Source organism: Paracoccus zhejiangensis, assembly GCF_002847445.1.
In the GTDB taxonomy this organism is placed as follows: domain Bacteria; phylum Pseudomonadota; class Alphaproteobacteria; order Rhodobacterales; family Rhodobacteraceae; genus Paracoccus; species Paracoccus zhejiangensis.
This window is the reverse complement of sequence record NZ_CP025430.1, coordinates 2,526,537-2,639,393: the sequence shown is the minus strand read 5'-3', so window position 1 is coordinate 2,639,393 and position 112,857 is coordinate 2,526,537. Positions and strand designations below refer to the sequence as shown.

At 66.5% G+C, this 112,857-nt stretch carries 109 protein-coding genes (1 of these 109 cut by a window edge); 75 read left to right on the top strand and 34 right to left on the bottom strand.

What is annotated here, in order from left to right; all coding sequences use genetic code 11:
* The 13 genes from CX676_RS12760 to phoB form a co-directional block, all read left to right on the top strand.
* Positions 1-1,149, top strand: the end of a protein-coding gene (locus tag CX676_RS12760) for a hypothetical protein (RefSeq protein ID WP_157935924.1). Its footprint begins 5,238 nt before the window's first position; 1,149 of the gene's 6,387 nt are visible here — the last part of the coding sequence; the start codon falls outside the window, past its left edge; its stop codon occupies positions 1,147-1,149.
* 91 nt (positions 1,150-1,240) lie between these two features.
* Entirely contained in the window at positions 1,241-2,575 is a 1,335-nt protein-coding gene (gene tssK / locus CX676_RS12755; protein WP_101752963.1) for a type VI secretion system baseplate subunit TssK, read from the top strand.
* Entirely contained in the window at positions 2,575-4,299 is a 1,725-nt protein-coding gene (gene tssL, locus CX676_RS12750) for a type VI secretion system protein TssL, long form (protein WP_101752962.1), read from the top strand. Before tssK ends, tssL begins: the two co-directional genes overlap by 1 nt.
* A gap of 35 nt (positions 4,300-4,334) precedes the next feature.
* A complete protein-coding gene (tssM, locus tag CX676_RS12745) occupies positions 4,335-7,925 on the top strand; it encodes a type VI secretion system membrane subunit TssM (RefSeq protein WP_232816446.1) in 3,591 nt (1,196 codons plus the stop codon).
* A 16-nt stretch (positions 7,926-7,941) separates the two neighbouring features.
* Positions 7,942-8,676, top strand: coding sequence for a type VI secretion system-associated protein TagF (tagF, locus tag CX676_RS12740; RefSeq protein ID WP_101752961.1), 735 nt, complete (start codon positions 7,942-7,944; stop codon positions 8,674-8,676).
* Complete coding sequence (locus CX676_RS12735) at positions 8,660-9,424, top strand: PP2C family protein-serine/threonine phosphatase (RefSeq protein ID WP_101752960.1); 765 nt, start codon at positions 8,660-8,662, stop codon at positions 9,422-9,424. Before tagF ends, CX676_RS12735 begins: the two co-directional genes overlap by 17 nt.
* Positions 9,421-11,400, top strand: coding sequence for a serine/threonine-protein kinase (locus CX676_RS12730; protein ID WP_157935923.1), 1,980 nt, complete (start codon positions 9,421-9,423; stop codon positions 11,398-11,400). Before CX676_RS12735 ends, CX676_RS12730 begins: the two co-directional genes overlap by 4 nt.
* A gap of 161 nt (positions 11,401-11,561) precedes the next feature.
* Complete coding sequence (locus tag CX676_RS12725) at positions 11,562-12,593, top strand: substrate-binding domain-containing protein (protein WP_101752958.1); 1,032 nt, start codon at positions 11,562-11,564, stop codon at positions 12,591-12,593.
* Between the two features lie 70 nt (positions 12,594-12,663).
* Complete coding sequence (gene pstC, locus CX676_RS12720) at positions 12,664-13,848, top strand: phosphate ABC transporter permease subunit PstC (RefSeq protein ID WP_101752957.1); 1,185 nt, start codon at positions 12,664-12,666, stop codon at positions 13,846-13,848.
* Positions 13,845-15,200: a phosphate ABC transporter permease PstA gene (gene pstA, locus CX676_RS12715; protein WP_101752956.1), complete on the top strand. Its 1,356-nt coding sequence runs from the start codon at positions 13,845-13,847 to the stop codon at positions 15,198-15,200. The genes pstC and pstA overlap by 4 nt, the downstream gene beginning before the upstream one ends.
* Positions 15,201-15,221: 21 nt before the next feature.
* Complete coding sequence (gene pstB / locus CX676_RS12710; RefSeq protein WP_232816656.1) at positions 15,222-16,019, top strand: phosphate ABC transporter ATP-binding protein PstB; 798 nt, start codon at positions 15,222-15,224, stop codon at positions 16,017-16,019.
* A gap of 19 nt (positions 16,020-16,038) precedes the next feature.
* Positions 16,039-16,767, top strand: a complete 729-nt coding sequence (gene phoU / locus CX676_RS12705; RefSeq protein WP_101752955.1) for a phosphate signaling complex protein PhoU — start codon at positions 16,039-16,041, stop codon at positions 16,765-16,767.
* A gap of 4 nt (positions 16,768-16,771) precedes the next feature.
* Entirely contained in the window at positions 16,772-17,464 is a 693-nt protein-coding gene (gene phoB / locus CX676_RS12700) for a phosphate regulon transcriptional regulator PhoB (RefSeq protein ID WP_101752954.1), read from the top strand.
* Positions 17,465-17,525: 61 nt separating this feature from the next.
* Here the strand turns inward: phoB and CX676_RS12695 are convergent, their stop codons facing one another.
* The 3 genes from CX676_RS12695 to CX676_RS12685 are packed head-to-tail and all read right to left on the bottom strand — an operon-like array spanning position 17,526 to position 20,274.
* Positions 17,526-18,830 carry a TRAP transporter large permease gene (locus tag CX676_RS12695; protein ID WP_101752953.1) on the bottom strand — a complete coding sequence of 435 codons (1,305 nt, stop codon included), beginning with the start codon at positions 18,828-18,830 and terminating at the stop codon, positions 17,526-17,528.
* A complete protein-coding gene (locus CX676_RS12690; protein ID WP_101752952.1) occupies positions 18,823-19,284 on the bottom strand; it encodes a TRAP transporter small permease in 462 nt (153 codons plus the stop codon). The genes CX676_RS12695 and CX676_RS12690 overlap by 8 nt, the downstream gene beginning before the upstream one ends.
* Positions 19,285-20,274, bottom strand: a complete 990-nt coding sequence (locus tag CX676_RS12685) for a DctP family TRAP transporter solute-binding subunit (protein ID WP_101752951.1) — start codon at positions 20,272-20,274, stop codon at positions 19,285-19,287.
* A 240-nt stretch (positions 20,275-20,514) separates the two neighbouring features.
* Here CX676_RS12685 and CX676_RS12680 point away from each other — a divergent pair, with 240 nt between their 5' ends.
* The 5 genes from CX676_RS12680 (at position 20,515) to CX676_RS12660 (ending at position 25,306) form a co-directional block, all read left to right on the top strand.
* Complete coding sequence (locus CX676_RS12680; RefSeq protein ID WP_101752950.1) at positions 20,515-21,657, top strand: TRAP transporter substrate-binding protein; 1,143 nt, start codon at positions 20,515-20,517, stop codon at positions 21,655-21,657.
* A 67-nt stretch (positions 21,658-21,724) separates the two neighbouring features.
* Complete coding sequence (locus CX676_RS12675) at positions 21,725-22,309, top strand: TRAP transporter small permease subunit (RefSeq protein WP_101752949.1); 585 nt, start codon at positions 21,725-21,727, stop codon at positions 22,307-22,309.
* Positions 22,310-22,354: 45 nt separating this feature from the next.
* Positions 22,355-23,773, top strand: a complete 1,419-nt coding sequence (locus CX676_RS12670; protein WP_101752948.1) for a TRAP transporter large permease — start codon at positions 22,355-22,357, stop codon at positions 23,771-23,773.
* Positions 23,763-25,124 (top strand): amidase, encoded by a 1,362-nt coding sequence (locus CX676_RS12665; RefSeq protein WP_101752947.1) that lies wholly within the window; start codon positions 23,763-23,765, stop codon positions 25,122-25,124. Before CX676_RS12670 ends, CX676_RS12665 begins: the two co-directional genes overlap by 11 nt.
* Positions 25,121-25,306, top strand: a complete 186-nt coding sequence (locus CX676_RS12660) for a hypothetical protein (RefSeq protein WP_101752946.1) — start codon at positions 25,121-25,123, stop codon at positions 25,304-25,306. Before CX676_RS12665 ends, CX676_RS12660 begins: the two co-directional genes overlap by 4 nt.
* Positions 25,307-25,322: 16 nt before the next feature.
* Here the strand turns inward: CX676_RS12660 and CX676_RS12655 are convergent, their stop codons facing one another.
* Positions 25,323-26,951, bottom strand: coding sequence for a BCCT family transporter (locus tag CX676_RS12655; protein ID WP_101752945.1), 1,629 nt, complete (start codon positions 26,949-26,951; stop codon positions 25,323-25,325).
* A 174-nt stretch (positions 26,952-27,125) separates the two neighbouring features.
* Between CX676_RS12655 and CX676_RS12650 the strand changes: the two genes are divergently transcribed.
* The 10 genes from CX676_RS12650 to tssH all read left to right on the top strand — a co-directional run bounded on the left by CX676_RS12650 (position 27,126) and on the right by tssH (position 39,143).
* Entirely contained in the window at positions 27,126-27,728 is a 603-nt protein-coding gene (locus CX676_RS12650; RefSeq protein ID WP_198590188.1) for a DUF6931 family protein, read from the top strand.
* 8 nt (positions 27,729-27,736) lie between these two features.
* The gene (gene tagH, locus CX676_RS12645) at positions 27,737-28,960 is read left to right on the top strand and encodes a type VI secretion system-associated FHA domain protein TagH (protein WP_101752944.1); all 1,224 of its coding nucleotides are present in this window, start codon (positions 27,737-27,739) and stop codon (positions 28,958-28,960) included.
* Entirely contained in the window at positions 28,953-30,323 is a 1,371-nt protein-coding gene (locus CX676_RS12640; RefSeq protein ID WP_101752943.1) for a type VI secretion system protein TssA, read from the top strand. The genes tagH and CX676_RS12640 overlap by 8 nt, the downstream gene beginning before the upstream one ends.
* Positions 30,324-30,415: 92 nt before the next feature.
* On the top strand, positions 30,416-30,943 hold the full coding sequence (tssB, locus tag CX676_RS12635; RefSeq protein WP_101754312.1) for a type VI secretion system contractile sheath small subunit: 528 nt from the start codon (positions 30,416-30,418) through the stop codon (positions 30,941-30,943).
* A gap of 3 nt (positions 30,944-30,946) precedes the next feature.
* Positions 30,947-32,437 (top strand): type VI secretion system contractile sheath large subunit, encoded by a 1,491-nt coding sequence (tssC, locus tag CX676_RS12630; protein WP_101752942.1) that lies wholly within the window; start codon positions 30,947-30,949, stop codon positions 32,435-32,437.
* 38 nt (positions 32,438-32,475) lie between these two features.
* The gene (locus tag CX676_RS12625) at positions 32,476-32,973 is read left to right on the top strand and encodes an Hcp family type VI secretion system effector (protein WP_101752941.1); all 498 of its coding nucleotides are present in this window, start codon (positions 32,476-32,478) and stop codon (positions 32,971-32,973) included.
* Between the two features lie 91 nt (positions 32,974-33,064).
* Entirely contained in the window at positions 33,065-33,631 is a 567-nt protein-coding gene (gene tssE, locus CX676_RS12620) for a type VI secretion system baseplate subunit TssE (protein WP_101752940.1), read from the top strand.
* On the top strand, positions 33,628-35,544 hold the full coding sequence (gene tssF / locus CX676_RS12615) for a type VI secretion system baseplate subunit TssF (RefSeq protein WP_101752939.1): 1,917 nt from the start codon (positions 33,628-33,630) through the stop codon (positions 35,542-35,544). The genes tssE and tssF overlap by 4 nt, the downstream gene beginning before the upstream one ends.
* Positions 35,541-36,497 (top strand): type VI secretion system baseplate subunit TssG, encoded by a 957-nt coding sequence (gene tssG, locus CX676_RS12610; RefSeq protein WP_157935922.1) that lies wholly within the window; start codon positions 35,541-35,543, stop codon positions 36,495-36,497. Before tssF ends, tssG begins: the two co-directional genes overlap by 4 nt.
* Positions 36,498-36,506: 9 nt before the next feature.
* The gene (gene tssH / locus CX676_RS12605; protein WP_101752937.1) at positions 36,507-39,143 is read left to right on the top strand and encodes a type VI secretion system ATPase TssH; all 2,637 of its coding nucleotides are present in this window, start codon (positions 36,507-36,509) and stop codon (positions 39,141-39,143) included.
* 6 nt (positions 39,144-39,149) lie between these two features.
* On the opposite strand, the gene CX676_RS12600 is transcribed toward tssH, so the two are convergent.
* Genes CX676_RS12600 through CX676_RS12580 form a run of 5 tightly spaced genes read right to left on the bottom strand, consistent with a single transcriptional unit; the run spans position 39,150 to position 42,253 of the window.
* Complete coding sequence (locus CX676_RS12600) at positions 39,150-40,229, bottom strand: hypothetical protein (RefSeq protein WP_101752936.1); 1,080 nt, start codon at positions 40,227-40,229, stop codon at positions 39,150-39,152.
* An 8-nt stretch (positions 40,230-40,237) separates the two neighbouring features.
* Positions 40,238-40,645, bottom strand: coding sequence for an ExbD/TolR family protein (locus CX676_RS12595; protein WP_101752935.1), 408 nt, complete (start codon positions 40,643-40,645; stop codon positions 40,238-40,240).
* The gene (locus CX676_RS12590) at positions 40,642-41,133 is read right to left on the bottom strand and encodes an ExbD/TolR family protein (protein ID WP_101752934.1); all 492 of its coding nucleotides are present in this window, start codon (positions 41,131-41,133) and stop codon (positions 40,642-40,644) included. Before CX676_RS12590 ends, CX676_RS12595 begins: the two co-directional genes overlap by 4 nt.
* Before the next feature lie 3 nt (positions 41,134-41,136).
* Positions 41,137-41,781, bottom strand: a complete 645-nt coding sequence (locus CX676_RS12585; protein WP_101752933.1) for a MotA/TolQ/ExbB proton channel family protein — start codon at positions 41,779-41,781, stop codon at positions 41,137-41,139.
* Between the two features lie 4 nt (positions 41,782-41,785).
* The gene (locus CX676_RS12580) at positions 41,786-42,253 is read right to left on the bottom strand and encodes a hypothetical protein (protein ID WP_157935921.1); all 468 of its coding nucleotides are present in this window, start codon (positions 42,251-42,253) and stop codon (positions 41,786-41,788) included.
* 176 nt (positions 42,254-42,429) lie between these two features.
* Here CX676_RS12580 and CX676_RS12575 point away from each other — a divergent pair, with 176 nt between their 5' ends.
* The 8 genes from CX676_RS12575 (at position 42,430) to CX676_RS12540 (ending at position 51,409) form a co-directional block, all read left to right on the top strand.
* The gene (locus CX676_RS12575; RefSeq protein ID WP_101752931.1) at positions 42,430-42,834 is read left to right on the top strand and encodes a DUF1036 domain-containing protein; all 405 of its coding nucleotides are present in this window, start codon (positions 42,430-42,432) and stop codon (positions 42,832-42,834) included.
* Between the two features lie 97 nt (positions 42,835-42,931).
* Positions 42,932-44,320 (top strand): hypothetical protein, encoded by a 1,389-nt coding sequence (locus CX676_RS12570; RefSeq protein WP_101752930.1) that lies wholly within the window; start codon positions 42,932-42,934, stop codon positions 44,318-44,320.
* Between the two features lie 12 nt (positions 44,321-44,332).
* Complete coding sequence (locus tag CX676_RS12565; protein WP_101752929.1) at positions 44,333-46,606, top strand: M23 family metallopeptidase; 2,274 nt, start codon at positions 44,333-44,335, stop codon at positions 46,604-46,606.
* A 74-nt stretch (positions 46,607-46,680) separates the two neighbouring features.
* Positions 46,681-47,637: a glutaminase gene (locus tag CX676_RS12560; RefSeq protein WP_101752928.1), complete on the top strand. Its 957-nt coding sequence runs from the start codon at positions 46,681-46,683 to the stop codon at positions 47,635-47,637.
* Positions 47,638-47,776: 139 nt separating this feature from the next.
* Positions 47,777-48,373: a LolA family protein gene (locus CX676_RS12555; RefSeq protein ID WP_101754311.1), complete on the top strand. Its 597-nt coding sequence runs from the start codon at positions 47,777-47,779 to the stop codon at positions 48,371-48,373.
* Positions 48,374-48,511: 138 nt separating this feature from the next.
* Positions 48,512-49,765, top strand: coding sequence for an MFS transporter (locus tag CX676_RS12550; protein WP_101752927.1), 1,254 nt, complete (start codon positions 48,512-48,514; stop codon positions 49,763-49,765).
* A 96-nt stretch (positions 49,766-49,861) separates the two neighbouring features.
* Complete coding sequence (locus CX676_RS12545) at positions 49,862-50,647, top strand: 5'-nucleotidase, lipoprotein e(P4) family (RefSeq protein WP_101752926.1); 786 nt, start codon at positions 49,862-49,864, stop codon at positions 50,645-50,647.
* Between the two features lie 69 nt (positions 50,648-50,716).
* Complete coding sequence (locus CX676_RS12540) at positions 50,717-51,409, top strand: 5'-nucleotidase, lipoprotein e(P4) family (protein WP_101752925.1); 693 nt, start codon at positions 50,717-50,719, stop codon at positions 51,407-51,409.
* Between the two features lie 4 nt (positions 51,410-51,413).
* On the opposite strand, the gene bluB is transcribed toward CX676_RS12540, so the two are convergent.
* The 5 genes from bluB to CX676_RS12515 all read right to left on the bottom strand — a co-directional run bounded on the left by bluB (position 51,414) and on the right by CX676_RS12515 (position 55,606).
* The gene (gene bluB / locus CX676_RS12535) at positions 51,414-52,097 is read right to left on the bottom strand and encodes a 5,6-dimethylbenzimidazole synthase (RefSeq protein ID WP_101752924.1); all 684 of its coding nucleotides are present in this window, start codon (positions 52,095-52,097) and stop codon (positions 51,414-51,416) included.
* Between the two features lie 7 nt (positions 52,098-52,104).
* The gene (locus CX676_RS12530) at positions 52,105-52,494 is read right to left on the bottom strand and encodes an acyl-CoA thioesterase (protein ID WP_101752923.1); all 390 of its coding nucleotides are present in this window, start codon (positions 52,492-52,494) and stop codon (positions 52,105-52,107) included.
* Positions 52,491-53,414, bottom strand: coding sequence for an ornithine cyclodeaminase family protein (locus CX676_RS12525; RefSeq protein ID WP_101752922.1), 924 nt, complete (start codon positions 53,412-53,414; stop codon positions 52,491-52,493). The genes CX676_RS12530 and CX676_RS12525 overlap by 4 nt, the downstream gene beginning before the upstream one ends.
* A gap of 68 nt (positions 53,415-53,482) precedes the next feature.
* Positions 53,483-54,706, bottom strand: a complete 1,224-nt coding sequence (locus tag CX676_RS12520; RefSeq protein ID WP_101752921.1) for a UbiH/UbiF/VisC/COQ6 family ubiquinone biosynthesis hydroxylase — start codon at positions 54,704-54,706, stop codon at positions 53,483-53,485.
* A 48-nt stretch (positions 54,707-54,754) separates the two neighbouring features.
* Positions 54,755-55,606: an SDR family oxidoreductase gene (locus CX676_RS12515; protein ID WP_101754310.1), complete on the bottom strand. Its 852-nt coding sequence runs from the start codon at positions 55,604-55,606 to the stop codon at positions 54,755-54,757.
* Between the two features lie 182 nt (positions 55,607-55,788).
* On the opposite strand from CX676_RS12515, the gene CX676_RS12510 reads away from it, so the two are divergent.
* From CX676_RS12510 to CX676_RS12500, 3 genes are all read left to right on the top strand, one after another.
* A complete protein-coding gene (locus CX676_RS12510) occupies positions 55,789-57,273 on the top strand; it encodes an AMP nucleosidase (protein WP_101754309.1) in 1,485 nt (494 codons plus the stop codon).
* Between the two features lie 149 nt (positions 57,274-57,422).
* Entirely contained in the window at positions 57,423-57,722 is a 300-nt protein-coding gene (locus CX676_RS12505; protein ID WP_101752920.1) for an HU family DNA-binding protein, read from the top strand.
* A gap of 165 nt (positions 57,723-57,887) precedes the next feature.
* Complete coding sequence (locus CX676_RS12500) at positions 57,888-58,769, top strand: DMT family transporter (RefSeq protein WP_101752919.1); 882 nt, start codon at positions 57,888-57,890, stop codon at positions 58,767-58,769.
* A 12-nt stretch (positions 58,770-58,781) separates the two neighbouring features.
* Here CX676_RS12500 and CX676_RS12495 read toward each other — a convergent pair whose 3' ends face one another.
* The gene (locus CX676_RS12495) at positions 58,782-58,973 is read right to left on the bottom strand and encodes a hypothetical protein (protein ID WP_101752918.1); all 192 of its coding nucleotides are present in this window, start codon (positions 58,971-58,973) and stop codon (positions 58,782-58,784) included.
* The gene (locus CX676_RS12490) at positions 58,966-59,550 is read right to left on the bottom strand and encodes an RBBP9/YdeN family alpha/beta hydrolase (protein ID WP_101752917.1); all 585 of its coding nucleotides are present in this window, start codon (positions 59,548-59,550) and stop codon (positions 58,966-58,968) included. The genes CX676_RS12495 and CX676_RS12490 overlap by 8 nt, the downstream gene beginning before the upstream one ends.
* 344 nt (positions 59,551-59,894) lie before the next feature.
* Here CX676_RS12490 and CX676_RS12485 point away from each other — a divergent pair, with 344 nt between their 5' ends.
* From CX676_RS12485 to CX676_RS12475, 3 genes are all read left to right on the top strand, one after another.
* Positions 59,895-61,016: an efflux RND transporter periplasmic adaptor subunit gene (locus CX676_RS12485; RefSeq protein ID WP_157935920.1), complete on the top strand. Its 1,122-nt coding sequence runs from the start codon at positions 59,895-59,897 to the stop codon at positions 61,014-61,016.
* Positions 61,017-61,019: 3 nt separating this feature from the next.
* Positions 61,020-64,166 carry an efflux RND transporter permease subunit gene (locus CX676_RS12480; protein WP_101752915.1) on the top strand — a complete coding sequence of 1,049 codons (3,147 nt, stop codon included), beginning with the start codon at positions 61,020-61,022 and terminating at the stop codon, positions 64,164-64,166.
* Positions 64,167-64,307: 141 nt separating this feature from the next.
* The gene (locus CX676_RS12475) at positions 64,308-65,474 is read left to right on the top strand and encodes an MFS transporter (protein ID WP_101754308.1); all 1,167 of its coding nucleotides are present in this window, start codon (positions 64,308-64,310) and stop codon (positions 65,472-65,474) included.
* A 1-nt stretch (position 65,475) separates the two neighbouring features.
* Here the strand turns inward: CX676_RS12475 and CX676_RS12470 are convergent, their stop codons facing one another.
* From CX676_RS12470 to CX676_RS12445, 6 genes are all read right to left on the bottom strand, one after another.
* Positions 65,476-66,390: a TonB C-terminal domain-containing protein gene (locus CX676_RS12470; protein ID WP_101752914.1), complete on the bottom strand. Its 915-nt coding sequence runs from the start codon at positions 66,388-66,390 to the stop codon at positions 65,476-65,478.
* Positions 66,387-66,827, bottom strand: a complete 441-nt coding sequence (gene exbD / locus CX676_RS12465) for a TonB system transport protein ExbD (protein ID WP_101752913.1) — start codon at positions 66,825-66,827, stop codon at positions 66,387-66,389. Before exbD ends, CX676_RS12470 begins: the two co-directional genes overlap by 4 nt.
* 2 nt (positions 66,828-66,829) lie before the next feature.
* A complete protein-coding gene (exbB, locus tag CX676_RS12460) occupies positions 66,830-67,684 on the bottom strand; it encodes a tonB-system energizer ExbB (protein ID WP_101752912.1) in 855 nt (284 codons plus the stop codon).
* A 179-nt stretch (positions 67,685-67,863) separates the two neighbouring features.
* On the bottom strand, positions 67,864-69,702 hold the full coding sequence (ilvD, locus tag CX676_RS12455; RefSeq protein ID WP_101752911.1) for a dihydroxy-acid dehydratase: 1,839 nt from the start codon (positions 69,700-69,702) through the stop codon (positions 67,864-67,866).
* A 246-nt stretch (positions 69,703-69,948) separates the two neighbouring features.
* A complete protein-coding gene (locus tag CX676_RS12450; protein WP_101752910.1) occupies positions 69,949-71,301 on the bottom strand; it encodes an MFS transporter in 1,353 nt (450 codons plus the stop codon).
* 173 nt (positions 71,302-71,474) lie between these two features.
* Positions 71,475-72,338, bottom strand: coding sequence for a dioxygenase family protein (locus CX676_RS12445; protein ID WP_101752909.1), 864 nt, complete (start codon positions 72,336-72,338; stop codon positions 71,475-71,477).
* Positions 72,339-72,597: 259 nt separating this feature from the next.
* Between CX676_RS12445 and CX676_RS12440 the strand changes: the two genes are divergently transcribed.
* From CX676_RS12440 to CX676_RS12415, 6 genes are all read left to right on the top strand, one after another.
* Positions 72,598-72,972 carry a hypothetical protein gene (locus CX676_RS12440; protein WP_101752908.1) on the top strand — a complete coding sequence of 125 codons (375 nt, stop codon included), beginning with the start codon at positions 72,598-72,600 and terminating at the stop codon, positions 72,970-72,972.
* Positions 72,969-73,859: an alpha/beta fold hydrolase gene (locus CX676_RS12435; RefSeq protein ID WP_101752907.1), complete on the top strand. Its 891-nt coding sequence runs from the start codon at positions 72,969-72,971 to the stop codon at positions 73,857-73,859. Before CX676_RS12440 ends, CX676_RS12435 begins: the two co-directional genes overlap by 4 nt.
* Positions 73,859-74,698 (top strand): BKACE family enzyme, encoded by an 840-nt coding sequence (locus CX676_RS12430; protein WP_101752906.1) that lies wholly within the window; start codon positions 73,859-73,861, stop codon positions 74,696-74,698. Before CX676_RS12435 ends, CX676_RS12430 begins: the two co-directional genes overlap by 1 nt.
* Before the next feature lie 67 nt (positions 74,699-74,765).
* A complete protein-coding gene (locus CX676_RS12425; RefSeq protein WP_101752905.1) occupies positions 74,766-75,257 on the top strand; it encodes a YciE/YciF ferroxidase family protein in 492 nt (163 codons plus the stop codon).
* Between the two features lie 26 nt (positions 75,258-75,283).
* Positions 75,284-76,462, top strand: a complete 1,179-nt coding sequence (gene boxA, locus CX676_RS12420) for a benzoyl-CoA 2,3-epoxidase subunit BoxA (protein ID WP_101752904.1) — start codon at positions 75,284-75,286, stop codon at positions 76,460-76,462.
* A gap of 74 nt (positions 76,463-76,536) precedes the next feature.
* Positions 76,537-77,091, top strand: coding sequence for a HutD/Ves family protein (locus CX676_RS12415; RefSeq protein ID WP_157935919.1), 555 nt, complete (start codon positions 76,537-76,539; stop codon positions 77,089-77,091).
* Here CX676_RS12415 and CX676_RS12410 read toward each other — a convergent pair.
* On the bottom strand, positions 77,067-77,981 hold the full coding sequence (locus tag CX676_RS12410; RefSeq protein WP_232816445.1) for a LysR family transcriptional regulator: 915 nt from the start codon (positions 77,979-77,981) through the stop codon (positions 77,067-77,069). The two genes, CX676_RS12415 and CX676_RS12410, sit on opposite strands and share 25 nt — an antisense overlap.
* Before the next feature lie 140 nt (positions 77,982-78,121).
* Here CX676_RS12410 and CX676_RS22565 point away from each other — a divergent pair, with 140 nt between their 5' ends.
* From CX676_RS22565 to CX676_RS12400, 3 genes are all read left to right on the top strand, one after another.
* Positions 78,122-78,280 (top strand): hypothetical protein, encoded by a 159-nt coding sequence (locus CX676_RS22565; RefSeq protein WP_157935918.1) that lies wholly within the window; start codon positions 78,122-78,124, stop codon positions 78,278-78,280.
* Positions 78,271-79,167, top strand: coding sequence for a LysR family transcriptional regulator (locus CX676_RS12405; protein ID WP_232816444.1), 897 nt, complete (start codon positions 78,271-78,273; stop codon positions 79,165-79,167). Before CX676_RS22565 ends, CX676_RS12405 begins: the two co-directional genes overlap by 10 nt.
* A 67-nt stretch (positions 79,168-79,234) precedes the next feature.
* Positions 79,235-80,431, top strand: a complete 1,197-nt coding sequence (locus CX676_RS12400) for a glycoside hydrolase family 5 protein (RefSeq protein ID WP_101752901.1) — start codon at positions 79,235-79,237, stop codon at positions 80,429-80,431.
* Positions 80,432-80,461: 30 nt separating this feature from the next.
* Here the strand turns inward: CX676_RS12400 and benD are convergent, their stop codons facing one another.
* From benD to CX676_RS12370, 6 genes are all read right to left on the bottom strand, one after another.
* On the bottom strand, positions 80,462-81,241 hold the full coding sequence (gene benD / locus CX676_RS12395; RefSeq protein WP_101752900.1) for a benzoate diol dehydrogenase BenD: 780 nt from the start codon (positions 81,239-81,241) through the stop codon (positions 80,462-80,464).
* A complete protein-coding gene (benC, locus tag CX676_RS12390; RefSeq protein WP_101752899.1) occupies positions 81,238-82,257 on the bottom strand; it encodes a benzoate 1,2-dioxygenase electron transfer component BenC in 1,020 nt (339 codons plus the stop codon). Before benC ends, benD begins: the two co-directional genes overlap by 4 nt.
* Positions 82,258-82,325: 68 nt before the next feature.
* Positions 82,326-82,850 (bottom strand): benzoate 1,2-dioxygenase small subunit, encoded by a 525-nt coding sequence (gene benB, locus CX676_RS12385; protein ID WP_101752898.1) that lies wholly within the window; start codon positions 82,848-82,850, stop codon positions 82,326-82,328.
* A 5-nt stretch (positions 82,851-82,855) separates the two neighbouring features.
* A complete protein-coding gene (gene benA / locus CX676_RS12380; protein ID WP_101752897.1) occupies positions 82,856-84,241 on the bottom strand; it encodes a benzoate 1,2-dioxygenase large subunit in 1,386 nt (461 codons plus the stop codon).
* Between the two features lie 94 nt (positions 84,242-84,335).
* Positions 84,336-85,478, bottom strand: coding sequence for a muconate cycloisomerase family protein (locus tag CX676_RS12375; protein WP_101752896.1), 1,143 nt, complete (start codon positions 85,476-85,478; stop codon positions 84,336-84,338).
* A 106-nt stretch (positions 85,479-85,584) separates the two neighbouring features.
* Positions 85,585-85,962: a winged helix-turn-helix transcriptional regulator gene (locus tag CX676_RS12370; RefSeq protein WP_232816443.1), complete on the bottom strand. Its 378-nt coding sequence runs from the start codon at positions 85,960-85,962 to the stop codon at positions 85,585-85,587.
* 109 nt (positions 85,963-86,071) lie between these two features.
* Between CX676_RS12370 and CX676_RS12365 the strand changes: the two genes are divergently transcribed.
* The 9 genes from CX676_RS12365 to yjfF all read left to right on the top strand — a co-directional run bounded on the left by CX676_RS12365 (position 86,072) and on the right by yjfF (position 95,181).
* Positions 86,072-87,133 (top strand): LLM class flavin-dependent oxidoreductase, encoded by a 1,062-nt coding sequence (locus CX676_RS12365; RefSeq protein ID WP_101752894.1) that lies wholly within the window; start codon positions 86,072-86,074, stop codon positions 87,131-87,133.
* An 11-nt stretch (positions 87,134-87,144) separates the two neighbouring features.
* Entirely contained in the window at positions 87,145-87,789 is a 645-nt protein-coding gene (locus CX676_RS12360; RefSeq protein WP_101752893.1) for an NADPH-dependent F420 reductase, read from the top strand.
* 21 nt (positions 87,790-87,810) lie between these two features.
* Positions 87,811-88,467 (top strand): DsbA family oxidoreductase, encoded by a 657-nt coding sequence (locus tag CX676_RS12355; RefSeq protein ID WP_101752892.1) that lies wholly within the window; start codon positions 87,811-87,813, stop codon positions 88,465-88,467.
* The gene (locus CX676_RS12350) at positions 88,464-89,210 is read left to right on the top strand and encodes a glutathione S-transferase family protein (RefSeq protein ID WP_101752891.1); all 747 of its coding nucleotides are present in this window, start codon (positions 88,464-88,466) and stop codon (positions 89,208-89,210) included. The genes CX676_RS12355 and CX676_RS12350 overlap by 4 nt, the downstream gene beginning before the upstream one ends.
* 61 nt (positions 89,211-89,271) lie before the next feature.
* Positions 89,272-90,465 (top strand): MFS transporter, encoded by a 1,194-nt coding sequence (locus CX676_RS12345; protein ID WP_232816442.1) that lies wholly within the window; start codon positions 89,272-89,274, stop codon positions 90,463-90,465.
* A gap of 199 nt (positions 90,466-90,664) precedes the next feature.
* Entirely contained in the window at positions 90,665-91,624 is a 960-nt protein-coding gene (ytfQ, locus tag CX676_RS12340; protein ID WP_101752890.1) for a galactofuranose ABC transporter, galactofuranose-binding protein YtfQ, read from the top strand.
* A gap of 61 nt (positions 91,625-91,685) precedes the next feature.
* A complete protein-coding gene (locus tag CX676_RS12335) occupies positions 91,686-93,197 on the top strand; it encodes a sugar ABC transporter ATP-binding protein (RefSeq protein WP_101752889.1) in 1,512 nt (503 codons plus the stop codon).
* The gene (locus CX676_RS12330) at positions 93,194-94,213 is read left to right on the top strand and encodes an ABC transporter permease (protein ID WP_101752888.1); all 1,020 of its coding nucleotides are present in this window, start codon (positions 93,194-93,196) and stop codon (positions 94,211-94,213) included. The genes CX676_RS12335 and CX676_RS12330 overlap by 4 nt, the downstream gene beginning before the upstream one ends.
* Entirely contained in the window at positions 94,210-95,181 is a 972-nt protein-coding gene (gene yjfF / locus CX676_RS12325; RefSeq protein ID WP_101752887.1) for a galactofuranose ABC transporter, permease protein YjfF, read from the top strand. The genes CX676_RS12330 and yjfF overlap by 4 nt, the downstream gene beginning before the upstream one ends.
* 6 nt (positions 95,182-95,187) lie before the next feature.
* On the opposite strand, the gene CX676_RS12320 is transcribed toward yjfF, so the two are convergent.
* Complete coding sequence (locus CX676_RS12320) at positions 95,188-96,072, bottom strand: MBL fold metallo-hydrolase (protein WP_101752886.1); 885 nt, start codon at positions 96,070-96,072, stop codon at positions 95,188-95,190.
* Positions 96,073-96,260: 188 nt separating this feature from the next.
* Here CX676_RS12320 and CX676_RS12315 point away from each other — a divergent pair, with 188 nt between their 5' ends.
* The 5 genes from CX676_RS12315 to lptB all read left to right on the top strand — a co-directional run bounded on the left by CX676_RS12315 (position 96,261) and on the right by lptB (position 99,739).
* Positions 96,261-96,875, top strand: coding sequence for a ribonuclease D (locus tag CX676_RS12315; RefSeq protein WP_101752885.1), 615 nt, complete (start codon positions 96,261-96,263; stop codon positions 96,873-96,875).
* A gap of 75 nt (positions 96,876-96,950) precedes the next feature.
* Positions 96,951-97,895 (top strand): KpsF/GutQ family sugar-phosphate isomerase, encoded by a 945-nt coding sequence (locus CX676_RS12310; RefSeq protein WP_232816441.1) that lies wholly within the window; start codon positions 96,951-96,953, stop codon positions 97,893-97,895.
* A 3-nt stretch (positions 97,896-97,898) separates the two neighbouring features.
* Complete coding sequence (locus tag CX676_RS12305; RefSeq protein WP_101752883.1) at positions 97,899-98,483, top strand: hypothetical protein; 585 nt, start codon at positions 97,899-97,901, stop codon at positions 98,481-98,483.
* A 21-nt stretch (positions 98,484-98,504) separates the two neighbouring features.
* Positions 98,505-98,987 (top strand): LptA/OstA family protein, encoded by a 483-nt coding sequence (locus CX676_RS12300; protein WP_101752882.1) that lies wholly within the window; start codon positions 98,505-98,507, stop codon positions 98,985-98,987.
* Positions 98,987-99,739 (top strand): LPS export ABC transporter ATP-binding protein, encoded by a 753-nt coding sequence (gene lptB, locus CX676_RS12295; protein WP_101752881.1) that lies wholly within the window; start codon positions 98,987-98,989, stop codon positions 99,737-99,739. Before CX676_RS12300 ends, lptB begins: the two co-directional genes overlap by 1 nt.
* 24 nt (positions 99,740-99,763) lie before the next feature.
* On the opposite strand, the gene CX676_RS12290 is transcribed toward lptB, so the two are convergent.
* Entirely contained in the window at positions 99,764-100,441 is a 678-nt protein-coding gene (locus CX676_RS12290; RefSeq protein ID WP_157935917.1) for a hypothetical protein, read from the bottom strand.
* A gap of 250 nt (positions 100,442-100,691) precedes the next feature.
* Between CX676_RS12290 and hpf the strand changes: the two genes are divergently transcribed.
* From hpf to CX676_RS12275, 3 genes are all read left to right on the top strand, one after another.
* Entirely contained in the window at positions 100,692-101,267 is a 576-nt protein-coding gene (gene hpf / locus CX676_RS12285) for a ribosome hibernation-promoting factor, HPF/YfiA family (protein ID WP_101754305.1), read from the top strand.
* An 84-nt stretch (positions 101,268-101,351) separates the two neighbouring features.
* Positions 101,352-101,816: a PTS sugar transporter subunit IIA gene (locus CX676_RS12280; RefSeq protein WP_101752879.1), complete on the top strand. Its 465-nt coding sequence runs from the start codon at positions 101,352-101,354 to the stop codon at positions 101,814-101,816.
* Positions 101,817-101,893: 77 nt separating this feature from the next.
* Complete coding sequence (locus CX676_RS12275; RefSeq protein WP_101752878.1) at positions 101,894-102,082, top strand: hypothetical protein; 189 nt, start codon at positions 101,894-101,896, stop codon at positions 102,080-102,082.
* Between the two features lie 55 nt (positions 102,083-102,137).
* Here the strand turns inward: CX676_RS12275 and CX676_RS12270 are convergent, their stop codons facing one another.
* Complete coding sequence (locus CX676_RS12270) at positions 102,138-102,986, bottom strand: NmrA family NAD(P)-binding protein (RefSeq protein ID WP_101752877.1); 849 nt, start codon at positions 102,984-102,986, stop codon at positions 102,138-102,140.
* 104 nt (positions 102,987-103,090) lie between these two features.
* On the opposite strand from CX676_RS12270, the gene CX676_RS12265 reads away from it, so the two are divergent.
* Entirely contained in the window at positions 103,091-103,417 is a 327-nt protein-coding gene (locus tag CX676_RS12265) for a winged helix-turn-helix transcriptional regulator (RefSeq protein WP_101752876.1), read from the top strand.
* Between the two features lie 77 nt (positions 103,418-103,494).
* On the opposite strand, the gene CX676_RS12260 is transcribed toward CX676_RS12265, so the two are convergent.
* Complete coding sequence (locus CX676_RS12260) at positions 103,495-104,364, bottom strand: branched-chain amino acid aminotransferase (protein ID WP_101752875.1); 870 nt, start codon at positions 104,362-104,364, stop codon at positions 103,495-103,497.
* A gap of 146 nt (positions 104,365-104,510) precedes the next feature.
* On the opposite strand from CX676_RS12260, the gene CX676_RS12255 reads away from it, so the two are divergent.
* The 5 genes from CX676_RS12255 to CX676_RS12235 are packed head-to-tail and all read left to right on the top strand — an operon-like array spanning position 104,511 to position 111,421.
* Positions 104,511-105,032 carry a MarR family winged helix-turn-helix transcriptional regulator gene (locus tag CX676_RS12255; RefSeq protein WP_101752874.1) on the top strand — a complete coding sequence of 174 codons (522 nt, stop codon included), beginning with the start codon at positions 104,511-104,513 and terminating at the stop codon, positions 105,030-105,032.
* Complete coding sequence (locus CX676_RS12250; RefSeq protein WP_101752873.1) at positions 105,029-105,751, top strand: response regulator; 723 nt, start codon at positions 105,029-105,031, stop codon at positions 105,749-105,751. Before CX676_RS12255 ends, CX676_RS12250 begins: the two co-directional genes overlap by 4 nt.
* A 21-nt stretch (positions 105,752-105,772) precedes the next feature.
* Complete coding sequence (locus tag CX676_RS12245; RefSeq protein WP_101752872.1) at positions 105,773-106,606, top strand: uracil-DNA glycosylase; 834 nt, start codon at positions 105,773-105,775, stop codon at positions 106,604-106,606.
* Between the two features lie 50 nt (positions 106,607-106,656).
* Complete coding sequence (locus tag CX676_RS12240) at positions 106,657-108,024, top strand: efflux RND transporter periplasmic adaptor subunit (protein ID WP_101752871.1); 1,368 nt, start codon at positions 106,657-106,659, stop codon at positions 108,022-108,024.
* The gene (locus CX676_RS12235; protein ID WP_101754304.1) at positions 108,017-111,421 is read left to right on the top strand and encodes an efflux RND transporter permease subunit; all 3,405 of its coding nucleotides are present in this window, start codon (positions 108,017-108,019) and stop codon (positions 111,419-111,421) included. The genes CX676_RS12240 and CX676_RS12235 overlap by 8 nt, the downstream gene beginning before the upstream one ends.
* On the opposite strand, the gene CX676_RS12230 is transcribed toward CX676_RS12235, so the two are convergent.
* Entirely contained in the window at positions 111,363-112,157 is a 795-nt protein-coding gene (locus tag CX676_RS12230; protein WP_101752870.1) for a protein-disulfide reductase DsbD domain-containing protein, read from the bottom strand. The two genes, CX676_RS12235 and CX676_RS12230, sit on opposite strands and share 59 nt — an antisense overlap.
* A 104-nt stretch (positions 112,158-112,261) precedes the next feature.
* Between CX676_RS12230 and CX676_RS12225 the strand changes: the two genes are divergently transcribed.
* Positions 112,262-112,834 carry a YqgE/AlgH family protein gene (locus CX676_RS12225; protein WP_101752869.1) on the top strand — a complete coding sequence of 191 codons (573 nt, stop codon included), beginning with the start codon at positions 112,262-112,264 and terminating at the stop codon, positions 112,832-112,834.
* Positions 112,835-112,857 lie beyond the last annotated feature (23 nt).

Genomic DNA, 112,857 nt, shown 5'->3' with positions numbered 1-112,857 from the left:
CAGGCCAGCGAGCGGATCATCTACGCGCTGGTGCGCGACGGCCAGAGCGGGGACATCTATGTCACCGACACGATCAACCCGGCGTTGGGCGCGCTGGCCGGCAACCTGGCGCTGACCCAGAGCCTGATCGGCTCGGTGGTGAACCGCCCGACCAGTCCCTTCGTGCCGGGTCTTGCCACCGATGCCGGCGACAAGAAATGCGGTCCCGGTGCCTGGGCCCGGGCCGTCGCCGGTCACGCCAGCGCCACCGGTCAGAGCCAGAGCGGCGAGGTCACGGCTGCCAGCGAGATTGAGGCGAATTACCGCGGTCTGCAGTTCGGTGGCGATCTCGCCTGTTTCGAGAACAGCGTGCAGGGCTGGAACGTGGCGGTCGGTGTACTGGGCGGGGTCAACGACGGGTCGACCACGCAGCCCGTCTTCATCAACAACTCGACCGATCCGAACAGCACCAGCGGGCTGCTGACCAGCATCAACCGCGGCGATTTCCGCCAAGTCTATGCCGGGATCTATGCCACGGCGACCCGTGACCGGCTGAGCCTCGACCTGCAGGTGCGCCGCGAGCGGACCGAGTTCACGATCGACAACCAGCCGGTTGGCGACAATGACGGCCTGCGGCTGGCGACGCCGGATTTCGACAGCAACGCCACCACCATCAGTGGATCGCTGAGCTATGCCTATGATCTGCCGCGGGATGGCTGGATGTTCGTGCCGACGGCGGGCTTTGCCTTCTCGAACCTCTCGGTCGAGAAGATCACCTTCACCACCGGTGACACGTTGCAGATCGAGGACAGCAAGAACCGTGTCGGCTTCATCGGCGGCACCCTGTCCAAGACCTTCGTCAACCCCGCCAAGAACTCGGCGATCTATGCCTTCGGAACGGCGACGATCTACAAGGACTTCGCGAGCGACACGAATTCGATCTACACCATGGTCGGCTCTGACGGCTCGGTGGTCCGCACCGACAACCTGTCGTCCAGCAACCTCGGCACCTATGGCGAGCTGAGCCTTGGGGCGAATTACCTGAAGGTGCTGGATACGGGTAGGGCGGGAGCACCGCGCCAGTTCAACGCCTCGATCCGGGTCGATGGCCGGACCGGTGACGTGCTGGACAGCTATGGCGTGACGGCGCAGCTGCGGTTCCAGTTCTAGGAACGATGATGTGGCAGGGGGGTTGACCCTGCGCGCCGGGTGGCGGAACCTGCGCCGCGCCCGGCGCTGATACAATCATACGGGGAAATTCATGTCCTGGTTCAGCAAGGTCGCCTGGAAGGAAGGGCTGTTTCTGCAGCCCCAGCATCTGCAACAGGCCGACCGCTATCTCGAGAACCTCGTCCGCGCGCGGACCGATGTGATTACGCCCTATCCATGGGGCGTGGCCGAGATGCAGATCGATCGCGACATGGCCCAGCAGGGCCGCATCGGGCTGCGCGCCGTCACCGGCATCATGCCCGACGGCACGCCCTTCGATGCGCCCGGCACCGGCCCGCTGCCCGTGGCGGTTGAAGTGCCCGATGACGCTGCCGGCAGCTTCGTCTGGCTGACACTGCCCGATGTCTCGCCCAATACCCGCGATGCCGCACCGCTGGACGATCAGGGCGCCACGACACGCTGGGGCGTGGTGGCCGAGACCGTGGGCGACAGCGCCAGCAGCGCCCGGATCGAGCAGGTGCTGGAACTCGCGGTGCCGCGGCTGGAACTGGCGGTGCGCAAGACGCCCCGCCCCGGCTACCAGAACCTGCGACTGGCGCGGATCACCGAGGTGCGCGACGGCGTGGTCAGCTTTGACGACACCATCCCGCCGCCGGTGCTGGTGCTGGCCGGGCACCCGCAGGTGCTGGGCTGGCTCACCCGCGTCATCGGCTGGATCGAAGCGCGGCTGGAAACCTTGGCCCGCTATGCCAGCGACCCCTCGGCGGGCGGGGGGATGCAAGCCTCTGATTACCTGATGCTGATGTGCCTCAACCGCGAGATCGGCGTGCTCAGGCATCTTAACAGCATCCATGCCATCCATCCCGAGCGGCTGTATGAGCGGCTGGTGGGTCTGGCCTGCGAGTTGGCCACCTTCGACAATGGCAGCCGCCTGGCGCCGGTCTATGCGGCCTATGATCATGGCGATCTGAAGGCCAGCTTCACCCCGGTGGTGCAGGACATCCAGCGGCTCCTCAGCCGCGACATCGGCCGGGCGATCCGTCTGAAGCTGCGGCAGGTGCGGCAGAACAGCTATATCGCGCAGGTGGACGACCGGAACCTGTTCCGCGAGGCGACCTTCGTGGTCGAGGTTGAAAGCGCCAAGCCGCAGGGGCAGGTGCAGGCGCAGTTCCCCGAACTGTGCAAGGTCGGCCCGAACACGCGGATGAACGAGATCGTCAACAACAACCTGCCGGGCATCCCCCTGCAGCACCTGCCGAACCCGCCCCGGCAGATCCGGGTCCTGTCCTCGAATGTCTATTTCCGGCTGGAAAAGAACGCCGCTCTCTGGCGCGAGTTTTCCACCGCACCCGCCATCGGCATGCATTTCGCCGGTGACTGGCCCGAGCTGAAGCTCGAGCTTTGGGCCATTCCGGAGAAGGGCTGATGGCCGGGCGCGACGACGAAAAGACGGTCTTCGGCGGCCCGCTGCCGGGCGCAGGGGCGCGCAAGGACCAGACCCGCGCCCCGCGTGATGACAGCCCCTTCGGCCGCGAGACGCCCCTGCGCGGGATGGATACGGGCGGCGATGACCGCACCGTCATCGGCGGCCCGCTGCCCTCGCTCGGGCGTCCCGGCGCGGGGGGCGGCCAGTCGGGATCGCCCTTCGATCAGCGTCCATCGCCCTCGGACTGGGACCGGCCGCGCCCCGCGCCGCCATCGCAGGGCTGGCCGGCGCAGCGGCCGGAATCCGGCAATACCTGGATCGGCGGGCCGCAGCAGCCGGCCTATCCGCCGCAGCAGCCCTATCAGCCCGCCCAGCAGGGCTGGTCCGGTCAGGCCCCCGGTTATGGCAATATCGGCAGCGCCGCCGGTGGTGATCGGGGCTTTTTCCCCGACATTCCGCGTGACCGTGCCGGGCAGGCCGCGCCGATGCAGGGTCCGAAGATCCCGCTGCAACAGGCGTTGCAGGTCAAGGGGCTGGGCAAGGGCGCCTCGACCAACCCGATCCTTGCCGCCGCCGCGCCGCTGCTGATCCTGCTCGGGCGGCTGCGCACCGGGCTCGTGGAGATGCAGGCCGCGCCGCTGATGGATCACGTTACACGCGAGATCGACCAGTTCGAGCGCAACCTGCTGTCCCACGGCGTGAACCCGCACGAGGCGGCGGTGTCGAAATACATCCTCTCGGGCACGGCGGATGATATCGTCCAGAACCTGCCCGGCGCGGATCGCGGCGACTGGCTGCAATATTCGATGGTCGCGCGCTTCTTCGGCAAGCGCGATTCCGGTGTCGGCTTCTTCCAGGAGACCGAGAAGGCGATGCAGGTGCCGGGGCAATCCTATAACCTCCTGGGCCTGATCCTGACCTGTCTGAACCTCGGTTTCGAGGGCCAGTACCGCACCCTGCCGAATGGCGCGGTGGACCTGTCGCGCATCCGCAATGCCATCTACGAAACCCTGCGCCGGGTGACGCCGCGCCCGGACGAGGATATCGCGGTCACCTGGGCACCGGTGGTGCAGGGAAAGGGCCGGCGCTTCGCCGCTGTCTCGGTGCCGGCGATCCTTGGCGGGGCGGCGATCCTGCTGCTGGGCAGCTATGCGCTGCTCTCGACCCTTATCAACCGCGATGGCGCGGCGGCGGCCGAGGCGCTGAGGGCGCTGCATCCCGGCAATGCCATCATTGCCATCGAGCGCACGCCGGGTCCGGTCTATGTCGCCAGCCAGGCGCAGCTTGACCGCATCCGTGAGGCCTTCGCCGCCGAGATTGCCGACGGGCTGATCAGCGTCGATGAAAAGGGCGACTACATCGCCATCCGTGTCGGCAACCAGCTTCTCTTCGACAGCGGCAAATCCGACGTGCGCGAGGAATTTGCCCCGCTGGCCGCCCGCATCACCGAGGTGCTGAATGCCGAGGGCGGGCCGGTGCTGATCCAGGGCTATACCGACAACGTGCCCCTGCGCGGCACCGGGCGGTTCAAGAACAACGAGGAGCTGTCGGCGGCCCGGGCGCAATCCGTGACCGATGCGCTGACCGGCACCATCGACGATGCCGCGCGCTTCCGCGTCGAGGGCAAGGGCGAGGCCGACGCGGTGGCCGACAACGCCACCGAGGAGGGCCGGGCCCAGAACCGCCGGGTCGAGATCATGCTGGCCAAGGAGGGCACCTATTGAGGCTGTTCGGCATCATCCCGCTGCCCCGGATGCGCATGAGAAACCAGCCCTGGCTGCGCGTGGTGCTGACGATCCTCGGCCTGATCCTCTTCGCCGTGGCGGTCTGGATCGGCCTGCCGATGACCGGATGGGCCACCGGCTCGACCATCTGGTTCCGCGCCACCGTCATCGGTGTCGTCTGGGGCATCTTCTTCCTCGTCTGGTTCATCCGCTGGCGCCGTCGCGTCCGCGCCGCCCGCGAGATCGAGGCCGCGCTGGTCCCCGAGATCCCCAAGGGCGACGGCAAGGAACTGGCAGAGCGGATGGAAACCGCGCTCGCCACGCTGAAGAAATCGGGCGGCGCCTCCTATCTCTATGACCTGCCCTGGTATGTCATCATCGGCCCGCCCGGCGCCGGCAAGACCACCGCGCTGGCGAATTCCGGCATCGAGTTCCCGCTGTCGCAGGCCGAGGCGATCTCGGGCTTCGGCGGCACCCGCTATGCCGATTTCTGGTTCTCCGAGGATGCGGTGCTGATCGACACCGCCGGGCGCTATACCACGCAGGACAGCGACGCCGAGGCCGACAAGGCCAGCTGGGACGCCTTCCTGGAGCTGCTGAAGAAATCCCGCCCGAACCGGCCGATCAACGGCATCATCCTGTCCTTCTCGGTCGAGGACATGATGACCGAGGAACCCGCCAGCCTTGCCCGCCATGCCGAGACCGTGCGCGCCCGGCTGGCCGAGGTGCATGAGGTGCTGAAGGTTGATTTCCCGGTCTATGTGATGTTCACCAAGGCCGACCTGATCGCCGGCTTCCGCGAATATTTCGCCTCGTTCAGCCTCAACCGCCGTAAGCTGGTCTGGGGCGCGACCTTCCAGACCGAGGACCGCAAGGCGATCACCGTCGAGGCGGTCCCGGCCGAGTTCGACAAGCTGGTCTCGCGCCTGTCGGACGAGGTGATCGACCGGCTGAACGAGGAACCCGACGGCATTTCCCGCATCGCCATCTTCGGCCTGCCCGGCCAGATGGCGCTCTTGCGCGACAACGTGACCGATTTCCTGCGCCGGGTGTTCGAACCGACGCGCTACAAGTCGAACGCCATCCTGCGCGGCTTCTATTTCACCTCGGGCACGCAAGAGGGCACGCCCATCGATCAGGTGCTCGGGGCGATGAACAAGGCGGGCGGCGGCGTCAGCTTCCAGCCGAGCTTCATGTCCGGCAAGGGCAAAAGCTATTTCATCCACGACCTTCTGCGCCGGGTGATCTTTGCCGAACAGGGCTGGGTCAGCCTTGACCAGAAGGCGGTGCGCCGCTCGATGATCCTGCGCGGGCTGGCCTTTGGCGCGATTGCTGCGGTGACGCTGGCGGCGCTGACCGGCTTTGGCGTCAGCTATTGGAAGAACTACCGGCTGGTGAACACCGCCGAGGCCGAGACTGCCGCCTATGCCACCGCCGTCTCGCAGGAATTGCAGCGTCAGGTCATCACCGACCCCGACCTGACGCCGGTCCTGCCGCTGCTGAATGATCTGGCCGGCATCCCCGCCGGCCTCGGCCAGCCGGGCTTCTGGGAACGCTTCGGCCTTGGCCAGCGCACCCGTGTGGTCTCCGCCGCCAGTGACGCCTATTCCGACGCGCTGGAGCGGATGATGCGGCCGCGCATGATCCTTGATCTGGAACAGCAGATTCCGCAGATCATCCGCGATGGCGAGACGACGGCGATCTATCGCGCGCTGAAGGTCTATCTGCTTCTGGGCGGGCAGGGCGAGCGCACCGATGACGATGCGATCAAGACCTGGTTCGACGCTCGCTGGCGCGATCTCTATACCGACCGCGCCGGGATCGACATGCGCGATCAGCTGGGCGGGCATCTGGCCGCCATGCTGGCGATGGACAGCGACCGCAACCTGCTGGTCGATATCGATCAGGCGACGGTCGATGCCGCGCGGCAGGCGATTGCCCAACTGCCGGTCGATGAACAGGCCTATGCCATCCTGCAGGACGGGGTTGCGGCCTCGGGCCTGCCCGACTGGTCGCTCATCGATGCGACCGACCCGAATGGCGACATGGTCTTTGCCACCCGCGACGGCACCGAGCTGGCGAACATGATCGTCCCGGCCATGTATACCTATGAGGGCTTCTGGTCCTATTTCTATCCGGGTCTGGAAGAGGTCGGGCAGAAGTTGCGCGACGATCAATGGGTGCTGGGCGATCTGGCACAGCGGGCCGAGATCGAGGAGCGGCTGAACCGTCTCGACCGAGACCTGATGGAACGCTATCGCCGCGATTTCAAATCGGCCTGGGACAAGGTGCTGAACAACCTCGCGCTGACCAATCTCTCGGGTGACAAGCCGCGCTACCAGGTGCTCGAAGCCGCGGTTTCGGCCAGCGCCTCGCCGATCCTGGCGCTGGTCAAGGCGGTCGATGACGAGACGCGGCTGACCCGCGAGTTCGAGGGGCTGGACGGGATGACCCCGGAACAGCTTGCTGCGGCGGGCGGCGAGGGCGGCACGGCGGGCGAGGTGGGCAGCGATGTCGGCAATGCCATCGGCGACCGCATCCGCAGCCGCTCGACCGGGGTGCAGCGCATCCTGCTGGACGCGGCGGCCAACAATGCCAAGTCGCAGACCAGCGCCCTCGGCGGCGCGGGTGGCGGCGGGCAGCGCGAAAGCGCCGTGCGCCCGATCGAACTGATCGCGGAAGACTTTGAGAACTGGCACGAGATCCTGCGCGGCGAGGTCGGCAAGCGCCCGATCGACACGCTTCTGGGCAATCTCGGCGCGGTCTGGCAGAACCTGCGTCTGGCCGAGCAGAGCCCCGACCAGTCGGCTGCCGTCCTGCCCTCGCTTCTGAACAGCCTCACCCAGTATAACAGCCAGCTGCCGCAGCAACTGGCCGGTCTGGTGAACGAGGCCGAGGGCGATTTCCAGGAGGATGCCAGCGACGCCAGCCTCGAGCAGATGAACCGGGCGCTGGCCGATGACATCACCTTCTTCTGCCGCGAGAACATCACCTCGGCCTATCCCTTCGGCTCCTCGGCGCGCAGCCTGTCGATCGACAATTTCGCCCGCTTCTTCGGACCGGGCGGCGACATGGACCGCTATTTCACCGAATATCTCGAGCCCTATGTCGAACGCAGCCCCGACGGCTTGCGCTATCGTCAGGACAAGCCGCTGGCCGGGCGCATGTCCACCGCCGCGCTGCTGCAGTTCCAGCGCGCCGAGATGATCCGTCAGGCCTTCTTTGCCAGCGGCGGCACCACGCCTTCGGTGCAGATCACCGTGACGCAGGTCGATGCCCATCCGACGGTCGAAAGCGCCATGCTGTCGATCAATGACGCGATCATCCCCACCGTCACCGGCTCGCTGCCGCAAACCGTCACCTGGCCTAACACCGGCAAGGCCACGGTGCTGCAGCTCAGCCCGGCGCTGAACACCGCCTCGCAGCTGCGCTTCGAGGGCAGCGCCTGGACCTTCATGCAGCTGCTGGACGCCGCCAGTTCTGCCAACCAGACGGGCGACACGCTGCGCGCGACCTTTGTGGTCGGCGGGCGTTCGATTACCTACGATTTCACCATCAACGCGGTGAAGAATCCCTTTACCATGGCCGAACTGCGACAGTTCGAGTGCCCGCAAAGCCTCGAATAGGGAAACAGGAGCGGCGATGGCGGCACCCGGCATCTATGGCAAGCATCCCGGCTTCGGCGATTTCATATCGGCCGACCTGCCGGAGCTGGCCGATCGCGAGTTGGTGCCGTGGATGACCGGTCTTTTGGCCGAGACCCGCAAGGGGCTGGGCGAGGATTGGGAGCCGGTCTGGGACGTGGCCCTGCCGCTGCGCTTCTGGATCGGCGGCGCGATCTGGGGCGGGCCGCATCTGAAGGGCGTGGCACGGCCAAGCCGCGACCGCGTGGGCCGCCGCTTTCCGCTGATCGCCGTGGCCGAGACCGCTGATGCGCCGCCGGTGCAGCACCCGGATCAGGACTTCTACCAGGTGACCGAGGCCGCGCTGGCGGGCGAAGTCACCTCGGCCAGCGCGCTGCGCGAGCAACTGGCGGCGCATTTGGGCGACGCGACGGGGGCGGTGGATGTGGCACCGGCGGCGACCTTCTGGGCCGCCAATCCGGCGCTGGACGTGGCCGACCTGCTGGGCCAGATCGAGGCCACCGACCGGCAGCGGGCGGCGGCGGCGCGCAGCTATTGGTGGACAGGGGCGACCGAGGGGCGCGCCAGCGCCGTGCTGGCCTGCGACGGGCTGCCGCGCGCTGGCGAGTTGGCATGGCTTCTGGCCGGTGTGCCGGCTGAAGCGCGGGTCGGGACAGAGACCCCGTTGCAAATCCCGCCGGCAGAGCCGAGGCTGATGGCGAACAGCGAGGACAGGAATGCCGGGCGACAGTGATCTTTTCCTCTTCGACACCGGCGCCGGCAGCGATACCGGCCGGCTGCGCGAGCATAACGAGGACAGCTATCTCAGCCTGCCCTCTGCCGGGGTCTGGGTGGTGGCCGACGGCATGGGCGGGCATCAGGCGGGCGATGTCGCCAGCGCCATCATCACCAGCGAGATCGAAAGCGTCGGCGTGCCGGTCTCGGCGCAGGACCAACGCGCCCGTGTGTCCGAACGGCTGGACCGCGCGCATCACCGCATTCTCGCCCGTTCGGCCGAGATGGGGAACGTCACCATCGGCGCCACCGTCGTCGCGCTGCTGATCCACGAGGCGGGTTTCGTCTGCCTCTGGGCCGGTGACAGCCGCATCTACCTGATGCGGCAAGGCCGGTTGTCCCGGCTGACCGTAGATCACAGCGAGGTGCAGGAACTGCTGTCCTCGGGCATGATCGACGAGGAAGAGGCCCGGCACTGGCCGCGCAAGAACGTCATCACCCGTGCCATCGGCATCCATGACGGGCCGAATTACGAGACCGTCACCGGCAGCGTGCAGCAGGGTGATGTCTTCCTGCTCTGCAGCGACGGGCTGACCGAACATCTGCGCGATGAGGAACTGGCCGAGGTGCTGGCCAGCGACCGCGCCACGGCGCAGCAGATGGTTGACCACCTGATCGACGAGACCCTGCGGCGCGGCGCGCGTGACAATGTCACCTGCCTTGCCGTCCGTTGCCTGCCCCGCGGGGGCGAGGGGCATGACCTTTGAGCGCGGCATCCGATCAGGAGCCTGAGAACGACGGGGACCGCACCCGGATCACCCCGGCGCCCGCACCGGGGGACGAGCGCACCCGGCTGTCAGAGCGGCCGTTGCCGACTCGCTCCGCCACCGCTCCCTTGCCCGAGGTTTCGCTGCAGGGTCCCCTTGCCGACCGCGTGGTCGAGGCGGGGGTTCTCATCAACAACAACTACCGCATCCAGCGGATGCTGTCCGCCGGCGGCATGGGCGAGGTCTACAAGGCCGAGAACGTCTTCACCGGCGACCCGGTGGCGGTCAAGATCGTGCTGCCGAGCCTCGCCAGCGACGACGGCATCATCCAGCTGTTCAAGCGCGAGGCCCGAATCCTCGGCCAGCTGAACGACAGCGCCATCGTCCGTTACCACAATTTCGTGCTGGATCAGGGGCTGAACCGCTATTGCCTGATCATGGAGTACATCGACGGCAATACGCTGTGGGACCAGGTCGACAGCTATGGGCCGATCCCCGGCGATGCGGCGCTGCACCTGATCGGCAGGCTCTCCGAGGGGCTGGCCAAGGCCCATGCGCGCGGCGTCACCCATCGCGATCTCTCGCCCGATAACGTGATGCTGCGCGGCAACCGCATCGAGGACGCGGTGCTGATCGATTTCGGCATCGCCCGAGCGGTGGATTTCGGCGAGGGCACGCTGGCGGGGCGTTTTGCCGGCAAGTTCAAATATGTCTCGCCCGAACAACTGGGCCATTACGGCGGCGAGATCGGCCCGGCGGCCGACATCTATGGCATGGCGCTGATGGTATCAGCCGTGCTGCGCGGCAAGGCGCTGGACATGGGCAGCTCGGCGGTCGAGGCGGTCGAGGCGCGGCGCGGCATTCCCGACCTCTCGGGCCTGCCACACGAGATCTATCCGCTGTTGCAATATATGCTGGAACCCGATCCGCGGGCGCGGCCGGCCTCGATGGAAGACGTGGCGCTAATGGCCGAGGACCCGACGCGCATTCCCCTGCGCTACCGGATGCCGCTCTGGGGCGGGCAGGGGGGCGGGGATCGCGCCACCACCGGCGCCTTGACCGGCCCGATCTCGGTCCATGGAGTCGAAACCACCTCTGACAGTCCCTTCGGCCCTGCGACCCAGCCGGTCGAGCCCCAGACCGCAGAGCCCCAGCCGCGCCGCAAGCTGCCGCTGGTCCCGCTGGCCGCCGCCGGAGTGCTGGTGGCTCTGGCGCTTGGCGGATGGATGGTGCTTGGCAGGGGGGATCAACCGCCGCCGGATGTGGCGGTCACGGGCGGCAGCGAGACCCCGCCCGACGCGGCGATGGTCCTTCCCGCACGCGACCTGACCACGCGCGAGGGGTTTCTGGCCGGCTATGACCTTGGTGCCTGCGCGCATGTGCAGCGGGTCGCCTCGGGTCTCGATGCCGGCAAGCTGGCAGCGGTCGCGGACCGGGTGCTCGATACCGAGCCGCTGGTTGACGCCTATGACACGGCGTTCGGGACAAGGCCCGAGGTGATCGCCAGCCGCATCGATCCCGCGCAATGCGCCGCTGCCGATTTCGTCCGCACCCTGCAAGGCCGAGCCGAGCCGCCGCCGGTCCTGTCGCTTGATGCGCCCAGCCTGCCGGTCGGCGGCACCGTCGCTGGCCGCGTGCGCGAGGCGCAGGGGCGCAGCATCTGGCTGTTCCTTGTCGCCGCCGATGGCGGCTTGCACGACCTCTCCTCGCGGCTGGTGCCGCAAGCGGATGGCAGTTTCACCTTCAGCTTCGGTCTGGCGCTGCAGGACCTGACCGCCGCCAGCCCGCAACTGATCGTGGCCCTGGCCAGTCGCAGCCCACTGGTCGCGCCCACCACCATCGCCGCCGCCGCCCCGGTGGCAACCGTGCTCCCACAGGTGCTGGACGAGATCACCAAGGCCGGCGGATTTGCCGCAGCCGATCTGGCTTTCTTCGCGCTGACTCCACCCGATACCGGGACTATTCCCGAGAACTGACCGGGGCGAATGCCTGCCGTCAGCCTTATGTCCCGGCGCTTTCGCTGCGCTGCGGCGATTGTCATGAAACTGTCACGAGATGGTCGCATAAGCGTCACCACGGGGGGCTAGGTCACGAGACAAGCCGATTCTGGCTCCGCATTGAAGATCAGGAGAGATCCATGAAATCCGTCAAACTCGCCGTTTCGTCGCTGGCGCTCATCGCCGCCTCGGCTGGCATCGCCGCCGCGCGCGATCAGGTTCAGGTGTCCGGCTCGTCGACCGTGCTGCCCTACGCCACCATCGTGGCCGAGGCCTTTGCCGAGAACATGGGCATGCCGGCGCCGGTGGTCGAGGGCGGTGGCTCCTCGGCGGGGCTGAAGCAGTTCTGCGAGGGCGTGGGCGAGAACACCATCGACATCGCCAATGCCAGCCGCCAGATCAAGCCGGCCGAGATCGAGACCTGCAAGGCCAATGGCGTCACGAACATCATTGAGGTTCGCATCGGCTATGACGGCATCGTCTTCGCCAGCGACGTGAACGGTAACGAGTTCGCTTTTACCCCGGCTGACTGGTTCAAGGCGATCGGCGCCAACCAGGTGGTCGACGGCAAATCCGCGCCGAACGCCAACGAGACCTGGGCGCAGGTGAACCCGGAGCTGCCGGACCAGCCGATCCTGGCCTTCATCCCCGGCACCAAGCACGGCACCCGCGAAGTATTCGAGGAAAAGGTGATCCTGAAGGGCTGCGAAGACAGCGGCGCGATGGAGGTCTTTGCGGCCGAGAATGGCGGCGACGAGGACAAGGCAGAGGAGCTGTGCCTCGCCATCCGCGCCGACGGCAAATCGGTCGATATCGATGGCGATTACACCGAGACGCTGGCCCGCATCGAAAGCGACAAGAACGGCATCGGCGTCTTCGGCCTGTCCTTCTACGAGAACAACACCGACAAGCTGAAAGTGGCGACCATGTCGGGCGTCGCGCCCTCGACCGAGACCATCGCCTCGGGCGATTACCCGGTGTCGCGCCCGCTCTACTTCTACGTAAAGAAGGACCATATCGGCACCATCCCGGGCCTGAAGGAATTCGCCGAATTCTTCGTCGCCGACGAGGTTGCCGGCCCCGATGGCCCGCTGGCCGAATATGGCCTCGTCTCGGACCCGGAACTGGCCGCGGTCCAGCAGACCGTCGCCGATGAAGTGACCCTGCCCTGATCCGAACCGGGGCGGGCGGGGCCAAGCGGTCCCGCCCGTTCCCTTCCTTCACGCTGCCCGGAAGGCCCGCATGTCGATCCTCTCCCTCACCCTGATCCTGCTGGCGCTCGCGGCCTTGGGCTATGTGCTCGGTTCGCGCCGGGCCCTGGCCGCGACCGGCGGCGATCCCCGCAAGTTGCATTCCCGCCCGGTCTATCACGGCTGGAACGTGGCGCTGCTGGCCGTCGTCCCGGCGCTTCTGGCGCTGGTCGCCGGGCTGCTGCTTGTCGGACCCTCGACCGCACTGGCCCCCGCCGTCCTGGTCCTCGCGCTGGCCGGTGCCGGGTGGGGCCTTAGCCGCATCAGCGCCGAGTTCCGCGCCCGCAACGCGGTCGAGATCATCCTGCGCGGTCTCCTGATCCTCTGCTCGACCATCGCCGTCCTGACCACCATCGGGATCGTGCTGTCGCTGGTCTTCGAATCCGCCGGCTTCTTCCGCCTCTACCCTTGGCAGGAGTTCTTCTTCGGCACCGAATGGACCCCAGCCTTTCAAGGGAATTCCAAGCTGGGCGTGCTGCCGCTTCTGTGGGGCACGCTCTATATCAGCCTGATCGCGCTTCTGGTCGCGGTGCCCATCGGCCTGTTCGCCGCCATCTACATGTCCGAATATGCCGGTCCGCGCGTCCGCTCGCTGGTGAAACCGGCGATCGAGATCCTCGCCGGCATCCCGACCATCGTCTATGGCCTCTTCGCGCTGGTCACCGTCGGCCCGATGCTCAGGGACTGGATCGCGCAGCCGGCGGGTCTGGGCGACAGCGCCTCGTCGGTGATGACCGCGGGGCTGGTCATGGGCATCATGCTGATCCCCTTCGTCAGCTCGCTCTCGGACGACATCATCAATGCCGTGCCGCAATCCCTGCGCGATGCCAGCCTCGGCCTCGGCTCGACCCAGTCCGAGACCATCACCAAGGTCGTGCTGCCCGCCGCCCTGCCGGGCATCGTGGGCGCCATCCTGCTGGCCGCCAGCCGCGCCATCGGCGAGACGATGATCGTGGTCCTGGGCGCCGGCGCCATGGCGCAGATCAGCGGCAACCCGTTCGAGGCGATGACCACCATCACCACCCGGATCGTGGCGCAGCTGACCGGCGACAATGACTTTGCCAGCCCGGAAACGCTGGTGGCCTTCGCCCTCGGGCTGACGCTGTTCGTCATCACCTTGGCCCTCAACGTTCTGGCGCTCTACATCGTGCGCAAATACCGCGAGCAATACGAATGACCGATCTGACGCATCTGCCCGCCCCCGCGACCGCGCCGAAGAAACCCTCGCTGATGGTCGCCGACCCGAACACCCGCCGCCGCCACCGGGCCGAGGCGCGGTTCAAGGCCTATGGCATCGGCGCCATCCTGATCGCGCTGGCGGCGCTGGTCTTCCTGCTGGTGACCGTGCTGCGCGACGGCTCCGGTGCCTTCCAGCAGACCTATGCCAGCCTGCCGGTGACGCTGTCCGCCGATGTCGTCGACCCCAAGGGCAACCGCGATCCGGCCGAGATGTCCAAGGTGCTGACCATGTCCTATGGCAAGCTTCTGGATCAGGCGCTGACCGACTGGATGGCCGCCAATGACGTGACCATCGACGGGCTGAAGAAATCCGACCTCAAGGGCTTCATCTCGGGTCAGGCCTCGGCGGACCTCAGGAACGCCGTGCTGGCCGATCCGGCGCTGGTCGGCCAGTCGCTTCAGATCACCACGCTGGCCTCGTCCCGCGTCGACGGCATGTTCAAGGGCCGCGTCACCGACGAATCCGCAGCCATCGATTCCAAGACCTCGCCCGAACAAGTGGCACTGGCGCGGATCATGGCCGAGAAGGGCGCGCTCGACACCCGCTTCAACCCCGATTTCATCACCAATCCCGACGCTTCCGAGACCCGTGCCGAGGCGGCGGGCCTTGGCGTCGCCATCATCGGCTCGCTTTACATGATGCTGATCGTGCTGGTCCTGTCGCTGCCCATCGGCGTCGCCGCCTCGATCTATCTCGAGGAATTCGCGCCGAAGAACCGCTGGACCGACATCATCGAGGTGAATATCTCGAACCTCGCTGCCGTCCCCTCCATCGTCTACGGCATCCTCGGCCTCGCCGCCTTCATCAACTTCATGGGCCTGCCGCGCTCGGCCCCCATTGTCGGCGGGCTGGTGCTGACGCTGATGACACTGCCCACCATCATCATCGCCACCCGCGCCGCGCTGAAGGCGGTGCCGCCCTCGATCCGCGATGCGGCGCTGGGGGTGGGCGCGTCGAAGATGCAGACGGTGTTCCACCACGTCCTGCCGCTGGCGATGCCCGGCATCCTGACCGGCACCATCATCGGCCTGGCCCATGCCCTTGGCGAGACCGCGCCGCTTCTGTTGATCGGCATGGTGGCCTTTGTGCAGGACATTCCTTCGGCCCCGCCGGGTGGTCTCTTCGAACCCTCCTCGGCCCTGCCGGTTCAGATCTACAACTTCACCCGCCGCGCCGATCCGGCCTTCTTCGAGCGGGCTTCGGGCGCGATCATCGTGCTCTTGATCTTCCTTCTCTGCATGAACCTGCTGGCGATCTACCTGCGCCGCAAATTCGAGCGCCGTTGGTAACGGAGCCGAGGAATGAATATGATGAACCAGATGCGACTGGCGGAGAGCGCCGTGACCCAGAACGACACCAAGATCTCGGCCCGCGACGTGCAGGTCTATTATGGTGACAAGCACGCCATCAAGGATGTCAGCGTCGAGATCCTCGACAAGACCGTAACCGCCTTCATCGGCCCCTCGGGCTGCGGCAAGTCGACCTTCCTGCGCTGCATCAACCGGATGAACGACACCATCCCCATCGCCCGGATCGAGGGCACGATCCGGCTGGATGGCGAGGATATCTATGACCGCCGCGTCGATCCGGTGCAGCTGCGCGCCAAGGTCGGCATGGTGTTCCAGAAGCCGAACCCCTTCCCGAAATCGATCTATGACAACGTGGCCTATGGCCCGCGCATCCACGGCCTGGCCCGCAACCGCGCCGAACTGGATGCCATTGTCGAGAAATCGCTGCGCGGCGCCGCGCTCTGGAACGAGGTCAAGGACCGGCTGAACGAACCGGGCACCGGCCTCTCCGGCGGCCAGCAGCAACGGCTCTGCATCGCCCGCGCCGTTGCCACCTCGCCCGAGGTGCTGTTGATGGACGAACCCTGTTCGGCGCTGGACCCGATCGCCACCGGGCAGGTCGAGGAGTTGATCGACCAGCTGCGGCAGGAATTTTCCGTGGTCATCGTCACCCATTCGATGCAACAGGCCGCCCGCGTCAGCCAGAAGACCGCCTTCTTCCACCTCGGAAACCTGGTCGAATATGGCGATACCGACGACATCTTCACCCGGCCGCAAGATCCGCGGACGGAATCCTATATCACGGGCCGGATCGGCTGAGGCGACAGGGGCAGACGACATGAACCGCGACAAGCATATTTCCTCGGCCTTCGACCGCGATCTGGAAACCATTCAGGCGCTGGTGGTGAAGATGGGCGGGATGGTCGAAAGCGCCATCTCGGACGGGGCCAGCGCGCTGATGAACCGCGACGAGGACCTGGCCGACGAGGTGCGCCGCCGCGACAAGGCCATCGACGCGCTGGAAGCCCAGATCAACGAGGACAGCGCCCGGTTGATCGCGCTGCGTGCGCCCACCGCCACCGACCTGCGGCTGGTGTTGTCGGTCATCAAGATCGCGGCGAGCCTCGAGCGGGTGGGCGATTACGCCAAGAACATGGCCAAGCGCACCCATGTTCTGGCGCAGATGCCGCAGATCGCCGGCTCGGGCATCGCGCTGAAGCGCATGGCTGCGACGGTGGAAAAGATGCTGTCGGATGCGCTGGACAGCTATATCCAGCGCGATGCCGATCTGGCCGGCGACGTGCGCGCCCGCGATCTGGAAGTGGACCAGATGTATAACGCGCTGTTCCGCGAGTTCCTGACCCATATGATGGAAGACCCGCGCAACATCACCGCCTGCATGCACCTGCATTTCATCGCCAAGAACATCGAGCGCATGGGCGATCACGCGACGGCCATCGCTGAACAGGTGATCTATCTGGTGACCGGCGAACTGCCCGATGACAGCCGCCCCAAGGATAACCGCGTACCGCCCGCCGATGCGGTGGCACTGCCGGGCGAGGGCTGAGCCGATGGCGTCGCAACAGACCCCGCTGGTTCTGGTGGTCGAGGACGAGGGCGCGCAGCGCGAGGTGCTGCGCTACAATCTCGAGGCCGAAGGCTTCGGCGTCGCCATGGCCGAGAATGGCGATGAGGCGCTTTTGCTGGTGGCCGAGGAACAGCCCGACCTGATCGTGCTCGACTGGATGCTGCCCAACGTCTCGGGCATCGAGATCTGCCGCCGGCTGAAGGCCGATCCGGCGACCCGCCCCATTCCCATCATCATGCTGTCGGCGCGCAGCGAAGAGGTTGACCGGGTGCGCGGGCTGGAAACCGGCGCCGATGATTACGTGGTGAAACCCTATTCGGTGGTCGAGCTGATGGCCCGGCTGCGCACACAACTGCGCCGCACCCGCCCCGCCACCATGGGCGAGCGGCTGAGTTACGAGGACATCATCCTCGACGCCGCCGAGCACCGGGTCTTCCGCGCCGGCCAGGCCCTGCATCTCGGCCCGACCGAGTTCCGCCTGCTCTCGACGCTGATGGAAAAGCCGGGCCGGGTCTGGACGCGCGAGCAGCTTCTGGACCGGGTCTGGGGCCGCGACATCTATGTCGACACCCGCACCATCGACGTGCATGTCGGCCGGTTGCGCAAGGCACTGATGCAGAACGGCGGGGATAACCCCGTGCGCACCGTGCGCGGCGCCGGGTATGCGCTGGGGTAGCAGACCCCGCCCGATACGCGGTCCGCAAGACCGCCGGGCGAGCGCCGGACCTGTGCCTCGCCTACCGCCCCAACAGCATCAAGCTCAACGCCGGCACTGCCGCAATCACCGCCAGCCCGATCAGGCTGGTCAGCAGGAAGGGCAGCGCCCCCCGCGCCACCTTTTCCAGCGGCAGCCGGGTGATGTTCGCCGCGACATAGAGGTTGATCCCGACCGGCGGGGTGATCAGCCCGATGGCCAGGTTGACCATCACCAGCACCCCGAACCAGATCGGGTCCCAGCCCAGTTCCCGCGCCACCGGCAGGAAGATCGGCAGGCAGATGAACATGATGGTGATCGCGTCCATGAACATGCCGCAGATCAAGAGGACCAGCATGATCACCGCGAGGATCACCCATTCGTTCGACGAGAGGCCGAGCAAGGCGCCGGAATAGGTGCCGACCAGATCATCCACCGTCACCACCCATCCGAACAGCCCGGCATAGGCCACGACCAGCATCACCACCGAAGACGAGGCAGCGGAATCGGTCAGCGCCTGCATCAGCCCGGACCAGTTCAGCGTGCGATAGGCAAGCGCCCCGACGGCCAGCGCGTAGACCGAGGCGACGATGGCGGCCTCGGTCGGGGTGAAGATGCCGGAATAGATCCCGCCAAGGATCACCACCGGCGTCATCAGCCCCCAGAAACTGTCCAGAAAACAGCGCCACAGCCGCGCGCCATAGCCGAGACCCGGATAGGGCGGCGGCACCAGCGCGCGGGTCGCCGCAGCATCGCCGACGCGCCCGAAGGGCAGGGCACACAGCATCAGCGCCCCGCAGACCAGCCCCGGGATGATCGCTGCGATGAACAGGTCGGCGATCGAGGTCTCGGCCAGCACGCCATAGATGACGAGCCCGATCGAGGGCGGAATGACGATCGACAAGGCCGCCCCGGTGCTGACCAGCCCGGCGGCGAAAGCCTTGGAAAACCCGTCCTCCTCCATCGAGCGAATGATCATCGGCCCGATGGCCGCGACCGAGGCCGGGCCCGAGCCGCTGACCGCGCCCCAGAAGAGGCAAACGACCGTGCCGACCAGCCCCATGCCGCCGGGCAGATCGCCCACCAGCACGCGGAAAAAGCGGATCATCCGGTCGGCAATGCCGAGCCGCCCCATCAGGTTGCCGGCGAGAATGAAGAAGGGGATCGCCAGCAGCGAGAATTTTGCAATGCCTGCCGTCAGCAGGTCGCCCACGAGGTCGAGGCCGAAGCCCAGCTGCCACATGGCGACCAGTGCCGAGAGGCCGAGCGAGAAGGCCACCGGCACCCGCAGGATCAGGAACAGGAAGAACAGCCCCACCATCAGGCTGCCGGAACCGATCTCACCCATCACGTTCAGGCCCCCGGACCAGCGCCTGCACATAGCGGACCAGCACCAGCGCAAAGCCAAGCGGCACCGCCGCCGAATACCACCAGAGCGGCAGGTTCAGCGCATAGCTGGTCATGCCCGTCCGGATCTGGTTCTGCACCAGCCCGATGGTGAACCAGACCGAGGCCACAAGCAGCGCGACCGACAGCGCCCCGGCCAGCCAGATCACCACACGGCGGGCGGGCGGGGGCAGCAGGTCCGAGATCAGTTCCACCGCCAGATGCTCGCCTCGCCGCGCCGCGATGGCGGCGCCGAAAACGGTCAGCAAAACGAAGCCGCCAGTCAGCAATTCCTCGGTCGCGGCAAAGCTATGGCTGGTGCCATAGCGCACGACGATATTGGCAAAGCCAAGCGCGGTCATGCCCAAGAGCAGGACCGCGCAGACGATCTTTTCGAAATCGTCGATCAGGCGCATTCAGTTCGCCGCGTTGGCTTCGTCGGTGAACAGCTTCACGATATCCGCGCCGACCTTTTCCGACCATTTGTCGAAGCTGGGCTTGGTCGCGTCCTTGAAGGCCTGCAACTCCTCGGGGGTCAACTCGGTGACCTCCATGCCCTGTTCCTTCAGATAGGCGATGCCCTCGTCGGTGGCCTTGCGGCTGATCTCGATCTGGTAGGCCATGGCCTCGTCGGCGGCCTTCTGGAACTGCGCCTGCGTGGCCTCGTCCATCTCGTCCCAACGGGTCTGGGCGATGCCGAGGAACAGCGGGTCATAGCTGTAATGCCAGGGCGTGATGTACTTCTGCACCTCGTAGACGCGCTGCGGGATGATTACCGCGCCGATCGGGTTCTCCTGCCCGTCGACCACGCCCTGCTGCAGCGCCGGGAAGGTCTCGGACCATTGCATCTGTTGCGGATTGGCGCCGAGATCGGTCATCACGTCGATATACATCGGCCCGGCCACGCGCATCTTCAGCCCGGCCATGTCGGCGGGCGTCTTGATCGGGCGCTTGGAATTGGTCACCTCGCGGAAGCCGTTCTCGCCCCAGGCCAGCACCTTGATGCCATGCCCGGCCATGATCTCTTCCATCTTGTCGCCGGCCGCGCCCTGCGTCGTGCGGTCGACGGCGGCGTAATCGGCATAGAGATAGGGCAGCGAGAAGGCGGCCATTTCCGGGGCCAGCGGGGTCACGTTGATGGCCGAGGTCAGCACCAGGTCGATGGCGCCGCGTCCGGTCATCTCGGCCTGCTTCATCTGGTCGCCACCGGCCAGCTGGGCATTGGGGAAGACCCGCACGTCATAGGCTCCGCCGGTTTCCGCCGCCAGCAACTCGCCGAATTTCTCGGCCCCCTGCTGCCAGGTGGTGGTGTCGCCGACATTGTGGGACAGGCGCAGCGTCTCGGCTGCGGCGGGCAGAGCAAGGGCCAGCGCGGTGGTCGCGGCCAGAACCAGTTTCGTATACATTGTTTTCCTCCTCCTCGTCTTCTTGCGCTGTTGATTGCAGATTGCGCAGGCTCGCGCAAGTTGCCCGCGCGTCCGTTCTGGCCTGCCTCTACAGGAAAATATGGGCTTTCATGCGAGATTTTCTGACCGATCGGTGCAGTCACAAAGAAACGAGCGATCAATAAACTCTTGATTTGAATCCAGCCAGACGGAACAGTGCAGTGGGGAGCAAAGTATACAAATAACCTGGGAGGAAGACACATGACGGAAGACACGATCAAACCTGCGGTGTCGCGCCGCTCGTTCCTGCGGCGTGGCGGGGCCATCGCCGGGGGGGCTGCGGCCAGCACGCTGTTGGCGGCGCCGGCGGTTCTGGCGCAATCGCCGCTGGTCCTGAAGATGCAGACCAGCTGGCCGGCCTCGGACATCTGGCAGACCATGGCGCAGCAATATGTGGACCGGGTGCAGGCCATGTCGGGTGGGCGCATCCAGATCGACCTGTTGCCGGCCGGCGCGGTGGTCGGGGCGTTCCAGGTGATGGACGGGGTCAGCGATGGCGTCATCGACATTGCCCATTCGGTCTCGGCCTATTGGTATGGCAAGCACAAGGCGGCCTCGCTGTTCGGCACCGGTCCGGTCTTCGGCGGCGACCCCACCAATATGCTCAGCTGGTTCTATCAGGGCGGCGGGCGCGAGCTTTACCGCGAGCTGACGCAGGACCAGATGGGGCTGAATGTCGTGGGCCTGATGGCCTTCCCGATGCCGGCGCAGCCTTTCGGCTGGTTCAAGAACCCGATCGCCGGGGTCGAGGACATCAAGGGGATGAAATACCGCACCGTCGGTCTGGCCGCAGACCTGCTGCAATCCATGGGCATGTCGGTCGCGCAGCTGCCGGGCGGCGAGATCGTCCCGGCGATGGAGCGCGGGGTGATCGACGCCTTCGAGTTCAACAACCCCTCATCCGACCTTCGCTTCGGTGCGCAGGACGTGGCCAAGAATTACTACATGGGCTCCTATCACCAGGCGTCCGAGGCCTTTGAATTCCTGTTCAACCGCGACGTGATCGAGGATCTGGAGCCTGACCTGCAGGCGATCCTGGAGCATGGGGTCGAGGCGGTTTCGACCTACAACACCGCCTATGCGCTGGATAACTATTCCGCGGACCTGCTGAAACTGCGCGACGAATCCGGCGTGACCATCCACAAGACCCCGGATGCGATCCTGCAGGCGCAGCTCGAGGCCTGGACGGCGATGATCTCGACGCTGGAGGCGGATGCCACGATCAAGAAGATCCTCGACAGCCAGCGCGACTGGGTCAAGCGGACGGTCTATTACGAGTTGATGGACAAGCCCGACTATGCGCTCGCCTACGAGCATTTCTTCCCCGGCGAACTGAAGATCTGATCGCCTGATCCGCAGGCCCCCGCGCGGTTCGTCCGCGCGGGGGTGTCTTCGAATGCGAGGAAACCCGATGCTTGGCTTTGTGCGCTTTGCCGACAGCTTGTCGGCCTGGTTCGGCAAGACCTTTGGCTGGCTGATCATGCTGATGACCGTGGGCGTCACCTATGAGGTGATCGTCCGCTATATCTTCAACGCGCCGACCTCGTGGTCGCTGGATGTGTCCTTCATCATGTACGGGACGCTGTTCATGATGGGCGGCGCCTATACGCTGTCGCGCGGCGGCCATGTGCGGGGCGATTTCCTTTACCGGCTCTGGCCGGTCAGGGCGCAGGCCTCGGTGGACCTGCTTCTGTACCTGATCTTCTTCTTTCCCGGCGTCTCGGCGCTGATCTTTGCCGGCTGGAAATACGCCGCGCGCAGTTTCCAATATGGCGAAGTCAGCGTGAACAGCCCCGCCGGCATCCCGATCTTCCAGTTCAAGGCGGTGATCGTCGCCGCCGGCATCCTGCTGTTCTTCCAGGGCATCGCGCAGGTCATGCGCTGCATCATGGCGATCCGCGACGGGTACTGGACCGAGGCCGAGGAGGATGTCGAGGAGACCGAGCAGCTGCTGATCCGCGAGCAAGCCGAAAAGGCCCATGCCCATGAGGCCTGACCCGCGCCTTCAGCCAGACCTGCCCCTTCAGACGGAGAACCGAAATTGACCGATCCGCAGGTCGCCCTGTCGATGCTGGGCGTGTTCATCATCCTGGTGTTCCTGGGCTTTCCCATCGCCTTCACGCTGATGGCCCTTGGCATCATGTTCGGCTATTACGCCTATTTCGACGCGGGCCGCATGTGGCGCAGCTTCAACCGGCTGGCCGAGGATGCCGATTGGTGGACCTCGACGACAAGCTGGGTCGAGGGGCTGTTCAACAACCGCATCTTCGACCTGTTCATCAACCAGACCTATACCGTGATGTCGAACGAGGTGCTGACGGCGGTGCCGCTGTTCCTGTTCATGGGCTATATCGTCGAGCGGGCGAATATCGTCGACCGGCTGTTTTCGACGCTGGCCGTCGCCTCGCGCAACATGCCGGGTTCGATGGGCGTGGCCGCGCTGATCACCTGCGCGCTCTTTGCGACCGCCACCGGCATCGTCGGCGCGGTGGTCACGTTGATGGGGCTGCTGGCGCTGCCCTCGATGCTGAAGGCGCGCTATGATCCCAGCTTCGCCAGCGGCATCATCTGCGCCGGCGGCACGCTTGGCATCCTGATCCCGCCCTCGATCATGCTGATCGTCTATGCCGCCGCCTCGGGCGTGTCGATCGTCCGGCTTTACGCGGGCGCAATGCTGCCGGGGCTGGTGCTGGTCGGCCTCTATCTCCTCTATGTCATCGGCCGCTCGATCCTGCAGCCCTCGGTCGCGCCACGCCCGACCGAGGACGAGGTGCCCTCGGTGCCCTTCCCGACGCTGGTGAGGATGCTCGTCACCTCGTTCTTCCCGCTGGCGGTGCTGATCGTCGCGGTGCTGGGCTCGATCCTCTTCGGTCTGGCCACGCCGACCGAGGCCGCCGCCATCGGGGCGATGGGCGGGCTGGTGCTGGCCGCCGGTTATCGCGCGCTGACCTTCCAGCGCCTCAGGGAATCGGTCTACCTGACGGTGCGCACCACGGCGATGGTCTGCTGGCTGTTCGTCGGCTCCTATACCTTCAGTTCGGTCTTTTCCTATCTGGGCGGCGAGCATCTGATCTCGGAATTCGTCAGCGGAATGGACCTGACGCCGCTGCAATTCCTGCTGCTGGCGCAGCTGATCATCTTCCTGCTGGGCTGGCCGCTGGAATGGTCCGAGATTATCATCATCTTCGTGCCGATCTTCCTGCCCCTCCTGCCGATGTTCGGGGTCGATCCGCTGTTCTTCGGGATCCTGGTGGCGCTGAACCTGCAGACCTCGTTCCTGACACCACCCATGGCCATGTCGGCCTATTACCTGAAAGGGATCGCGCCACCCGAGGTAAAGCTGACGCAGATCTTTGCCGGCGTCATGCCCTTCCTCTTCATGGTCTTCATCGCCATGGCCATCGTCTATATCTTCCCCGGCGTGGTCTATTACCTGCCCGAGGTGTTCTATGGCGGTTGATCTGACGGGGCTTTCGGCCATCGACCTGCGCGACGGCATGGCCGCAGGACGGTTCTCGGCGGTCGAGGTGGTGACGGCGCATCTGAAGCGCATTGCCGAGACCGAGCCGCGCCTGCAGGCCTGGGCCTGGCTCGATGGCGAATACGCGCTGGCGCAGGCGCGGGCGCTGGACGAGCGGCGGAAATCCGGGGCGGCGCTTGGCGCGCTGCATGGGTTGCCGGTGGGCATCAAGGACGTGATCGACGTGGCGCGGGTGCCGGGCGAGAACGGGACCGCGATCGACAAGGGCCGGGTGCCGCGCGAGGATGCGGCGCTGGTGGCGCGTCTGCGCGCGGCGGGCGCGGTGATAATGGGCAAGACCGTGACCACCGAAATGGCCTACCTGCAGCCGTCGAAGACCCGCAACCCGCATGATCTGGCGCATACGCCGGGCGGGTCCTCCTCGGGCTCGGCCGTAGCGGTGGTGGCGGGGATGGTGCCGCTGGCGGTGGGCACGCAGACTGGCGGATCGGTGATCCGGCCTGCCGCCTATTGCGGGGTGGTCGGATTCAAGCCGAGCTTCGGGCTGATCGGGCGCACGGGCATCCTGCCGCAATCGCCCTTCCTCGACACGGTCGGGGTGTTCGCGCGCAGTGTCTCTGACGCCGCGCTGCTGGCCGAGGCGCTCGCGGGCCATGATCCCGCCGATCCGGCCACCCAGCCCATGCCCGCGCCGCGCCTGTCCCAGACCGCCAGCGCCGCCCCGCCGGTGCTGCCCAACCTGGTGATGATCGACCTGCCCAGCCCGCCCGAGACCGATCCGCAGATGCGCACGGCGATGGAGGAGCTGTTCGGCTTTCTCGGCGAACGGGTCGAGCGGGTTGACCTGCCGCCGGTCTTTGCCGAAGCGCAGGCCATCCGCACCCGAATCAATCAGGCCGAGATGGCGAAATGCTATTACGCCCATGAACAGCGCGGCCGCGCGCTGATGTCGCCCGAGCTGACCGGGGCGATCGATGCCGGGAAAGAGGTGCTGGCGCGGGATTACCTGTCGGCGCTCGACTGGCGCGGGGTGCTGAACGCCGGGCTCGACCGGATCTTCAACCGTTGCGACGCGATCCTCTGTGCCGCCAGTCTCGGCCCGGCGCCGGATCGGTCCAGCACCGGCGATTCCGCCTTCAACGGCATCTGGACGCTCTGCGGCACCCCGGTGGTCGGATTGCCGCTGTTCGTCAGCGACGGCGGGTTGCCGATGGGGCTGCAACTGGTGGGCCGGGTCGGCGACGATGCGCGGCTGCTGAGGACCGCCGCATGGCTGATGGATCTCGTCCAGTCCGGGCAAGAGATCGACGAACAGAAGGAGATCGCATGATGGACAGGCTGATGGCGCTTTTCGCCTATGCGGTCATGGCCGCGTCGCTGCTGGTTCTGGTCTGGTATGTGCCGCGCTGGGATCTGGGTGGGGTGATCGCGGTGACGCTGGCGCTGGCCGGGGTCGATGTGGTGCAATCGCTGCGCAGCCATCGCAGGCCGCGCAGCCAGAAGGATCGCTGAGCCGCGCGCCCGCGCGCTATCGTGGCTCGGTCTGAAGCGCCTTGATGATGGAATAGCACATCAGCACCATCACCACCGAGAAGGGGATGCCGGTCGCCGTCACCCCTGCCTGCAGTGCCGACAGCCCGCCGCCGATCAGCAGCACGATGGCGATCAGCCCCTCGATCGTCGCCCAGAAGATCCGCTGCGGTTTCGGCGCGTCGATCTTGCCGCCGGCGGTGATCGTGTCGACCACCAGCGAGCCGGAATCGGACGAGGTGACAAAAAAGACCAGTGCCAGCACGATGGCGATGGTCGACATCAGCCCGGTCAGCGGTAGTTCGGCCAGCATCCCGAACAGCGACAGCTCCGGGCTGTAATTGTCGATGACATATTCCTTGACCAGGCTGTTTTCCGGATCGGCGAACAGCGTCTCGATCGCGATGCCGCCAAAGACACCCATCCAGATGAAGATCATCAGGCTGGGGATCAGCAGCACGCAGATGACGAACTCCCGCACCGTGCGGCCGCGCGAGACCCGGGCGATGAACATGCCGACGAAGGGCGCCCAGCTGACCCACCACGCCCAGTAGAAGGCCGACCAGCCCTCGCGATAGGCGTCATCCTCGCGTCCGAACGGCGCCGAGAGCGGGATGAAATCGCGGACATAGGTGACCAGCCCGGTCCAGAACCCGTCCAGCGCCGCCAGCGTCGGCCCGGCGAAGAGGACGAAGAGAAAGAACAACAGCGCCATCACCATGTTGATCTCGGACAGGATCTTGACCCCACCATCCAGTCCCCGCCAGACCGAGACCAGCGCCACCGCCGTCACCAGAATGATGATGATCACCTGCGTCGAGGTGTTCACCTCGAGCCCGAAGACGAAGTTCAGCCCGGCATTGGCCTGCTGCGCGCCAAGCCCAAGGCTGGTCGCCAGCCCGAAGAGGGTCGAGAAGACCGCAAGGATGTCGATGGCATGGCCCCACCAGCCCCAGACGCGCTCGCCAAGGATCGGATAGAAGGCCGAGCGGATCGAGAAGGGCAGGCCCTTGTTATAGGTGAAAAGCGACAGCGCCAGTGCCATCACCACATAGACCGCCCAGCCATGCAGGCCCCAGTGGAAATAGGTGCCGGCAATGCCAAGGGCGCGGGCCTCGGCGATGTTCTCGGGGATGATCTGCCCGTCCGGCCCGATGGGCGAGGGCACGCCAAGCGGCGAGGAGACGTTCATGTGATAGACCGGCTCGAGCACGCCGAAGAACAGAAGCCCGATGCCGATGCCGGCGGCAAACAGCATCGCGAACCACGAAAGATAGCTGTATTCCGGTTCGGCATCCTTGCCGCCCAGCCTGATGCCGCCATAGGGCGAGACGATCAGCGCGAAGCAGAAGATCACGAAGAAATCCACGACGATCATGAAATACCAGTCGAGCGTCTGGGTGGCGAAACTGACGATCGACTGGAACACGCCACCCGCCGTTTCGGGAAAGATCAGCGTCAGCAGGATGAAGGTCATCGCCGTCAGGGCCGAGACCACGAAAACCGGATTGTGGATGTCGAACCCGACCGGCCCCAGCGAGCCTTCGATATTGTCTTGGCCCACGACGTAATCCGTGTCGTGGAACAGGTCGTCGTCGGGTTGCGGAGTCCCTCCGGTCTCGGTCATGGTGGCCTGCCTTCCGGTTGTGGCTTCTTCAGTTTTTCTCCCACGATCATCGGGAAAATTGCACAAAACGCAAAACCAACCCTCGCTGACCTGTTTCCGTACAGTCGGTCACGGGCTTGACCTTCCCGCCCAAAGCCTTGATCTTCTCGCCAGTTAAACGGTTCCGGCAGTGCCATGAATGACTCGACCCCTCCGCCGACGCGGTCCGATGCGGACAAGACGCGGCCGCCCATCGGCGCGCTGCGGTTCGACACGCCGCAAGACCTGTACCTGCGCCTGCCCGAGATTGCCGAACTGACCCAGCAGCGCCCGCGCCCGGGCGAGGACCCGCTGGCCTTCCTGGGCCGGCTGCGCGCGTCGACCACGCCCGAGGAGGCCGTGACCTATACCGCCTTCGCCGCCTTGCCGCAGATGTCGGTGCGCTGGGGTTATGAGTGCCTGCGTCTGATGGCCGATTACCTCGATCCGATGGAACGGCCGATGATGGAGTTGGTGGCCGCCTGGCTGAACCACCCCTCGACCGCCATGCGCCAGCGGATCGCGCGCGATGCACTCTGGGCGCCGTCGAGGACGCCCTCGGTGCTTCTGGGCCTGGCCGTGGCCTGGTCGGGCGGGCCGGTGGCGCCGAACGATCCCATGCCCGCGCCGCTGCACCGCGCCCCGCGCTCGGTCAACAGTGCCGTGCTGTCCTGCCTTGCGCGCGCCGAGTTGCACCGGCGACCGATCTTTCTCGCCCGGTTCATCGACATGGCCGAAACGCTGTTCCGCGTCTACTGACCACGCCCATGACCCTGACCCTGCAGATCGAGAATTATCAGGTGCTGGACGATGGCGGCCCGGCCAGCGTGCAGGTCCCCGATGGCGGGCTGTCCGCGGGCCGTTCGGGCGGCATGGGCTGGGTGCTGCCCGATGCCAGCCGGCACATCTCGGGCCATCATTTCGATGTCTACCTCGACGAGCGCGGTTGGTGGCTGCGCGATGTCTCGACCAACGGCACCTTCCTGCAGGGCCAGCGCTACCGGCTGGACGGGCCGCACCCGCTGCAGGACGGCGACCGCTTCCAGGTCGGGCAATACATCATCGTCGTTCTGTTGGATCAGCCGGGGCAGGGCTCGGCGCTGACGCCCGTCTCGCTGCCCGACCGCTCGCAGGCGCCGGGCTTTGCCGAGGATCCCTGGGCGCTGGAGGGTGGCCCCTCCGCGCCGATCGATCCGCTGCCGGCCCGGCATCTGGGCCAGCGCCATGACTTCGCCGACGATTTCATCCCGACCGGCCCTTCGCGCCAGCCTGCGCGTCGCTACGCGCCTCCGGTGGTGCCGCCTTTGGACGATCCGTCTACCTTCGCCGCCCCACCATCCGCGCCGCGCGAGATCACCGGTTTCCAGCCGCCCGCCGCGCCCGCGCCCGAGCATGATTTCGTCCGCGCCTTCTGCAAGGGCGCCGGCCTGCCGCCCGACCTCTACGCCGACGTGGCACCCGATCAGCTGGCGCAGGTTCTGGGCCAGACGGTCCGTCGCGTGGCGCAGCAGGTGATGATGGCGCTGCAGGACCGCGCCGCCGCCAAGCAGTTCGCCCGGACCGGCGAGCGCACGATGCGCGGGGCGGCGGACAACAATCCGCTGAAATTCCTGCCCGATGTCGACCAGGCCCTCGAGACCATGTTCCTGAAACCGCGTGCCGGCTTCCAGGACGGGGTGTCCGGCTTTGACGATGCGCTGAACGACCTGCGGCTGCATCAGGCGGCACTGTTTGCCGCGCTGCAGCCGGCGCTGGCCAAGCTGATGACCGATCTGGCCCCCGAGACCATCGAGCCCGAGGCCGAGACCGGGCGTCTTGGCGGCAACAAGCGCGCCAAGGCCTGGGAGATTTTTGTCGAGCGGTGGGACAAGAAGACCGCGCCGCATGAGAACGGGATGCTGGACGAGTTCCTGATTCATTTCTCCGCGGCCTATCGCGACATGGTCGAGCGTCAGGGCGGCGTCGCGGGAAAGGAGCCGAAGGATGGCTGAAACTCAGGCCTTGCCGCTGAACTGGCTGTTGCAGCCGATCAGCGAGGACGCGCCTTGCGGCCCCGATCTCGAGGCCGAGGGCGCGCCCGCCTTCATCGACTACTATTACGAGGCCGAGGTGCGGCTGCCCGAGCGCTATGTCACGCCGGGCATGGCCGGGGTCGAGGGCAGCATCGACCAGGTCTTTGATCCGAAATCCATCAACCTTCGGGCCGAGACCCAGGCGATCAGCGATCTTCTGCGCCAGAGCCGCGACCTGCGGCTGCTGTCCTTGCTGGCGCGGTTCCAGATTCTCGCCGGCCGGCCGGGCGATTTCGCCGACACGCTGCAGGTGATGGCGGAGGCGCTGATCCAATGGCCCGATGCCCTGCATCCGGGCGTCGAGGGTTCCTCGGCCGACCGCCGGGCGGCGCTGGAAGAACTGGGCTCGATCAAGACGGTGGTCATGCCGCTGCATTACCTGCCGCTGGCCGGTCAGGCGGATGCGACTTATCGCCGCTATCTCGTCGCAACGGGTCAGGCAAGCGGGCGGGCCTCGGAGGAGGGGATCGAACGCGGTCCGATCATGTCGACCCTGGCCTCGCCGGCGCATCAGAAACTGGTCGAGCGTCTGCATGGTGACCTCGGGCGCGCGGCACAGGCGCTGTCGCGCATCGTCGAACTTTGCGCGGCACATCCCACCGCGCGCTTCCGCCCCTCGGTTGCCGAGACGCTGGATGCGCTGACCGGGATGCAGAAACTGCTGCAGGAGGCGCGGCCGGAACTGGTGATCTGGTCCAGCCAGGTCGAGCCCGCGCCGATCCCGGTGGAGGCGCCCACCGAAGCCACGCCGGATCAGCCCTCAACCGCCCCGGCCCCGCTCGCGGCGCTGCCCCCCATCGACGCCATCGCTGATCGCGCGGGCGTGCGCGCGGCGCTGGAAGGGACTGAGCGCTTCCTTGCGCGAAACGAACCGTCCTCGCCGGCGCTGCTTCTGGTGACGCAGGCACGGCTGTTGATCGGTCGGCCGTTGATCGAGGCGCTTGAGACGCTGCTGCCCGGTGATGCCGGCAAGGCGGTGATCGGATTCGTGCCCGAAACCGGTTTTGCCCTGTCGATGGAGCGGATGAAGAAGCTCAGCGAGAACGCGCTTGGCGGATTTGATCCGCAGGCCGGGGGCACCGAGGCACCGGCGGCTGAACCGCTCGTTCTGACCTCGCGTGCCGAGGTCGCCGCGCAGTTGCAGGCGGTCGAGGCTTTCTATGCCGCACGCGAACCGGCCAGCCCGATTCCGATCCTGCTGGCCCGGGCACGGGGCTTCATGGACAAGGGATTCCAGTCGATTGTTGCGGAATTGATGCCGAAGGCCGAGGCGAAAGGCTAGGCTTTGACCTTTCGGACAGGGATTCCGGGCTGTGCCATTGACACAGTCAAGATTTGATTGTTTCGTCGCACGCAACTGTTGGGAGTTTAATGATGGCCGCGGACAAGTCGACCGATTTTATCAAGCGTAATCGCCCGCCGCGGGTGAATATTTCCTACGAAGATCCCTATGACAGCGAGAAGATGGTCGAACTGCCCTTCGTCATGGGCGTGATGTCGGACCTCTCGGGCAATGCCTCTCCGGTCGAGAAAAAGCCGCTGGAGGAGCGCGATTTCGTGGATGTCACCGCCGCCTCGCTGGACGAGTTCATGGACAGCGTGACACCGGGCCTGACCTATAACGTCGAGAACGAGCTGGGGGCCGAGGGCGGTCGCCTGGGGGTCAATCTGGAATTCCGGTCGATGGAAGATTTCGAACCGGCCGCCATCGCCCGGCAGATCCCGGCGCTGAAGAAACTGCTCGAGGCGCGCCAGCATCTGGCGAACCTGCAGCGTTACATGAATTCGAAACCCAAGGCGCAGGAACAGATCCGGCAGCTCTTGAACGACCCCGAGCTGATGGCGGCCCTGGCCGCGCGCGAAAGCGCCAAATCCGCATCGGACGACGGCACGGAGGACTAAGTCATGGCCCAAGCCCCCCAGCAGGCCGGCAAAGAGAATGCCGGCCTCGCCGAGCTTGACGAATTTTCCGACATCCTGCGCCAGACCATCAAGCCGCGCACCGATGTCGCCGCGAAAGAGGTGGACAACGCCGTTGTCGCCCTGGTCAACGAGGCGCTGCAGGACGAGACCCTGATCGGCGAGGACGTGATCGACACCATCACCGCCATGCTGGCGAAGATGGACAAGAAACTGTCCGACCAGCTGAACGAGGTGATGCATCACGACGAGTTCCAGAAACTGGAAGCCTCGTGGCGCGGTCTGGCCTATACGATCAACAATTCGGAAACCGACGCCACCCTGCGGGTCAAGGTGCTGAACGCCTCGAAGCAGGAACTGGCGGCGATGATGCGGCGCTATCCCGGCGCGAAATGGGACAAGTCGCCGCTGCATCTGAAGATCTACGAACAGGAATTCGGCACGCTCGGCGGCAAGCCCTTCGGCGCGCTGGTGGGCGATTACTATTTCGACCAGTCGACCGCCGATGTGGGCCTCTTGCGCGCGATCGGCAAGGTGGCGGCTGCGGCCCATGCGCCCTTCATGAGCTCGGCCGCGCCCGAGCTGCTGGGCATGGACAGCTGGACCGAGATCGGCACGCCGCCTGACCTGTCCGAGATCTTCGAGACCCCGGACTATGCTGCGTGGAACAGCCTGCGCGACAGCCAGGACAGCCGCTACCTGGCGCTGACCCTGCCGCGCGTCCTCTCGCGTGAGCCCTATGGCCAGAACACCAATTCGGTGGTCGAGGAATTCGATTTCCAGGAGGAAACCGACGGCCATGACGGCAAGCAATATGCCTGGATGAACGCCGCCCACGCGATGGCGGTGAACATAAACCGCGCGCACAAGGAATATGGCTGGACGGTGCAGATCCGCGGCGTGCAGTCGGGTGGCGAGGTGCTGAACCTGCCGAGCCACACCTTCGAGACCGGCGATGGGTCGAAAGACCTGAAATGCCCGACCGAAGTGTCGATCACCGACCGGCGCGAGGGCGAGCTGTCCAAGGCCGGGCTGATCGGGCTGATCCACCGCAAGCATACCGACAAGGCCGCCTTCATCGGCGCGCAGACGCTGTACCGGCCCAAGAAATACGTCGATGACATGGCGACGGCCTCGGACAACATGTCCTCGCGCCTGCCCTATATCTTCGCCGTGTCACGCTTCAGTCACTATCTGAAGGTAATGGTGCGCGACAAGATCGGACAAAATCCCGACCGCTTGCAACTTCAGACGCAGTTGCAGAGTTGGGTCAACAAATATGTATCCGGCAATCCCGAAAGCGCGAGCGAGCGGGAGAAAGCCAAGAAACCTTTGGCGGGGGCCAAAGTGGAAGTGGTCGAGGACGAGGAGAATCCCGGCTATTATGTCGGAAAGTTCTTCCTCAAGCCGCATTTCCAGCTTGAAGGAATGGACATCGGGATGAGTCTGGTGTCCAAGCTGCCGAAAGGCAAATGAGTTTTTTACCTGGCTGTCGTGATTAAAGGAGCGAGTGCATGGCCGTTGATATCTTCCTGAAACTTTCGAACAATATCAAAGGGGAATCGCAGGACGATACCCACCGGAACAACATTGATGTTCTGGCCTGGAACTGGGGTCTGACCCAGTCGGGAACCACCCATGTCGGCTCTGGCGGCGGCGGCGGCAAGGTGAATGTTCAGGACATCACCCTGACCAAATATGTCGATCTGGCCTCGAATGACCTGATCAAGCGCTGCACCAACGGCGAGCATATCGAGAACGGCGAACTGATCGTCCGGAAATCGGGCGGAACGGCCCCGGTCGAGTATTTCCGGATCAAGATGGAAAACATCATGATCACCAGCTACAACACCGGCGGTTCCAAGGACGGTCTCGACCGCATCCAGGAAACCCTGACGCTGAACTTCCGCAAGTTCGAAGTGCTCTACACCCTGCAGGAAGAATCGGGCGCTGCCGGCGCCGAGACGATGGCCGGCTGGGACATCGCCGAGAACAAGGAATGGAACGCCTGATCCCAAGCGATCAGCGTCATTCCCTGACAGGAACGATCCCCGGCGCAGCGCAGACTTGCGCCGGGGATTTTCTATGGCAGGCTGAGACCCGATGAGCCGCAGCCCCCAGAAACGCCCCGACCGGCAGATGTCGATCCTGCAGGTCTTTCGCGCCGCCGCCCGTGCGGGCGATGCGCGCGATGCCGCGCCCTCAGAGCGCCGCGCCGATGACGACCGCATCATCTCGGTCCGGCGCCGCCAAAGCCGCGACGGCAGCGACCCGGTTTCCATGCAATCCGATCTGGCCATCGACATTGCCAGCCTGATGAACACGATCCGTCTCGACGCGCTGGTCGACCTGTCCGATGCGCCGCTGGTGCAGAAATCCATCATCAATTACGGCTTCCGCGACATGTCCAGCCTGACGCGAAGCCAGGAAACCACCGCGCGCATCGCCGCATCTATCCGCGAATCGCTGGTCCGGCACGAGCCGCGCCTGATCGCGGAAACGCTCGAGGTGCGCGTGTCCGAGCGCAGCGCCAAGACCGACCAGCGCATCTTCTTCGACATCACCGCCGAGATGCGGGCCTCTCCCGCCGACCTGCCGATGGATTTCGTGGCCGAGGTCGATCTGGGCGCCGGCAAGCTGCGCATGACCGGCGGGCGGCCCGAGCGATGAGAAAGGCCTTCCGCGACCTCTACAACCGCGAACTGGCCATGCTCTACGAGCGGTCTGCCGAATTTGCCGCCGAGTATCCGGGTATAGCCGACCGCCTTGGCGGGTTGTTGCGCGACAATACCGACCCGGCCGTTGCCGGGCTGCTGGAAGGCACGGCCTTCCTTGCCGCGCGGGTGCAGCTGAAGCTGGACGAGGAGTTTCGTGGCTTCACCACGGAGCTTCTGGAACAGATCTTCCCCGACGCCCTGGCGCCGATCCCCTCGGTCATGCTGGTGCAGGCCCAGCCTCCGGCGGACGAGCGCAAGCTGGACGAGGGCTGGCGCTTCCAGCCCGGTGAATATCTGGATGCGCGTTTTGTCGATGCCGACCAGCGGGTCTCCTGCCGCTTCCAGCTGACCTCGCCCTTGACCCTTTGGCCGCTGTCGGTGGAGGCGATCACCTATCACGACGCGCCCGGTCCCCTCGGCGCGCTGGGGCAGGACCCCGATCCCCGGACCAAGGCCGGGCTGCAACTGGGCATCCGCCGCAGCACGGCGGGCGGCATGGCCGGCTTGCCGCTGGACGAGCTGGTCCTGAACCTGACCGCGCCGGATTTCGGGCAGGCGGCGGCGCTCTATGAACAGATCCATTGCGACCGGCTGCGGATCTCGCTGCGCTGGATCGACAAGCAGGGCGATCCGGCTTTCCTGCGGCTGAACCCCGATCAGCTGAGCCAGATCGGCTTTGATGAAAGCGAACGCCTGTTCAGCCGCGATACCCGCCTGTTCGACGGCTTCGCCCATCTGCGCGAGGCTTTCATCTTCCCGAGGAAGCATCTCGGCTTTCGCCTGACCGGCCTGCGCCCCCTCCTGTCGCGAATCCCCACGGATCGGGTCGAGATCGTCATCGAGTTCCGCCGCAGCGACGATGTCCTGGCCGCCCGTCTGGGGTCGGGTCATGTCGCGCTGAACTGTGCCCCGGCGATCAACCTCTTCGAGGAAACCAGCAGTCAGGTGCGGCTGGACCAGAAGCGACATGAATTCGTGGTGACGCCGGACAGTAGCCCGGTCACGCATTACGAGATCCACCGCATCGCGCAGGTCTTTGCCCATTACGGCAGCAGCGCCGACAAGGTCGAGGTGCGCCCGCTTTACGCGCTGCCCGATGGCGGCACCCCGCCCCGGCAGGCGCTCTACTACACTGCCCGCCGGAAGCCCCGTCGGCTGACCACGCATGAACGCCGCTTTGGCAGCCGCCATCGCTATCGCGGCACCGAGACCTATATCGCGCTTTACGAACCGCCCGCCGAGGAGGTCGCCAACCGGGCGCAGCGGTTGCAGATCCGGGCGCTCTGTTCCAACCGCCACCTGCCCGAATACCTGCCCATCGCCGGCAGCAAGGACGATTTCCACTTCACCAGCGATACCAGCGTGGCGCTGTCCTGCCTGATCGGCCCGACCAAGCCGCGCGATTCCATGCTGGAGATCGACCGGGGCGCGCCGCATCGGGCGGAACAGGGGGATGTCTACTGGCGGCTTCTGTCCTATCTGTCGCTGAACCATTTCGGGCTGGATGACCGGCCGGGCCGCGACGGTGCGGAAAGCCTGCGCGAATTGCTGAGCCTCTTCGCCGACATGTCCGACAGCATCACCGAGGCGCAGATCCAGGGCATCAAGTCGCTGAAGACCCGGCCTGTCGTGCGCTCGATCCGCCGCGCCGATGGCTTCTTCCCGGCGCGCGGGCTGGAAATCAGCGTGACCTATGACGAGGCGGCCTTTGAAGGCTCGGGCATCATCACGCTCGCCGCCGTGCTGGATCGCTTCTTTGCCGAATACGCCAATATCAACAGCTTCACCCAGTCGGTGACGATCAGCCAGCAGCGCGGCGAGATCATGCGCTGGCCGCCCCGCACCGGCAGCGGGGCTTTGCTGTGAGCGGCGATCAGGGCTTTCTGGCGCTGCTGCGCCGGCTGGAACGCGAGGCGCCAGAGAAACCGCCGATCGGCCGGGCCGCGCGTTTGCGCGACGAGGTGGTGCGGATCGGTCAGGACCCCTCGCTGGCCTTTCCGGCGGGCGAGTTTTCCGAGACCCGGAACGGTTCGCTCAGGGCGCAGGTGCTGGGCTTCTTCGGCCCGCAAGGCGCGCTGCCGCTGAACACCACCGAAGAGGTCGCCCGCTGGCTGGAAACCGGGGATGACAGCTTTGTCGCCTTCACCGACATCCTGGCGACGCGCTTCCTGCAACTGTTCTTCCGCGCATGGTCGGATGCCCATGCCATCAGCCAGTTCGACCATCCGGGCAGCGACCGCTTCAACGGCTATGTCGCCGCCATCGCCGGGATCGGCACGCCGGCCTTCCGCGACCATGACGGGCTGCACGATCTGGCCCGCCTGCCGATGGTCTCGCTGTTCGGTGGCCGGGTGCGCAGCCCGGTTCGCCTCAGGCAGATGATCGAGACCCACCTGGGCGTCGATACCCATGTCGAGGAGCACGTGCCCTACTGGATGGAGTTCGACGCCAGCGACACTTCGGCGCTTGGCCAGCGCGGCAGTTCCATTGGCCGTGACATGTACCTGGGCGCGCGGGTGCAGTCGGTCGGCGAGAAGATCCGGCTGGATCTGCGCACGGCGAGCCTTGCCCAGTACCGCCGCTTCCTGCCCGGCCAGCCCGGCTATCAGCGGCTGGCCGATATCGTCTTCTGGTATCTGGGCAAGACCTTCGTGGTCGACGTGTCGCTGTCCCTGCCGGCCTCCGAGGTAGAGCCCGCCGTGCTGGGCAAATCCGCCAGCATCGGCTGGATGGCGGCGCTGGCCCCGGCCAATGACGACCCCGAGCATTTTGTAACCGCGGCCACCTTTACCCTGGATACCGACCGACCTGCCGCCTGAGGACTTTTAATGACCGAAATCAGTATCGAGAAATTCGCCGGCAAGATGAACCGCGCCGGCTATGACGCCTTCATTCAGGCGATGCGCCATGCCCGGGGCGAGGGCAACCGCAATGTCGAGCTGGCGCATTGGCTGTTCCATGCGCTGTCCAACCAGGACTGCGACATCTCGGTCACGCTGCGCGAATTGGGCCTCGATCGCGGCAAGGCGCTGCAAGAGGCTGACCGGGCAATGGCGGCGCTGAAGAAGGGCGTGACGGAGACGCCGGGAATCTCGGACACGCTTGGCGATGCCCTGAACCACGCCTGGACCTATGCCACGCTGTTCTTTGGCGAGACCCAGATCCGCAGCGGCCATGTGCTGGTGGCGCTGCTGAACGACGGGCATCTGAGGCGCGAACTGCTGACCATCTCGCCGGTCTTCGGCGAGGTCTCGGTGGACCGGATCAGCGCTGACAGCCGCACGCTCTGGGCCGGGTCGGAAGAAGAGACGATGCGGCCGATGGATGGCTCGGGCCTGGTCGGGGCCGGCACGCCGGGCGCGGCGGAAGGTGGGGCCAAGACCGCGCTTGGCCGCTTCTCGGTCGACATGACCGCGCAGGCGGAATCGGGCACGATGGACCGCATCGTTGGCCGCGATGACGAGATCCGTCAGATCGTCGATATCCTGCTGCGCCGCCGCCAGAACAACCCGATCCTGACCGGCGAGGCTGGGGTGGGGAAGACCGCCGTGGTCGAGGGTTTCGCGCAGCGTCTCGCCTCGGGCGATGTGCCGCCGGCGCTGCAGGGGATGCGGCTCTACATGCTGGATATCGGCGCGATGCAGGCCGGGGCCAGCATGAAGGGCGAGTTCGAGCAGCGCCTGCGCTCGGTGATCGAGGAGGTGCAGGCGAGCCCGATCCCGATCATCCTCTTCATCGACGAGGCGCATACGCTGATCGGCGCGGGCGGGGCGCAGGGCACGGGCGATGCGGCGAACCTGCTGAAGCCGGCGCTGGCACGCGGCACCCTGCGCACCATCGCGGCGACGACATGGGCCGAATATCGCAACCATATCGAGAAGGACCCGGCTTTGACCCGGCGTTTCCAGCCGGTGACGGTGGACGAGCCGGGGATCGAGCAATGCTGCTACATGCTGCGCGGCATCCTTGATCCGATGGAAAGCCATCACAAGGTCCGCATCTCGGACGAGGCGATCACCGCCGCCGTGGCGCTCTCCGCCCGCTATATCCCGGCGCGGCAATTGCCGGACAAGGCGGTGAGCCTTCTAGATACTGCCTGCGCCCGGGTGGCGATCTCGCAGAACGCCACGCCTGCCCGCATCGCCGATCTGCGCGAAGCCATCGCGGCGCTGGAAACCGAGATCGCGGCGAAAGAGGCCGAGCGTGATCTGGGCGAGACCAACGAGGCGCGGCTGACCGAGGCCGAGGGCGAGGCCGAGACCCTGCGCGGCAAGCTGGCCGAGGCCGAGGCGGGCTATGCCGAGGAGAAGGCGGTGGTCGACCAGATCCTTGCGTTGCGCGAACGTCTGGCCGAGGCCGAGGGCGAGAATTTCGACGCCGAGGCCGTGCGCGCCGAGATGGCGGCGGAAATGGCCAAGCTGGCGGACCGCAACCCCGACGACCGGATGATATGGCCGCATGTGGACGAGCAGGCAGTGGCATCGGTCATCAGCGACTGGACCGGCATCCCGGCGGGTCGGATGGTGGCTGATGAACTGCAGGCCATTCTGGGTCTTGCCGATCACCTGAAGGAACGGGTGATCGGTCAGGACCACGGGCTGAAGATGATCGCCAAGCGGGTCGAGACCAGCCGCGCCGGCCTGTCGAACCCGAACAAGCCCATCGGTGTCTTCATGCTGGCCGGCCCCTCGGGCGTCGGCAAGACCGAGACCGCGCTGGCGCTGGCCGAACAGCTTTACGGCGGCGAGCAGAACATCATCACCATCAACATGTCCGAGTTCCAGGAGGCCCATTCCGTCAGCCTGCTGAAAGGCGCGCCGCCGGGCTATGTCGGTTACGGCGAGGGCGGGCGGCTGACCGAGGCGGTGCGGCGCAAACCCTATTCGGTTGTGCTGCTGGACGAGATCGAGAAGGCCCATCCGGATGTGCACGAGCTGTTCTTCCAGGTGTTCGACAAGGGCATGATGGAGGATGGCAATGGCCGCCCGATCAACTTCCGCAACACGCTGATCCTGCTGACCTCGAATGTCGGCACCAATGTCATCATGGACATGGCCGAGGGTGGCGAGACCACGCCCGACATGGAAACGTTGGAGGCGCGGCTGAAGCCGGAACTGCTGAAGGTGTTTCCGCCCGCGCTGCTGGGCCGGATCGTGACCATCCCCTATTTCCCGCTTGGCGGCGAGGTTCTGGCCGGTATTGCCAAGCTGAAACTTGGCGCCATCGTCGCGCGGATGCGCAGCGCACATGGCGCAAAGCTGGGCTGGGAGGATGCGGTGATCGACCATATCGTCGCCGAATGCCGCGATCCCGACAGCGGCGGGCGGATGATCGACAATATCATCACCAATTCCATCCTGCCCGACCTCTCACGCCAGGTTCTTTCGCGCATGGTCGAGGGTGCTGCCATGTCCGACGTCACAATCGCCATGAAGGACGGCAAGTTCGACTACGTCTTTGCCTGACGGGCCTCAGGGCGCCGCGCGCACATAGACCGGGGCGACCCCGATCAGCGCGCGGCCAGCCGCCGCCTCGGCTAAGGGCGGAAAGAAGTCGCTGGCGAGGCGACCCGACAGGCCGGCAATGGTCTCGGGACGCTGGGGCAGGGCCACGGCCATCAGCAGCTGGCTGGTGTCGCGGTTGCCGCCGACGCGGTAGACCGGAATGTCGAAGCGGGTCACCTCGCCCGATGCCAGGGTAAAGCGGCCAAGGTCCTGCACCACGCCATTGTCGTCGATGATGAGCAGCGCCACGGGATTGCCGCCCGCGCCGGTGATCTCGCCGATCAGCTGGCCGTCCGAGGCAACCTCGCTGGCCTCGAGCCGCAGGACCAACGGCAGGGCCGGATAGCTGGCCGAGGCGCGTACAAAATCCACCGCCGGGCATTGCCGCGCGTCGAGCAGCACCGAACGCTCGGTCATCGGCACATCGACCGTGCCGGCGATATCGCGGAACAGGTCCGAAATGTCGCGGTCAACGGCACCGATCGTGGTCAGCAAGACCTCGTCCCCACCGATGGTCTGCGGCAGCGCCGCCAGGCAGGGCTGGGCCAGCCTTTCGCGCAGACGCAGCACCAGATCGCTGATCGCGGCGTTCTGCTGCGGCGAGCCGGGGGTGACGCCCTGCCCATCGCCCTCCGGCGAACCGGGAACGTTGATCGGATCGCTGCCGTCAACGGGCGGCGTGTTCGGTGTCGTGACGGGCTCGACCGATTCCACCGGCGTGGCGGTGGTGGCCGCGATCATGTCGTCCGAGGGGGTCAGCACCGGCTGCTCGGCCTTTGATGTCTGGTCCGGCGTCGGGACCTGCGCGGGCGGCAGGGTCGCGGTGACGCTTGCGGCGCCGGTGACCGGCTGCGCCTGATCGAGTACCACCTGCGCGGCGCTGCCCTGTTCGACCGGCAGGCTCAGGATGTCGATCTCGGGCAGGGCCCGGCTGTCATCGCGCCGGGGCACCGAGGGCAGCACATCCATCACCGCGGCCGCTGCCACGCCATGCACCGCCAAGGACAGGACCAGCGCCTGGATCCAGTATCCGCGTTTTTCCTGCATCCGGCCAATCATTCGGCCGTCCTCTCCTTCAGCGTCACCAGCCGCACTGAACGCTCGGCAAGTGCCGGGTTCTGCAGCACCGCGACCAGCAGATCAGCCGGCGCACCGCGATCCAGCAGCAGATGCAGGGTCAGCGGCTCGGGCAGCGCCTCCAGCGCCACCTCCAGAAGATCGGGCGCGACCTCGGCCCCGTCAAGCAGCCATTGCCCGTCGCGCGTGACGACCAGCAGGGGGCGTGGCAACTGGTCCAGCGGCAGGCTACTGCTAATCGGTAGCTCGACCTCGTCCGAGGGGCGCTCGGCGGTGATCTGGCCAGTCACCATGAAGAAGAAGATCAGCAGCAGGACGATATTGACGATGGCCAGCGACACGTCGATATGCGTGTGCTGGCGTCGCGGGGGCAGCGAAACGGTCATGGCTGGACCCCTGCGGTGGAACCCGCCGCAGTGCCGCCGGCGATCTGCACATCGGTGATCCCATGCGCGGCAAGCGCCTCCAGCACCGAGACCAGCCCCTGCACCTGCGCATCCGGGCGCGTCACCAACAGTACCCGCGCGGTACCCGCCACCTGCATCGCCTCGGCCAGTTGCGGCAGCGCGTCGAAGCCGAAGCGCTGGCCGCTGGCGACGATGGATTCGCGGCTGACCGACCACACCGCGGTATCGCCGGGCGAGAGGGCGGTGGCGCCAGGCTCGTCTCCGCTGTCGGCAGGGGTCTCGCCCGAGGTTCCTCCGCCGATCGTGCCGGCCTTGAGGCTCAGCAGCGAATACGGCGTCAGGTTGGCCGAGAGCATGAAGAAGACCAGCAGCTGGAACATCGCATCGGCCAGCGGCGTCAGCGCAAAGCCATAGCGGCGCTGGCGTTGCGGCAGCTCGATCCGGGGATGGGTCCGCGCCCCGGCCATGGCTCAGCGCCGCCCGCCGCCCGCCACGCGGCCATGGATCGCGGCCGAGATCGCCATCTCGATATCCTGCCGCTCGGCATCGATGCGGGATTCGAGCCAGTTGGCGACGAAATAGGTGACCAGCGCGATGGCAAGGCCGATGGCCGTGGTGGTCAGCGCCGTCCAGATGCCGCCGGCCAGCTGCGCCGGGTCGATGGCACCGGTCGATTGCGACAGGGCCGAGAAGGCATCGATCATGCCGATCACCGTGCCTAGGAGACCCAGCATCGGCGCGGCCTGCACCACCGACTCGAGCAGCCGCATCCGCGCCGCCATCGAGGACAGCTCGACCAGCGCCGATTGCCGACCCAGCTCCTCGGCATAGTCAGGATCGTTCGGCCTTGCCCTTAGGCCAGACATCACCGCTTGCAGCACGCGCGGCAGCACGCCATCGCCCTGACCGGCCTTGCGCATGGCCTCGTCCGGGCGACCGTTCAGCCAGTCGTCCAGCACCTGGTCGGCAAGCCGGCCCTTGCCGACCCCGATGCGACGGAATTGCAGGATCTTGAAGATCGTCACGGTCAGCGCCAGCACTGACAGAAGCGCGAGGGCGGCGAAGACCGCCACGGTAACCGCGGGAAGGCCGAGAGATAGGGTCGAGAAATTCATCTGGTCAGACACCGAATTCGATGGCCGCACGCGACCGGGTGGTCAACGCATCAAGGCAGGTCGGGGCGATGGCGTCCGCCGCCGCCTCTTCGGGCTGGCAGAGGGTCACGTCATTGACGATCACCCGCGAGATGTCGTCGCAGCCCCGGCCCGGCAGGTCGAAAAGCACGATCTTGGTCTTGCTCGCCGGCAGCGCGCCGAATTCCAGCGCCAGGATCGAGCGGACGATGCCCCCGGCGTCGAACACGCCGACCTGCCAGCCGGTGCGCGCGAAGCCCGAGCCGCTGTTGTTGATGGCAACGAAGGTCATGCGGCAGGCGCCGGCCTCGGTATCGGTCACGTTGTTCAGTTCCAGCACGATCCGCCCCGCATCCGAGGCTGCCACCTCCTGCGCGGGGGCCGGCGCGGCGGTGAACCCGATCAGGGCCAGCGCCGAGGCCAAGACCGTCTTGCTGAGCAGGGCGTCACGCAATTTGAACCTCTCGCTGCGCGTTGATTCGATGATCCATAGCACAGAATCCTGTGCGATGATGACGGGGCTGGTGCAGGGCAATCTCCTTGCGCTTGGTCGTCTGACCGTCGGTCCCGCCCTGTGGCGGGCTTGGGCATTCTGGTGTAATGGTCGGCTGAACCGGTGCAAAGATCAATATGTTACGTTTTTTCATTCCTTTACTGATCGTGATCACACTCTGGTCCGCACCGGCGCGGGCCGAGTTCAAGGTCTGCAACCAGAGCTTCGACGTGCTGAACCTGTCCTTTGGACAGCCGGCTCAGGGTGGGTTTCGCACCGAGGGCTGGTGGCGCGTTGCGCCGAACCAATGCGCCACACTGATCCGAGAGCCGCTGACGGCGCGCTTTCTCTATCTCTTCGCCACCGATGTCTTCGGCAAGTCGGCGCTTGGCGGCACGGTTCCCATGTGTGTCGCCCCGCGCCGCTTTCGCATCGAGGGCGAGCGGGATTGCCTGCTGCGTGGTCATCTGGAGGCGAGCTTTGTCGAGATCGATACTGGGCGGGCGGATGAATGGACGGTTTTCGTGGCGCCGCGGCCATGAGGGCGGCCTGTTCACATCCACGCTGGCGGGTGGCGGCGGACTCGCGTGGTGGCGCGGCTTCGGCTAGACTTCCGGGGGAAAGCGAGAGGCGGGGCCGATGCGCGGGCTGATAGGCCGGATCATGCTGGGAACCGGGGCGGCACTGCTGCTGGCCGCGCCCGCATGGGCCGAGACCCGGCAGGCGCTGGTCATCGCCGGCCGGGCCGCGTCGCAAGAGATCGGCCAGCCAGGCCGTGACGCCCTTGCCGTCTCTCGCGCGCTTCTGGCGGCTGGCTTCGACGTGCGGCGGCTGGAAAACCCGGCCAGCCTGCCAGAGCCGCCGGCCGAGGCGCCCGATGTGATGCTGGTCTATGTCTCGGCTGATCTTGCGCAGAACGACGATGGACGGGCCATCGCGCTGGCCTCGGGCCCGGTGACGCTGGCGGAACTGGCGGCGCGCTACCCGGCGGCGCAGCAGATGGTGCTGGCCGAATCCTGTGCGGTTGAACCGGTTGCGGAGCCTGCCGAGGATGAGGCGAAACCTGGCGATGCCCCTGCTGCCGCCCTGCTTGCCCATTCGCCCGCTGCCTGCGCGGGCAGCGCGAGGCTGACCACCGCGCTGCTGGCGGCGCTGGAACGTCCGGGGGCGGAACTGGCCGACAGCCTGTCCGGGGCCGGATTGCCGGTGGCGACCGGGTCGGACTGGGCCGGGTTCACCGCGCTGGTTGCACAGCCAAAGGCGGCAGGCGGCGGCACGCTGATCCTTGACGCGCCCTTGCGCCCTGTCAGCGCACTGACCCCGACGGCGCGGCCCGGTGCGCTCAGCGCCGCCGGTCAGGCCGCCACCTCCGGGGTGCAGATCTTCAACGCCGCCGCGCCGGTTCAGCCGCTGACCGGCGACCGTGCCGCGCGCCCCACCGGGGCGGGCCTGCCCGAGCCCTCGATCATCGTCGGCGAACGCCCGCGCGAGGACGGGGTGACGCCGCCCACGGACAGCCTTGCCGGTTCGGCGCTCGGCACTAGCGCCGAAGAACGCGCCCGCATCCGCGCCGAGGACCCGCAGGCCTTTGCCAGCCTGCTGGAAAGCGGTGCGTTCGACCCGCCGGCGGACCAGATGGCCAGCGCCATCCAGACCGATCTGCAGCGGATGAACTGCTATACCGGGCGGATCGACGGCGACTGGGGCAATGGCTCGCGGCAGGCGGTGGATCGCTATTTCCAGCGGGCGGGCGGTACGGCTGTAACGCGCGAGGCCGAGGTGACGCTGTTCCGGCAGATCGCGCTGAGGGATGACCTGCGCTGCCCCGATGTCGTGGTCCAGCCGGTGGTGCGGAACACGCCTGCGGCCAGCACGCGCCAGCCGACGACCACGCGTAGCACCCCGGCTCGGACCACCACACAGCGCCAACCCGTGCAGCCGCCGCGCCAGACCACGCCACCGCCCGCCGCTGCCACCACCCAACCCCGGATCAACCCGAATGCCCTCGGCTCGGGCATCTTCCGCTAGGGCGCAGGTTTCGTGCAGGTCGACCCCGCCTTTCAGAGCCACCGCCAGAATGCCCGCCGGCGTCGCAATCGCAGCCGGGCGATCCGCGCGGGGATCGGGCTTGCCGTGCTGCTGCTTGCCGGGGGGATCGGCTGGCTGGTCTGGCCCGGCGATGGAGCTCCCTCCGGCGAACCCGTGCAGGTCGCCGATGCTGCGAGTGGAGGCGATCTGCAGGACGGCGCGCAGATGGTTCAGGTCGAAGAGGCGTTCGATGTGGCACCGGTGGTCCGGGCCGATACCTTCACCGACCTGCCCGGCGATCCCTTGATCCTGCGGCTTGCCGATGCGGGGCAGGGCGACCGCAGCCTTCCGCTGGCCGGCCCGCCGACGCTGGATGTCGGCCGCGTCGGCTTGCCCGCGCCGGACCGGCTGATGCTGGTGAACGAGACGCTGCATGTGCGCGAACGGCGGCTGATGACGGCGCTGCCCAGTTCGCCCGAGGATTTCGCGTTGTTTCAGTCGCAGCGCACCCGCTCGATCGAGCTGTTGCAGGCCAAGGCCGAGGCGCCGGCGCCAATCGACCCGCTGACCATGACCGAGGCCGAGAAGACCCCCGCCCCGGTCGCCGCCTCGACCCTGTTCCTGAACCCCGAGGCCGAGCGCCCACCGCTGTCGCAGGAACTCGTGTTGGATCTGGAACTGGCCACGCCGCTGGCCGACCTTCTGCGCGACAACGGCTTTCAGGCCGCCGAGATCGAGACGGTGGTGCAGGGCGCAGCCGGTCTGTTGCCGGTCGAGGAGGCGCTGCCCGAGGGCACGGTTCTGGCGATCCGGTTCGACCCACGCCCCGATGATCCCCGCCTGATGCAATTGTCGCTTTACGGGGCCGAGGGCTGGCAGGGATCGGTGGCGCGCAGCGGGGCCGAGCGGCTTGTGGCGGCGGCCGATCCGTGGATCGATGCCGATATTCAGGATCTCGCGCGGAACGAGGACGGTCCGTCGGGCGAGGGTCTGCAATATCGCCTGCTCGACGTGATCTATTCCGCCGCCATCCGCGCCAAGGTGCCGACCGAGATCGTGGGCGAGGTCATCGCCATGATGGCGCAGGTGCATGATCTGGCCGGCTTCGCCGATCCGGGCGACCGGCTGACGCTGATCTTCGCCCGCGATCATGGTGCTGGCGGCGGGTTGGCCGGCCAGGTGCTGTTCGCCGGTGTCGACGGGCCGTCCGGGGCAAAGCCCTGCTACGTGGTGCCGCGCGAGGATGGACAGGGCTTCCGCTGCCATGCGCCGGGCGCGCGGGTGGCGCGGGCCGAGGGTGGCGAGGTCGCGATGACCCTGCCGGTCAGCGGCACCATCCGCCGCAAGTTCGGGGCCGAGGATGCGGGTGCGGGCGAGGGCGCGGGCGAGACCCTGCCCGGCATCGACTTCGCCGCCGCCAGGGGCGCGCCGGTGATCGCCGCCGCCGCCGGGCAGCTGCGCGAGATCACGGGTGAGGGCGAGAACTTCAGCGTGACGCTGGATCATGGCGCCGGGCTGGTCACGCGCTATTCGGGGCTTTCGGCCTTGGCCGAGGGGCTGGTCAAGGGCGCGGCGGTTCCGGCGGGCGGTTCGCTTGGCCGGGTCGGGCAGGTCGGCGGCGAGGACGGGCTGTTCTTTCAGGCCTTCCGCGCGGGGCAGGCGATCAACCCGATGCCGCTTTTCACCGGCGGCCAGACGGTGCTGGCCTCGGACGCGGTCGAGGCGCTGATCGGTCGGATCATCCGGGTGGAAAGCGCCGGCAATGCCACGGCCAAGAACCCGCTGTCTTCCGCCACGGGGCTGGGACAGTTCATCGATTCCACCTGGCTGCGGATGATGGCCAGCTATCGCCCGGAACTGGCCGCCAGCATGGCACGGCGCGACCTGCTGAACCTGCGATTCAACCCCGATCTCTCGCGCGAGATGGTCAAGCATCTGGCGCAGGAGAACGAGGCTTACTTGCGCGCGCGTGGCCATCAGATCACCGCGGGGCGGCTCTATCTGGCGCATTTCCTTGGCCCCGAGGGGGCGCATCGGGCGTTGTCGGCAGCGGATGGGGCCAGCGTCTTGCAGGTGATGGGGGCGGGGGTGGTGAACGCGAACCCCTTCCTCAACGGCTATTCCATCGCCGAGCTGAAGGGCTGGGCCGACCGCAAGATGAACGCCGCCCCGGTTCTGGCCGCCACGCCCGAGCCCGAACGCGAGGCGCCGCCCTCGCCCGCCGTGCTGGCCTTCGTTGCGGCGATGGATGCGATGTTGCAGGAAAACCTGCCCGACCGCGGATAGGTCCGTCGCCCCTGCCGCCTGTCGGACCATCGGTGCTATGACAGGGGGCAGAGCATCGCAGAGGGGGCAACGCCATGCCGCAGGCACAACCGGACCGGGGCAGGGCCGATCCCTCGCCCGAGGCGCTGCAAGAGTTCCTGACCGGCCTCGCCGCCGAGATCCATGCGCGCGCCGACTGGGGCAAGGTGGCCGACTACATCCCGGAACTGGCGGATGTGGAGCTGGCGCAATTCGGCATCGCGGTGCAGCTGGCCGATGGCAGCCTGTGCCATGCCGGGGCATCAGAGGTCGGCTTCTCGATCCAGTCGATCAGCAAGGTGTTTTCGTTGGCCTGCGTGCTGGGCCGCATAGGTGAGCAGATCTGGCAGCGGGTGGGGCGCGAACCCTCGGGCTCGCGCTTCGATTCGATCCTGCTTCTGGAGCTCGAGAAGGGCATTCCGCGCAATCCCTTCATCAATGCCGGCGCGCTGGTCGTCACCGACGAATTGCTGACCGGGCGGACGCCGCGCGATGCGCTGGCCGAAATCATCCATTTCATCCGCGCCGCCGCCGGGGACGATGCCATCCATATCGACCGCGCCGTTGCCATGTCGGAACAGGCCACCGGCGATCGCAATCGCGCGCTTGGCAATTACCTGAAATCCTATGGCAACCTAAAGAACCCGGTCGATTACACGCTTGGCACCTATTTCCACCAATGCGCCATCGAGATGGATTGCCTGCAACTGGCGCGCGCCGGCCGGGTCATTGCCGGCCTGCCCGGCGCACCCTCGATCCTTGCCCCGGCCCGGGCGCGGCGGATCACCGCGCTGATGCTGACCTGCGGCCATTACGACGAATCCGGCGATTTCGCCTTTCGCGTCGGCCTGCCCGGCAAATCCGGGGTGGGCGGCGGCATCCTGATGGTCGCCCCCGGCCGCGCCTCGATTGCCATCTGGTCGCCGGGGCTGAACGCCACCGGCAATTCCCGCGCCGGTGCCTATGCGGCGGAGAAGCTGGCCGAGTTCACCGGCTGGTCGGTCTTTGGCTGAGGCTCGACCGGGCGGGGTCCCTGTGCCGAAAGGTCACGCAGACGTGCCGGAACCCTCACCGCGGCGCGAGCGTTCGGGCCGCGAGCCATCCACCATTCGTGATGTGCAAGTCATTGGAGAATCAACCATGATCGGGGCCATGAAAATACGCTCACTCGCCCTCGCGCCCGTCTTCGCCCTCGCCTTCGCGCTGCCCGCGATGGCCGAGAAAATCTCGCTCAACGAGCTGTCGAACTATCTGAACGGCCTCAGCACCATGAACGGCAAGTTCACCCAGGTGAACAATGACGGCAGCATCTCGACCGGCCAGATCTATATCCAGCGCCCGGGCCGGGTGCGCTTCGAGTATAACAACGACAAGCAGCTGGTCCTCGCCTCGGGCGGGCAGGTCGCGGTCTTTGACAGCAAGTCGAACAACGGCCCGCAGCAATACCCGCTGTCGGAAACGCCGCTGTCGATCATCCTGGCGCAGAACGTGAACCTTGGCCGCGCCAATATGGTCACCGGCCATAGCGAGCAGAAGAACAGCACCGTCGTCACCGCGCAGGACCCGGCCCATCCGGAATACGGCAATATCCAGATGGTCTTCACCGCCGGCCCGACCGAGCTGCGCCAATGGGTCGTGACCGACAATGCCGGCGAGAAGACCACGGTGATCCTCGGCGAGATGGCCAAGGGCGCACGCTTCCCGGCCTCGACCTTCTCGATCAATGATGAGGTTGCGCGCCGCAAGTAAGCGCGTGCAACTGATCGCCGAAACCGGCTCGGCCGGGCTGATCCATCAGCCCGGCTGATGCATTCATCAAAAATTGTCCGCTTGATCTTCGTCAGATGACCCGCCATCGGTTAACGGGTCATTACCCGGTGAAGATCCATGTCAGCCTCGCAAGCCCGCCTGTTCACGCCCGTCCTCATCGGCGGCTGTATCATCCTGCTGATCAACTTCGCGCTGCGCGCCAGTTTCGGCATGTTCCAGATCCCGATCGGCGAGGAATTCGGCTGGCCGCGGGCCGAGTTCTCGCTGGCCATCGCCATCCAGAACCTCGCCTGGGGCATCGGCCAGCCGATCTTCGGGGCGCTGGCGGAACGCTGGGGGGATCGCTGGTCGATCATCCTTGGTGCGCTGCTTTATTCCGCCGGGCTGATCCTCACGGCCTTCGCCACCACCCCCGAGACCATGCAGATACTCGAGGTGATGGTCGGCTTCGGCATCGCCGGCACCGGCTTCGGCGTCATCCTGGCCGTCATCGGCCGCGCCGCCAGCGACGAGAACCGCAGCCTTGCCCTTGGCATCGCCACCGCCGCCGGCTCGGCCGGGCAGGTCTTCGGCGCGCCGCTGGCCGAGATCCTGCTGGCCTTCTACAGCTGGCAGATGGTCTTCATCATCTTCGGCGTGATCGTGCTCAGCTGCATGTTCTTCCTGCCGCTTCTGGGCGACAGCAAGCCGGCCAGCCGCTCCGAGCTCGAGGAAAGCATGGGCACGGTGCTGAAGCGTGCCTTCCGCGATCCCTCCTACCTGATGATCTTCGCTGGCTTCTTCTCCTGCGGCTACCAGCTTGGCTTCATCACCGCGCATTTCCCGGCGATGATCGCTGAGATGTGCGGCCCGATCAGCCCGACCGGCATCTTGGCCTCGATCGGCATCACCACCACCTCGGCCCTTGGCGCCATCGCCATCTCGCTGATCGGTCTCGCGAATATCGCCGGCTCGATCCTGTCGGGCTGGCTGGGCAAGCGCTATACCAAGAAATACCTGCTGGCGGGCATCTATACGCTGCGCACCATCGCGGCGGCGGTGTTCATCCTGACACCGATCACCCCCACAACGGTCATCATCTTCTCGCTGGTCATGGGCGGGCTGTGGCTGGCCACCGTGCCGCTGACCTCGGGTCTGGTCGCCTATATCTACGGGCTGCGCTACATGGGCACGCTTTACGGTTTCGTCTTCCTCAGCCACCAGATCGGCTCGTTCCTTGGCGTCTGGCTGGGCGGCTGGCTGTACGATGTCTACGGTAACTACACGCTGGTCTGGTGGATCGGTGTCGGCGTCGGCGCGATCAGCGCGCTGATCCACCTGCCGATCCGCGAGGAACCGGCGCGTCTGCCCTCGGCAACCGTCGCTGCCTGATACCCCTGCCGTCCCGCATTGCGGGGCGCAGATCTTCTCACTAGGCTTCGGCTCTGCCGCCCGTTTCGCGGCAGGGTTCAGACCAGGGAGAGAAGAATGAGAAACACCCGCCTTACCGCGCTGGCGGCGGTGACCGCCGCGCTGATGGCACAGCCGCTTGCCGCGCAGGATGCCCCGACCGAGGCTGCGGCTGACAGCTGCGACGTCGCCCAGTTCACCATGGGCCTGCGCTTCCAGCAGCAATCGGCCGAGATCCGGGCGCTGCAACTGCAGGCCTATAACATCGCGACCGAGCGTCTTCATGCCGCGGTCGATGGAGTGGCCGATCCGGCCAAGCTGGCGGTTGTGACCGATCTGGACGAGACGGTGATCGACAACAGCGCGCTGCTGGCCCGCGATCTGGCCAATTGCCACACCTATGATGCCTGGGACACCTGGCTGCCCTGGGAGCGTGACGGCCAGCCGACGCTGATCCCCGGCGCGCTGGAATTCCTGAACCACGCAAACGACATGGGCGTGACCATCCGCTATATCTCGGACCGCTCGGACCAGCAGAAGGTTGACACGCTGGCGACCCTGACCGCGCTTGGCCTGCCGCAGGTCAGCGAGGAATCCGTGCTGCTGCTTGGCCCGCCCAAGGTCGAGCGTCGTGACCTGGTGTCGAAGGATCACCAGATCGTCCTGCTTCTCGGCGATACGCTGCACGACTTCGACGGCCGATTCCGCAAGACGCCGCTTGACCAGCAGAAGGGCACCGTCACCGAGGAAACGGCGAAATGGGGCAAGGAGTGGATCGTCTTCCCCAATGCCAGCTATGGCACATGGTCCGAGGCGCCGCTGACCGCTTGGGCGGCGAAAGAGGTGATCGAGCCCTGGGAATAGGACCGGCGATTTGACCCCGGCGCGCGGCGGGTCTAGGCCGGTCGCGCGCCCAACTTGCAAGGATTCTCCATGGCCGACGACAAGCCCCGCAATCTCCGCGAACATGTGACGGCGGTGCGCTATCAGCAGCTCTCGGCCGAGGTGCGGGCGCTGCAGCGGCAATGCTATGCGCTGGCGACCCTGAGGCTGAACGAGGCCGTCGCGGCGAATGGCGGCAGCGGCGCCGGGCTGGCAATCGTCACCGATATCGACGAGACGGTTTTCGACAATTCCGATGTCATGGCCCATGCCGCCATGGCGGGCGAGGGGTTCGACAATGTCGAGACCTGGAAGCTGTGGGAGCTGCATGGAACGCCCCGGCTGATCCCCGGCGCGGCCGCGTTTCTGGCGCTGGCCGACCGGCTGGGGGTGGCGATCTTCTATGTCTCGGACCGTTTCGGCGAGAACAAGGCGGCGACGATGGCGACGCTCGCGCGGCTGCACCTGCCGCAGACCACGCCCGACCGGGTGCACCTGTTTGGCGCGCCCAAGACCGAGCGGCGGGCGCTGATCGCGCGAGACCACAAGATCATCCTGCTGCTGGGCGACACGCTGCACGACTTCCACGGCGATTTCGCGAATGCCACGCTGGACGAGCAATATGCCCGGACCGAGGCCCATGCCGATCGCTGGGGCCAGGACTGGATCGTCTTCCCCAATGCCGCGCATGGGACGTGGATGGAGGCCGACCTGCGCCCCTGGGATGCGCCGAAGCCGGACTGACGCCTCACTGCGGCTGCCAGACTTCCTCCATCACCATCGCGTCCAGATCCGCGACACTGGCCCAGCCACGTGCGGCAAGTTCGGGGCGGTCGAATAGGTCATCGACATGGCCGAGGCACAGATAGGCGACGATGGCGATATGGTCGGGCAGTCGCAGGATGGGGCGCAGATCGGCCTCGTTGAAGATGCTGACCCAGCCGACGCCGATCCCCTCGGCCCGCGCCGCCAGCCACAGGTTCTGCACCGCGCAGACGGTGGAATAGCGGTCCATGTCGGGGTTATGGGTGCGCCCAAGCACTACCTTGCCGCCCCGGCTGCGGTCGCAGGTGACGCAGATGTTCAGCGGCGCCTTTTCGATCCCCTCGAGTTTCAGCGCTGCATACTGTGACTGCCGGTCCTCGGGAAACAGCGCGCGGGCCTCGTCATTGGCCTTGAGGAAGGCGCGTTTCACCGCCGCCCGGCGCGCGGCATCGCGGATCAGGATGAAATTCCAGGGCTGCGACAGGCCGACCGAAGGCGCGGCATGGGCGGCACGTAGGATGCGGGTCAGCACCTCGGGGGCGATAGGGTCGGGCAGGAACTCGTTTCGCACATCGCGGCGATGGGCGATGATGTCGTAAAGCGCCTGCCGCTCACTGGCGGAAAACACCCTTGCGCGGCAGGGTGCAGGGCTGGTTTGGTCGGACATGGCGGGTTCAGGCCTCGGGCTTCACCGGGCGCGCCTTGCCGTTCTCGTCCAGCGCCACGAAGGTGAAGGTGGCCTCGGTCACCTTCTGGCCCGTCTCGCTGTCACGCTCGCGGCGCCAGGCCTCGACATGGATATCCATCGAGCTGCGGCCGATCCGTTCGATCTCGGCATAAAGCGAGACCTCGTCGCCGACCTTGACCGGGCGGTGGAACTTCATCCCCTCGACGGCGATGGTGGCGCTGCGGCCGCGCGCGGTCAGCGAGGCGATCGACCCCGCCGCAAGGTCCATCTGGCTCATCAGCCAGCCGCCGAAGATATCGCCCGCCGGGTTGGTATCCGCCGGCATGGCGATGGTGCGGATGGTCGGGCTGCAATCGGGCATCGTCTCGTCGCTCATGCGCGGGCTCCCTGGCTGGCGGCATCGAGGATATAGCGGGCGGTCATCAGGTCGAGATGCGCACCGCCACCATTCTTGGCGATGGTGATCTCGGCGTCACTTGTCCGGGCATAGCGGCCCGAGGGCAGGTCGTAGAAATCGGCGACAATGTCAGCCTCGGTGATGACGCCTTGATCCAGCGGGATCTGGATCTCGCCGATATGGCCGATGGTGGTCTTGCGGCTGTCCACGAACAGCCGGGCGCGTTTCAGCGCGGCATCGTCGACCTCGCGCATGTCGGGGCGATAGGCGCCGATCAGGTCCAGATGGGTGCCGGGCGTGAGCCACTCGCCCCGGATCAGCGGCTCGCGCGCCATGGTGGTGGTGGCGATGATCTCGGCCCCGGCCACTGCCTCGGCCAGATCGCCCGCGACCTCGGCACGGGTCTCGGCGGCCAGCGTTTCCGCCGCGCCCTTGCTGCGGTTCCAGATCGTGACCTGCGCGTCGGGGATCATCGCGCGATAGGCGTCGATCATCGAATGGCCGACCTTGCCCGCGCCCACGATCAGTACCCGCCGCGCGTCCTTGCGGGCCAGCATCCGCGCCGAGAGCAGGCTGTCGCCGGCCGTCTTCCACTTGGTCACCAGGTGGAAATCGACCAGCGCCGCCAGTTGCCCGGTCACGTCATCGATAAGGTTCACCACGCCGTTGATCATTGGCCGGTCATTTGCGGGATTGCCCGGATAGACCGTCGCCGCCTTCACCGCCAGCCCCAGCCCGTCGATCCAGGCCGAGCGCGTGAGCAGCGTATCCTCGCCGCGATACAGGAAACTGTCGGCAATCTCGGCTGGTGGCAAGGCATGGCCGGCGGCCAGCGCCTCGGTCAATGCGATCCAGTCCAGCCGGGCTTCGGCCTCGGGGCCGATGATCTGCGGGGTCATGGCGGTCCCTTTCACCGTGTCGGGGCGACCCTAGCCGGGCGCCGGGCGGGCGACAAGCCGGTCGGGTGTTACAGCGGCTGCCCGGTCAGAAGGCGCGGCATCGGGTCAATGGACAGGCCCGCCGCCTGCCGCATGAAACCACGGCGCAGTTGCGGCACCGCACTGACCAGCCCCATGCCCAGGCCCCGCGCCGTGCGGATCAGCGGGTTGTCGCTGCCGAAAAGCCCGTTCACCGCATCCATCCCCAGCGCCAGGCTGGTCGCGTCAAAGCGCCGCCAGCCTTGGTAACGTGCCAGCACCGGCTCGGACCCGATATCCTCGCCGCGCCGCGCCGCCTCGACCAGCACCTCGGCCAAGGCCGCCACGTCGCGCAGGCCAAGGTTCAGCCCCTGACCGGCCAGCGGATGCACGCCGTGCGCGGCATCGCCCATGATGGCAATGCGCGGCGCGATATAGGTCTCGGCCAGCGACAGCGACAGCGGATAGGAAAAGCGCGGCCCGGCCAGCGCGATCGGCCCAAGGAAATCGCCAAAGCGCGGGCGCAAGACGTCAAGGAAACCGTCATCGGGCAGGGCGCTGATGGCACTGGCATTCGCGCGGGTTTCGGACCAGACGACGCTGCTGCGATTGCCGGGCAAGGGCAGGATCGCCAGCGGGCCGGTCGGCATGAAATACTGATGCGCGATACCGTGATGCGGGAGTTCGTGGTCGATGGCGGCGACCAGCGCGGTCTGGCCGTAATCCCAGCCCTGCCGCTTGATCCCGGCGCGGCTCGCCACGCCCGACTGCCGCCCGTCCGCACCGACCAGAAGCCGCGCGCTCAATTGCCGCCCGTCGGACAGATCGACAGTAACCGAGGCGGGCCCGGCCTCCTGCCCGGTGACGGAGACGCCATCCAGCAGCGTGACCTTTCCCGCCATCCCCTTCAGCAATGCGCGATAGAGGAAGCGGTCCTCGAGCATATGCCCGACCGCGCCTTCCTCGATCTCGGCGCTGTCGAAATGCAGGAAGAACAGCCCCGCGCCGTCGCCCGGCTGTCCCTGCGAGGCCTTGACCTCGAGGATCGGCTGGCTGTTCGCCGCCAACCCGCCCCAAAGCCCGAGCGCCTTCAACAGACGTTGCGAGGCCAGCGCCAGCGCATAGGCGCGGCCATCGAAATCATCGGCTTCGCGGGCATCGGCGGGGCGGGCATCGACCACCGCGACCGAGAGGCCCGCACTTGCCAGCGCCAGCGCGAGCGTGGGGCCATTCAGCCCGCCACCGGCAATGAGAACGTCGAAATCAGGTTTCATGGGCACCGATCAAGCACGGGTTGGCGGGGTTGTAAATGCGGCGCGTGGTCAGCCGTGCCCCTCGGCCTTCAGGATCGCGGCCAGCGCGCTTGGATAATCGGGATAAAGCAGGTTGATGCCAAGCTCGCGCTTGATCTTCGCGTTCGAGACACGTTTTGACTCGGCATAGAAGCTGCGGGCCATGGGGGTCATTTCGGCGGTGGCGAAATCCTCGGCCGGGGGAAGGGGCAGGCCGATCAGCGCGGCGGCATGGGCAATGATCTCTTGTGGCGGCGCGGGATCGTCGTCGCAGACATTATAGACCGCGCCCGGCCCCTCGGCCCTGATCGAGGCCATCAGCACGCGGGCGATATCCTCGGCATGGATGCGCGAGAAGACCTGACCCGGTTTGATGATCCGCCGCGCTGTGCCGGCGCGCAGCTTCGCGAACGGCCCTCGGCCAGGGCCATAGATGCCGGCAAGGCGGAAGATGTGCAGGGGCCAGCCGGCCTCCTCCGCAAGGCGTTGCCACGCCGCCTCGGCCTCGACCCGGGCCACGCCCCGGCTGGTCGAGGGTTCCAGCGGCGAGTCCTCGGTCACCCACTCGCCGCCCCGGTCGCCATAGACCCCGGTGGTCGAGAGATAGCCGAGCCAGCGCGGATGCGCGCGGCGCAGGTCATCGCCAAAGGCCGACAGCACCGGATCGCCCTCCGGCCCGGGCGCGGCGCTGACCAGAATGGCATCGGCGCGGGCGATGCGCTCGCGGATCGCCGCCTCCTCGCCCGGCCACATCAGCGGCTCGGCCCCGGCAGCGGCAACCTCGGCCCGGCGGCTGCGGGTGGTGCCGGTGACCTGCCAGCCGGCTTCGCGCAGCAGCGGTGCCAGGAAGCCGGCGGAATAGCCATGGCCGAGGATCAGCATCTGCGGTTCTGTCGTCTTGGCCACTGTCACGCCCCTGTTGCCTTGGCCTGACAAACTAGCCGCAGGCGCGGTGGATTGCGAGGGTCGGAGGCGGCCGTGGCAGCGGCGGCCCGGCGCTTTCGGCTTCTTGTCAGCATCGCCTCCGGCTGGCACATTCGCCGGAATGATCAGGGAAGATGCAGATGAATCACGACAGCCGCTTTCTGCCGGTCGAGACGCCACCCGCGGCACCGCGCGAACAATTCACCGATGCCAAGGCCGCCGTCGCCCGCCTGGAAGCGCTGTATCACGAGTCGACGCAGTTCCTGCTGGATCATTTCATCGAGACGCTGAAGGGCGGCAAGCCCAAGGCCCGCTACCGCGCCTTCTATCCCGAGGTGCGGCTGACCACGACCAGCCATACCCCCACCGATTCCCGCCTGTCCTTCGGCCACGTGACGACGCCCGGCAGCTATGTGGCAACGATCACCCGGCCCGACCTCTTCCGCAATTACCTGACCGAGCAGATCGGCCTTCTGATCCGCAACCATGGCGTGCCAGTGACGATCGGGCCAAGCGAGACGCCGATCCCGGTGCATTTCGCTGTGTCGAGCCAGTCGGACCTGAATGTCCCGCAGGAAGGCGTTCTGGATTTCAGCCTGCGCGACGTGTTCGACGTGCCGGACCTCGAGACGATGAACGACGACATCGTCAACGGCAAGGCCGTGCCTCATGCCGACGGCGCGCTGCACCTGGCGCCCTTCACTGCGCAGCGGGTGGATTACTCGCTGGCGCGGCTGGCCCATTACACCGCGACCGCGCCCGAGCATTTCCAGAACTTCGTCCTCTTCACCAACTACCAGTTCTATGTCGACGAGTTCGAGGCCTATGCCCGCCGCGTGCTGGCCGATCCCTCGATGGGCTATACTTCTTTCGTGGCACCCGGAAACCACGTCATTACCGACCCGAACCAGCCCTTGCCGCATGACCAGAAGATGCCGCAGATGCCGGCCTATCACCTGACGCGCGAGGGCGGGCAGGGGATCACGCTGGTCAATATCGGCGTAGGCCCGTCCAACGCCAAGACGGCCACCGACCATATCGCCGTGCTGCGCCCCCATGCCTGGCTGATGGTCGGCCATTGCGCCGGGCTGAGGAACAGCCAGCGCCTTGGCGATTTCGTGCTGGCCCATGCCTATCTGCGCGAGGATCACGTGTTGGACGACGACCTGCCGGTCTGGGTGCCGATCCCGGCCTTGGCCGAGGTGCAGGTGGCGCTGCAGGAGGCGGTGGCCGAGATCACCCAGCTGGACGGGTTCGAGTTGAAGCGGATCATGCGCACCGGCACCGTCGCCACCATCGACAACCGCAACTGGGAACTGCGCGACCAGTCCGGCCCGGTGCACCGGCTGTCGCTGTCCCGCGCCGTCGGGCTGGACATGGAAAGCGCCACCATCGCCGCCAACGGCTTCCGCTTCCGGGTGCCTTACGGCACGCTCCTTTGCGTCAGCGACAAACCGCTGCATGGCGAGCTGAAGCTGCCCGGGATGGCCACGGATTTCTATCGCACGCAGGTCGCAAACCATTTGCTGATCGGAGTCAGGGCGATGGAGAAGCTGCGCGAGATGCCGCTGGAACGGATTCACAGCCGGAAGTTGCGGTCCTTCAGCGAGACGGCCTTCCTTTGACCCTACGGAAGCTTTGCAGACTGGGCAAGAACGCGCATTTTCAGCGAAAAATACTTGATCTAAGAGTCAAAACCGTGTGTAGCAGGCTTTGTGTCGCCGGAACGGCGCAATCCATAACGCCTTCAACAGGGCACTGAGGAGACAGTTTAATGGCTAACGTGAACGCGAAACCGATGACCAAGACCCAGCTGGTTGCGACCCTGGCCGACGAGATGGGTTCGGACAAGAAATCCGCCGCCGCTGCCCTGGACGCGCTGACCGCCGTGGTCACCCGCGAGGTCGCGAATGGTGGTTCGGTGACGCTGCCGGGCATTGGCAAGATCGCTTGCCGCGCGCGTCCCGAGCGTCAGGTCCGCAACCCGCAGACCCAGGAAATGATGACCAAGCCGGCCGACAAGCAGGTCAAGGTGACCGTTGCGAAGGCGCTGAAAGACAGCGTCAACGCCTGATCCTGTCACAGGCGAAATTCCGGGGCCGCGCCAGTTGGGCGCGGCCTTTTGCATTCCGGGGGGCGGCATCGCCTGATGGCCCGGCGGTCTGGATCGCGCCGGCTTTTCAATTGCCGCGCAAGCTGCTAGCCGGCGGTTGCAGATGCTGCAAATGGAGGCAGGGCAATGGATATCCGCGCGATCCTGATGGGGCTGAGTTTCGGCCTCTTGTGGTCCTCGGCCTTTGCCTCGACCCGGGTGATCGTGCTCGATGCCCCGCCGCTGACCGCGCTGGTCATCCGCTTCCTGATCTCGGCGGTTCTGGGGGTGATCCTCGCCCGCGCCATGGGCCAGAACTGGAAGCTCAGCCGCGCCGAATGGCGCATGGTCATCATCTTCGGCCTTTGCCAGAACGCGCTGTATCTCGGCCTGAATTGGGTGGCGATGCAATGGGTCGAAGCTTCGGCGGCATCGATCATCGCCTCCATGCTGCCGCTTCTGGTCGCGGCGGCGGGCTGGGTCTTCTATGGCGAGAAGCTGCGTCCGATCGCGATCATCGGCTTGCTGGTGGGCTTTGCCGGGGTGGCGCTGATCATGGGGTCGCGGATCAGCGACGGGCTGGATCCGATGGGCGTCATCATGTGCCTGATCGCCGTGGTGGCGCTGACCGTCGCCACGCTGGTGCTGCGCGGCGCTGGTGGCGGGCGGAACGTGCTGATGATGGTGGCGTTGCAGATGCTGGTGGGCTCGGTGGCGCTGCTGCCGCTGGCCGTCGCCTTTGAAAGCTGGAGCGACATCCAGTGGTCCTGGACGCTGGTCTGGGCCTTTATCTATACCGTGCTGGGGCCGGGCCTGCTGGCCACCTTCATCTGGTTCCGGCTGGTCAGCCGCATCGGTGCCACCCGCGCGGCGACCTTCCATTTCCTCACGCCCTTCCTTGGCGTCAGCATCGCCGCCGCTTTCCTGGGCGAGCGTTTCGGCCCGACCGACCTGATCGGCGCGCTGGTCGTCGCCGCCGGCATCCTGATGGTGCAGCTATCGAAGGTGCAGGGTCGCGCCAGCGGCTAGGTCAGCTGCGCCTCACCTGACGCCCGTAACCTGCCTGGCCATGATCAGGCCGAGGGTGAAGCCGAAATGCAGGGGCGCGCGCCACAGATCAACCGCATCCGGGCTGTGACCCCGCTCCTCCGGCCTGATCCGGTGGCGGACGGCCTCGCGCGGGCTGCGGGTCAGGACGTCGGTGGGCTCGTGATGTGAATGTCCGTCAAGCATGGTGCGAACTCCTGTCGCGGAAGAGGGGGCGAGCTGTCAACGCGGCGGGGCGGGCCGAGCGGAGCAGCAGGTCATCGCGCAACCGCTTGCCCCCGGGCCAGGGACCGAAGCCTGCGGCGGCATTGATATGGCCGGCGCGGCCCAGGTCGATCAGCCGGCTGCCCCAGGCGTCGGCCAGCCCGGCGGCGCGGGAAAAGCCCATCCACGGATCGTCATGGCTGGCGACAACGGTTCCGGGAATGCCGAGCGCCTGTTCCGGGATGCGTCCGAACTGCCCGATCCGGTCGCTGCCGAAGGTCTCGGCCGGCGCGACCAGCAGCGCGGCACGGACCCGCAACTGCGGCCAGCGCGACAACAACCGGGCGATAAGGATCGACCCCAGGGAATGGCCGACAAGGATGCTGTCGGGGTGGCGCAGGATGGCACCTGCCAACTCGATCTCCCAATGGTCGGGAACCGGGCGTCCGGGTTCGGGCAGGTCGACCATCAGCGCCTGCGGATCGGTCATGGCCCACCAGTGTTGCCAGTGCGGGGCCCGAGAGCCGTCAAGCCCGGGGACGATCAGCGTCTTGGTCATGTCTCGCTCCGTTCGATTGAACCTGTGTGCCAGATAAATCTACCAATAAAGTCGTGATTTATGGAGTCTAAAGATGGTGGCGAAAAGGGAAGATCCTTCTCTCGCCGAGGCTAGCAGGCGCGTTTGACAGGGTGATGACGATGCGCGAAACCGGGCCGCAGTTTGCAGTCACTGCAAACTATCCTGCTGGCGGCGACGCGACGGCATCGATACGCGAACAGGAGATGGCGTCAGGCCCGCCACGGTTGCATGAAAATCCTTGCGCAAGCAAATGCATAGGCAGAGTATTCCTTAGAATCGAGCGTCGGGCCCGCCGCAGGCGAGGCCTTGAACTGGGGGCAGCCATGCTTTGCAAACCGCGTGAATTCGACATCATCAGAACCACGTTCCGCGCCGCTTTCCTGCTGGCTGCCGGGCTTGTCGCTGGTCCTCCGGGCGCACTGGCGCAGGAGGCGCCGGTGGTCATGGTCCGCGAGGTGGAAAGCCGCGAGGTGCCGAACACCGCCGAGTTCATCGGCCGGATTCAGGCGGTCGAGCGGGTGGACATCGTGGCCCGCGTGACCGGCACGCTGCTGGCGCCCGAGTTCACCGAAGGCGACAGGGTCGAGGCCGGGCAATTGCTGTACCAGATCGATCCGGCGCCGTTCCAGGCCGATGTGAACGGGCAGGCGGCGCAGCTGGCCAGTGCAAGGGCGGTCGCCGCCAATGCCACGTTGAACAACACCCGCGCGCAGGATCTGGCCAAGACCCAGGCCGGATCGCAGGCCACCGCCGATACCCGCGCGGCGGAACTGGCGCAGGCCAATGCCGCAGTGCAGATCGCCGAGGCCGGGCTGGAAGTGGCCGAGATCACCCTCGGCTATACCCAGATCACCTCGCCGATCAGCGGCCGCATCGGTCGCAGCGCCATCACCCAGGGCAATATCGTCTCGCCCGCCTCGGGCCCGTTGGCGCGGGTGGTGCAGGATGACAAGGTCTGGGCGGTCTTTGCCCCCAGCCAGCGCGAGGTGCTGCAATACCGCAAGGCCGGGTTCGAGAAGCCGCCGGTGGTGCGGCTGAAGCTGGCCGATGGCAGCCTCTATGACGGCACCGGCACGGTCGACTTCCTCGATAACAGCGTTGATGCCAGCACCGACAGCCAGACCCTGCGCGCCACCTTCGACAATCCCGACAAGCTGTTGATCGACGGCCAGACCATCCGGGTGCTGATCGAGCAGCCGGCAGATGCGCCGGTGCTGGTGGTGCCGGGTGTTGCGCTGGCGGCGGATCAGACCGGACCCTTCGTGCTGACCGTGGGTGCCGAGAACAAGGTGGCGACCAAATACGTCACCACCGGCCAGCAGCGCGACGGCATGGCGGTCATCACCGCAGGACTGGCCGAAGGGGACAAGGTGATCGTGCAGGGCGCGCAGCGCGTCCGCAATGGCATGGTGGTCAATCCCCAGCCCGCCGACACGGGAAACTAGGCCGTGATCTCCTCGGTCTTCATCCGTCGTCCGCGCATGGCGATCGTCATCTCGCTCATCATCACCATTGCCGGGCTGATGGCCTATCGCGCGCTGCCGGTGGCGCAATTCCCCGAGATCGTGCCGCCGCAGGTGCAGGTCAGCGCCTTCTATCCCGGTGCCGATGCCAGCACGCTGGAGCAATCGGTGGCACAGGTGATCGAGCCGGCAATCAACGGCGTCGATGACATGATCTACATGCAATCGACCTCGGGCTCGGATGGCAGCTACAGCCTCGCGGTCAGTTTCGAGGTCGGGTCGGACCCGGACCTGAACACGGTGAACGTGTCGAACCGGGTGAACCAGATCACCGCGGCCCTGCCGGCCGAGGTGCAGGCGCTGGGGGTGACGGTGCAGAAACGCTCGACCAGCATGTTGCAGGTCATCACCGTCTATTCCCCCGACAGCTCGCGCGATACGCTGTTCCTGTCGAACTATACCAAGCTGAACCTTGTCGACCGGCTGGCCCGGGTGCCGGGCGTGGGCGAGGCGTTCGCCTTCGGGCCGCGCGACTATTCCATGCGGGTCTGGCTGGATGTGCAGCGGCTGTCGAGCCTGAACCTGACGGCCACGGATGTCATCGGCGCGCTGAAGGCGCAGAACGTGCAGGCCGCGGTGGGGCGGATCGGTGCCAATCCGGCGATCCCCGGCACGAATTTCCAGGTCAACATCACCGCCGATGGCCGGCTGAACAGCGTCGAAGAGATCGAGAACGTAGTGCTGCGCAGCGATACGGGCGGCTCTCGCGTGCTGGTCAAGGACGTGGCCACGGTCGAGCTGGGCGCCAAGTCGCAGGATGCGGACCCGAGCTTCAACGGGCTGCCGGCGGCGGGCATCGGCATCTATCAGGCACCGGGCGCCAATGCCATCGCCACCGCCGAGGCGGTGAACGAGGTGCTGCACGAGCTGGAGGCGCGGCTGCCCGAAGGCGTGGCGATCACAGTAGCCTACGACTCAACCTATTTCGTCGAGCAGATGATGGAAAGCGTGATGCACACGCTGGAAGAAGCCTTCATCCTCGTCGCCATCGTCGTGCTGGTCTTCCTCGGCAGCTTCCGCGCTACGCTGATCCCGATCCTTGCCGTGCCGGTGGCGCTGATCGGTACGCTGGCGGTGATGCTGGCACTGGGCTTCTCGCTCAACACCATCTCTCTGCTGGCGCTGGTTCTGGCCATCGGCATCGTGGTCGATGACGCCATCGTCGTGGTCGAGGCGGTCGAGCACAAGCTGGAGGAACATCCCGAGATGACGCCGGCCGAGGCGACCGAGGCGGCGATGAAGGAAATCACCGCCCCGATCATCGCCATCACGCTGGTGCTCTTGTCGGTCTTCGTGCCGACCATGTTCATCCCAGGCATCACTGGCGAGCTCTACAAGCAATTTGCGGTCGCGGTTTCGGTCTCGATGGTGATCTCGGCGATCAACGCGCTGAGCCTGTCGCCGGCGCTGTGTTCGATCATCCTCAAGCGCAACGAGGGTGGCAAGAAGGGCCTGTTCCGGGTTTTTGACCGGGGCGTGAACGGGCTGAGTCGTGGTTATCTGGGGGTGGTCAGGCCGCTGACCCGGCGGGCGATCCTGGCGCTGGTGCTGCTGGGCGGCTTCCTGTTCGGCACCGGCTATCTGGCCACGACCGTCCCCTCGGGCTTCCTGCCGCTCGAGGACCAGGGCGCCTTCATGGGCGAGTTCCAGCTACCCGCCGATGCCTCGGTCGAGCGCAGCACCGCCGTCGGCGAAGAGGTCCGCGCGGTTCTGGCTGCGAACGAGAATATCGAGAACGTCTTCACCGTCGCCGGCTTCTCGCTGATCGACGGCGTGGTGCTGCCGAACCGGGGCTTCTTCGTCGTCACCCTGAAACCCTTCGAGGAACGGCCCGACCCGTCGCAATCGGCCTTTACCGTCATCGATCAGGTCAACCGCCAGCTGGCCGGGCTGACCAGCACCACCGCCTTCGCCTTCAACCTGCCGCCCATTCAGGGCCTCGGCACCGGCTCGGGCTTCCAGGCGATGCTGGCCAGCCGCGAGGGGGCCGAGCCTGCCCAGATCGCCGAAGTGGCGCGCGGGCTGACCGCCAACGCGGCGCAGGATGATCGTCTTGCCGGGGTCTATACCACCTTCAGCGCCGATACCCCGCAGCTGAAACTGGTGATCGACCGCGAGCGTGTGCAGACCCTTGGCGTCGATATCGCGAGCCTGTTCCAGACTTCGGGCGCGCTTCTGGGTGGGGCCTACGTCAATGACGTGAACCTGTTCGGGCGCACCTGGCAGTTGAAGGTGCAGGCCGATGCCGCTGCGCGCATGGATGTCGAGGATATCGGCCAGATCCGGGTGCGCAGCGCCAGCGGCGCGTTGGTGCCGCTGACCGCCGTGGCCGAGGTCGAACTGGTCACCGCCCCGGCCTTCGTCACCCGCTACAACAACGAGCGGGCGGTGATGATCAATGGCGGGCCGTCGCCCGGCCATTCCTCGGGCGAAGCCATCGCCGCCATGCAGGCGGTCGCGGATGCCAGCCTGCCCGATGGCTATGCGCTGGAATGGACCGGCACGGCGCTGCAGGAGCAGGAGGCCAGCGGCCAGACCGGGCCAATTCTGGTGCTGGCTCTGGTCTTTGCCTACCTGTTCCTGGTGGCACTTTACGAAAGCTGGATGATCCCGATCGCGGTGCTCTTGTCGGTAGGCACCGGGCTTTTCGGGGCCATGCTGGCGCTGAAGCTGACGGGCTTGGAAAACAACGTCTATGCGCAGGTGGGCATCGTCATCCTGATCGCGCTGGCGGCCAAGAACGCCATCCTCATCGTCGAATTCGCGATGGAGCAGCGCGCCCATGGCAAAAGCATCGTCGATGCTGCCATCGCCGGCGCCGGACTGCGCTTCCGCGCGGTGATGATGACCTCCTTTGCCTTCATCCTTGGGCTGGTGCCGCTTGTCACCTCGTCCGGGGCCGGGGCGGCGACGCAGCGCGCCGTCGGCACCTCGGTATTCGGCGGGATGCTGGCCTCGGCCGCCTTCGGCATCTTCCTGATCCCGGGGCTCTACGTGATCTTCCAGTGGCTGCGCGAGAAGACCAAAAGTCTGATCGGAAGGAAGAAGGGACCCGAAACCCCGGCCTCGTGATCGTCTAGTAGCTCCGGTTGTCCGGGCTGGCGGAACGGTCCGCGCGTGCTATGTCCTTGTTGCGGCCAGACCAGCCGCAACGAGGAGACCTGTGACCTTGAGTGCCGAAACCATCGCCAATTGCCGCCCGGCCGGGGCGACGTGCCGCTGAGGCTTTCCGCCGATCGGCGCGGCGCGGTGGTCGCGGCGCTTGGCGTCACGCAGACCATCGGCTTTGCCTCGAGCTATTACATCCCGGCGGTGCTGGCCGTGCCGATGGCGGCGGGGCTGAACCTGTCGCCGATCTGGGTCTACGGTGCCTTTTCCATGGCGCTGATCGTCTCGGCCTTTGTCGGGCCTTGGGCCGGGGCGCGGATCGACCGGCTCGGCGGGCGCGGCGTGCTGATGGGGTCGAACCTGATCTTTGCCGCCGGGCTTATGCTGCTGGCCTTGGCCCCTTCGGCGCCGGTACTGTTTATGGGCTGGGCGCTGATCGGGCTGGGCATGGGCATCGGGCTCTACGATTCCGGCTTTGCCCTGCTGGCCGGCATCTATGGGCGCGGCGCGCGGGGCGCGATGACCGGCATCACCCTGATCGCCGGCTTCGCCAGCACCGTCGGCTGGCCGCTCTCAGGGCTGATCCTTGCCCATTGGGGCTGGCGCGAGGCCTGCGCCACCTGGGCGCTGATCCACCTGCTGATTGCCCTGCCGCTGAACGCGCTGCTGCCGACGCCTGCGGCCCGGCCTGTGGCAGAGGCTGGCCCGGAAGAGGCGGAAGACGGCCTGCCGCCACCGCGCGGAGAGCTGGCGCTGCTGGCCTTCGTCTTTGCCGCGACATGGTTTATCTCGACAGCAATGGCGGCGCATCTGCCCGGTCTGCTGCAGGCGGCGGGGGCGAGTGCCGCCACCGCCATCGCTGCAGGCGCGCTGATCGGGCCGGCGCAGGTGGGCGCGCGACTCATGGAGTTCAGCCTGCTTGGCCGCTTTCACCCGCTGGTCTCGGCCCGGCTGGCAGCGGCGGCGCATCCGCTGGCGGCGCTGTTGCTGGTGGGGATCGGCGGGCCGGCGGCCTCGGCTTTTGCGCTGCTGCACGGTGCCGGCAACGGCATCCTGACCATTGCCAAGGGCACGCTGCCCCTGGCGCTCTATGGCCCTGCCGGATACGGGCGCCGGCTCGGCTGGCTCAGCGCCCCGGCGCGGATCACCCAGGCGGCGGCGCCGCTGGTCTTTGGCGCGGCGCTGACGGCCTGGGGGTTGAACGCGATCTGGCTGACGGCGGGGATCGGGGCGGCGGCGCTGGCGGCGCTGTGCCTGATCCGGCGCAGATAGGTCAGCGCACGGTGATCGCGATCGGTACGGTCAGGTTCGCCGGCTGGCCGTTCGGCGGTGCCGGCAGTCGCGGCATCCGTCCGGCATGGCGGGCCAGAGCGTTGTCGACGCGGGCATTGCCCGTACCTGCGGCCAGCCGGGCGCTGGCCCGACCATTGGCGGCGACGCTGACCACCACCGTTGCCTGCAGCGTGCCGCGCGCGCCGCTGAGGTTGGCTCGGTGCATGTGCCGTGCGACCCGCGCCTGAACCTCGCCTTGCCAGTTGGCAATCGCCTGCGGGCTCGCGGCGGCACGCGCCTGCGAGGAATCGTTGCCCTGTGCTGCGCTGCTGGCCTGCTGCTGCCGGCGTTGCTGCGGCTGTGCCTCGGGCGCGGGCTGCTCTGCCGTCCGCTGGCGTCGGGGTTCTTCGCGCTGAGGTTCCGCCCGACGCTGGCGTTCGGGTTCTGGTTCTGGTTCGGGCGCGCGCTGCCGGACGACGGGGCGATCCGGGCGGCGCAGCGGTCGATCCGAGGCCAGCAGAACGGCATCCGAAGGTGGCTCGACCACCGGCGTCGGCATCTCGGCGAAGTCCGGTGCCGGCATGGGCAGCAGATCCGGCAGCACCGGATCGACGGGTTCGACAATCTGTTCGGGTTCAGGCTCGGGTGCGGGTTCGGGCTGCGGGATCTCGGGCGGCGAGAAGCTTTGCAGTTCGGGCAGGACCGGATCAACCGGCTGCGGCGCCGGCGGTGCCGCAGGGGGCGGGGCAGGGGCCAGTTCGATATAGACCGCCTCGGGGGCATCGGGCAAAGCGGCGACAGGGCGATCAAGCGCCCAGCTGGCCGCCAGCAGATGCGCGCCGACCACGGCGGTTCCGGCCGTCAGCCAGAGGCCGGTCCGCCCGGCCATCTCGCCCCTTGCCGCCGCGATGCTCATGGTGCCGCAGCCGGCGCGGCGCTGGCCTGATCGAGGCCAACCAACGCGATCTTCAGGTAACCCGCGTCGCGCAGCTGGTTCATGACTCCCATCAGCTCGCCATAGGGCACCGCCTGATCGGCGCGCAGGAAGAGGCGGGTCTCGGGATCGCCGCCGGTAGCCGCCGTCAGTGCCGATGCCAGCGCGCCCGGCGCGATGACATCGTTGCCGAGAGACAGCGACAGGTCGGGGCCAACCGTCAGCCAGACCGGCGCCTCGGGCCGGCCCGAGGAGGGCGCGTTCGAGACCGGCAGGTCGACATTCACATCCACCGTCGCGAGGGGCGCCGCGACCATGAAGATGATCAAGAGCACCAGCATCACGTCGATGAACGGGGTGACGTTGATCTCGTGCGCCTCGGTCAGGTCGTCGCCCTCGTCCAGCATCCCGCCAGCCATGGTCAGACCCCCGCCGCGCGGCGGTCGATGTCGCGCCCGACCAGCCGCTCGATGCCGGCGCCGACTTCGGCCAGACGCAGGCGGTAATTGGCGGTGACGCGCGCCAGCAGGTTATAGATCACCACTGCCGGGATGGCGGCGACAAGGCCAAGCGCGGTGGCCAGCAGCGCCTCGGCAATGCCCGGGGCGACCACGGCAAGGTTGGTGGTCTGCGCCTGCGAGATGCCGATGAAGCTGTTCATGATGCCCCAGACCGTGCCGAAGAGGCCGACAAAGGGCGCGGTCGAGCCGATGGTGGCCAGAAGCCCGGTGCCGCGCGCCGCCTCGCGCGTGGCTCGCGCCTGTATCTGAGCGAGGTGCGAGGCAATGCGACCGCGCACATCTGCCTGCGCCGCGCCTGAGCGGTTCAACTCGCGCGCCGTGGCGGCCAGCATCCTGAGGCCGGGGCCGCGCCCCTCGCCGCCGGCAAGGGCGTCGTCCAGATGCGGGGCGTCCTCGACCCGCCGTGCGGTGCGGGCGATGTTGCGGAAGGCCGCCAGCAGTTCCAGCGCCTTGGCGACCAGGATGGTCCAGGTGACGACCGAGGCGAAGACGAGGCCGATCATCACCGCCTTCACCACGATATCGGCCTGCCGGAACATGCCCATCGGCGAAAGGTCATGGGGCAGGGCCGCCAGGACGGCATTCTGCGGTGCAGGTGCAGGCACGGGAGTTTCCGCGGGAGCCGGGGCCGTCTGCACCTCGGTCACGGCAGGCGCCGGCTCGGCGGGCGTTGTCTGGGCCGCGATCGGGGCGGCAAGGCCGATCAGCAGCGCGGTCAACAGGCAGATCGGGCGAAGCCGAAGGGATCGGGTCATGAGGGGCCTACTTTCGTGCAGATGTCAGGCAGCAAGGCTCGAATTGCCCCGTTGTTAGTCCAAGTAAAATAGTAAGACAATGCCCCGGGGGGCAGTTTCACGGGGCCTGAATGGGCAAAGCGCCCGGCCGGAGAACCGGGCGGGCGCTGCCATTCTAGCTCAGGTTCTGCGGTGTGGCGCTATTCCGGAATGACCCGGACGGCGCCTTTCGCGGCGCTGGTGGTCAGCGCGGCATAGGCCTTGAGCGCGGTCGAGACCTTGCGGTTGCGCGGCTTGGCCGGCTTCCAGCCCTCGGCCTCGCGCTTCACGCGGCGGGCGGCCAGCGTGGCGTCATCGACCTCAAGCGAGATCACCCGGTTCGGGATGTCGATGCGGATCAGATCGCCCTGTTCCACCAGACCGATGGTGCCGCCCTCGGCCGCCTCGGGCGAGACATGGCCGATCGACAGGCCCGAGGAGCCGCCCGAGAAGCGCCCGTCCGTGACCAGCGCGCAGGCTTTGCCGAGGCCCTTCGACTTCAGATAGCTGGTCGGATAGAGCATTTCCTGCATCCCCGGCCCGCCCCTCGGCCCTTCGTAACGGATCAGCACCACCTCGCCCGGCTTCACCTTGCCGGTCAGGATCGCGGAAACCGAATCGTCTTGGCTCTCGAAGATATGGGCCGGGCCGGTGAAGGTCAGGATCGACTCGTCCACGCCCGCCGTCTTCACGATGCAGCCATCCTCGGCGAGGTTGCCGTAAAGCACCGCAAGCCCGCCATCCTGCGAAAAGGCATGCTCGGCGCTGCGGATGACGCCCGCCTTGCGATCCAGATCGACGTCGTCGTAGCGGCGGTCCTGCGAGAAGGCGACCTGCGTCGGCACGCCGCCCGGCGCGGCGCGGTAGAAGTCATGGACCGAGGCGGATTCGGTCTGCGCCACATCCCACCGCTTCAGCCCTTCGGCCAGCGTGCCGGAATGGACGCTGCCGACGCTGGTATCCAGCAGGCCAGCGCGGTCCAGCTCGCCCAGAATCGCCATGATCCCGCCGGCGCGGTGGACATCCTCCATATGCACGTCGGATTTCGCCGGCGCGACCTTGCAGAGCACCGGCACCTTGCGCGACAGCCGGTCGATATCGGACATGGTGAAGTCCATCTCGGCCTCATGCGCGGCGGCCAAGAGGTGCAGCACGGTATTGGTCGAGCCGCCCATCGCGATGTCCAGCGTCATCGCGTTTTCGAAGGCGGCGAAGCTCGCGACATTTCGCGGCAGGACCGAGGCGTCGTCATTGTCGTAATAGCGCCGGGCCAGATCGACGATCAGGTGCCCGGCCTCGACGAACAGCCGCTTGCGGTCGGCATGGGTGGCCAACGTCGAGCCATTGCCGGGCAGCGACAGGCCAAGCGCCTCGGTCAGGCAGTTCATCGAATTGGCGGTGAACATGCCCGAGCAGGACCCGCAGGTCGGGCAGGCCGAGCGTTCGATGGCCTTCACATCCTCGTCCGAGACGGAATCATCCGCCGCCGCGACCATCGCGTCCACAAGATCCAGTGCCTTGACCTTGCCATCTTGGAGGACGACCTTGCCGGCCTCCATCGGGCCGCCCGAGACGAAGACGACCGGGATGTTCAGCCGCAGGGCGGCCATCAGCATCCCCGGCGTGATCTTGTCGCAGTTCGAGATGCAGACCATCGCATCGGCGCAATGGGCGTTGACCATGTATTCGACGCTGTCGGCGATGATCTCGCGCGAGGGCAGCGAATACAGCATCCCGTCATGGCCCATGGCGATCCCGTCATCGACGGCGATGGTGTTGAATTCCTTGGCGATCCCGCCGGCCGCCTCGACCTCGGCGGCGACCAGCTGGCCCAGATCCTTCAGATGGACATGGCCGGGCACGAATTGGGTGAAGCTGTTGACGATGGCGATGATCGGCTTGCCGAAATCGCTGTCCTTCACGCCGGTCGCCCGCCAGAGACCCCGCGCCCCTGCCATGTTGCGTCCGTGGGTCGTCGTGCGGGAACGATAGGCTGGCATGGGTCTTCTCCTGGCTTGGCTCGGTTGTCCGGCGGGACGGGTGGTGAGGCAGCGTTGCGCTGCCATTGGCCGCGGGACCGGGACAGTCCTACTGCCCCAGCGGGAGGACAGGCAAGCCGTGAAGATCACCGGAGGCGCTGAACTTTGGCGCGCTCTTGCAGGGGTGGTGTCAAAGAGGATCGCTGCGCAAGAAGAAACCGGCCGCGCCCGGATGGGGACGCGGCCGGCTCTGGTCGTGTATCGGGATCAGGCCTGGACGGGCTTGGCCGTGACAACAGGCGCGGCGGGGCGGGTCAGCCGCGACTTGGCGAACATGGCGACGGCGGCCAGGATCGCGGGAACGGCAGCGGCGGCAAAGACCGTCGGCAGGTCCCAGCCAAGCGACAGCAGCACGCCGCCGACCATCGAGCCAAGGACCGAGCCGGTGCGGCCCACGGCATTGGCCCAGGACACCCCGGTCGCCCGGCTGGTGGTCGGGTAGAAGCCGGCGGCCAGCGCGTTGACACCCACCTGCGCCCCGGCAACGCCGAAGCCCGCACCGAAGATCGCCAGAACCAGCAGCCAGGGCTGGCTGACCGCATTGCCCAGCAGGATCACGAAGCCACCCGCAACCAGATAGGCCAGCGCCAGAACCTTGTGCGGCTCGAACCGGTCCATCAGGCGACCGATCAGGATCGCGCCCACCGTGCCGCCAGCGGCCAGCGTGGCACCCATCAGCGAGGCTTTTTCCAGCGTGAACCCTGCCGAGGTGATCAAGAGCGGCAGCCAGCTAGACAGCAGGTAGAAGACCAGGAGGCTCATGAAGAAGGTGGCCCAGATCAAGAGCGTGCCGAGAGCGAGACCGTCCTTGAACAGCTGCGAGACGGGCGAGCCGGGGGCCTTGACCGGGCGGGTATAGGTGGCATTGGTCAGGTCAGCCGAGGGCACCATCTTCTGCAGCACCTCGGTGATGCGGGCAGGCTCGGCCCCCCGCGTCGCCAGGAAGCGCGGCGATTCGGGCAGCAGCGCGATCAGGAACGGGCTCAGCGCCAGCGGCAGTACGCCGCCCATGATCAACAGCCCCTGCCAGCCGAAGGTCGAGACGATCGACGAGGCCGCGAGACCGGCCGAGGCCGAGCCGATGGTGAAGCCGCAGAACATCAGCGTCACCAAGGACGAGCGGCGCTTGTCCGGGCAGACCTCGGCGGTCAGCGTGATCGAGGCCGGCATGGCGCCACCAAGACCGAGGCCGGTGATGAAGCGCAGGATGGTCAGCGTCTGGATGTCGGGTGCAAAGGCCGAGGCCAGCGTGGCGAGGCCGAAGAAGATCGTTGTCAGCGTCAGCACCGGCTTGCGGCCGAAGCGGTCGGCCAGCGGGCCGAAGACGAAGGCGCCGGCCATCAGGCCGAACAGCCCGGCGGCAAACAGCGGGGCCAGCTCGGCGGGCGTGGCGCCCCAGCTGGCTTTCAGCGAAGGGGCGATGAAGCCGATGGCGGCGGTATCGAAACCGTCAATGGCGACGACGAGGAAGCACAGGAAGATGACGCGCTTCTGGAAGGCGGACAGGCGGGTGGTGTTGGTATTCACCACTTCCTGCACGTCGAACGTGCGGTGTGACATGGGGTCTCCTCCGGGGTTTGGATATGCGCATCCGGGGGCCGATGATCTCGGTCCCGCGTTGGGCGCTGTGAGGGTGTGGAGTGAAGGGCAGGCGGGCCGCGGCGATGGGTCCCGGGCCTTGTGAAAACCCCCGCTTCGGGGCGGGGGCTTTCGGGTTTCAGACGATCAGGGGATCAGGCGTCAACCAGAACCTTCTCGCGCTTCAGGGCAAAATCGAACTGGACATGCAGATCCTGCGCCGCATCGGGCGTGGGCACGAACTCGGCGATCAGGTCGTCTTTCACCGCGAAGACCGAGTCATTATCGAGATACTCGCTGGAGCTGTCGAAGATCTGGCTGATCAGCGAGCGGTAGCCGGGCTTCTGGATCATGAAGTGGATATGGCCGGGGCGATAGGGGTGGTGCCCCATGAAGCGCAGCAGCTCGCCGGCGGTCTCGTCTTCCGGGATCGGATAGGGAACCGGGCGCAGGGCGACGAAGGAATAGCGGCCCTTGGCGTCGGTCTTGAAGCGGCCGCGCAGGTTGAAATCGGGCTGGTCGGGGTCGTGGTTCTCGTAAAGGCCGTTCGGCGCGTCTTCCCAGACATCGATCAGCACGCCTTCCAGCGGCTCGCCCAGGTCGTCGGTGATGACACCCTCGACCAGAACCGATTCCTCGCCGTCGAAATGCTTCTGCACGGTCGAGGCGCCGGCGGGCAGGACTGTCGGGTTGTCGCGATAGAAGGGGCCAAGCACGGTCGAGGTGCTTTCGCCGCCGGTGACCGGGTTGCTCAGCATGTCGACCAGGACCTCGACGCCCAGGATGTCGCCCAGCAGGATGAATTCTTGCCGCTTGTCATCGGTGGTCTGGCCGGCACGGGCCAGGTAGTCGCAGGCGGCCAGGAATTCGTCGATCTGCAGGTTCACGTCTTTGCAGAAGCCGTGCAGATGGGTGATCAGCGAGGTCATGATCTCGCGCTGGCGGGTGGTGATTTCGCCGTTCTGGCCCAGTGAGCCGATGACGACGTCGGTGATGTTTTCAAGCGTTACGGTTCCCAAGGTCTCTCTCCCAGATAAGGTGGATACGGGGTCTATTCGGATCGTCCCGGGCAATCCCGGTGGATGACCCGTTGAATGTGACAAAGCCGGGGCCTCGACCCAATGCACCGCTTGGTATCGGGCGATACCGCGACCTCGGAACGCCGGGCCGGGGCGAGCTTTCCATGGGTATCACCGGATACCGACCCGGACATTGCCGGGCAGGGGCGCAAAACGCCACTCTGGGGACAGCACCTGCCATCACAATCCGGGGGACCCCATGTTGCCATTTCTCACGCGGATGCAGTCGCAGCTTGACGACAGCCCGCATCTTCTGCGCCTCGGGCGCCTGATCAATGATACCGTGCTTCTGAAGGTTGACGGTGATGAATATTACCTGACCTTCGACAAGGGCCATCTGGCCGAGATCCAGCCCGGACCCAGCCGCAAGACGCCGTGGCGTTTCGCCATCACCACCGACCGCGCCGCGCTGGAGGAATTCTGGCAGGCCCGGCCCAAGCCCGCCTTCCACGACATTTTCGGCCTCGTCACCATTGGCCGCGCCCGCATCGACGGCGACATCCTCGCGCTGGTGAAGAACCTGCGCTTCTTCAAGGAAGTCCTGGCCATCCCGCGCAAGGAGGTTTCCGCATGACCACCAAGATCAACCCCGCCCGCCCCGAGCCGATCACCGGCCGCTACTACACCGTCGAGGTCGAGGGCGCCCCGCGTCGCATCTATGTCGAGGAGGCCGGGCAGGGCCGCCCGGTCCTGTGCCTGCATACCGCCGGCGCCGATACCCGCCAGTGGCGGCACCTGATGAACGATGCCGAGGTGACGCGCGACCATCGCCTGATCGCCTTCGACATGCCCTGGCATGGCAAGTCCCTGCCGCCCGAGGGGTTCGAGACCGAAGAATACCTGCTGACGACCGAGGCTTACATTGCCACCGTTCTGGCGGTGGTCGACGGGCTGGGCCTTGACCGGCCGCTGCTGGCCGGCTGTTCGATGGGCGGGCGCATCGCGCTGCAACTGGCGGCGCTGCATGGCGACCGATTCTCGGGCTTCATCGCCATCGAGGCCTCGGACTTTCAGGGCGCCTGGTATGACATCGACTGGTTCCATCGGCCCGATGCCCATGGCGGCGAGATGGGGGCGGCGCTGGTTTCGGCCAATATCTCGCCCTATGCGCCCGCCGAGGAGCGCTGGAATACACTGTGGATGTTCATGCAATCGGGGCCGGGCGTGTTCCGGGGCGATCTCAGCTTCTACACCCGCGACGAAAGCCTGATCGGGCGGCTCAACCAGATCGACACGATTCGCACCCCGGTTCACATTCTCGTCGGCGCCTATGACCTGACCTGCACCCCCGAGGATGCCAAGCGCACCGCCCGCGCCATCCCCGGTGCGACGGTCACGGTGATGGACGAGCTGGGCCATTTCCCGATGAGCGAACATCCCGAGGGTTTCCGCCCCTTCTTCATCGACGCGCTTCAGCGGATGCGCGTTCCTGCAATCGAGCGCGCCGAGGAGCAAGCCTGATGTCCCAGAAACCCTGTATCATCTGCGTCGCCATCACCGGCTCGCTGCCGACCAAGGGCAATAACCCGGCGGTGCCGATCTCGGTCTCGGAACAGGTCGAATCGACGCAAGAGGCCTTCGAGTCCGGGGCTTCGATCGTTCATGCCCATGTGCGCAATGATGACGCCACCCCCTCCTCGGACCCCGAGCGGTTCGCCTTGCTGCAAGAGGGGCTGGAGCGTCATTGCCCCGGCATGATCATCCAGTTCTCGACCGGCGGCCGGTCGGGTGCCGGCCAGACCCGCGGCGCGATGCTGAGCCTGCGCCCCGACATGGCCAGCCTCTCGGTCGGCTCGAACAATTTCCCCAGCCGGGTCTATGAGAACCCGCCCGACCTGGTGGACTGGCTGGCCGGCGAGATGCAGAAATATCATGTGAAGCCCGAGATCGAGGCCTTCGATCTGGGCCATATCCATCAGGCCGTGGCCATGCGCCGCGATGGCCGCCTGACCGGGCCGCTTTATGTGCAGTTCGTCATGGGCGTGAAGAACGCCATGCCGGTCGATCGCGACGTGTTCGACTACTACATCCGCACCATGGAGCGGCTGGCACCGGATTCCGAATGGTGCGCCGCCGGGATCGGCTCGCATCAGCTGACGCTGAACGAATGGTGCGTGTCCTCGGGCGGCCATGCCCGCACCGGACTCGAGGATAACGTCCGGCTGGACAAGGACCGGCTGGCACCTTCCAACGCGGCGCTGGTCAAGCGCGTGGTCGATCTCTGCGACCGCTACGAACGCCCGGTCGCCACGGTCGAACAGGCCCGCCGCATTCTGGGTCTGGTGCCCGCGCTAGTGTGATCCGCCAGACTCTACCGGCGCGTCCGGCCCCCGGGCGCGCCGCCCTTTTCATCACGGAGGAGTAACCATGAAGACGTTCAGAGACCTGTTCCTGCATTTCCTGCAGGACATGTATTACGCCGAACAGCAGATCCTGAAGATCCTGCCCGAAGTGGTCGAGGCGGTGCAGAACGACAAGCTGCGCGCCTCGCTGACCGAGCATATCGCCGAGACCCGCGACCAGATCGAGCGGCTGGAACGCACCTTCGCCGCCATTGGCGAGCCGGTGAAGGGTGTCACCTGCGAGGCGATCCTTGGGCTTCTGCAAGAGACCGAGGATGTCATCCGCGAGACCGGCGGCAAGGGTCCGGTGCAGGATGCCGGGATCATCGCCTGCGCGCAGGCGGTCGAGCATTACGAGATCGCCCGTTTCGTGACCCTGACCGCATGGGCCAATGCCTGGGCCAATGACGAGGCGGCGGCAAACCTGCAGAAGGCGCTGAATGTCGAACGGGCGCGGAATGCCAAGCTGAACGAACTGGCGACCGCCGAGGTGTTCGATCTGGCAGCCGCGATCTAGGCACCCGCTGGACAGGGGAGGAGGCCATGCGGCAGCATCTGATCGACCCGGAAATCTGTATCCGCTGCAATACCTGCGAGACCCGTTGCCCGACCGGCGCGATCTCGCACGCGGCGAATTACGTGGTCGACCCGGATATCTGCAACTTCTGCATGCGCTGCGTCCGCCCCTGTCCGACCGGGGCCATCGACAACTGGTTCAACGTCACCCGGCCCTTCACCCTGACCGAGCAGCATGAATGGACCATCCTGCCCCAGCCCGAGCCCGAGCTTGAGCGCGCCGTGCCCGATGCCTTCGACGACGAGGCCACGCGCATCCTGACCATCGCCCATCAGGGGCTTGGCGGGGCGGCGCGCGCGCCGGCCTCGGCCTCGAAACCCCGGATCAACGCCTTCACCCGCGCCGCCCCCGCGCGGGCCACGGTGGTCGGCAACAGCCGCATCACCGCCGAGGGCTGCAATTCCGACGTGCATCACATCATCCTCGATTTCGGCGCCGAACCGTTTTCTTATCTCGAGGGGCAAAGCATCGGCCTCGTGCCGCCCGGCCTCGACGCGCAGGGCCGACCGCACGAGATGCGGCTTTATTCCGCCGCCAGCGCGCGCGACGGGGAGCGACCGAATACCAACAACATGGCGCTGACGGTGAAGCGCATTGCCGGCGACGGGGTGACGGGCGTGGCCTCAAACTGGCTTTGCGACCGGGCGCTTGGCGACAGCTTCGATGTGGTCGGCCCCTTCGGCGCGACCTTCCTGATGCCAGATGATCCGCAGGCCGATCTGTTGATGATCTGCACCGGCACCGGCGTCTCGCCCTTCCGCGGCTTCACACATCGCCGCCGCCGCACCGCGCCGCAGGGGCCGGGCGGTCTGTTCCTGTTCTTCGGCGCCCGCACGCCCGAGGAGCTGCCCTATTTCGGACCGCTGCAACGCTATCTTCAGACCGAGCTGCATCGCGAACTGGTCTATAGCCGGGTGAATCTTGAAGAACATGAATATGTTCAGGACCGGCTGGAACGGCGGGCCGAACTGGTCGCCGGGCTGCTGACGAAACCCTCGACCCATCTCTATGTCTGCGGGTTGAAGGGGCTTGAGGCGGGCGTGGAGGGGGCGATCGGGCGCATCAGCGCCGCGCATGGGCTGGACTGGCCCGCGATCCGCAGCGCCTTGCGGCAAGAGGGACGGATGCATGTCGAGACCTATTGATCGGCGTTTTGACGAGGCTGGCGGCGATGACTAGTCTGCGGGCGTTACCAGCCCCTCAGCCCGACGAGACCGCCATGCGCCTGATCCGACCGGAAGACTTCCAGACCCAGCAGTGGAAAAACGGCGGCGGCGTCACCCATGAGATTGCGCGGCAGGAGCGGGAGGGCCAGTTGCAGTGGCGGCTGTCGATTGCCGAGGTGGGATCGGACGGCCCGTTTTCGGCGTTTCCGGGCCTCTCGCGCATCCTGACGGTGATTGAGGGGCCGGGGCTGGTGTTGCAGACGCCCGATGTCACAATGATGGCGCTGCCGATGCAGCCCTTGGCCTTTTCCGGCGATCTGCCGATCGACAGCCGGCTGATCGATGGCCCGGTGCGCGACTTCAACCTGATTCATGACGGCGCGCGGTTCGACGGATCGGTCCTGCCGCTGTCGGGCGACCGGACCCTCACCACTGGCGCGACCCATGCCGTCCTCGCCCTCGGTGACGGGATTTCGGTCGATGGCACGCCGCTGCCTCAAGACGCCGTGGCGCTGGTCGAAGGCGCAGCCCAGATCCAAGCGCCGGCTGCGATCCGGGGTCTGGTCGCCACGCTGATCCCGCGTCAGACGCCAAAGGCGATGCCGTGATCGCGATACATTCGCTTGATCAGCCGCAGAAGCAGCGCCAGTTCCGGCGAGGGGTCGTCCTTGCGGATGCTCATGATGACCGGCGAGCTCGCCTCGACCTCGTCCAGCGGGGCATAGACGACATTGTCGCGGCGCAACCGCTCGACCGAGGCCGGCACCACCGCAAAGCCGGTTTCGGCCGCCACCAGCCCCAGTGCCGCCTGCAATTCCTTGACCTCGTGCACCACCGGCGGCCGCAGGTCGCGGTCGCGCAGCAGCGCCAGAACCTGATCGGCATAGCTGGGGCGCGGCGCGCTGGGGTAGATGATGATCGGCAGATGCGCCAGATCGGCCAGCTTGAACGGCCCCGGCCGGTCGGCGATTGGGTCGCTGGCCGGGATGGCCGCGCGCAGCGGCTCGTTGCGCATCAGCACCCGGTCGACCAGCGGATCGCCATGGGGAATGCGGCCAAAGCCCACATCGATCCGGCCTTCCTTCAGGGCCGCGATCTGTTCCAGCGAGGTCATCTCGTGCAGCGCAATCTCGACCTCGGGCCGGGCGGTGCGATAGCGGCGGATCGCCTCGGGCAGGTGGCCGTAAAGTGTCGAGGAGACGAAGCCGATCCCCAGCCGCGTGCGGGCGGTGGCGGCGAGGCGGCGGGTCATCTCGGTCATCTGCTCGATATGATCCAGCGCCATTACCGCCTGGTCGAAGAACAGCTTTCCGGCTTCGGTCAGCTGCAGCGGGCGCGACCCGCGCTGGATCAGCTGCACCCCGATCTCTTCCTCAAGCTGGTGGATCTGCCGGCTCAGCGGCGGTTGGGCCATGTTCAGCCGCTCGGCCGCGCGGGTAAAATTCCGCTCGCGCGCGACGGTCACGAAGTAATGCAACTGGTGCAGCTTCAACGCCATACCTTTTAGGTATTGAACCGATTCAGACGATATTGGGAATTCCCTCCCCTCACAAGCTATTTGGGTTGTGGGAGCTAGAGCCGCCTGACCAACCGATCCGAAAGGTATCAACAGGGCCGGGCGCAAGAGGAGGATCGACCATGACCCAGCCAGCCACCACGACGGATCGCCACGGCGCGTGCACCAAGGATTGCGACAGCTGCAGCAAGGGCAAGACCTGCGAAACGCTGACGCCCGTGCTGGCGCAGATCCAGCCGGTCCAGGACAACCGTCAGCCGGAGGGCGCGTCATGGAAATGAACCTGCGCCGTCTGGGCTATTTCCTCGCCGTCGCCGAAGAGCTGCATTTCGGTCGCGCCGCCGAGCGTCTGGGGATGGCGCAGCCGCCCTTGAGCCGCCAGATCCAGCAATTCGAGCAGGAAATGGGTGCGCTGCTGTTCAACCGTTCGCGCAGCGCCATCACCCTGACCCAGGCCGGGCATCGCCTCTATGAGCGTGGCCGCGAGACGATGGCTGCGATCGAGGACATGCAGCTGGAGATCCGCCGCATCGGGCAAGGGGCGGCCGGCCGGCTGCGCATCGGCTTTGTCGGCTCCTCGTCCTATGGCCTTCTGCCGAGCATCATCAAGGCCTTCCGCGCCGCCCATCCCGCCGTGTCGCTGAGCCTGATGCCGATGAACAATGCCGATCTGCACAAGGCGCTGATCCGGCGCGAGGTCGATGTGGCCTTTGCCCGCCCGACGCTGGAAGACCCGGAATTCGTCACCCGCAAGCTGATCGACGAGGCGCTGGTCGTGGCCATGCCCGAAAGCTTCGACGTCAAGGGCGACGGGCCGGTGAACCTGCAGGACTATGCCAAGGAGAATTTCATCCTCTACCCGGAATTCCCGCGCCCCTCTTACGCCGATTTCGTGCTGAAGCTGATCGAGGAACAGGGGCTCGAGGCGAAAAGCCGGGTCTTCACCATGGACCTGCAGACCGCGCTGAGCCTCGTGGCCATCGGCGAGGGCATGTGCATCGTGCCGGAATCGGTGGCCTCGGCGCCGCGGAACGGCATCCATTTCCACCGCCTCGACCCCGAGCTTGGCACCACCGCCCTGTCGATCAACCACCGCGTCGACGAGCAGGGCGTGCATGTCCACAAGTTCACCAAGATCGCGCAGGAGGTGGCGCGCAAGGCGGCGTGATCGTTTCCCTTTCCGCCGTAAGGCTGGCAAAAGGCCTCTGACATTCTTTGGTCAGGGGCCTTTTCACATGTTTACCTTCCGCATCACTCCGCATCTGCCGGCTGCCCTGATCGCGGCGGCGCTGGCACAGCCGGTCGCCGCTGCCGACCTGATCGGCTTCTGGGACAGCCCGCAATACGGCGCGAACGGCTTCAATGCCGTGCCGCAGGATGCGGAGTATTTCCGCGCGCTTGCCGAAACCGGCGCGACATGGGTGCGGCTGACCTTCAGCAAATGGACAGGGCAGGGCCGTGATTTCCTGATCGGCGATGCGGATCGCTATGACGGTCTTGTGTCCGAGGATCTGGCACAGTTGCGGCAGGTGCTGGATGCCGCCGATGCTGCCGGGATCAAGGTGGTGCTGGCGCCGCTGAGCCTGCCGGGCCGGCGCTGGTCGCAACAGAATGGCGGCGTCTATGACGACCGGCTGTGGAGCGATGCCGCCTACCAGGATCAGGCCGCCCGGTTCTGGGTCGATCTTGCCGGCGCGCTGAAAGACCATCCGGCGGTAGCGGGCTATAACATCCTGAACGAACCGGCGCCCGAGAAGGTCGGCGGCGTGGCCGAGAACGCGCCTGCCGACACGCTACGCGACTGGCAGATCGCCCAAGCCGGCGGGCTGCGCGATCTGCCGGCCTTCTATGACCGCATGATCGCGGCGATCCGGGCTGTCGATCCGGTCACCCCGGTCATGGTGGATGGCGGCTGGTTCGCCAATCCGCGCTCGCTGGCGGCGTGGCCGGCGGCGCTGGCGGATGAGCGGGTGCTTTATGCCTTCCACATGTACGAACCCTATGCCGCGACCAGCGCGCCGAACATGAAGCGCGACCAGCCGCTGCGCTATCCGGGTGTCAGCACCGACTATGCCGGAGGCGAGATGGTCTGGGACCGCGCCGCCGTCGCAGCCCATATCGGCGCGGCCTTTGACTGGGCCGAGGCACAGGCAGTGCCACCCTCGCGCATGGTTGCGGCAGAGTTCGGCTGTATGCGGCTTTGGGCCGATTGCGGCGCCTATCTGACCGACGTGATCGACGCGGTCGAGGCGCGGGGTGGCCATTGGGCCTTCTATGCCTTCCGCGAGGATGAATGGGACGGCATGGATTACGAACTGCCCGCCGATGTGAAGCCGGGGCGGTTCTATTGGCTGAGCGAGGAGGGCAAGGCCGACCAGCTGCCGAGGAACGGCGCGCTGATGGAGCTCTTGCGCGCGCGCCTGAAACCCTGACGGTGCCTCGGGCGGGCGCGCAGCTTCAGCCTAACCCAGATCCCCGCCACCCACTGGCAAGGTCACGCCGGTGATATAGCTGGCATCGTCCGAGGCGAGGAACAGGATCGCACCGGCCTGTTCGTCCAGCGTGCCATAGCGTTTCATCAGGCTCGATTGCGTGGTCTGGTCGACGATGGTCTTGTACCAGTCCTCGGGCTGTTCGGTCGCGGCATTGGCATTGCGCGGCACCACGCGCGGCGGGGCTTCGGTTCCGCCGGGGGCGGAGGCGACGACGCGGATGCCGCGCTCGGCCACTTCCCAGGCCAGCGATGCGGTGATCGCGTTAACCCCACCTTTGGCCGCCGCATAGGGGACGCGGTTCAGGCTGCGGGTGGCGATGGAGGAGACGTTGACGATCACCCCCTTGCCGGCGGGCAGCATGTAATCCAGCGCCGCCCGGCAGCAATAGATGGTCGGAAACAGCGAGCGGCGAATCTCGGCCTCGATCTCGTGCGGCTGGTAATGCTCGAAGGGTTTGGCCCAGATGGTGCCGCCAACATTGTTCACGAGGATGTCGATGCGACCGAACAGCTCGGCCGCGCGGGCCATCGCTGCGGCGCAGCCCTCCCATGTCTCCAGGTCGGCGCTGACGGCATGGGCCACGCCGCCGGCGGCGTTGATCCCTGCTGCAACCACCTCGCGCTGGTCCGAGCGGTCGACGATCAGCACCTCGGCCCCCTCGGCGGCCGCGCGCTCGGCGACGCGCTGACCGATGCCCTGGGCGGCGCCGGTGACCACCATGGCCTTGCCTGCGAACCGCCCGCTCATGCCGCCACCGCCGGGGTTTCGGTCGGGTTGAACTTCTCGAAATGGAAGCTGGCGGGGGCAACGCCAAGCGCGGCCATGTGCTGACGCACCGCCTCGACCATCGGCGGGGGACCACACAGATAGACATCGCTGTCGCCGCCATTGAAATCCTCGAGACCCAGATGGTCAGTGACGAAGCCCTTGCGGTCATGCTCCTCGTCCTTGGCGGCGAGGATGGTGACGATCTGGACATTGCCGATCTGGTCAGCCAGCGCCTGCATCCGCTCCAGCTCGACCAGATCCGCGCCATGGGTGACGGCATAGTAGAGCCGGATCGGGTGGTCGCTGCCGCTGACGGCGACCGATTCCAGCATGGCGAGGAAGGGCGCCAGCCCGGTGCCGCCGGCCAGCCACAGCTGCGGGCGCTCGACCGGGCGCAGGTAGAAGGCGCCCATCGGGCCGGTCAGGTCCAGCTTGTCGCCGGGCTTGGCGATCTCGCCGAGCCAGGTCGACATGACGCCGCCCTTGAGGTTGCGGATCAGGAAGCTGCCCTCGTCGGCGCCGGGGGCCGAGGAGAAGGAATAGGAGCGGTGCCGGTCGGTGCCGGGCACGCCGATATTGACGTATTGGCCGGGCAGGAAGGCGATGGGTTTCGAGAGCTTCACCCGCAGCCCGAACGAAGTTTCGGACAGCGCATCGACCGCGATCACCTCTGCGGCGACGGTTTCGGCCCCGGTCTTGCAGACCAGCGACGAGGCCGGCACCTTGACCACGCAATCGGATTTCGGGGTCATCTGGCAGGAGAGGACATAGCCCTCGCCGGCCTCGTCCTCGGTCATGGCCTCTTCGAGATAGAAGCCCATCTCGTATTCGCCCTTTTCGGCGAAGCATTTGCAGGTGCCGCAGACGCCGTCGCGGCAATCCATCGGGATGTTGATCTTGGCGCGGAAAGCGGCGTCCATGACGAGTTCGTCCTCGTCGCAGTCGATGACGCGGGTCACGCCGTCTTCGAAGTTGAGTGCAATCTGGTAGGTCATGGTGTCTCCTCCCCCGGTCCCGCCCGGATGTCCGGGCGGGTGGCTGGGTCAATGGCTAAGGGTTCAGGTCAGATGTGATAAACGTCGATCACATGGTGGATGTGGTCGTTCTTCAGAACGATCTTCTTCGAGGTGATCAGCGGACGCTCACCCCTGGCGTCGATGGTGTAGAAGGACGTTCCCCAGTGCTGGTCCGTCACCGCGTAGCGATAGCTGAGCGACTGCCAATTGAAGCGCAGCTTGATGATGCCGTCCTTCTGGCTGATGATCTCGATATTGGAGAGGTTATGGTTGGTGCGCGGCTCGGGCAGGCTGGTGGCCGAGCTGCGGTCGGTCTGGATGCGGAAGACGCGATCGCGGATGCCGGACTTGTCGGCATAGTAGATCAGCGAAATCTCGGACTGCGGGTCTTCGGTTAGCTTGTCGAAGTCGTCCCAGGCCGGCATCCAGAAATCGCAATCGTCGTGATAGAAGGTCAGCCAGTCATCCCATTGACGGTCATCCAGCGCGCGGGCCTCGGCATAGAGAAAGGCCTGGATCTGGTCGAAGGTCAGGGCGCGGGCGGGGCGGTCGATGTCGATGGTATCGCTCATGTCAGTTACTCCGCGGCTTGGGCGACGGGGGCAATCGCGTCGCGTTCATCGGTGATGGCGTCGCGCATCCGCTCGACCCACTGGCTGTGCTGGATGACGAAGAGGCCCTCGTCCTCGGTGCGGGCACCCGACAGGATCGGGTTCAGGTCGATGGCCTTGGCATCCTCGTCCGGCCCGGTGATCCACTGCTTGGCGCCGCGGGTCAGGTCGTTCCACTTGGCGAAACGGCCGCCGGCATAGCCGCGCTGCGTGGCGCGGAATTCCTCGGTATCGTCCGGGGTCGCCATGCCCGAGGCGTTGAAGAAGTCCTCGTACTGGCGGATGCGGCGGGTGCGGGCCTCGGCGCTCTCGCCCTTAGGGGCGATACAGTAGATCGTCACCTCGGTCTGGTCGACCGAGATCGGCCGGAAGACGCGCAGCTGGCTGCTGAACTGGTCCATCAGGAACAGGTTCGGATAGAGGCAGAGGTTGCGCAGATAGGAGATCATCCAGTCGGCCTTGGCCTCGCCGTATTTCTGCACCAGCTCCTCGCGATGCGGGTAGAGCGGGCGGTTCGAGGGATCGGCCCAGACCGTCCACAGCAGCAGGTGGCCATTGTCGAAGCTGTAGAAGCCGCCCTTCTGCTTGGCCCATTTCGAGGCGTCATTGGCCTTGATCTTGTCCTCGGTCTCCTTGCCGCGCCGTGCGGTGGTAGCGACATAGTTCCAGTGCACGGCCGAGACGTGATAGCCGTCGGCGCCATTCTCGGCCTGCAGCTTCCAGTTGCCGTCATAGGTATAGGTCGAGCTGCCGCGCAGCACCTCCAGCCCCTCTTCCGACTGGTCGGCGACCATGTCGATCATCTTGCGGGCTTCGCCCAGATACTCCTCTAGCGACGAGACATCGGGGTTCAGGCTGCCGAACAGGAAGCCGCGATAGCTTTCAAAGCGGGCGACCTTGGTCAGGTCGTGGCTGCCGTCGCAGTCGAACTGTTCGGGATAGCCGGCGCCCTGCGGGTCCTTCACCTTCAAGAGCTTACCGGTATTGGCGAAGGTCCAGCCGTGGAAGGGGCAGGTGAAGGTGGCCTTGTTGGCGCGCTTGAAGCGGCACAGCATGGCGCCGCGATGCGAGCAGGCATTGACCAGCGCGTGCAGCTGACCGGTCTTGTCGCGGGTGATGACCACCGGGACGCGGCCCATGTTGACGGTGAAATAGTCGTTCGGGTTGGGGATCTGGCTTTCATGGGCCAGGTAGATCCAGTTGCCTTCGAAGATGTGCTTCATCTCGAGTTCGAACAGTTCCTCATCGGTGAACATGTCCCGGCGGGCGCGGAAGATGCCGTTTTCGGGATCGTCCTGGACGATGCCGTCAAGCCGCGCTTCCAGCTCGTCAAGGGATTCAGGTGTGAACATGGCAAGTCTCCTCCGTTGGCGTCCGGGGGGTCCGGCGCCGGGTTGCTGCGGTTATCCGGCGATGATGTGCCGGTCTTCGTGGCGCCTTGTTGGCCTAGGAAACGGCGTGAAGGCTGCGGGCGCGGTCGCGCCGGTAGAAATCGACTTTGCTGTCATCCAGCGTAACACCGATGCCCGGTCCTTCGGGCAGGAGCACCGAGAAATCGCGATAGGTCAGCGGCTCGGCCAGAATCTCGTCGGTCAGCAGAAGCGGGCCGAACAGCTCGGTGCCCCAGTCAAGATGCGGCACCGTCGAAAAAAGCTGCACGGCGGCGGCGGTGCTCAGGCCCGATTCCAGCATGGTGCCGCCGTAAAGGCCGATGCCGGCGGCATCGCCGATGGCGCAGACCTCGGCGGCGCGCTTCAACCCGCCCGACTGGCCGATCTTGACGGCGAAGACATCCGCCGCGCGGGCGGCGGCCACGGCCAGTGCATCGGCGGGACCGTTCAACTGTTCATCGGCCATGACCGCGACCTCGGTGCCTGCGGTCAGGGCGCGCAAAGCGGCCAGATCGCCGATGCGGATCGGCTGTTCGGCCAGTTCGCAGCCGATGGCCTGCAACCCGGCAAGGCCGCGGCGGGCATCGGTCAGGCTCCACGCCTGATTGACATCGACGCGGATGCTGGCGCGGTCACCGACGGCGCGGGCGATGGCCTCGACATGGGCCAGGTCCTCGCGCACCGGGCGCTTGCCGATCTTCAGCTTGAAGATGTTGTGGCGGCGGGTGGCGATCAGCTCCTCGGCCTCGGCGATATCGGTCTCCGAACGGCCGCTGGCCAGCGTCCAGGCGACCGGCATGGCGCGGCGGACCGGGCCGCCAAAGACCTGCGCGACCGAGGTGTTCAGCCGTTTCGCCAGCCCGTCCCACAGCGCGATCTCGACGGCGCAGCGGGCGATGGGATTGCCGCGCACCGATTTCTCGACCAGCGTGATCGCGGCGATCACGTCATCGGCCGGCTGACCGACGAGCAGCGGGGCGATATAGCTGTCGATGGCCAGCTTGATGCTTTCGGGGCTTTCCGGCCCATAGCTCATGCCGCCGATCGAGGTGCCTTCGCCCAGTCCGACCGAACCATCCGAGAACCGGACGCGCACCAGAACAATGGCCTGCGAGCGCATGGTGGTCATCGACAGCACATGGCCGCGGATCGTCGGGATGTCGACGAGGGTGGTTTCGATCCGGTCGATCTGGGTCATGGCGATGGTCCTTGGCTGTCTTTCCTTCCCTGAAAGATCGCCGTTTCCACCCCCCGAAGTCCAATACCGGCTTGGTGTCGGGCAATACCCGCATGGGGCGAGGCGCTCAGCCCGCCGCGTCGAACCGTTCCTGTGCCGCGCGGATACGGGATTCGTTTTCGACCGCCCATTGCCCCAAAGCCTCGATCGGTTCGCGCAGGGTGCGGCCCAGATCGGTCAGCGCATATTCGACGCGGGGCGGGGTTGTCGGGTGGACGGTGCGGCTGATCAGCCCGTCCCGCTCCATCCCGCGCAGCGTCAGGGTCAGCATCCGCTGCGAGATGCCGTCGATGGCGCGTTTCAATTCGTTGAAGCGGCGCGGCCCGCCGCACAGCGCCATGACGATCAGCACCGACCACTTGTCTCCGATCCGGCTGAGGGTCAGGCGGACAGGGCGGCAGGCGTCGAGCATGTGGTCGGGGCCATCGGTTGGATCAGGTAACATCGGTGTGCCTTCTTGCGTCCCGGATTTCAGTATCAATATAGGTGCAAGTTACAAATTTATACCAGCGAAGCCGAAAGAATTTTCAGCCGCTGATGATGGAGGACAGAGAATGGAACTTGGCGTTTACAGCTTTGGCGACGTGCAGCGGAACCCCGAGACGGGTGAGTTGGGCAGCACGGCAGAGGCACAGCGCAACCTGCTGGAAGCGATCCAGCTGGCCGATCAGGTCGGGCTGGATTACTTTGGCATCGGCGAACACCATACCCGTGAAATGCCGGCCTCGGCCGCCACGGTGATCCTTGGCGCGGCGGCGGCGACCACGAAGAATATCCTCTTGGGCAGCGCGGTGACGGTGCTGTCGACCGATGACCCGGTGCGGGTGTTCCAGCAATTCGCCACGCTCGACGCGCTGTCGAATGGCCGGGCCGAGATCACTGCCGGTCGTGGCTCCTCGACCGAGAGCTTTCCGCTCTTTGGCCACAGCCTGAACGATTACGACGATCTCTATGCCGAGAAGCTGGACCTGCTGCTGCGGCTGAACGAGAGTGAACAGGTGACCTGGGAAGGCAAGTTCCGTCCCGCGCTGAACGAGGCGCTGGTCGTGCCCCGGCCCGAGAACGGCAAGCTGCCGATCTGGCTGGCGACCGGGGGCAACCCGAACTCGACCGTCCGCGCGGCCATTGCCGGTCTGCCGGTCAGCTATGCCATCATCGGCGGTGATGCCGAACGCTTCGCGCCGCTGGCCAACCTCTATCGTCAGGCGGTCGAGCAGGTGAAGGTGCCGGGCGCGGATGTGCGCATCTCGGTGGCCAGCCCCGGCTTTGTCGGCAAGGACGCGCAGGCCGCGAAGGATCTGTGGTGGAACCACTATCACGAGGCCTTCCGCGCCTTGGGCGAGATCCGGGGCTTCCCGGCGCCGCAGCGCGCGGGCTTTGACCGCGATGCCAATGGCAAGGGGGCGCTGTTCGTGGGTTCCCCCGAGGAAATCGCCGAGCGGATCGTGGCGCTGCATGGCGCGATGGGTCACGACCGGCATTTCTTCCAGATGGATCTGGGGCAGCTGGCGCAGAAGGACTTCCTCAGCTCGATCGAACTGCTGGGGACCAAAGTGAAACCGCTGGTCGATGCCGCGCTGGCCGAAAAGGCTGAAGCGCCGGCCGAGACCGTCTGAAGGAGGCAACCATGACCGAGCCAAAGATGATCGGCATTCTCGGCGCGGGGCGGGTGGGCACGGCTATTGCCCGCCGCGCCCTGGCGGCGGGGTACGAGGTGCGCATCGCCTCGTCCCGCCCGGCCAGCGAGATGGCGCTGGTGCTACAATTCGTGGCACCGGGCGCGGTTGCGGCCAGCGCCGCCGAGGTGATGGCGGACAGCGACATCGTCATTCTGGCGCTGCCCCTGTCGAAATATCGCAGCCTTGACCCAGCCGCGCTCAGGGGCAAGATCGTCGTCGATGCGATGAACTACTGGGCGCAGACCGATGGCACCCTGCCGGAATTCGAGGGCGTGCCCACCAGCAGCGCGGTGATCGCCGACCATTTGGCGGGCGCGCGGCTGCTGCGAGCCTTCAACCATCTCGGCTATCACGAGATGGATGGCGAGGCCCGTCCCGCGGGCGATCCCGAGCGCCGGGCGATGGCGATTGCCGGCGATGATGCCGGGGCGCGGGCGGTGCTGGCCCGCGTGATCGACCGTCTGGGGTTCGACCCGGTGGATGCCGGGCCGCTGGACGCGGCGCGGGGCTTTGCCATCGGCACGCCGGTTTTCGGCGCGCCACTGGGACGCGAAGAATTGCAGGCGGCGCTTGGCGTGCCGCTTGCCGCCTGACTGAACGAAAAAGGAAAGACCATGGCCAACCCGATCAAGATCGACATCTGGTCCGACATTGCCTGCCCCTGGTGCTATATCGGCAAGCGGCGGCTGGAATCAGCGCTCGACCGTTTCGACGGCGCGCCCGTCGAGGTGAACTGGCACAGCTATCAGCTGAACCCGGCCTCGCCCGTGGACTACTCCGGCAACCATGCCGAGTATCTGGCGCAGCATCTGGGCGCCTCGCCCGAGCAGGTGCGGCAGATGGACCAGCAGATCACCGGTCTCGCCGCGCGCGAGGGGCTCGATTATCACCTCGATGACATCAAGGTCACCAATACCGCCAAGGCGCATGAGCTGATCCACTTTGCCGAGACCAAGGGCAAGGGTGCCGAGATGAAGGAACGCCTGCTCAAGGCCTATTTCACCGAGGGCAAACATGTCGGACATGTCGCGGACCTTGCCGATCTGGCCGCAGAGATCGGGCTGGACCGCGCCGAGGCCGAGGCCGCGCTGCAATCGGGCGCCTTCGCCAAGGCGGTGGCCGAAGACAAGGCGCAGGCATCCGCCTATGGCATCAGCGGCGTGCCCTTCTTTGTCATCGACGGCAAATACGGGCTGTCGGGCGCGCAGGAGGCCGATCTGTTCCTGCAGGCGCTTGGCAAGGTGCAATCCGAACGCGGGGGCGCCGCATGAACGGGCCGCTGGTTTCCCTTGGCGCGGATGCGGGGGTTTGCGTGGATGGCGTCTGCGCCATCCCCGAAGCCGCGCCGAAACTGACGCTGATCAGCTTTCCGACCTGCCCCTATGTCCAGCGCGCGGTGATCGCGCTGCGCGAGCGCGGGGTCGAGTACGAGGTGATCCATGTCGATCTTGCCAACAAGCCCGACTGGTTTCTCCAGATCTCGCCCCTGGGCAAGGTGCCGGTGCTGAAGATCGAGCGGGCGGGTGAAAAACCGGTGATCCTGTTCGAAAGCACGGTCATCCTGCAATATCTGGACGAGACCCTGCCGGGACAGCGGCTGTTTCCCGAGGATGCGCTGGACCGTGCCCGGCAAAGGGCCTGGGTCGAATATGCCGGCTCGGTGCTGGGCGAGTTGTGGAAGCTGGTGCAGGCCAGGGACGAGGCGGGCTTCACCGAGGCGCGGACGGCGCTGATCGCGCGGTTGCAGCCGCTCGAGGCCGAGGTCGCCGGTCCGTTCTTCGCCGGGGCCGAATTCTCGGCGGTTGACGCGGTCTTTGCCCCTGCCTTCCGCCAGCTCGACGCGCTCGAGACGGTGCGGCATCTTGGCGTGACCGATGACCTGCCGAAGTTGCAGGCCTGGCGGCAGGCGCTGGCCGCGCGTCCCAGTGTCGCCGGCGCGGTGCCGCCGGATTTCCTTGACCTCTATCTGGGCCGGTTGCGCGCGGCCGGGTCCTACGCACTGACCGCGAACTGACACCCGACCCGGCCCCTGCAATGTGCGCGGGGGGCGGGCGGCGATGGACGAAGGACAGACCATGACCACGATTCAGGACAACCCGGCGGTCCGCCCGATGGCGGCCGATCCGAAGGTCTGGGCGCTGCTGCTGGCGGCGACCCTGACGATCATGTCGAATGCCACCATCACCCCCGCCCTGCCGGGGCTGGAGGCGAGCTTTGCCGACACCCCGAATGCCGGGCTACTGACCCGGCTGCTGGTCACCGCGCCCTCGCTGCTGGTGGCGATTGCCGCGCCCTTCGTCGGCATGGCCTCGGACCGTTTTGGTCGCCGGCCGCTGCTGCTCGCGGGCATCGTGCTTTATGCCATTTCGGGAACCTTGGGGGCGGTGCTGCCAAGTCTCGAGGGGATTCTGGCCAGCCGTCTGGTGCTGGGTCTGGCCGTCGCACTGATCATGACCACGCAATCGGCGCTGGTCGGCGATTATTTCGCCGGGCCGATGCGCGGGCGCTTCATGGGCTGGCAGATGGGCGCGACCAACTTGGGCGGCTTCGTCTTCATCGCGCTGGCCGGCTGGTTGGCCGGCATCTCGCCGCGCCTGCCCTTCCTGATCTACGCGCTTGGCTTTGCCTACCTGCCCTTCCTCTGGCGCGCCCTGCCGGAACCTGACCGCTCAAGGGTCGAGGCCACCGGCGGTGGGGCCGAGGGCAATGCCGACTGGCCGCGTCTCGTCGCCATCATCTCGGTCATGTCGGCGCTGACGCTGACGATCTTCTACATCATCCCCACCCAGATCCCCTTCTATCTGGTCAGCATCGGCCATCCCGAGCCCGCCGCCTCGGCGCAGGCCATGGCGCTCTTGACCATCACCGGCGGCATTTCCGCGATCAGCTTTGCCACGGTGCGCGGCAGGCTGGGCATCGGTCTGACACCGGCTCTGGGCTACCTGATCATCGCCGGGGGCTTCTTCGTGCTGCATTCGGGCGAGACGCTGGCCATGGTGCGTATCGGGGCGCTGCTGATCGGGCTGGGGCTTGGCTATGTCATGCCGACTTTCGTGGTCTCGGCGCTGAACGCCGCGCCCGAGCGGCGGCGCGGCGCGGTCACCGGCACGGTCACCACGGCGCTGTTTCTCGGACAGTTCCTGTCGCCTCTGGTGGTGCAGCCGCTGGTCGAGCTTTACGGCTATTCCACCACCTTCCTGATCGCCGCGATCCTGCTGCTGCCGATGGCGGGGCTGATCGCCTGGCTCTTGCGTCCGGGCCGGGCCTGACCGCGCCCGGGTCGCCCCCAGCAATGCCAATCCGGTCGCGTCAGGGTGGCGTCGCATAGCAAATCGATCATATAACTTGCAGATAATGTAATTTTCAATCGCTGCCCCTCCCTTGCTACTGTCCCGCCATCGGTCACGGGACCGCTGATCTGTCCGGCGATCCTTCGACCCATCGAACGGAACACCAAGGGAGGATAAGATGACGAAGACATTTCTGATGACCGGTGCCGCCCTCATGGCACTGACCGCCGGGGCCGCGCTGGCCGAGGGCGAGACGGTCGGCTTTTCGCAGATCGGTTCGGAATCGGGCTGGCGCGCGGCCGAGACGACGCTGACCAAATCGCAGGCCGAGGAACGCGGCATCCAGCTGCAATTCTCGGACGCGCAGCAGAAGCAGGAAAACCAGATCGCCGCGATCCGGTCGTTCATCGCGCAGGGGGTCGATGCGATCCTGCTGGCGCCGGTCGTGGCGACGGGCTGGGACGCGGTGCTGGAAGAGGCGCAGGAGGCCGAGATCCCGGTCGTGCTTCTGGACCGGCAGGTCGACAGTTCCGACGAGCTGATCCTGACCGCCGTCGGCTCGAACCTTGTGCATGAGGGCGAGGTGGCGGGCGGCTGGCTGGTGAACGAGGTCGGCGACCGCGAATGCCGCATCGTCGAGTTGCAGGGCACCACCGGATCCAGCCCCGCCATCGACCGCAAGACCGGCTTCGAGAATGCCATCAAGGACCATGTCAATCTCAGCATCGTGCGCAGCCAGACCGGCGATTTCACCCGCGCGCAGGGCAAGGAGGTGATGGAAAGCTTCCTGCAGGCCGAGAATGGCGGCAAGGATATCTGCGCGCTTTACGCCCATAACGACGACATGGCCGTTGGCGCGATCCAGGCGATCAAGGAGGCCGGGCTGGCGCCGGGCAAGGATATTCTGGTCGTCTCGATCGACGGCGTGCCGGATATCTTCCAGGCCATGGCGGCGGGCGAGGCCAATGCCACGGTCGAACTGACCCCCAACATGGCCGGCCCCGCCTTCGACGCGCTGGCGGCCTATTGGGCCGATGGCACCATGCCCGAGAAGTTCATCCAGACGGAATCGAAGCTCTATACGCAGGCGGATGATCCGGCGGCTGAATACGAGGCCCGCAAGGGCCTGGGCTACTGATGACAAAAGGCCGGGGCCGCATCCTGATGCGGTCCCGGCCTCATCGCAGGAAGGCGGCCCCATGCTTCTGACCATCCGGTCCCTGACCAAGTCTTTCCCCGGCACGCGGGCGCTGGATGCCGTGGATTTCGATTTGGCGGCGGGCGAGGTTCATGCGCTGCTGGGCGAGAACGGGGCGGGCAAGTCGACGCTGATCAAATGCCTGACCGGCGCCTATCACCGCGACGGCGGCACGGTTACGCTGGACGGGGCCGAGATCGCCCCGCGCTCGACTGTCGAGGCGCAGGATCTGGGCATCGGCACGGTCTATCAGGAGGTGAACCTGCTGCCGAACCTGACCGTGGCGCAGAACCTGATGTTCGGGCGCGAGCCGCGCCGCTGGGGGCTGATCGACAGCCGCGCGATGCGGGCCGAGGCGCGCGAGATGCTGGGTCACTACGGTTTGCAGCTAGATGTGGACCGCGATCTGGGCGGCTACTCCGTCGCCATCCAGCAGATCATCGCCATCGCCCGCGCGGTCGCCCTGTCGGGCAAGGTGCTGATCCTCGACGAGCCGACCGCCAGTCTGGACGCGCGCGAGGTCGAGATGGTCTTTGACGTGGTGCGGGGACTCAGGGAGCGCGGTCTGGGCATCATCTTCGTCTCGCATTTTCTCGATCAGGTGTTCGAGCTGACCGACCGCGTGACGGTGCTGCGCAATGGCCGCAAGATCGTGACCGAACGCACCGCCGATCTGGACCAGGTGCGGCTGATCGAACACATGCTGGGCCGCGCGCTTGAGCATGAGGTGGAGGAGCTTGCGAACGAGGAGGGGCCGGTCGGGCGCCCCGATCTGCTGGCCTTCGAGAATTTCGGGCGGCGCGGGCTGATCGCGCCCTTTGACCTGACCGTGGGACAGGGCGAGGTCGTCGGTCTCGCGGGGCTCCTGGGCTCGGGCCGGACGGAAAGCGCGGAACTGATGTTCGGTTTACACCCGGCCTCGGGCACCGCCCGCGACCCGCAGGGGGCGCTGGACCTGAACTCGCCCCGCGCCGCCATTGCCGCCGGATTCGGCTTCGCCCCCGAGGATCGCAAGACCGATGGCATCGTCGCCGACCTGTCGATCCGCGAGAACATCATCCTTGGCCTGCAGGCCCGCCGGGGCTGGGCGCGGCCGGTCGGCCGGGCCGAGCAGAACCGGCTGGCCGATGACTATATCAAGCGGCTGGATATCCGCACTTCGGGCCGCGAGAAGGCCATCGGCGATCTGTCCGGCGGCAATCAGCAAAAGGTGGTGCTGGCCCGCTGGCTGGCGATGAACCCGCGTTTCCTGATCCTCGACGAGCCGACGCGCGGCATCGATGTCGGCGCCCATGCCGAGATCCTGCGGCTGATCCACGAATTGACTGATGCCGGCATGTCGGTTCTGGTCATCAGCAGTGAGATCGACGAGTTGGTCGCCGTGGCCGACCGGGTGATCGTGGTGCGCGACCGCCGTCATGTAGCCGAGCTGTCGGGCAGCCGCGTTACCGGCGCCGAGATCATGCGCGCCATCGCCCAAAGCGACAGCAAGGGTGAGGGCGAGGCCGCATGAGCATCCTGACCCGCCTCGCCCCGCAACTGATCGCGCTGGCCCTGCTGGTCGCGCTGGTTATGGTTTTCTTTCCCGGCTTCCTGAACGTCTCGGTCACTGACGGAAGGCTGGTCGGGCCGTTGATCGACGTGCTGAAGCGGGTGGCGCCGGTGGCCCTGTTGGCGGTGGGCATGACGCTGGTCATCGCCACGCGCGGCATTGACCTGTCGGTCGGCACCACCATGGCCATTTGCGGCGCGGTGGCTGCATGGGCCATTGCCGGGGGTTGGGGGCTTTTGCCTGCGCTGATGCTGGCGCTGGCAGCCGGGGCGCTGGCCGGGCTGTGGAACGGGGTTCTGGTCGCCGTGGTCGGCATCCAGCCCTTCGTCGCCACGCTGATCCTGATGACCATGGGGCGCGGCATCGCCCAATTGATCACCGAGGGCCGCATCCTGACCTTCACCGATCCGGGTCTGGCCTTCCTTGGCTCGGGCTCGGTTCTGGGGCTGCCGGTGCCGGCCTGGATCTGGCTCGCCACCGGGATTGCCGTCGCCCTGCTGATGCGCCGCACCGCCCTTGGCCTCTTGATCGAGGCCATAGGCATCAACCGCCGGGCCAGCGCGCTGGCCGGGGTGAATGCGACGGTGCTCTTGATCGCCGCTTATATCGCCGCCGGCCTTTGCGCTGCGCTGGCGGGCATCATCGTCACCGCCGACATTCGCGGGGCGGACGCCAACAATGCCGGGCTGTGGCTGGAACTTGACGCCATCCTTGCCGTGGTCATCGGCGGCAATTCGCTGCTGGGCGGGCGGTTTTCCATCATCGCCTCGCTGATCGGCGCGCTGATCATCCAGACCATCGATACCGGCATCCTGCTGGCGGGCTTCCCCTCGGAATACAATCTCGTCATCAAGGCCGGGCTGGTTCTGGTGATCCTCGTGCTGCAATCGCCGCGCATCGCGACGGAATGGCGACTCTGGCGCGAGAGCCAGCGGGCCGGGCGCGAGGCGCGGGCTGCCGAGAGGAGCCAGTCATGAACACCCGCGCCCTGCCGCTTTACGCGACCATCGTGATCTTCCTCGTGGCCTACCTGCTCTGCTGGCTGCAATTCCCGAACATCCTCTCCACCCGGGTCATCGGCAACCTGCTGACCGACAATGCCTATCTGGGCATTGTCGCGGTGGGCATGACGCTGGTGATCCTCTCGGGCGGGATCGACCTGTCGGTTGGCTCGGTCATCGCCTTCTCCGGTGTGTTCATCGCGGTGGTCCTGCGCGACACCGCGCTGCATCCGCTGGTGGTCTTTGTGCTGCTGCTGATGCTGACCACGGCTTTCGGCGCGGCGATGGGGTTCCTGATCGACCGGCTGGCAATGCCGGCCTTCATTGTCACGCTGGCCGGCATGTTCCTTGCGCGCGGCGCGGCCTATATGCTGTCGATCGAGTCGGTGCCGATCCAGGATCCGTTTTACACCACCTTGCAGAAGGCCTATTGGCTGATGCCGGGCAAGGGGCGGTTGACGCTGATCGGGGTGGTGATGCTGCTGACCGTGCTGGCCGGCATGATCATCGCCCACAAGACCCGCTTCGGCGCCAGCGTCTATGCGCTTGGCGGCGGCGAGGCCACGGCGCGGCTGATGGGCGTCAGGCAGGGCCGCACGACCATGCTGGTCTATGGCTTTTCCGGGCTGATGGCCGGGCTCTCGGGCATCGTCTTCTCGGTCTATACCGGCTCGGGCTATTCGCTGGCGACCGTGGGGACCGAGCTCACGGCCATCGCCGCCGTGGTCATCGGCGGCACGCTGTTGACCGGGGGCGCGGGCTACATGTTCGGAACGCTGGTCGGCGTGCTGACCATGGGGCTGATCCAGACCTACATCGTCTTTGACGGCACGCTGTCCAGCTGGTGGACGAAGATCGTCATCGGTGTGCTGCTCTTGGTCTTCATCCTGCTGCAGAAGGGCTTGCTGAAACTGTCGCAGACCCGGCTGGCGGCCGGCGGCTGAGCGCCTTCAGAGCCCGTTCACCGGCACCTTCAGCATCGGCCTTCCATCCTTGTCCGTGGGCAACTCGCCCGCGCGCATGTTCACCTGCAGCGAGGGCAGGATCAGCCGGGGCATGTTCAGCGTGGCGTCACGCTCGGTGCGGAAGCGGACGAACTCGGCCTTGGTCTTGCCGCCGCCGACATGGATGTTATGCGCCTTTTCCTCGCCCACCGTGGTTTCCCAACGGATCTCGCGGCCATTCGGGCCGTAATCGTGGCACATGAACAGCCGCATCGCATCGGGCAGGGCCAGCACCCGCTGGATACTGTCATAGAGCGTGCCGGCATCGCCACCGGGAAAATCCGCCCGCGCCGAGCCGCCATCGGGCATGAACAGCGTATCGCCGACGAAAGTGGCATTGCCCATCACATGGGACATGCAGGCGGGCGTGTGGCCGGGGGTGGCGAGTGCGAAACAGTCCATCTCGCCGACCTTGTAGCTGTCGCCATCCATCAGCAGCCTGTCGAACTGGCTGCCGTCACGCTGGAACTCGGTACCCTCGTTGAAAATCTTTCCAAAGACCTCCTGCACCATCAGGATCTGCGCGCCGATGGCGATCTTTCCGCCCAGATGGGTCTGGATATAAGGTGCGGCAGACAGGTGATCGGCATGGACATGGGTCTCGATGATCCAGTCGAGCCGGAGGCCGTGGTCGCGGATGAAGGCGATGATCGCATCGGCATGGTCATAGGTGATCCGGCCGGAGGCATAGTCGAAATCCATCACCGAATCGATGACGGCGCAGGCCGGGCTGGCCGGGTCCTTGACCACATAGCTGATGGTGTTGGTGGCCTCGTCAAAGAAGCCCGTCACCTCGGGTTTCACATCCATGTCGACAGGAAAGTTGCTCATCGGGGTCTCCGTCCGGGAATGTCCCAACCCTCTCGTGGCGAGGCGTGCGCCCATGGTAAATCGCGGGGCGCACCGGTGCAATCACCGGGTCCGGGCATGGGGCAGCGCCCGGCCCCGACCGGCGGATGCCACTGGATTTGCGGCGCTGTTCGGGCCATAGGGGGCGGACAGCGGAAAACGGGGCAGCGATGAGCATCCATCTGTATCAGAACGATTTGCCGGACGGTCTTGATCTTGGCCCGGTCGTGGCCATCGACACCGAGACCATGGGTCTGGACCATCGGCGTGACCGGCTGTGCCTGGTGCAGCTGTCCTCGGGCGATGGCGATGCGCATCTGGTGCAGATCGCCCGCGGCCAGACCGAGGCGCCGAACCTGACGGCGATGCTGACCGATCCCAAGGTTCAGAAGCTGTTCCATTTCGGCCGCTTCGACATCGCCGCGCTGGAGAGCGCCTTTGGCGTCGTGACCACGCCGGTCTGGTGCACCAAGATCGCGTCCAAGCTGATCCGCACCTATACTGACCGCCACGGGCTGAAATACCTGCTCAGCGAGTTGGTCGGCGTCGATGTCAGCAAGCAGCAGCAGACCAGCGACTGGGGCGCGGCCAACCTGACCGATGCACAGCTGGAATATGCGGCCTCGGATGTTCTTTACCTGCACAAGCTCAAGGCCGCGCTGGAAGAGAAGCTGAAGCGCGAGGGCCGGATGCGGCTGGCGCAGGCCTGTTTCGACTTCCTGCCCGCCCGGGCCCATCTGGACCTGCTGGGCTGGGGGGATGAAAACGACATCTTCCATCACTAGATGGGGACGGTCAGACCGGGGGGTGTCGCCCCCCGGACCCCAGAGGATATTTGGACGAAAGAGAAGGACCGCGATTTGGCGGATTACATCGAGACAGCGCGGCGGGTGATCGAGACCGAGGCGGCGGGGCTTGCGCAGTTGGCCGAAGGGTTGGGGCCTGATTTCACCCGGGCGGTCGAGGTGATCCTGGCCGCGAAGGGCCGGGTGATCGTGTCCGGCATGGGCAAGTCGGGTCATATCGGCCGCAAGCTGGCGGCGACGCTGGCTTCGACCGGCACGCCCGCGCAATTCGTGCATCCGGCCGAGGCCAGCCATGGCGACCTGGGCATGGTGACGGAAAGCGACGTGGCGATCGTGCTGTCCAACAGCGGCGAAACCCCGGAACTGGCCGATCTGATCGCCCATACCCGGCGCTTCTCGATTCCGCTGATCGGTGTGGCCTCGCGACCCGAATCGACCTTGCTGCGCCAGGCCGATGTGGCGCTGGTGCTACCTGCGGCGACCGAAGCCTGCGGCACCGGGATCGTGCCGACCACTTCGACCACGATGACTCTGGCGCTTGGCGATGCGCTGGCGGTGGCGCTGATGGAGCATCGCAAGTTCACCCCCGAGCATTTCCGCACCTTCCACCCCGGCGGTAAGCTGGGCGCCCGTCTGGCCAAGGTCGGTGACCTGATGCACGAGGATATGCCGCTGGTGGCCGAGGATGCGCCGATGGCCGATGTGCTTCTGGTGATGAGCCAGATGGGATTTGGCGTGGCCGGTGTCACCGATGCCGCCGGGCTTCTGGTCGGGATCGTCACCGACGGCGACCTGCGTCGTCACATGGACGGGCTGCTGACCCACAGCGCCGGCGAGGTGATGACCGCCAATCCGCGCACCATCGACCCGGCCGCGCTGGCCGAGGCCGCGCTGGCCGAGATGCAGTCGCGCAAGATCACCACGCTCTTTGCCGTGCGCGATGGCCGCCCCGGCGGCATCCTGCACATCCATGACTGCCTGCGCGCCGGGATCGTCTAGGCCATGTCGCGCACCCGCATCGTCCGCTGGCTGCGCGTGCTTTTGCCGCTGGTGGCGCTGGCGATCCTGTCGACGCTGTTCCTGTTCTCGACCGAGAAGGGCGAGGAGTCCTCGATCCCCTATGCCGATGTCGAAGCCGAGGAACTGGCGCGCGAGCCGCAGATGGTGCTGCCGGAATATGCCGGGGTGACGGCTGACGGTGCCGCCATCACGCTGCGGGCCGACAAGGTCAGCAGCGCGGGCGAGGCGGACGGCGATGCCAGCAGGCTCAGGATGACCTGGCGGGCCGAGGACGGACTGGCCGCCGATATGACCGCGCCCGGCGGGGCGCTGGAGGATGGCAAGATCCGGCTGAGCGGCGGTGTGCGCATCACCACCTCGTCGGGCTGGGCCATGACCACGCCAGTGGTGGACAGCCCCACCGGCGACAGCGAGAGCAAGTCAGCCATCGTCGCGCCCGAGGAAGTGAATGCCTTTGCGCCCTTCGGCCAGCTGACCGCCGGGGCGATGGACCTCTCACGCGCGGATGAGGCAGGTGATCATCTCTTGAATTTCACTGATGGCGTGCGTCTGATATACCAGCCCTGACCTTCCGAAAGGACCCAGCCGATGTTCCGCCCTGTCCTGATCGCTGCCCTGTTCATGGGTGCCGCCCTGCCTGTCGGGGCGCAGAATGTCGCCTTCGGCGGCATGAAGGCGGATACCAGCCTGCCGGTCGAGATGTCGGCGGACAGCCTGTCGGTGAACCAGGCCAATGGCGAGGCGGTGTTTACCGGCAATGTCATCATCGCCCAGGGCGAGATGAAGCTGCAGGCCGGCGAGGTGACAGTGGTCTATGCCGAGGGCGGGCAGCAGAAGATCCAGACGCTGAAGGCCAAGGGCGGCGTGGTGCTGGTCAGCGGTCCCGATGCCGCTGAGGCCGCCGAGGCGGTCTATGACGTGGCCAGCGGGGTCATCGACTTGGCCGGCGACGTGGTGCTGACCCAGGGCCAGAACGTGCTGACTGGTGACAAGATGCAGGTCCAGCTGGCCGATGGCACGGCACAGGTGCAGGGCCGCGTGCGCAGCGTCCTGCAGCCGGCGGGCAACTGATGGATGGCGGCGCCGCGACGGCGGCGAAGACCGGGTTGGCCGTTCGCGAGCTGCGCAAGTCCTATCGCAACCGCCCGGTGATCCGTGATGTCTCGATCGATCTGGCGCGGGGCGAGGTGGTGGCGCTGCTGGGGCCGAACGGATCGGGCAAAACCACCTGCTTTTACTGCATCGCCGGGCTGGTGACGCCCGATGCCGGGCAGGTCAGCATCGATGGCAAGGACGCCACCGGCCTGCCGATGTTCCGTCGCGCCCGCATGGGCATCGGCTACCTGCCGCAGGAGATGTCGATCTTTCGCGGATTGACGGTCGAGCAGAACATCATGGCGGTGCTGGAGGTGGTCGAATCCGATGTCCACAAGCGCCGGATGCGGCTGGAAGAACTGTTGGGCGATTTTTCCATCGGCCATATCCGCAATGCCCCGGCACTCGCCCTGTCGGGGGGCGAGCGGCGGCGGGTCGAGATCGCGCGGTGCCTCGCCTCGAACCCGAGTTTCCTCTTGCTCGACGAACCCTTTGCCGGCGTCGATCCGATCGCCGTGGGCGAGATCCGCACCTTGGTTCATGACCTGAAATCGCGCGGCATCGGCGTGCTGATCACCGACCACAATGTCCGCGAAACGCTTGGCATCGTCGACCGCGCCTATATCCTGCATGACGGTCATGTGCTGATGTCGGGCAAGACCCAGGAAATCGTCGATGACCCGCGCGTGCGCGAGGTCTACCTGGGCGAAGGCTTCAGCCTCGGCTGAGGCCTTCGCGCTCTGGGCAGCGGTTTACTGGCCGAGAATGTCGTCCACGATCGAGGATTGCTGCGACGTGCTCAGCACGCCCGCCTCGACCTTTTCCTTCACCAGTTCCAGCAGCGCCGTGCTTTGCTGGTCGTCCAGTTCGACCGAGTCGGTGGGCAGGCTGTTGACCATGGACACGAGCTGCAACTCAGTCAGGTGGCCGTCTTCGCGCGCGGCGACGGCATCGGTCAGGCAGGCAGTCACCGCATCGGCATCAGCCGCATCCTCGCAGGCATCGCCCCAGCCGCGCACGATCTTGTCCGAGACGATGGTGGGGGACACGCCATCCATGTCGGGTGTCGCCTGCTGCTGCGCGGCTTCCAGCGCGGCGATGTAGCAGGCGGTGGCATTGTTGTCGTCGTCATCCAGCGCGTCCGCGACCGACTCGCCCAGCTTGTTGAAGGCGCTGATCACGTTCTGCTCTGTCGCCAGGTCCTTCTCGGCCAGGTCGACGGCCTTCTGTGCCGTGGGCAGGCCGGCTTCCAACGCCTTCACGCCGGCGCAATCCTGCGGTGCGGCTGCCGCGTCCACAGCGGCCTCGGGCGGGTTGGTGACTGCCGCGGGATCGGCTGCGGGCGTGCTGCTGTCTTGCGCGTTGGCACCGGCTGCTGCCATCGACAGGAACAGGGCGGTGGCGGCGGATTGCAGGGAAAAACGATACATGTGACGAACCTCTTCGGGCATTGGCGAGCGGTGATCGCAACGATCGATCAGCCAACCGACGACAGCAATGCCCGGTTCCTCGGCGGCGATCACGGGGCTGCTTTGGGCGAATTGTCGCCGCCCCGTTGACAGGTGGCGCGGACTGTCACCAAATATGCTGATGGGCGGTTGCGTTACCGCCCTCACCCGCGCCGGACCGCGCACCCAGGTTCGCGGAAGCGCCCGGCCGGGCAACCGGAAAGGAAACATGATGCGCTACACCATCAGCGGAAAACACATCGACGTTGGCGAGGCTCTGACCACGCATGTCAAGAACGAGTTGGGCGAGGTGCTGGACAAGTATTCGCAGCGTCCCACTGATGCGACGATTACCTTTTCCCGCGATGCGCACCAGTATCTGTGTGATTCCGTTGTTCACCTGTCCACTGGCCTGACGGTTCAGGCCAAGGGTGCCGCCACCGAGGTCTATGCCGCCTTCGATTCCTGCCGCGAACGCATGGACAAGCAGCTGCGCCGCTACAAGCGCCGGCTGAAGGATCACCACAAGGACCGCACCGAGCCGGTTGAATTCGGTCAGGCCGGGATGTATGTGCTGGCGGCTGATGAGGATGAATGGGAATCGCAGGACTCGGGCCTGCAGCCGATCATCATCGCCGAGATGGAAACGCGGGTGCCGACCCTGTCGGTGGGCGACGCGGTGATGCAGATGGAACTGGCGGGGATCCCGCTTCTGGTGTTCCGCAACGAGAAACATGGGGGCGTCAATGTCGTCCACCGCCGTGATGACGGGAATGTCGGCTGGATCGACCCGCGCAACGGTAGCTAGGACTGCGACGACCTTCGCAACCCATTTCTGCCCGCCCGCGCAGGTCCGCGCGGCGCGGGCAGATCGCCCCGAAAGGCAGGCTAGATGCAGATCAGTGACATTCTGAAACAGGGGGCCGTCCGGTCCCTGTCACAGGTCACGTCAAAGAAGCGGCTGTTCCACGAACTGTCCGAACTTGCCCAGACCGTCTATGGCCTGCCGGCCTCGGAGGTGCTGGACGCGTTGCAGGAACGCGAGAGCCTTGGCCCGACCGGCGTGGGTCATGGCGTCGCGCTGCCCCATGCCCGGCTGCACGGGCCGGAGAAGGTGGTGGGCCTGTTCATCCGGCTGGACAAGCCGCTGGATTTCGACGCCGTGGATCGCCAGCCGGTCGACCTGATCTTTGCCCTCCTGGCACCCAAAAGCACCGGGGTCGATCACCTGAAGGCACTGGCGCTGGTGTCGCGCACGCTGCGCGATGGCGACCTGCGAGCCAAGCTGCGCGCCAATGACGATCCCATCGCGCTGCATGCGGTGCTGGCGGCGGCGCAGGGGATCAAGGCGGCTTAACCAGGCTGGCCTAAAGGTTTTGCTTCGGTCCGATTCGGCCCTATATAGGAAGGGCAACCATCGGAGGAGGACCGAAGATGAGCAAGCATATCAGCGACCAACCCCGCGATCACGGCACCGCGCGCCTGCGGGAATACACAAGGCAGGAACGCGAGGCGGGGGTGCATCCGGCCGTCACCGCGCTGCACAGCCGTCCCAAGGACCGCAGCGAGGATGGCCGAAAGACCGCCGAATTCGTGCGGATCGAGCGCGGCCACACGGCCTGAAGCCGCGCCCGCCGCGCTGATAATTCCGATCGATGATTAGGTTCAGCGGTGGCCGTCAGGCCGCCGCGGCGAGAACCGTTTCCAGCGTCGTGGGCTGGTGGGACCATTCCGCGCCCTCGGTCTCGAAGGGAATGCCCGTATCGTTCAGCGCCGCATACATCCCGGCAATGCCGGCCGAGAACGAGGCGCCGAGGCCAGCAGCCTCATGTGCTGCCGCAATGTCACTGCCGGGGACGGGCAGGGCGGTGACGCGCCTGCCGGAGTGCCGTGACAGGATAGCCGCAGCATCGGCCTCGGAATAGCGGCGGGGACCGGTCAGGTTTACGATACCGGGGCGTGGGTTCATCAGATAGCCCGCCGCGGCTCGCCCGACATCCTGTGCCGACACGCAGTCGATGGCGCGGTCGAGCGGCGCGAGGAAGGCCGGCATCTCGCCGGTTCCGGCGGCCATCATCGCCGCCGGCAACCAGCTTTCCATGAAATAGGCCGGCCGCAGGAAGGTCATCGGCAGGCCCGCCCCGCGCAGCGCGGTCTCGAACCCGTTCAGCGTGGCGACAATCCCGGTGCCGCGTGGCAGATGCGCCCCCTGCGAGGACAGGGCGACCGCATAGGGCAGGCGCGCTGCCCGCAACGCGCCCGCAACCGAGGCCGACAGCCGCGCGGCCTGTTCGTCCACATCGTTGGCGTCCGGCGCCACCGGGTTCATCACGAAGGCGGCGCTGGCGCCCTCGAAGGCGCGGGTCAGCGCCTGCTGATCCAGCGCATCGACCGAGACCCAGTCGACACCCGGCACCGGCTCGGCCCTCGGGGTTCGACACAGGGCGCGTACCGGCTGCCCCGCTTCGCTCAGGGCCTTCAGCACCGCGCCGCCGACCCGTCCGCTTGCTCCCATCACGACAAACATGATTTCTCTCCTTCTGTGTGCCGGGATAGATTACGGTGGTGCTGCGAATCACGTAAGTACGCACTATTTTTATACTGCCCTGACCCTACTGTCCCGAGGTGCCGATGAGCGATGATCTGAAAGCCTGCCCGGTGGCCGCGACGCTGAAGGTGATCGGCGGCAAATGGACCCCGCTGATCCTGTTCAACCTCAAAGACCAGCCGATCCGCTTCAACGCGCTGCGGCGCGCCATCCCCGAGATCACCCAACGGATGCTGACCTTGGAACTGCGCGCGCTGGAAGCCGATGGGGTTGTCGCCCGCAAGGTGTTCGAAACCGTGCCGCCCCATGTCGAATACAGCCTGACCCCGCGCGGGCAGACTCTGGCCCCGATCATCGAGGCAATGGAGGTGTGGGGCACGGATCAACTGGCGCGCGGCGCCGCTGGTTAGGGCCCGCGCCCGAACCCTGAAACGAAAAAGGCCGCCGGGCGCAATACCGGCGGCCTTTTCGTTATGGTGATGACGGCTTAGGCCCGGACCAGCTTCTCGTAATCCTCGGCGATCTCGCGGGTCACGTTGCCGACCTGGAACATGTAGTCGCCGATCTGGCCCACGGGGGTCACCTCGGCGGCGGTGCCGGTCAGCCAGCATTCGCTGAAATCGGCCATTTCCTCGGGCTTGATCCGGCGTTCATGCACGGTCAGGCCCTTGTCCTTCAGCATCTGGATGATGGTCTGACGGGTGATACCGTTCAGGAAGCGGTCGGCCAGCGGGGTGTGGATCTCGCCATCCTTGACGAAGAAGATATTGGCGCCGGTGGCCTCGGCCACGAAGCCCTCCCAGTCCATGAACAGCGCGTCCGAGCAGCCCTTGGCCTCGGCGGCGTGCTTGGACATGGTGCAGATCATGTAGAGGCCGGCGGCCTTGGCGGCGGTGGGGATGGTCTCTGGGCTGGGACGCTTCCACTTGGCGATGTCCAGCTTCGCGCCCTGCCATTTGGCGTCGCCGTAGTAGCTGCCCCATTCCCAGGCCGCGATGGCCATGCGCACCGGATTGCGGCGGGCCGAGACGCCCATATCCTCGCCCGAGCCGCGCCACATCACCGCGCGCACATAGGCATCGGTGAAGCCATTGGCCGCCAACACGGCCTCCTTGGCGGCGTCGATCTCGTCGGCGCTATAGGGCGACTCCATGTCCAGAAGCCGGGCGGATTCGATCAGCCGCAGCGAATGTTCGTGGCTTTTGAAGATCTTGCCGGAATAGCAGCGCTCGCCCTCGAAGACCGAGCTGGCATAGTGCAGCGCGTGCGACAGGATGTGGACATTCGCGTCGCGCCACTCAACCAGTTTGCCGTCCATCCAGATCTTGCCGTCGCGATCGTCGTAAGCACCCGCCATGTCACCCTCCTGGCCCCTAGCTTTCCAAATCTTGCGCAATCCTCACCAACTTCGGCTGATAAATTGCGCAAACCGGCTTGACGGCTAGCAATCGAATCTAGGAAAGTCAACAAGACTGCCATATCCCCGGGGAAAGAAAGACAACCATGCAGGAGAAGGTGCGGATCGGGGGACTTGGCGGGGAAAGCCTGCTGTTCCTGACCGATGACCAGTTGCGCGGCGGCATCGAGGCGATGTTCTTCGCCTATCGCGCCTTCACCTCGGACCCCGACCTGATTCTCGAGGATATGGATTACGGCCGCGCCCATCACCGGGCGCTGCATTTCATCAATCGCGGTCCGGGGCTGACGGTGACCTCGCTTCTGGACGTTCTGGGCGTGACCAAGCAATCGCTGAACCGGGTCCTCAGGACGCTGATCGAGGACGGGCTGGTCGAAAGCCGCGTCGGCCGGCGCGACCGGCGCGAGCGGCAGCTTTACCTGACCGAGAAGGGCACGGCGCTGGAACGCCGTCTCTCCGAGGCGCAGCGGGCGCGGATGCGCGCCGCCTATCGCGCCGTCGGGCCGCAGGCGGTGGCGGGCTTCCGGCAGGTGCTCGAAGCGATGATGGACCCCGAGACACGGGCACAGTATCAGTCGATGAAGGACCAGACCGACGACCGGACATGACCAGCACCGCCGATACCCATATCCTGATCGTCGATGATGACGAGCGTATCCGGTCGCTCTTGAAGCGGTTCCTGGAGAAGAACGGCTATTTCGTCACCCAGGCCCGCGACGCCCAGCAGGCGCGGCGGTTGCTGAAGGGGCTGGAATTCGACCTGATCGTGCTCGACGTGATGATGCCGGGCGAGGATGGCATGTCGCTGACCCGCGACCTGCGCAAGTCGATCAACACGCCGATCCTGCTGTTGACCGCCAAGGGCGAGACCGAGGACCGGATCTCGGGGCTGGAAAGCGGTGCCGATGACTATCTGTCGAAACCCTTCGAGCCGCGCGAGCTTTTGCTGAGAATCGCGGCGATCCTGCGGCGGATGCCGACGGTCGAGGCGACGACGCAGAAATTCCTGTCGCTCGGCATGCTGCGCTATGACACCGAGAAGGGTGAGCTGTGGCAGGGCGAAACGCCCCTGCGGCTGACCGGCACCGAACAGGCGCTGCTGCGCCGGCTTGCCGCCAGCCGGGGACAGCCGGTCAGCCGCACCGATCTGATCGAGGACCTGGGGCGCGGCGGCGGCGCGGCGGCCAATGGCGACGAGGGCGAGAACAGCGAGCGCGCCATCGACGTGCAGATCACCCGGCTCAGGCGCAAGATCGAGCCCGACCCGCGCGAGCCGCGCTTCCTGCAGACCGTGCGCGGCACCGGCTATATGCTGGTCGCCGACTGAGGGCTGCGCTAGGCTGCGCCGATGGACGGGAACCCCACATATCTTGGCCTCGATCTGACGCCCGAGGCGGCGCTCGCGCTCTTGGAGTGGCAGGCCGAGATGGGCGCGGACGAGCCGATGCTGGATGCGCCGGTCGATCGCTTCGAATTGGCCGAGCCAGTTTCGGCTGCGCGTCCGACGATCGCGGCTCCCACCGCGAACACGCCCACGGCCGCACCCCGCCTGCCCGACGAAAGCCCGCTTGAGGCCTTGGTGGCCGAGGCCACGCGGCTGGCCGATGCGGCCGGGACGCTGGAGCAGTTGGCCGCCGCGCAGGAGGCGTTCGACGGTATCGAGCTGAAGAAGGGCGCGCGGAACTTTGCCTTCGCCGATGGCAACCCGAAGGCCCGCGTGCTGATCCTTGGCGAGGCGCCGGGCGACGAGGAGGACCGGCAGGGCCGCCCCTTCGTCGGTCGCGCCGGGCAGCTGCTGGACCGCATGTTCGCAGCCATCGGGCTGGCGCGGGACGCGGTGGATGCGGAACGCGCGCTCTACATCACCAATGTTTTACCGTGGCGCCCGCCGGGAAATCGCGACCCCTCGCCCGATGAAATGGCGATGATGATGCCCTTCGTGCGCCGCCACGTGGCGCTGGTCGATCCCGATGTCGTGGTGCTGATGGGGAACACGCCCTGCCAGGCTGCACTGGGCCGGCGCGGCATTCTGCGGCTGCGCGGCGGCTGGACCGAGGCCTTTGGCAGACCCGCCTTGCCGATGACCCATCCGGCCTATCTTCTGCGCAATCCGCCCGCCAAGCGTGAGGCCTGGGCCGACCTTCTGTCACTGGCGGAAAAGCTGGACGCATGCCCCGTTTAGGGTTCATTTCCTAATCATGGGCTAACCGTTGCCCAACGGGCAGGTTTGACATGCGTTTTCTTCTTCGCAGCCTTGGCGGGCTGTTCATCATTTCTTTGACCTTCGGGCTGCTGTTTCTGGCGGCCTTCCAGATATGGCAGGCGCTCGAACAGGCGCGCACCGGTGGTCCCGGCGGGCGGCAGGCCGAGGAGCAGGCCTTCACCGTGCGGCTGATCGCGCTTGAACCCGCGACGGTCGCGCCTGTGATGTCGGTCTATGGCCGCGTCGACTCGCGTCGCCGGTTGGAGCTGAGGGCCGGGGCCTCGGGGCGCATCACCTATCTCGATCCTGATCTGCACGAGGGAGGGCAGGTCGAGGCCGGGCAGTTGCTGCTGCAGACCGATCCGGCGCAGGCGCAATCGGTGCTGGATAATCTGCTGGCCGCGCAGGCCGAGGCCGAAGCCGCGCTGGAGGATGCGCGCCGCGCCGTGGCCATCGGCACGGATGATCTCGCGGCGGCACGGGCGCAGGTCGAGCTGCGCCAGGCAGCGATGGAGCGGCAGCGCGAACTGGCCGAGCGGCGGCTGGGGACCAGCGGCGAGCGCGAGGCGGCGGAACTGGCAGCCTCCGCGGCGGCGCAGGCGGTGCTGTCGCGGCAATCGGCGCTGGCCGATGCCGAAAGCGCCGTCTCGCTGGCCGAGATTGCCCTGCAGCGCAGCCAGATCGATCTGGCCGAGGCGCAGCGCGAACTGGAACTGACCGAGGTGCGTGCCAACTTTGCCGGGCGGGTCACGGCGGTCACGGCGGTCGAGGGCGGGCTGGTCAGCCAGAACGAGCAACTGGCCCAGATCATCGACCCCGACGCGCTGGAGGTGCAGATCCCGCTGTCGCTGCAGCAATATTCGCGGCTGGTTGCGGAAGAAGCGCGGCTGGTCGGCACGCCGGTGCGGGTGGTGCTGGACGGCTCGGCCGGGCGGATCACCGCGCCGGCGCATCTGGACCGCTCTGCGGCTTCGGTGGCCGAGGGCGCGGCGGGCCGCACGGTCTATGCAAGGCTCGATCAGCCCGATGCGCGGCTGCGTCCGGGCGATTTCGTCACCGTCGAGATCGACGAGCCGCCCTTGCCCGATGCCGCGCTGATCCCGGCCTCGGCGGTGGGGGGCGACGGCGCGGTGCTGGTCGTCGGTCCTGACAGCCGGCTGATCGCCCGCCCGGTCGAGGTGCTGCGGCGTCAGGGCGACGACGTGGTGATCGCGGTGGCCGCCGACCTCGCCGGCGCGCGCATCGTCGCCGAACGCGCGCCGCAGCTGGGCGCCGGTATCCTCGTGCGCGATACCGCCGCCCCAGTGGGTGAGCCGGGCCTGCCCGAGGCGCAGAACCGGCGCGGGGATGCGCCGCAGCAGCAGGCGCAGCGCGCTGGGGCGCAGGCCGATGGCTGATCCGGCCCCGGAACCCGGTCGCGGCCTGCTGTCGCTGTTCACCCGCCATGCAACGCTGGCCAATCTGGTTCTGGCGGTCATGGTGGTGGGCGGGCTGGTCGCCGCGCCACGGATGCGGGCGCAGTATTTCCCTGACACGGTGATCGAACAGGTCAATATCTCGGTCCGTTGGGACGGCGCCGGGGCCGAGGATGTCGATCGCTCGGTCATCGCCGTGCTCGAGCCGGTGCTGCTGGCCGTTGAGGGCGTGGCGCTGGAGGAAAGCCGGGCCAATCAGGGTTCGGGCCGGATCGAGCTGGAATTCGAGCCGGGCTGGGACATGTCGCGCGCCATGGCCGAGGTCGAAACCGCCGTGGCCACGGTGGACACCCTGCCCGAGGATGCCGAGGAACCCGAGATCACCCGAGGCGCCTGGCGCGACCGGGTGGCGGATGTGGTCATCTCGGGCCCCTTGGGCGTCGATCAGCTGGGCCGGCTGGCCGATGACATGCTGAACCGGCTCTATGCGCGGGGCATCACCCGCGCCAGCGTCGCCGGTCTGGCCGCGCCTGAGACGCTGATCGAGGTGCGCGTCGCCGATCTGGTCCGCAACGACCTGACCATGAGCGAGATCGCCGAAGTGGTTGCCGCCGCCGCCACTGCCCAGCCTGCGGGCGATGTCGCCTCGGGCGCCTCGCGCGTGCGCACGGGAACCGAGGCGCGCGATCCGGCCTCGGTCGCAGCCCTCCCGCTGCGGCTGGAACCCGACGGCACGATCCTGACCGTGGGCGAGGTCGCCACCGTCACCTCGACCGGCATGGATCGCGAAGAGGCCTTCTATGTCGGCACCGATCCCGCCGTGGTCATCCAGGTCCAGCGCGCCGCCGCCGGCGATGCCATCACCATGCAGGAAGAGGTCGAGGCGGTCGCTGCCGAGATGCGCCCCTCGCTGCCCGACGGGGTCGAGATCGAGCTGGTGCGCGCCCGGGCCGAACAGATCTCGGGCCGGCTGCAGATCCTCGTGGACAATGCCATCATGGGTCTGGGGCTGGTGGTGGCACTGCTGTTCCTGTTCCTGAACGCCCGCACCGCGCTCTGGGTGGCGGCGGGGATTCCGGCCTCGCTGCTCGCGGCCATCGGGCTGATGTATGCCTTCGGCATGACGCTGAACATGATCTCGCTTTTCGCTCTGATCCTGACCTTGGGGATCATCGTCGATGATGCGATCGTCGTCGGCGAACATGCCGATTACCGCGCCCGCAAGCTGGGCGAGCGGGCGATGGTTGCCGCCGAACGCGCCGCGCAGCGCATGGCGGCACCTGTCGTCTCCTCGACGCTGACCACGGTCATCGCCTTTGGCGGGCTGATGGCCATTGGCGGGCGCTTCGGCAACCTGATCGTCGATATTCCGCTGACCGTCATCATGGTGTTGGTCGCCTCGCTGATCGAGTGCTTCCTCGTCCTGCCCAATCACATGGCCCATGCCCTGACCCGGGCGGCGCGCGACAACTGGTATGACAAGCCCTCGCGGCTGGTGAACCGGGGGCTCGACTGGCTGACCGAACGCGCCGTGCGCCCGATGCTCGGCTGGATCATCCGCCTGCGCTATCCGGTGCTGGCCGCGACCATTGCGCTTTTCGGCTGGTCGGCGGCTGCGATGATCACCGGCAAGGTGCCGTGGCGCTTTTTCGATTCGCCCGAACAGGGCAGCGTCGCGGGCAATTTCGCCATGCTGCCCGGCGCCACGCGCGAGGATACGATGCGCGTTCTCGGGCTGGTGCAGGCGGCGGTGGACCGCGTGGCCGGCGATTACGAGGCCGAATATGGCACCAACCCGGTCACCCATGCCATGGCCCAGATCGGCGGCAATTCCGGCCGCTCGCTGCCCGGGGCCGAGACCAAGGACCCCGACCAGCTGGGCTCGATCCAGGTCGAGCTGATCGATGCCGACCTGCGGCCCTATTCCAGCTTCGAATTCGTCGGCGACCTGCAAGCCGCCATGCCGGCGGACCCGCGGCTTGAGACCATCAGTTTCCGCGGCTTTCGGGGCGGACCGGGGGGCGACGCCATCTCGGTCCGGATGAGCGGGGCCGATGCGCAGCGGCTGAAGGATGCGGCCGAGGCGCTGAAGACCCGGCTCTCGGCCTTCCCCGAGGTGTCGGCGCTGGAAGACAGCATGTCCTATGACAAGGAAGAGCTGGCGCTGGAACTGACCCCGCAGGGCCGGGCGCTTGGCTTCACCACCGAGGGGCTGGCGCGGGAATTGCGCCAGCGTTTGGGCGGCATCGAGGCGGCGACCTTTCCGGTCGGCATCCGCAGCGGCGCGATCCGGGTGGAACTTCCGGAAAGCGAGCGTCGCGGCGATTTCCTTGACCGGATGATGATGCGCTCGGCCTCGGGACAATGGGTACCTTTGGCCGATATCGTCACCGTGGGCAGCCGGGCCGGCTTCTCGACCGTCCGGCGCGAGAACGGGGTGCGGATGATCTCGGTCACCGGCGACATTTCCGATGACGACCCCGCCCGCGCCGCCGAGATCACCGCCGCGCTGGAAACCAGCATCATGCCGCAGATCGCCGCTGATTACGGCATCAGCTTCGAAACCACCGGCCTCGCCGAGCAGGAACGCGATTTTCTGGGCGAGGCGGGGCTGGGCTTCGCGCTGGCGATGCTGGGCATCTACATGGTGCTGGCATGGATCTTCGCCTCCTGGACCCGGCCGGTGGTGGTCATGGCGGTGATTCCCTTCGGCCTGATCGGCGCTGTCTGGGGGCATACGATCTGGGGCCTGCCCATGTCGATGTTCTCGATCGTCGGGCTGATCGGCATGTCGGGGATCATCATCAACGATTCCATCGTGCTGATCTCGACCATCGACGAATACGCCAAGGACCGGGCGATGCGCCCCGCCATCATCGATGCGGTCTGCAACCGCCTGCGGCCGGTTTTCCTGACCACGGCAACGACCGTGCTGGGCCTCGCGCCGCTGCTTTACGAACGCTCGTCGCAGGCGCTGTTCCTGAAGCCCACCGTGGTGACGCTGGCCTATGGTCTGGGCTTCGGGATGCTGGTGGTGCTTCTGGTTGTGCCGGCGGCATTGGGGATCGGCGAGGATATCGTGCATGCCCGGCGCGGGCTCAGGCGGGGCCTGCGCGCGGGACCCTTGCGCCTGCCCTTGCGGCTGGGGGCGGGGCTGGCACTGGCCGGTTTCGCGCTGGTGCTGCTGCCGGTGACACTGGTGCCGGCGCTTGGCGTGACTCTGCCCGGCTGGTGGCCGGTGGCGGGGTCAGCGGGGCAGGCGCTGGTCTGGTACCTCGCCGCGCTGCTTGTCGCGGTGGCGGTGGCGGGCGGGCTTGGCCTTATCCGGCAGCGTCGCAGCCACGCATCTCGCGCGCCGGCCCGTCCCCGATCAGCGTGATCCGGAGCGTGTCCGGGTCGAGGTCGAAGGGTTTGCCCTCGGGCGGAACCAGATCGGCCGTGGCGGTCAGGACCCCCTTCGCATCGGTCTCAGTCTCGGCCATCGAGACCCAGACCTCGGGCCGGTCGGGCAATTCGACGGCGACCGCCTTGACCCCTTCGCCGTCCGGCAGCGTCAGCGCGACCTGTATCCCGTCGTCGATTTCGGTCAGGTCGCAGGCGGGCTTTTCGTCGCTGTGCTGCGGCTGCTCGGCCAGCGCCGCCTGAATGGCGAGATCGGGCTGGTCCTCGGGCGGCGGCGCGGTCAGCGTCAGGTTGGCCGGCACGCAGATATTCTCGCAAAGGCCGAAATCGACCGTCGCCGCCAGCGTGACCGGTTTCTCCTGATCCGCCGGCACCACCTCGAAGGGCAGGACCAGCCGGTCATGGAAGCCAAAGCTGCGGCTGCCGCCGGAATCGATCAGCTCGGGCGCCGGCCAGTGAAAGACGACGCTGCCGATATTCCCGGACCCGTCCCAGTCAAAGCTGGGCGCGATGCCGGTATCGCCGGGGCTGCGCCAATAGGTCTTCCAGCCCGGCTCCAGCAGCAGTTCCAGCGCGGCGATGCGGTGGCCCTGATCGTCGGTCCAGCCGGGCAGCAGCCGCGCGCCGACCAGACCGGGCGGCAGCGCCTCCGGCTCGGCATGGGATGGCGCGGCCATCGGCAGCATCAGCAGGGCAAGGGCGAGATGTCTCATGTCCCCGGGTCTAAGGCGGCATCCGGCTGACGGAAAGTCACAATGCTGCGCGGGCCTTGCAAGATTGCGACAGCGGGCCGATCTTTGAGACAATAGGAGAGTGCATGACCCAAGAGACCGACCTGACCGGCAAGATCCTGATCGCGATGCCCGGGATGCGCGATCCCCGCTTCGCGCGTTCGGTGGTGCTGATCTGCGCCCATTCCGAGGATGGGGCGATGGGGCTGGTGCTGAACCACCCGCTGCCAGAAATCGAGTTTTCCGACCTGCTGGGCCAGCTTGGCATCGATACCGACACCCGAACCCGCCCGGTAGAGGTCCGCTATGGCGGCCCGGTCGAGCCGGGGCGGGGCTTCGTGCTGCATCAGGTGGGCGAGGCGGGCGATGACACCGAGGGCACGCTGCGCATCGGTCCGCATCTGGCGATGACCACCACCCGCGACATTCTCGAGGATCTGGCGCATGGCCGGGGGCCGGGGCAGGCGGTGCTGGCGCTTGGCTATGCCGGCTGGGGGCCGGGGCAGCTTGAGGACGAGATGCTGGCCAATGGCTGGCTCAGCGGCGAGGGCGGCGACGAGCTGATCTTCGGCGCCGACAATCCCGGAAAATGGAGCGCGGCGCTGAAGGCGCAGGGGGTCGATCCCTCGCTCTTGTCGGGCGCGGCGGGACGGGCATAACGGGGCGCTGACCCCATCGCCTG

Bases quoted from the DNA above. Each gene is read 5' to 3' on its own strand.
- tssK (WP_101752963.1), top strand. From the start codon at position 1,241: ATGTCCTGGTTCAGCAAGGTCGCCTGGAAGGAAGGGCTGTTTCTGCAG.
- tssL (WP_101752962.1), top strand. From the start codon at position 2,575: ATGGCCGGGCGCGACGACGAAAAGACGGTCTTCGGCGGCCCGCTGCCG.
- tssM (WP_232816446.1), top strand. From the start codon at position 4,335: ATGAGAAACCAGCCCTGGCTGCGCGTGGTGCTGACGATCCTCGGCCTG.
- tagF (WP_101752961.1), top strand. From the start codon at position 7,942: ATGGCGGCACCCGGCATCTATGGCAAGCATCCCGGCTTCGGCGATTTC.
- CX676_RS12735 (WP_101752960.1), top strand. From the start codon at position 8,660: ATGCCGGGCGACAGTGATCTTTTCCTCTTCGACACCGGCGCCGGCAGC.
- CX676_RS12725 (WP_101752958.1), top strand. From the start codon at position 11,562: ATGAAATCCGTCAAACTCGCCGTTTCGTCGCTGGCGCTCATCGCCGCC.
- pstC (WP_101752957.1), top strand. From the start codon at position 12,664: ATGTCGATCCTCTCCCTCACCCTGATCCTGCTGGCGCTCGCGGCCTTG.
- pstA (WP_101752956.1), top strand. From the start codon at position 13,845: ATGACCGATCTGACGCATCTGCCCGCCCCCGCGACCGCGCCGAAGAAA.
- pstB (WP_232816656.1), top strand. From the start codon at position 15,222: ATGAACCAGATGCGACTGGCGGAGAGCGCCGTGACCCAGAACGACACC.
- phoU (WP_101752955.1), top strand. From the start codon at position 16,039: ATGAACCGCGACAAGCATATTTCCTCGGCCTTCGACCGCGATCTGGAA.
- phoB (WP_101752954.1), top strand. From the start codon at position 16,772: ATGGCGTCGCAACAGACCCCGCTGGTTCTGGTGGTCGAGGACGAGGGC.
- CX676_RS12695 (WP_101752953.1), bottom strand. From the start codon at position 18,830: ATGGGTGAGATCGGTTCCGGCAGCCTGATGGTGGGGCTGTTCTTCCTG.
- CX676_RS12690 (WP_101752952.1), bottom strand. From the start codon at position 19,284: ATGCGCCTGATCGACGATTTCGAAAAGATCGTCTGCGCGGTCCTGCTC.
- CX676_RS12685 (WP_101752951.1), bottom strand. From the start codon at position 20,274: ATGTATACGAAACTGGTTCTGGCCGCGACCACCGCGCTGGCCCTTGCT.
- CX676_RS12680 (WP_101752950.1), top strand. From the start codon at position 20,515: ATGACGGAAGACACGATCAAACCTGCGGTGTCGCGCCGCTCGTTCCTG.
- CX676_RS12675 (WP_101752949.1), top strand. From the start codon at position 21,725: ATGCTTGGCTTTGTGCGCTTTGCCGACAGCTTGTCGGCCTGGTTCGGC.
- CX676_RS12665 (WP_101752947.1), top strand. From the start codon at position 23,763: ATGGCGGTTGATCTGACGGGGCTTTCGGCCATCGACCTGCGCGACGGC.
- CX676_RS12660 (WP_101752946.1), top strand. From the start codon at position 25,121: ATGATGGACAGGCTGATGGCGCTTTTCGCCTATGCGGTCATGGCCGCG.
- CX676_RS12655 (WP_101752945.1), bottom strand. From the start codon at position 26,951: ATGACCGAGACCGGAGGGACTCCGCAACCCGACGACGACCTGTTCCAC.
- CX676_RS12650 (WP_198590188.1), top strand. From the start codon at position 27,126: ATGAATGACTCGACCCCTCCGCCGACGCGGTCCGATGCGGACAAGACG.
- tagH (WP_101752944.1), top strand. From the start codon at position 27,737: ATGACCCTGACCCTGCAGATCGAGAATTATCAGGTGCTGGACGATGGC.
- CX676_RS12640 (WP_101752943.1), top strand. From the start codon at position 28,953: ATGGCTGAAACTCAGGCCTTGCCGCTGAACTGGCTGTTGCAGCCGATC.
- tssB (WP_101754312.1), top strand. From the start codon at position 30,416: ATGGCCGCGGACAAGTCGACCGATTTTATCAAGCGTAATCGCCCGCCG.
- tssC (WP_101752942.1), top strand. From the start codon at position 30,947: ATGGCCCAAGCCCCCCAGCAGGCCGGCAAAGAGAATGCCGGCCTCGCC.
- CX676_RS12625 (WP_101752941.1), top strand. From the start codon at position 32,476: ATGGCCGTTGATATCTTCCTGAAACTTTCGAACAATATCAAAGGGGAA.
- tssE (WP_101752940.1), top strand. From the start codon at position 33,065: ATGAGCCGCAGCCCCCAGAAACGCCCCGACCGGCAGATGTCGATCCTG.
- tssF (WP_101752939.1), top strand. From the start codon at position 33,628: ATGAGAAAGGCCTTCCGCGACCTCTACAACCGCGAACTGGCCATGCTC.
- tssH (WP_101752937.1), top strand. From the start codon at position 36,507: ATGACCGAAATCAGTATCGAGAAATTCGCCGGCAAGATGAACCGCGCC.
- CX676_RS12600 (WP_101752936.1), bottom strand. From the start codon at position 40,229: ATGCAGGAAAAACGCGGATACTGGATCCAGGCGCTGGTCCTGTCCTTG.
- CX676_RS12595 (WP_101752935.1), bottom strand. From the start codon at position 40,645: ATGACCGTTTCGCTGCCCCCGCGACGCCAGCACACGCATATCGACGTG.
- CX676_RS12590 (WP_101752934.1), bottom strand. From the start codon at position 41,133: ATGGCCGGGGCGCGGACCCATCCCCGGATCGAGCTGCCGCAACGCCAG.
- CX676_RS12585 (WP_101752933.1), bottom strand. From the start codon at position 41,781: ATGAATTTCTCGACCCTATCTCTCGGCCTTCCCGCGGTTACCGTGGCG.
- CX676_RS12575 (WP_101752931.1), top strand. From the start codon at position 42,430: ATGTTACGTTTTTTCATTCCTTTACTGATCGTGATCACACTCTGGTCC.
- CX676_RS12570 (WP_101752930.1), top strand. From the start codon at position 42,932: ATGCGCGGGCTGATAGGCCGGATCATGCTGGGAACCGGGGCGGCACTG.
- CX676_RS12560 (WP_101752928.1), top strand. From the start codon at position 46,681: ATGCCGCAGGCACAACCGGACCGGGGCAGGGCCGATCCCTCGCCCGAG.
- CX676_RS12555 (WP_101754311.1), top strand. From the start codon at position 47,777: ATGAAAATACGCTCACTCGCCCTCGCGCCCGTCTTCGCCCTCGCCTTC.
- CX676_RS12550 (WP_101752927.1), top strand. From the start codon at position 48,512: ATGTCAGCCTCGCAAGCCCGCCTGTTCACGCCCGTCCTCATCGGCGGC.
- CX676_RS12545 (WP_101752926.1), top strand. From the start codon at position 49,862: ATGAGAAACACCCGCCTTACCGCGCTGGCGGCGGTGACCGCCGCGCTG.
- CX676_RS12540 (WP_101752925.1), top strand. From the start codon at position 50,717: ATGGCCGACGACAAGCCCCGCAATCTCCGCGAACATGTGACGGCGGTG.
- bluB (WP_101752924.1), bottom strand. From the start codon at position 52,097: ATGTCCGACCAAACCAGCCCTGCACCCTGCCGCGCAAGGGTGTTTTCC.
- CX676_RS12530 (WP_101752923.1), bottom strand. From the start codon at position 52,494: ATGAGCGACGAGACGATGCCCGATTGCAGCCCGACCATCCGCACCATC.
- CX676_RS12525 (WP_101752922.1), bottom strand. From the start codon at position 53,414: ATGACCCCGCAGATCATCGGCCCCGAGGCCGAAGCCCGGCTGGACTGG.
- CX676_RS12520 (WP_101752921.1), bottom strand. From the start codon at position 54,706: ATGAAACCTGATTTCGACGTTCTCATTGCCGGTGGCGGGCTGAATGGC.
- CX676_RS12515 (WP_101754310.1), bottom strand. From the start codon at position 55,606: ATGCTGATCCTCGGCCATGGCTATTCCGCCGGCTTCCTGGCACCGCTG.
- CX676_RS12510 (WP_101754309.1), top strand. From the start codon at position 55,789: ATGAATCACGACAGCCGCTTTCTGCCGGTCGAGACGCCACCCGCGGCA.
- CX676_RS12505 (WP_101752920.1), top strand. From the start codon at position 57,423: ATGGCTAACGTGAACGCGAAACCGATGACCAAGACCCAGCTGGTTGCG.
- CX676_RS12500 (WP_101752919.1), top strand. From the start codon at position 57,888: ATGGATATCCGCGCGATCCTGATGGGGCTGAGTTTCGGCCTCTTGTGG.
- CX676_RS12495 (WP_101752918.1), bottom strand. From the start codon at position 58,973: ATGCTTGACGGACATTCACATCACGAGCCCACCGACGTCCTGACCCGC.
- CX676_RS12490 (WP_101752917.1), bottom strand. From the start codon at position 59,550: ATGACCAAGACGCTGATCGTCCCCGGGCTTGACGGCTCTCGGGCCCCG.
- CX676_RS12485 (WP_157935920.1), top strand. From the start codon at position 59,895: ATGCTTTGCAAACCGCGTGAATTCGACATCATCAGAACCACGTTCCGC.
- CX676_RS12470 (WP_101752914.1), bottom strand. From the start codon at position 66,390: ATGAGCATCGCGGCGGCAAGGGGCGAGATGGCCGGGCGGACCGGCCTC.
- exbD (WP_101752913.1), bottom strand. From the start codon at position 66,827: ATGGCTGGCGGGATGCTGGACGAGGGCGACGACCTGACCGAGGCGCAC.
- exbB (WP_101752912.1), bottom strand. From the start codon at position 67,684: ATGACCCGATCCCTTCGGCTTCGCCCGATCTGCCTGTTGACCGCGCTG.
- ilvD (WP_101752911.1), bottom strand. From the start codon at position 69,702: ATGCCAGCCTATCGTTCCCGCACGACGACCCACGGACGCAACATGGCA.
- CX676_RS12450 (WP_101752910.1), bottom strand. From the start codon at position 71,301: ATGTCACACCGCACGTTCGACGTGCAGGAAGTGGTGAATACCAACACC.
- CX676_RS12440 (WP_101752908.1), top strand. From the start codon at position 72,598: ATGTTGCCATTTCTCACGCGGATGCAGTCGCAGCTTGACGACAGCCCG.
- CX676_RS12435 (WP_101752907.1), top strand. From the start codon at position 72,969: ATGACCACCAAGATCAACCCCGCCCGCCCCGAGCCGATCACCGGCCGC.
- CX676_RS12430 (WP_101752906.1), top strand. From the start codon at position 73,859: ATGTCCCAGAAACCCTGTATCATCTGCGTCGCCATCACCGGCTCGCTG.
- CX676_RS12425 (WP_101752905.1), top strand. From the start codon at position 74,766: ATGAAGACGTTCAGAGACCTGTTCCTGCATTTCCTGCAGGACATGTAT.
- boxA (WP_101752904.1), top strand. From the start codon at position 75,284: ATGCGGCAGCATCTGATCGACCCGGAAATCTGTATCCGCTGCAATACC.
- CX676_RS12415 (WP_157935919.1), top strand. From the start codon at position 76,537: ATGCGCCTGATCCGACCGGAAGACTTCCAGACCCAGCAGTGGAAAAAC.
- CX676_RS12410 (WP_232816445.1), bottom strand. From the start codon at position 77,981: ATGGCGTTGAAGCTGCACCAGTTGCATTACTTCGTGACCGTCGCGCGC.
- CX676_RS22565 (WP_157935918.1), top strand. From the start codon at position 78,122: ATGACCCAGCCAGCCACCACGACGGATCGCCACGGCGCGTGCACCAAG.
- CX676_RS12405 (WP_232816444.1), top strand. From the start codon at position 78,271: ATGGAAATGAACCTGCGCCGTCTGGGCTATTTCCTCGCCGTCGCCGAA.
- CX676_RS12400 (WP_101752901.1), top strand. From the start codon at position 79,235: ATGTTTACCTTCCGCATCACTCCGCATCTGCCGGCTGCCCTGATCGCG.
- benD (WP_101752900.1), bottom strand. From the start codon at position 81,241: ATGAGCGGGCGGTTCGCAGGCAAGGCCATGGTGGTCACCGGCGCCGCC.
- benC (WP_101752899.1), bottom strand. From the start codon at position 82,257: ATGACCTACCAGATTGCACTCAACTTCGAAGACGGCGTGACCCGCGTC.
- benB (WP_101752898.1), bottom strand. From the start codon at position 82,850: ATGAGCGATACCATCGACATCGACCGCCCCGCCCGCGCCCTGACCTTC.
- benA (WP_101752897.1), bottom strand. From the start codon at position 84,241: ATGTTCACACCTGAATCCCTTGACGAGCTGGAAGCGCGGCTTGACGGC.
- CX676_RS12375 (WP_101752896.1), bottom strand. From the start codon at position 85,478: ATGACCCAGATCGACCGGATCGAAACCACCCTCGTCGACATCCCGACG.
- CX676_RS12370 (WP_232816443.1), bottom strand. From the start codon at position 85,962: ATGTTACCTGATCCAACCGATGGCCCCGACCACATGCTCGACGCCTGC.
- CX676_RS12365 (WP_101752894.1), top strand. From the start codon at position 86,072: ATGGAACTTGGCGTTTACAGCTTTGGCGACGTGCAGCGGAACCCCGAG.
- CX676_RS12360 (WP_101752893.1), top strand. From the start codon at position 87,145: ATGACCGAGCCAAAGATGATCGGCATTCTCGGCGCGGGGCGGGTGGGC.
- CX676_RS12355 (WP_101752892.1), top strand. From the start codon at position 87,811: ATGGCCAACCCGATCAAGATCGACATCTGGTCCGACATTGCCTGCCCC.
- CX676_RS12350 (WP_101752891.1), top strand. From the start codon at position 88,464: ATGAACGGGCCGCTGGTTTCCCTTGGCGCGGATGCGGGGGTTTGCGTG.
- CX676_RS12345 (WP_232816442.1), top strand. From the start codon at position 89,272: ATGACCACGATTCAGGACAACCCGGCGGTCCGCCCGATGGCGGCCGAT.
- ytfQ (WP_101752890.1), top strand. From the start codon at position 90,665: ATGACGAAGACATTTCTGATGACCGGTGCCGCCCTCATGGCACTGACC.
- CX676_RS12335 (WP_101752889.1), top strand. From the start codon at position 91,686: ATGCTTCTGACCATCCGGTCCCTGACCAAGTCTTTCCCCGGCACGCGG.
- CX676_RS12330 (WP_101752888.1), top strand. From the start codon at position 93,194: ATGAGCATCCTGACCCGCCTCGCCCCGCAACTGATCGCGCTGGCCCTG.
- yjfF (WP_101752887.1), top strand. From the start codon at position 94,210: ATGAACACCCGCGCCCTGCCGCTTTACGCGACCATCGTGATCTTCCTC.
- CX676_RS12320 (WP_101752886.1), bottom strand. From the start codon at position 96,072: ATGAGCAACTTTCCTGTCGACATGGATGTGAAACCCGAGGTGACGGGC.
- CX676_RS12315 (WP_101752885.1), top strand. From the start codon at position 96,261: ATGAGCATCCATCTGTATCAGAACGATTTGCCGGACGGTCTTGATCTT.
- CX676_RS12305 (WP_101752883.1), top strand. From the start codon at position 97,899: ATGTCGCGCACCCGCATCGTCCGCTGGCTGCGCGTGCTTTTGCCGCTG.
- CX676_RS12300 (WP_101752882.1), top strand. From the start codon at position 98,505: ATGTTCCGCCCTGTCCTGATCGCTGCCCTGTTCATGGGTGCCGCCCTG.
- lptB (WP_101752881.1), top strand. From the start codon at position 98,987: ATGGATGGCGGCGCCGCGACGGCGGCGAAGACCGGGTTGGCCGTTCGC.
- CX676_RS12290 (WP_157935917.1), bottom strand. From the start codon at position 100,441: ATGTATCGTTTTTCCCTGCAATCCGCCGCCACCGCCCTGTTCCTGTCG.
- hpf (WP_101754305.1), top strand. From the start codon at position 100,692: ATGCGCTACACCATCAGCGGAAAACACATCGACGTTGGCGAGGCTCTG.
- CX676_RS12280 (WP_101752879.1), top strand. From the start codon at position 101,352: ATGCAGATCAGTGACATTCTGAAACAGGGGGCCGTCCGGTCCCTGTCA.
- CX676_RS12275 (WP_101752878.1), top strand. From the start codon at position 101,894: ATGAGCAAGCATATCAGCGACCAACCCCGCGATCACGGCACCGCGCGC.
- CX676_RS12270 (WP_101752877.1), bottom strand. From the start codon at position 102,986: ATGTTTGTCGTGATGGGAGCAAGCGGACGGGTCGGCGGCGCGGTGCTG.
- CX676_RS12265 (WP_101752876.1), top strand. From the start codon at position 103,091: ATGAGCGATGATCTGAAAGCCTGCCCGGTGGCCGCGACGCTGAAGGTG.
- CX676_RS12260 (WP_101752875.1), bottom strand. From the start codon at position 104,364: ATGGCGGGTGCTTACGACGATCGCGACGGCAAGATCTGGATGGACGGC.
- CX676_RS12255 (WP_101752874.1), top strand. From the start codon at position 104,511: ATGCAGGAGAAGGTGCGGATCGGGGGACTTGGCGGGGAAAGCCTGCTG.
- CX676_RS12250 (WP_101752873.1), top strand. From the start codon at position 105,029: ATGACCAGCACCGCCGATACCCATATCCTGATCGTCGATGATGACGAG.
- CX676_RS12245 (WP_101752872.1), top strand. From the start codon at position 105,773: ATGGACGGGAACCCCACATATCTTGGCCTCGATCTGACGCCCGAGGCG.
- CX676_RS12240 (WP_101752871.1), top strand. From the start codon at position 106,657: ATGCGTTTTCTTCTTCGCAGCCTTGGCGGGCTGTTCATCATTTCTTTG.
- CX676_RS12235 (WP_101754304.1), top strand. From the start codon at position 108,017: ATGGCTGATCCGGCCCCGGAACCCGGTCGCGGCCTGCTGTCGCTGTTC.
- CX676_RS12230 (WP_101752870.1), bottom strand. From the start codon at position 112,157: ATGAGACATCTCGCCCTTGCCCTGCTGATGCTGCCGATGGCCGCGCCA.
- CX676_RS12225 (WP_101752869.1), top strand. From the start codon at position 112,262: ATGACCCAAGAGACCGACCTGACCGGCAAGATCCTGATCGCGATGCCC.